General features: G+C 64.4%; 100 protein-coding genes and 1 tRNA gene. 53 read left to right on the forward strand and 48 right to left on the reverse strand.

Annotated elements, in window-relative coordinates; all coding sequences use genetic code 11:
- Positions 1-334: 334 nt before the first annotated feature.
- Entirely contained in the window at positions 335-1,534 is a 1,200-nt protein-coding gene (gene tyrS, locus JZZ72_RS10370) for a tyrosine--tRNA ligase (protein WP_054915947.1), read from the reverse strand.
- Between the two features lie 210 nt (positions 1,535-1,744).
- Between tyrS and JZZ72_RS10375 the strand changes: the two genes are divergently transcribed.
- Positions 1,745-3,157: a peptidoglycan DD-metalloendopeptidase family protein gene (locus JZZ72_RS10375; protein WP_043859836.1), complete on the forward strand. Its 1,413-nt coding sequence runs from the start codon at positions 1,745-1,747 to the stop codon at positions 3,155-3,157.
- A gap of 3 nt (positions 3,158-3,160) precedes the next feature.
- Entirely contained in the window at positions 3,161-4,252 is a 1,092-nt protein-coding gene (locus tag JZZ72_RS10380; RefSeq protein ID WP_043859835.1) for an anhydro-N-acetylmuramic acid kinase, read from the forward strand.
- Positions 4,253-4,307: 55 nt separating this feature from the next.
- Here JZZ72_RS10380 and erpA read toward each other — a convergent pair whose 3' ends face one another.
- Positions 4,308-4,658, reverse strand: a complete 351-nt coding sequence (gene erpA / locus JZZ72_RS10385; protein WP_043859834.1) for an iron-sulfur cluster insertion protein ErpA — start codon at positions 4,656-4,658, stop codon at positions 4,308-4,310.
- Between the two features lie 156 nt (positions 4,659-4,814).
- Positions 4,815-5,849, reverse strand: coding sequence for an N-acetyl-gamma-glutamyl-phosphate reductase (gene argC, locus JZZ72_RS10390; RefSeq protein ID WP_043859833.1), 1,035 nt, complete (start codon positions 5,847-5,849; stop codon positions 4,815-4,817).
- A 139-nt stretch (positions 5,850-5,988) separates the two neighbouring features.
- Between argC and hemJ the strand changes: the two genes are divergently transcribed.
- The 8 genes from hemJ (at position 5,989) to JZZ72_RS10430 (ending at position 11,342) form a co-directional block, all read left to right on the forward strand.
- A complete protein-coding gene (hemJ, locus tag JZZ72_RS10395; RefSeq protein ID WP_043859832.1) occupies positions 5,989-6,414 on the forward strand; it encodes a protoporphyrinogen oxidase HemJ in 426 nt (141 codons plus the stop codon).
- 22 nt (positions 6,415-6,436) lie between these two features.
- Positions 6,437-7,393, forward strand: coding sequence for an NAD(P)H-dependent flavin oxidoreductase (locus JZZ72_RS10400; protein ID WP_210014431.1), 957 nt, complete (start codon positions 6,437-6,439; stop codon positions 7,391-7,393).
- Between the two features lie 27 nt (positions 7,394-7,420).
- The gene (locus tag JZZ72_RS10405) at positions 7,421-7,882 is read left to right on the forward strand and encodes a DUF805 domain-containing protein (protein ID WP_052504188.1); all 462 of its coding nucleotides are present in this window, start codon (positions 7,421-7,423) and stop codon (positions 7,880-7,882) included.
- Positions 7,883-7,954: 72 nt separating this feature from the next.
- Positions 7,955-8,728 carry an SDR family NAD(P)-dependent oxidoreductase gene (locus JZZ72_RS10410; protein ID WP_043859830.1) on the forward strand — a complete coding sequence of 258 codons (774 nt, stop codon included), beginning with the start codon at positions 7,955-7,957 and terminating at the stop codon, positions 8,726-8,728.
- Positions 8,729-8,801: 73 nt separating this feature from the next.
- Entirely contained in the window at positions 8,802-9,140 is a 339-nt protein-coding gene (locus tag JZZ72_RS10415) for a histidine triad nucleotide-binding protein (RefSeq protein WP_058541844.1), read from the forward strand.
- Positions 9,141-9,205: 65 nt separating this feature from the next.
- Positions 9,206-9,853, forward strand: a complete 648-nt coding sequence (coq7, locus tag JZZ72_RS10420; RefSeq protein WP_054915949.1) for a 2-polyprenyl-3-methyl-6-methoxy-1,4-benzoquinone monooxygenase — start codon at positions 9,206-9,208, stop codon at positions 9,851-9,853.
- The gene (locus tag JZZ72_RS10425; protein WP_210014452.1) at positions 9,850-10,890 is read left to right on the forward strand and encodes a DUF2157 domain-containing protein; all 1,041 of its coding nucleotides are present in this window, start codon (positions 9,850-9,852) and stop codon (positions 10,888-10,890) included. Before coq7 ends, JZZ72_RS10425 begins: the two co-directional genes overlap by 4 nt.
- Positions 10,887-11,342, forward strand: a complete 456-nt coding sequence (locus JZZ72_RS10430) for a hypothetical protein (protein ID WP_210014432.1) — start codon at positions 10,887-10,889, stop codon at positions 11,340-11,342. Before JZZ72_RS10425 ends, JZZ72_RS10430 begins: the two co-directional genes overlap by 4 nt.
- A 34-nt stretch (positions 11,343-11,376) precedes the next feature.
- On the opposite strand, the gene JZZ72_RS10435 is transcribed toward JZZ72_RS10430, so the two are convergent.
- Positions 11,377-11,799 carry an OsmC family protein gene (locus JZZ72_RS10435; protein ID WP_043859826.1) on the reverse strand — a complete coding sequence of 141 codons (423 nt, stop codon included), beginning with the start codon at positions 11,797-11,799 and terminating at the stop codon, positions 11,377-11,379.
- 190 nt (positions 11,800-11,989) lie between these two features.
- Between JZZ72_RS10435 and crp the strand changes: the two genes are divergently transcribed.
- Complete coding sequence (crp, locus tag JZZ72_RS10440) at positions 11,990-12,634, forward strand: cAMP-activated global transcriptional regulator CRP (protein WP_043859825.1); 645 nt, start codon at positions 11,990-11,992, stop codon at positions 12,632-12,634.
- Here the strand turns inward: crp and JZZ72_RS10445 are convergent.
- From JZZ72_RS10445 to JZZ72_RS10505, 13 genes are all read right to left on the reverse strand, one after another.
- Positions 12,631-13,335 carry a lipoate--protein ligase family protein gene (locus tag JZZ72_RS10445; protein ID WP_054915952.1) on the reverse strand — a complete coding sequence of 235 codons (705 nt, stop codon included), beginning with the start codon at positions 13,333-13,335 and terminating at the stop codon, positions 12,631-12,633. The genes crp and JZZ72_RS10445 overlap by 4 nt on opposite strands.
- 52 nt (positions 13,336-13,387) lie before the next feature.
- Complete coding sequence (gene trpC, locus JZZ72_RS10450; RefSeq protein ID WP_210014433.1) at positions 13,388-14,224, reverse strand: indole-3-glycerol phosphate synthase TrpC; 837 nt, start codon at positions 14,222-14,224, stop codon at positions 13,388-13,390.
- The gene (trpD, locus tag JZZ72_RS10455; protein ID WP_043863772.1) at positions 14,221-15,270 is read right to left on the reverse strand and encodes an anthranilate phosphoribosyltransferase; all 1,050 of its coding nucleotides are present in this window, start codon (positions 15,268-15,270) and stop codon (positions 14,221-14,223) included. Before trpD ends, trpC begins: the two co-directional genes overlap by 4 nt.
- Before the next feature lie 12 nt (positions 15,271-15,282).
- Entirely contained in the window at positions 15,283-15,876 is a 594-nt protein-coding gene (locus JZZ72_RS10460) for an aminodeoxychorismate/anthranilate synthase component II (RefSeq protein ID WP_043863771.1), read from the reverse strand.
- Positions 15,877-15,938: 62 nt separating this feature from the next.
- Positions 15,939-17,420 carry an anthranilate synthase component I gene (trpE, locus tag JZZ72_RS10465; RefSeq protein WP_210014434.1) on the reverse strand — a complete coding sequence of 494 codons (1,482 nt, stop codon included), beginning with the start codon at positions 17,418-17,420 and terminating at the stop codon, positions 15,939-15,941.
- Positions 17,421-17,490: 70 nt separating this feature from the next.
- On the reverse strand, positions 17,491-18,306 hold the full coding sequence (locus JZZ72_RS10470; protein WP_043863769.1) for a phosphoglycolate phosphatase: 816 nt from the start codon (positions 18,304-18,306) through the stop codon (positions 17,491-17,493).
- The gene (gene rpe, locus JZZ72_RS10475) at positions 18,303-18,977 is read right to left on the reverse strand and encodes a ribulose-phosphate 3-epimerase (protein WP_043863783.1); all 675 of its coding nucleotides are present in this window, start codon (positions 18,975-18,977) and stop codon (positions 18,303-18,305) included. Before rpe ends, JZZ72_RS10470 begins: the two co-directional genes overlap by 4 nt.
- Before the next feature lie 160 nt (positions 18,978-19,137).
- Positions 19,138-19,965 (reverse strand): ABC transporter permease, encoded by an 828-nt coding sequence (locus JZZ72_RS10480; RefSeq protein ID WP_043863768.1) that lies wholly within the window; start codon positions 19,963-19,965, stop codon positions 19,138-19,140.
- 11 nt (positions 19,966-19,976) lie between these two features.
- On the reverse strand, positions 19,977-21,224 hold the full coding sequence (locus JZZ72_RS10485) for an ABC transporter permease (RefSeq protein WP_043863767.1): 1,248 nt from the start codon (positions 21,222-21,224) through the stop codon (positions 19,977-19,979).
- Positions 21,225-21,289: 65 nt separating this feature from the next.
- Positions 21,290-22,321 (reverse strand): ABC transporter substrate-binding protein, encoded by a 1,032-nt coding sequence (locus tag JZZ72_RS10490; protein ID WP_054915954.1) that lies wholly within the window; start codon positions 22,319-22,321, stop codon positions 21,290-21,292.
- Between the two features lie 40 nt (positions 22,322-22,361).
- Positions 22,362-23,486 (reverse strand): ABC transporter ATP-binding protein, encoded by a 1,125-nt coding sequence (locus tag JZZ72_RS10495; protein WP_043863765.1) that lies wholly within the window; start codon positions 23,484-23,486, stop codon positions 22,362-22,364.
- A gap of 270 nt (positions 23,487-23,756) precedes the next feature.
- Positions 23,757-24,386, reverse strand: a complete 630-nt coding sequence (locus JZZ72_RS10500) for a response regulator (RefSeq protein WP_043863764.1) — start codon at positions 24,384-24,386, stop codon at positions 23,757-23,759.
- 2 nt (positions 24,387-24,388) lie between these two features.
- Entirely contained in the window at positions 24,389-26,791 is a 2,403-nt protein-coding gene (locus tag JZZ72_RS10505) for a PAS domain-containing sensor histidine kinase (protein ID WP_210014435.1), read from the reverse strand.
- 94 nt (positions 26,792-26,885) lie between these two features.
- Between JZZ72_RS10505 and JZZ72_RS10510 the strand changes: the two genes are divergently transcribed.
- Entirely contained in the window at positions 26,886-27,890 is a 1,005-nt protein-coding gene (locus JZZ72_RS10510) for an alpha/beta hydrolase family protein (protein ID WP_210014436.1), read from the forward strand.
- Here JZZ72_RS10510 and JZZ72_RS10515 read toward each other — a convergent pair.
- The 3 genes from JZZ72_RS10515 to JZZ72_RS10525 are packed head-to-tail and all read right to left on the reverse strand — an operon-like array spanning position 27,887 to position 30,346.
- A complete protein-coding gene (locus JZZ72_RS10515; RefSeq protein ID WP_043863761.1) occupies positions 27,887-28,651 on the reverse strand; it encodes a TerB family tellurite resistance protein in 765 nt (254 codons plus the stop codon). The genes JZZ72_RS10510 and JZZ72_RS10515 overlap by 4 nt on opposite strands.
- Position 28,652: 1 nt before the next feature.
- Entirely contained in the window at positions 28,653-29,324 is a 672-nt protein-coding gene (murU, locus tag JZZ72_RS10520) for an N-acetylmuramate alpha-1-phosphate uridylyltransferase MurU (protein WP_043863760.1), read from the reverse strand.
- Positions 29,321-30,346 (reverse strand): aminoglycoside phosphotransferase family protein, encoded by a 1,026-nt coding sequence (locus tag JZZ72_RS10525; RefSeq protein ID WP_058541836.1) that lies wholly within the window; start codon positions 30,344-30,346, stop codon positions 29,321-29,323. Before JZZ72_RS10525 ends, murU begins: the two co-directional genes overlap by 4 nt.
- A gap of 130 nt (positions 30,347-30,476) precedes the next feature.
- Here JZZ72_RS10525 and JZZ72_RS10530 point away from each other — a divergent pair, with 130 nt between their 5' ends.
- The 11 genes from JZZ72_RS10530 to JZZ72_RS10580 all read left to right on the forward strand — a co-directional run bounded on the left by JZZ72_RS10530 (position 30,477) and on the right by JZZ72_RS10580 (position 44,508).
- Positions 30,477-33,281 carry an LPS-assembly protein LptD gene (locus JZZ72_RS10530; RefSeq protein WP_210014437.1) on the forward strand — a complete coding sequence of 935 codons (2,805 nt, stop codon included), beginning with the start codon at positions 30,477-30,479 and terminating at the stop codon, positions 33,279-33,281.
- Complete coding sequence (locus JZZ72_RS10535; RefSeq protein WP_043863757.1) at positions 33,262-34,578, forward strand: peptidylprolyl isomerase; 1,317 nt, start codon at positions 33,262-33,264, stop codon at positions 34,576-34,578. Before JZZ72_RS10530 ends, JZZ72_RS10535 begins: the two co-directional genes overlap by 20 nt.
- Entirely contained in the window at positions 34,575-35,564 is a 990-nt protein-coding gene (gene pdxA / locus JZZ72_RS10540) for a 4-hydroxythreonine-4-phosphate dehydrogenase PdxA (protein ID WP_210014438.1), read from the forward strand. Before JZZ72_RS10535 ends, pdxA begins: the two co-directional genes overlap by 4 nt.
- Entirely contained in the window at positions 35,561-36,361 is an 801-nt protein-coding gene (gene rsmA, locus JZZ72_RS10545) for a 16S rRNA (adenine(1518)-N(6)/adenine(1519)-N(6))-dimethyltransferase RsmA (protein WP_043863755.1), read from the forward strand. Before pdxA ends, rsmA begins: the two co-directional genes overlap by 4 nt.
- A gap of 105 nt (positions 36,362-36,466) precedes the next feature.
- Positions 36,467-36,847 (forward strand): Co2+/Mg2+ efflux protein ApaG, encoded by a 381-nt coding sequence (apaG, locus tag JZZ72_RS10550; protein ID WP_043863754.1) that lies wholly within the window; start codon positions 36,467-36,469, stop codon positions 36,845-36,847.
- Entirely contained in the window at positions 36,847-37,722 is an 876-nt protein-coding gene (locus JZZ72_RS10555; RefSeq protein ID WP_054915960.1) for a symmetrical bis(5'-nucleosyl)-tetraphosphatase, read from the forward strand. Before apaG ends, JZZ72_RS10555 begins: the two co-directional genes overlap by 1 nt.
- Before the next feature lie 11 nt (positions 37,723-37,733).
- On the forward strand, positions 37,734-38,063 hold the full coding sequence (glpE, locus tag JZZ72_RS10560) for a thiosulfate sulfurtransferase GlpE (RefSeq protein ID WP_043863752.1): 330 nt from the start codon (positions 37,734-37,736) through the stop codon (positions 38,061-38,063).
- Between the two features lie 281 nt (positions 38,064-38,344).
- The gene (locus tag JZZ72_RS10565; RefSeq protein ID WP_043863751.1) at positions 38,345-40,267 is read left to right on the forward strand and encodes a PrkA family serine protein kinase; all 1,923 of its coding nucleotides are present in this window, start codon (positions 38,345-38,347) and stop codon (positions 40,265-40,267) included.
- 116 nt (positions 40,268-40,383) lie between these two features.
- Positions 40,384-41,655 carry a YeaH/YhbH family protein gene (locus JZZ72_RS10570; protein ID WP_210014439.1) on the forward strand — a complete coding sequence of 424 codons (1,272 nt, stop codon included), beginning with the start codon at positions 40,384-40,386 and terminating at the stop codon, positions 41,653-41,655.
- Positions 41,652-43,214, forward strand: a complete 1,563-nt coding sequence (locus JZZ72_RS10575; RefSeq protein ID WP_043863749.1) for a SpoVR family protein — start codon at positions 41,652-41,654, stop codon at positions 43,212-43,214. The genes JZZ72_RS10570 and JZZ72_RS10575 overlap by 4 nt, the downstream gene beginning before the upstream one ends.
- Positions 43,215-43,278: 64 nt before the next feature.
- On the forward strand, positions 43,279-44,508 hold the full coding sequence (locus JZZ72_RS10580; RefSeq protein WP_210014440.1) for a multifunctional CCA addition/repair protein: 1,230 nt from the start codon (positions 43,279-43,281) through the stop codon (positions 44,506-44,508).
- A gap of 48 nt (positions 44,509-44,556) precedes the next feature.
- Here the strand turns inward: JZZ72_RS10580 and folK are convergent, their stop codons facing one another.
- Positions 44,557-45,066, reverse strand: a complete 510-nt coding sequence (gene folK / locus JZZ72_RS10585) for a 2-amino-4-hydroxy-6-hydroxymethyldihydropteridine diphosphokinase (protein WP_043863747.1) — start codon at positions 45,064-45,066, stop codon at positions 44,557-44,559.
- On the reverse strand, positions 45,057-45,410 hold the full coding sequence (gene folB, locus JZZ72_RS10590) for a dihydroneopterin aldolase (RefSeq protein WP_043863746.1): 354 nt from the start codon (positions 45,408-45,410) through the stop codon (positions 45,057-45,059). The genes folK and folB overlap by 10 nt, the downstream gene beginning before the upstream one ends.
- Before the next feature lie 74 nt (positions 45,411-45,484).
- Here folB and plsY point away from each other — a divergent pair, with 74 nt between their 5' ends.
- Positions 45,485-46,054, forward strand: a complete 570-nt coding sequence (gene plsY / locus JZZ72_RS10595) for a glycerol-3-phosphate 1-O-acyltransferase PlsY (RefSeq protein ID WP_043863745.1) — start codon at positions 45,485-45,487, stop codon at positions 46,052-46,054.
- A 26-nt stretch (positions 46,055-46,080) separates the two neighbouring features.
- Here plsY and tsaD read toward each other — a convergent pair whose 3' ends face one another.
- Positions 46,081-47,106 carry a tRNA (adenosine(37)-N6)-threonylcarbamoyltransferase complex transferase subunit TsaD gene (tsaD, locus tag JZZ72_RS10600; protein ID WP_054915962.1) on the reverse strand — a complete coding sequence of 342 codons (1,026 nt, stop codon included), beginning with the start codon at positions 47,104-47,106 and terminating at the stop codon, positions 46,081-46,083.
- A gap of 202 nt (positions 47,107-47,308) precedes the next feature.
- Between tsaD and rpsU the strand changes: the two genes are divergently transcribed.
- The 5 genes from rpsU to JZZ72_RS10625 all read left to right on the forward strand — a co-directional run bounded on the left by rpsU (position 47,309) and on the right by JZZ72_RS10625 (position 55,703).
- The gene (rpsU, locus tag JZZ72_RS10605) at positions 47,309-47,524 is read left to right on the forward strand and encodes a 30S ribosomal protein S21 (RefSeq protein ID WP_002551877.1); all 216 of its coding nucleotides are present in this window, start codon (positions 47,309-47,311) and stop codon (positions 47,522-47,524) included.
- 320 nt (positions 47,525-47,844) lie between these two features.
- Positions 47,845-49,824 carry a DNA primase gene (dnaG, locus tag JZZ72_RS10610; protein WP_043863743.1) on the forward strand — a complete coding sequence of 660 codons (1,980 nt, stop codon included), beginning with the start codon at positions 47,845-47,847 and terminating at the stop codon, positions 49,822-49,824.
- A 67-nt stretch (positions 49,825-49,891) separates the two neighbouring features.
- Positions 49,892-51,745, forward strand: coding sequence for an RNA polymerase sigma factor RpoD (gene rpoD, locus JZZ72_RS10615; protein ID WP_043863742.1), 1,854 nt, complete (start codon positions 49,892-49,894; stop codon positions 51,743-51,745).
- Positions 51,746-51,872: 127 nt separating this feature from the next.
- Positions 51,873-55,613: a bifunctional diguanylate cyclase/phosphodiesterase gene (locus JZZ72_RS10620; protein ID WP_210014441.1), complete on the forward strand. Its 3,741-nt coding sequence runs from the start codon at positions 51,873-51,875 to the stop codon at positions 55,611-55,613.
- 13 nt (positions 55,614-55,626) lie between these two features.
- Positions 55,627-55,703, forward strand: a tRNA-Ile gene (locus JZZ72_RS10625).
- Between the two features lie 182 nt (positions 55,704-55,885).
- Here the strand turns inward: JZZ72_RS10625 and prfH are convergent.
- The 3 genes from prfH to JZZ72_RS10640 all read right to left on the reverse strand — a co-directional run bounded on the left by prfH (position 55,886) and on the right by JZZ72_RS10640 (position 58,844).
- The gene (prfH, locus tag JZZ72_RS10630) at positions 55,886-56,506 is read right to left on the reverse strand and encodes a peptide chain release factor H (RefSeq protein ID WP_043863775.1); all 621 of its coding nucleotides are present in this window, start codon (positions 56,504-56,506) and stop codon (positions 55,886-55,888) included.
- On the reverse strand, positions 56,506-57,642 hold the full coding sequence (locus JZZ72_RS10635) for an RNA ligase RtcB family protein (RefSeq protein ID WP_062575415.1): 1,137 nt from the start codon (positions 57,640-57,642) through the stop codon (positions 56,506-56,508). Before JZZ72_RS10635 ends, prfH begins: the two co-directional genes overlap by 1 nt.
- Positions 57,643-58,052: 410 nt before the next feature.
- On the reverse strand, positions 58,053-58,844 hold the full coding sequence (locus JZZ72_RS10640; RefSeq protein ID WP_196931973.1) for an AraC family transcriptional regulator: 792 nt from the start codon (positions 58,842-58,844) through the stop codon (positions 58,053-58,055).
- A gap of 87 nt (positions 58,845-58,931) precedes the next feature.
- Between JZZ72_RS10640 and panB the strand changes: the two genes are divergently transcribed.
- The 11 genes from panB to JZZ72_RS10695 all read left to right on the forward strand — a co-directional run bounded on the left by panB (position 58,932) and on the right by JZZ72_RS10695 (position 70,551).
- Positions 58,932-59,753 carry a 3-methyl-2-oxobutanoate hydroxymethyltransferase gene (panB, locus tag JZZ72_RS10645; protein ID WP_043863699.1) on the forward strand — a complete coding sequence of 274 codons (822 nt, stop codon included), beginning with the start codon at positions 58,932-58,934 and terminating at the stop codon, positions 59,751-59,753.
- A 77-nt stretch (positions 59,754-59,830) separates the two neighbouring features.
- Positions 59,831-60,289, forward strand: a complete 459-nt coding sequence (locus JZZ72_RS10650; RefSeq protein ID WP_054915967.1) for an Lrp/AsnC family transcriptional regulator — start codon at positions 59,831-59,833, stop codon at positions 60,287-60,289.
- Between the two features lie 247 nt (positions 60,290-60,536).
- Positions 60,537-62,219 carry a flavin monoamine oxidase family protein gene (locus JZZ72_RS10655; protein ID WP_043863697.1) on the forward strand — a complete coding sequence of 561 codons (1,683 nt, stop codon included), beginning with the start codon at positions 60,537-60,539 and terminating at the stop codon, positions 62,217-62,219.
- Between the two features lie 12 nt (positions 62,220-62,231).
- Positions 62,232-63,032 carry a carbon-nitrogen hydrolase family protein gene (locus tag JZZ72_RS10660; protein ID WP_210014442.1) on the forward strand — a complete coding sequence of 267 codons (801 nt, stop codon included), beginning with the start codon at positions 62,232-62,234 and terminating at the stop codon, positions 63,030-63,032.
- Between the two features lie 42 nt (positions 63,033-63,074).
- Complete coding sequence (gene pqqF, locus JZZ72_RS10665) at positions 63,075-65,411, forward strand: pyrroloquinoline quinone biosynthesis protein PqqF (RefSeq protein WP_210014443.1); 2,337 nt, start codon at positions 63,075-63,077, stop codon at positions 65,409-65,411.
- A gap of 120 nt (positions 65,412-65,531) precedes the next feature.
- Positions 65,532-65,603 carry a pyrroloquinoline quinone precursor peptide PqqA gene (gene pqqA, locus JZZ72_RS10670; RefSeq protein ID WP_008365141.1) on the forward strand — a complete coding sequence of 24 codons (72 nt, stop codon included), beginning with the start codon at positions 65,532-65,534 and terminating at the stop codon, positions 65,601-65,603.
- Between the two features lie 67 nt (positions 65,604-65,670).
- Positions 65,671-66,582, forward strand: coding sequence for a pyrroloquinoline quinone biosynthesis protein PqqB (pqqB, locus tag JZZ72_RS10675; protein ID WP_054915970.1), 912 nt, complete (start codon positions 65,671-65,673; stop codon positions 66,580-66,582).
- Positions 66,583-66,590: 8 nt separating this feature from the next.
- Positions 66,591-67,346: a pyrroloquinoline-quinone synthase PqqC gene (gene pqqC, locus JZZ72_RS10680; RefSeq protein WP_210014444.1), complete on the forward strand. Its 756-nt coding sequence runs from the start codon at positions 66,591-66,593 to the stop codon at positions 67,344-67,346.
- Entirely contained in the window at positions 67,343-67,618 is a 276-nt protein-coding gene (gene pqqD / locus JZZ72_RS10685) for a pyrroloquinoline quinone biosynthesis peptide chaperone PqqD (protein ID WP_043863692.1), read from the forward strand. The genes pqqC and pqqD overlap by 4 nt, the downstream gene beginning before the upstream one ends.
- The gene (gene pqqE / locus JZZ72_RS10690) at positions 67,590-68,750 is read left to right on the forward strand and encodes a pyrroloquinoline quinone biosynthesis protein PqqE (protein WP_043863691.1); all 1,161 of its coding nucleotides are present in this window, start codon (positions 67,590-67,592) and stop codon (positions 68,748-68,750) included. The genes pqqD and pqqE overlap by 29 nt, the downstream gene beginning before the upstream one ends.
- The gene (locus JZZ72_RS10695; protein ID WP_210014445.1) at positions 68,716-70,551 is read left to right on the forward strand and encodes a S9 family peptidase; all 1,836 of its coding nucleotides are present in this window, start codon (positions 68,716-68,718) and stop codon (positions 70,549-70,551) included. Before pqqE ends, JZZ72_RS10695 begins: the two co-directional genes overlap by 35 nt.
- 97 nt (positions 70,552-70,648) lie before the next feature.
- Here JZZ72_RS10695 and JZZ72_RS10700 read toward each other — a convergent pair whose 3' ends face one another.
- From JZZ72_RS10700 to JZZ72_RS10710, 3 genes are all read right to left on the reverse strand, one after another.
- Complete coding sequence (locus tag JZZ72_RS10700; protein ID WP_011063854.1) at positions 70,649-70,807, reverse strand: YqaE/Pmp3 family membrane protein; 159 nt, start codon at positions 70,805-70,807, stop codon at positions 70,649-70,651.
- Positions 70,808-70,970: 163 nt separating this feature from the next.
- The gene (locus tag JZZ72_RS10705; protein WP_043863689.1) at positions 70,971-72,242 is read right to left on the reverse strand and encodes an aspartate aminotransferase family protein; all 1,272 of its coding nucleotides are present in this window, start codon (positions 72,240-72,242) and stop codon (positions 70,971-70,973) included.
- Positions 72,239-72,937, reverse strand: a complete 699-nt coding sequence (locus JZZ72_RS10710; protein WP_043863688.1) for an MOSC domain-containing protein — start codon at positions 72,935-72,937, stop codon at positions 72,239-72,241. The genes JZZ72_RS10705 and JZZ72_RS10710 overlap by 4 nt, the downstream gene beginning before the upstream one ends.
- A gap of 102 nt (positions 72,938-73,039) precedes the next feature.
- On the opposite strand from JZZ72_RS10710, the gene JZZ72_RS10715 reads away from it, so the two are divergent.
- Positions 73,040-73,960, forward strand: a complete 921-nt coding sequence (locus JZZ72_RS10715) for a LysR family transcriptional regulator (RefSeq protein ID WP_043863687.1) — start codon at positions 73,040-73,042, stop codon at positions 73,958-73,960.
- A gap of 229 nt (positions 73,961-74,189) precedes the next feature.
- Here the strand turns inward: JZZ72_RS10715 and JZZ72_RS10720 are convergent, their stop codons facing one another.
- The 9 genes from JZZ72_RS10720 to bioB form a co-directional block, all read right to left on the reverse strand.
- A complete protein-coding gene (locus JZZ72_RS10720) occupies positions 74,190-75,968 on the reverse strand; it encodes an acyl-CoA dehydrogenase C-terminal domain-containing protein (RefSeq protein WP_100634783.1) in 1,779 nt (592 codons plus the stop codon).
- A gap of 122 nt (positions 75,969-76,090) precedes the next feature.
- Positions 76,091-77,374, reverse strand: a complete 1,284-nt coding sequence (locus tag JZZ72_RS10725; protein WP_043863685.1) for a GGDEF domain-containing protein — start codon at positions 77,372-77,374, stop codon at positions 76,091-76,093.
- Between the two features lie 198 nt (positions 77,375-77,572).
- Positions 77,573-79,378 carry a phenylacyl-CoA dehydrogenase gene (locus JZZ72_RS10730; RefSeq protein ID WP_043863684.1) on the reverse strand — a complete coding sequence of 602 codons (1,806 nt, stop codon included), beginning with the start codon at positions 79,376-79,378 and terminating at the stop codon, positions 77,573-77,575.
- Positions 79,379-79,646: 268 nt separating this feature from the next.
- Entirely contained in the window at positions 79,647-79,943 is a 297-nt protein-coding gene (locus tag JZZ72_RS10735) for a hypothetical protein (protein ID WP_043863683.1), read from the reverse strand.
- A 119-nt stretch (positions 79,944-80,062) separates the two neighbouring features.
- On the reverse strand, positions 80,063-80,743 hold the full coding sequence (gene bioD, locus JZZ72_RS10740; RefSeq protein WP_043863682.1) for a dethiobiotin synthase: 681 nt from the start codon (positions 80,741-80,743) through the stop codon (positions 80,063-80,065).
- A 1-nt stretch (position 80,744) separates the two neighbouring features.
- Positions 80,745-81,569 (reverse strand): malonyl-ACP O-methyltransferase BioC, encoded by an 825-nt coding sequence (gene bioC / locus JZZ72_RS10745; RefSeq protein ID WP_210014446.1) that lies wholly within the window; start codon positions 81,567-81,569, stop codon positions 80,745-80,747.
- On the reverse strand, positions 81,562-82,293 hold the full coding sequence (locus JZZ72_RS10750) for an alpha/beta fold hydrolase (protein WP_058541820.1): 732 nt from the start codon (positions 82,291-82,293) through the stop codon (positions 81,562-81,564). Before JZZ72_RS10750 ends, bioC begins: the two co-directional genes overlap by 8 nt.
- Positions 82,286-83,458, reverse strand: a complete 1,173-nt coding sequence (gene bioF / locus JZZ72_RS10755; RefSeq protein WP_043863679.1) for an 8-amino-7-oxononanoate synthase — start codon at positions 83,456-83,458, stop codon at positions 82,286-82,288. Before bioF ends, JZZ72_RS10750 begins: the two co-directional genes overlap by 8 nt.
- A 7-nt stretch (positions 83,459-83,465) precedes the next feature.
- Positions 83,466-84,524, reverse strand: coding sequence for a biotin synthase BioB (bioB, locus tag JZZ72_RS10760; protein WP_043863678.1), 1,059 nt, complete (start codon positions 84,522-84,524; stop codon positions 83,466-83,468).
- A gap of 89 nt (positions 84,525-84,613) precedes the next feature.
- Between bioB and JZZ72_RS10765 the strand changes: the two genes are divergently transcribed.
- The 4 genes from JZZ72_RS10765 to rarD all read left to right on the forward strand — a co-directional run bounded on the left by JZZ72_RS10765 (position 84,614) and on the right by rarD (position 88,258).
- Positions 84,614-85,351, forward strand: a complete 738-nt coding sequence (locus tag JZZ72_RS10765; RefSeq protein WP_210014447.1) for a ComF family protein — start codon at positions 84,614-84,616, stop codon at positions 85,349-85,351.
- Positions 85,352-85,410: 59 nt separating this feature from the next.
- Positions 85,411-86,166, forward strand: coding sequence for a TOBE domain-containing protein (locus JZZ72_RS10770; RefSeq protein ID WP_043863676.1), 756 nt, complete (start codon positions 85,411-85,413; stop codon positions 86,164-86,166).
- A gap of 166 nt (positions 86,167-86,332) precedes the next feature.
- The gene (locus JZZ72_RS10775; RefSeq protein WP_100634789.1) at positions 86,333-87,307 is read left to right on the forward strand and encodes a serine/threonine protein kinase; all 975 of its coding nucleotides are present in this window, start codon (positions 86,333-86,335) and stop codon (positions 87,305-87,307) included.
- A 63-nt stretch (positions 87,308-87,370) separates the two neighbouring features.
- Positions 87,371-88,258, forward strand: a complete 888-nt coding sequence (gene rarD, locus JZZ72_RS10780) for an EamA family transporter RarD (RefSeq protein WP_054915981.1) — start codon at positions 87,371-87,373, stop codon at positions 88,256-88,258.
- Positions 88,259-88,273: 15 nt separating this feature from the next.
- On the opposite strand, the gene JZZ72_RS10785 is transcribed toward rarD, so the two are convergent.
- Positions 88,274-88,798, reverse strand: coding sequence for a glycine cleavage system protein R (locus tag JZZ72_RS10785; protein WP_043863673.1), 525 nt, complete (start codon positions 88,796-88,798; stop codon positions 88,274-88,276).
- Positions 88,799-89,100: 302 nt separating this feature from the next.
- On the opposite strand from JZZ72_RS10785, the gene JZZ72_RS10790 reads away from it, so the two are divergent.
- Positions 89,101-91,278, forward strand: a complete 2,178-nt coding sequence (locus JZZ72_RS10790; RefSeq protein ID WP_043863672.1) for a malate synthase G — start codon at positions 89,101-89,103, stop codon at positions 91,276-91,278.
- A 54-nt stretch (positions 91,279-91,332) separates the two neighbouring features.
- Here the strand turns inward: JZZ72_RS10790 and JZZ72_RS10795 are convergent, their stop codons facing one another.
- On the reverse strand, positions 91,333-91,785 hold the full coding sequence (locus JZZ72_RS10795) for a response regulator (RefSeq protein WP_054915983.1): 453 nt from the start codon (positions 91,783-91,785) through the stop codon (positions 91,333-91,335).
- A 202-nt stretch (positions 91,786-91,987) separates the two neighbouring features.
- Here JZZ72_RS10795 and JZZ72_RS10800 point away from each other — a divergent pair, with 202 nt between their 5' ends.
- The 7 genes from JZZ72_RS10800 (at position 91,988) to JZZ72_RS10830 (ending at position 100,096) form a co-directional block, all read left to right on the forward strand.
- Positions 91,988-93,922: a DUF294 nucleotidyltransferase-like domain-containing protein gene (locus JZZ72_RS10800; protein ID WP_210014448.1), complete on the forward strand. Its 1,935-nt coding sequence runs from the start codon at positions 91,988-91,990 to the stop codon at positions 93,920-93,922.
- A 10-nt stretch (positions 93,923-93,932) separates the two neighbouring features.
- On the forward strand, positions 93,933-94,643 hold the full coding sequence (locus JZZ72_RS10805) for a 3'-5' exonuclease (protein ID WP_043863669.1): 711 nt from the start codon (positions 93,933-93,935) through the stop codon (positions 94,641-94,643).
- A 108-nt stretch (positions 94,644-94,751) separates the two neighbouring features.
- A complete protein-coding gene (locus JZZ72_RS10810; RefSeq protein ID WP_043863668.1) occupies positions 94,752-95,270 on the forward strand; it encodes an RNA polymerase sigma factor in 519 nt (172 codons plus the stop codon).
- The gene (locus JZZ72_RS10815; protein ID WP_054915985.1) at positions 95,267-96,235 is read left to right on the forward strand and encodes a FecR domain-containing protein; all 969 of its coding nucleotides are present in this window, start codon (positions 95,267-95,269) and stop codon (positions 96,233-96,235) included. Before JZZ72_RS10810 ends, JZZ72_RS10815 begins: the two co-directional genes overlap by 4 nt.
- Positions 96,236-96,379: 144 nt before the next feature.
- A complete protein-coding gene (locus tag JZZ72_RS10820) occupies positions 96,380-98,815 on the forward strand; it encodes a TonB-dependent siderophore receptor (RefSeq protein WP_210014449.1) in 2,436 nt (811 codons plus the stop codon).
- 8 nt (positions 98,816-98,823) lie between these two features.
- Complete coding sequence (locus JZZ72_RS10825) at positions 98,824-99,927, forward strand: PepSY-associated TM helix domain-containing protein (protein WP_054915987.1); 1,104 nt, start codon at positions 98,824-98,826, stop codon at positions 99,925-99,927.
- Complete coding sequence (locus JZZ72_RS10830) at positions 99,917-100,096, forward strand: hypothetical protein (RefSeq protein ID WP_043863664.1); 180 nt, start codon at positions 99,917-99,919, stop codon at positions 100,094-100,096. The genes JZZ72_RS10825 and JZZ72_RS10830 overlap by 11 nt, the downstream gene beginning before the upstream one ends.
- Positions 100,097-100,171: 75 nt before the next feature.
- On the opposite strand, the gene JZZ72_RS10835 is transcribed toward JZZ72_RS10830, so the two are convergent.
- From JZZ72_RS10835 to JZZ72_RS10870, 8 genes are all read right to left on the reverse strand, one after another.
- A complete protein-coding gene (locus tag JZZ72_RS10835; RefSeq protein WP_043863663.1) occupies positions 100,172-101,614 on the reverse strand; it encodes a lipopolysaccharide kinase InaA family protein in 1,443 nt (480 codons plus the stop codon).
- Positions 101,614-102,366 (reverse strand): lipopolysaccharide kinase InaA family protein, encoded by a 753-nt coding sequence (locus JZZ72_RS10840; protein WP_210014450.1) that lies wholly within the window; start codon positions 102,364-102,366, stop codon positions 101,614-101,616. The genes JZZ72_RS10835 and JZZ72_RS10840 overlap by 1 nt, the downstream gene beginning before the upstream one ends.
- Positions 102,363-103,097, reverse strand: a complete 735-nt coding sequence (locus tag JZZ72_RS10845; protein WP_043863661.1) for a lipopolysaccharide kinase InaA family protein — start codon at positions 103,095-103,097, stop codon at positions 102,363-102,365. Before JZZ72_RS10845 ends, JZZ72_RS10840 begins: the two co-directional genes overlap by 4 nt.
- The gene (rfaP, locus tag JZZ72_RS10850; RefSeq protein WP_116052355.1) at positions 103,097-103,903 is read right to left on the reverse strand and encodes a lipopolysaccharide core heptose(I) kinase RfaP; all 807 of its coding nucleotides are present in this window, start codon (positions 103,901-103,903) and stop codon (positions 103,097-103,099) included. Before rfaP ends, JZZ72_RS10845 begins: the two co-directional genes overlap by 1 nt.
- A complete protein-coding gene (locus JZZ72_RS10855; protein ID WP_210014451.1) occupies positions 103,900-105,024 on the reverse strand; it encodes a glycosyltransferase family 4 protein in 1,125 nt (374 codons plus the stop codon). Before JZZ72_RS10855 ends, rfaP begins: the two co-directional genes overlap by 4 nt.
- Positions 105,024-106,082: a lipopolysaccharide heptosyltransferase I gene (gene waaC / locus JZZ72_RS10860; protein ID WP_054915991.1), complete on the reverse strand. Its 1,059-nt coding sequence runs from the start codon at positions 106,080-106,082 to the stop codon at positions 105,024-105,026. Before waaC ends, JZZ72_RS10855 begins: the two co-directional genes overlap by 1 nt.
- A 1-nt stretch (position 106,083) precedes the next feature.
- Positions 106,084-107,133 carry a lipopolysaccharide heptosyltransferase II gene (gene waaF, locus JZZ72_RS10865; RefSeq protein WP_088514277.1) on the reverse strand — a complete coding sequence of 350 codons (1,050 nt, stop codon included), beginning with the start codon at positions 107,131-107,133 and terminating at the stop codon, positions 106,084-106,086.
- Positions 107,134-107,296: 163 nt separating this feature from the next.
- Positions 107,297-107,767, reverse strand: a 471-nt coding sequence (locus JZZ72_RS10870; protein ID WP_456291241.1) for a [protein-PII] uridylyltransferase family protein, incomplete at its 5' end; no start/stop codon positions are given.

Below are 107,767 nucleotides of genomic sequence, written 5' to 3' on the forward strand. Positions count from 1 at the left end.
AGAGTCTGTCAAGCGTTTATTTTGAAGTTTTTCGTTTCACTTCAAACACTTGACTCGCTTCGATCTCTCGTAGCGGGAGGCGAATTCTACAGCGTTACAACCTGCTGTCAACCACCTTTTTCACCGCTGCCGATCTTTCGATCGAAGCACCTCCAGCCTGACCTGAAACGTCCAACTCATTGATATTCAAGGAGTTTTTCGTTCCGACTGCGCCGGAAGTGGGGCGAATTATAGAGAGATTAAATCGTGCGTCAAGGGCTAATTTGAAACTTTCGCAAAACAAAGCAAACCAGCCCTTCTCTATATAGAAAGGGCGGCTTACGCCGCCCTCTCTTTATTCAGCCTTCAGACTGATACGTGCAAACGCCTTCTTGCCCGCCTGACACACATGGGTGGAGCCCAGCTCGAAGACGAAGCCACGATCAACGACCTCACCATCGACCTTCACGCTTCCTGCCGCCAGCAGATCACGGGCTGCCGCCGAGTTCTTGACCAGGCCCGCCTTGTTCAGCACAGCAGAAATCGGCATGGCCTCGGCAGCCAGCACGTCGATCTGCGGCAGGTCCTCCGGCAGCTCGCCATCCTTCATGCGATTACCCGCTGCGCGGTGGGCATTGGCCGCAGCTTCCTCACCATGGAAGCGGGCCACGATCTCTTCAGCCAGCTTGATCTTGATATCCCGCGGGTTGGCACCAGCAGCCACTTCAGCACGGAACCCATCAATCTCTTCCATGGAGCGAAAGCTCAGCAGCTCGAAGTAACGCCACATCAACGTATCAGGGATCGACACCAGCTTGCTGTACATCACCCCTGGTGCTTCCTGGATACCTACATAGTTACCCAGCGACTTGGACATCTTCTTCACGCCATCCAGCCCTTCGAGCAATGGCATGGTGACGATGTTCTGCGCCTCCTGGCCGTAGCCACGCTGCAGCTCGCGCCCCATCAGCAGGTTGAACTTCTGGTCGGTACCGCCCAGCTCGACATCGGCCTTCAGCGCCACCGAGTCATAGCCCTGCACAAGCGGGTAGAGGAACTCGTGAATCGCGATCGGCTGGTTGCTGGTATAGCGCTTGTCGAAGTCGTCGCGCTCGAGCATGCGCGCCACGGTGTACTGTGAAGCCAGGCGAATGAAGTCGGCCGGGGTCAGCGCGTCCATCCAGGTAGAGTTGAACGCAACCTCGGTCTTGGCCGGGTCAAGAATCTTGAACACCTGCTGCTTGTAGGTCTCGGCGTTCTCCAGCACCTGCTCGCGGGTCAGCGGCGGGCGTGTGGCGCTCTTGCCGCTCGGGTCACCGATCATGCCGGTGAAGTCGCCGATCAGGAAGATCACCTGATGCCCCAGTTCCTGGAACTGGCGCAGCTTGTTAATAAGGACGGTGTGCCCCAGGTGCAGATCCGGCGCAGTCGGGTCGAAACCCGCCTTGATCCGCAGCGGTTGCCCGCGCTTGAGCTTCTCGACCAGTTCGGCCTCGACCAGTACCTCTTCCGCACCACGCTTGATCAGCGCTAGCTGCTCTTCAACCGACTTCATAACAGACCCGCAAGGCTCAGATTCAAAGGGCCCCAACCATACAAGATCAGCCATCAAATACAAGTTTTTGCCCCGGATGTGACCGCACACCCGACTGATGACGTCTGCGCGCTTGCGCTGAAGGGGATTTGGTTATATTTTATACAGTTATTTCATCTTCATCATGTCATTCATCTTTTCCAATCCATCTTTTTCAAAGTCAATCTACCTATGACCAACGAACCGACTAAAGCGCCTCCGCTTTATCCGAAGAGCCACCTGTTGGCCGCCAGCGGTATCGCCGCCCTGCTCAGCCTGGCCTTGCTGGTGTTCCCCTCCAGCGAGGTCGAAGCCAAGAAAACCACCCTTAACCTCGAGCTGGAATCCCCTGCCGAGCAGCTGAAGCAACAGGAAACCACCCAGGCCGACGTCCGCGAAGAAACCACCGCCTCGCCGTTCGCCCAGATTGACACTGCCCCCGCGCCCACCGAAGAAACCGCCAAGACCGAACCCACCCCAACTGCCGAACCCGCCAAGGATCCAAGCCACCGCGAAGTCACCGTGGCCCGTGGCGACACCCTGTCGACACTGTTCGCCAAGGTCGGCCTGCCGGCCAATGTGGTGCACGAGGTGCTTGCCAGCAACAAGCAGGCCAAGCAATTCAGCCAGCTCAAGCATGGCCAGGTACTGGAAATCGAACTGGACAAGGACGGCCAACTGGCCAGCCTGCACAGCAAGGTCAGCGATCTCGAGACCATCCGCCTGACCAAGGGCGACAAGGGCTATGCCTTCAACCGTGAAATCACCAAGCCAGTGGTTCGCTCGGCCTACGTGCACGGCGTCATCAAGAGTTCGCTGTCGGCTTCCGCGCAGCGTGCCGGCCTGAACCATTCGCTGACCATGGACATGGCCCGCATCTTCGGCTACGACATCGACTTCGCCCAGGACATCCGCCAGGGTGACGAATTCGACGTGATCTACGAACAGAAAGTGGTCAATGGCAAGGTGGTCGGCAACGGCAACATCCTGTCGGCACGCTTCACCAACCGCGGCAAGAGCTTCACTGCGGTGCGCTATACCAACAAGCAGGGCAACACCAGCTACTACACCGCCGACGGCAATAGCATGCGCAAGGCGTTCATTCGTACCCCGGTGGACTTCGCCCGCATCAGCTCGCGCTTCTCGGCAGGTCGCAAGCACCCTATCCTGAACAAGATCCGCGCCCACAAGGGCGTCGACTATGCAGCGCCGCGCGGCACGCCGATCAAGGCCGCCGGTGACGGCAAGGTACTGCTGGCCGGTCGTCGTGGAGGCTACGGCAACACCGTGATCATCAAGCACGGCAATACCTACCAGACCCTGTACGGGCACATGCAGGGCTTTGCCAAGGGCATCAAGACCGGCGGCACGGTCAAGCAGGGCCAGGTGATCGGCTACATCGGCACCACGGGGCTGTCCACCGGGCCGCACCTGCACTACGAGTTCCAGGTCAATGGCGTGCACGTCGACCCGCTCGGACAGAAGCTGCCAATGGCCGATCCGATCGCCAAAGCTGAACGCCAGCGCTTCCTGCAGCAAAGCCAGCCGCTGATGGCGCGCATGGAACAAGAGAAGGCCACCATGCTGGCCTCGGCCAAGCGCTAAGCCATGGCTCTGTATCTGGGAGTGATGTCCGGCACCAGCCTCGATGGCCTGGACATCGCCTTGATCAGACAGGAGCAGCGTCTCACGCTGCTCGCCACCCATTACATTCCGATGCCCCAGGCGCTGCGCGACGACTTGCTCGCGCTGTGCGCCAGCGGCCCCGACGAAATTGCCCGCGCCGCCCTGGCCGAGGCTGCCTGGGTGAGACTGGCCGCCGAGGGCATTCAGCAATTGCTGGCCGAACAGCACCTGCAGCCTGCAGATATCCGCGCTATTGGCAGCCACGGACAGACCATTCGCCACGAGCCTGCCCAGGGCTTCACCGTGCAGATCGGAAACCCGGCGCTGCTGGCAGAGCTGACCGGGATTACAGTGGTCAGCGATTTTCGCCGCCGCGACGTGGCTGCCGGCGGCCAGGGGGCCCCCTTGGTGCCGGCCTTTCACGAAGCGCTGTTCGACAATCAGGGCGAGCGCCTGGCAGTACTCAACGTCGGCGGCTTCAGCAACCTGAGCCTGATCGAGACCGGCAAGCCGGTCAGCGGCTTCGACTGTGGCCCGGGCAACGTACTGCTGGATGCCTGGATCAACGAGAAACAAGGTCACGGCTATGATGCCGACGGCGCCTGGGCGGCCACAGGCCACGTCATCCCCGGGCTGCTCGCCAGCCTGCTCAGCGATCCGTTCTTTGCCGGCACCGGTCCCAAGAGTACCGGCCGCGAGGTGTTCAACCTGACATGGCTGCGCAAGCACCTGGCCGGCCAGCCCCCCGGCAGCGATGCCGACGTGCAGGCCACCCTGCTCGAACTTACCGCCCACAGCATCGTCAGCTCGCTGCAGGCGGCGCAGACAGCCACCCAGGCGCTGCTGGTCTGTGGCGGCGGCGCCCACAACGGCACACTGATGAAGCGTCTGGCCTGCCTGCTGCCCAACGCCCGGGTCAGCAGCACTGCCATCAACGGCGTCGATCCAGACTGGGTGGAAGCCATGGCCTTCGCCTGGCTGGCACACTGCTGCCTGGAGGGCATCGCCGCCAACCGCCCCAGTGTCACTGGCGCCAAGGGCCTGCGCGTTCTGGGCGCGATCTACCCCGCCTGAACGCACACAGCAAAACGCCGCGCAGAGGCGCGGCGTCAGCAGTACTGCCTGTAACTCAGATCGAGAACGAAGAGCCGCAACCGCAGGTGGTGGTGGCGTTCGGGTTCTTGATGACGAAACGCGAACCTTCCAGACCTTCCTGGTAGTCCACTTCCGCGCCCGCCAGGTACTGGAAGCTCATCGGGTCGACCACCAGGGCAACACCCTCGCGCTCGACGATGGTGTCGTCTTCAGCCACATCTTCGTCGAAGGTGAAGCCGTACTGGAAGCCCGAGCAACCGCCACCGGTCACGAACACGCGCAATTTGAGGCGATCATTGCCCTCTTCATCGACCAGGGTCTTCACCTTGTGCGCGGCACCCTGCGTGAATTGCAAAATCGTGGGGGTGAAGGATTCGACGCTCATGCTGACTTTCTCCCGGCGCTGTTGCCGCCTTAATGCGTGATGACGCGCATTATCCGCTTCTCCGAGAAAATCGGTCAACAATAGAAGCAGCGGCAGGCCGCAAGCGACAAGCGGCAAATGCCGCCCTATGCCCGCTTGCAGTCTGCCGGTTGCGCCTTAAGGCAGCAGCCCGGCGTGGGACAGGCCCATACGCTCGTCCAGACCGAACAGAATGTTCAGGTTCTGTACCGCCTGGCCCGAGGCCCCCTTCACGAGGTTGTCGATTACCGACAACACCACCACCAGATCACCCCCTTGCGGGCGATGCACGGCAATGCGGCATACGTTGGCCCCGCGCACGCTGCGGGTTTCCGGGTGGCTGCCGGCTGGCATCACGTCGACGAACGGCTCATTGGCGTAGCGTTTTTCGAACAGCGCCTGCAGGTCGACCGAGGTGTCGGCGACGGTGGCATACAAGGTCGAATGAATACCGCGGATCATCGGCGTCAGGTGAGGCACGAACGTCAGGCCGACATCACCACCGGCTGCCCGGCGCAGGCCCTGACGGATCTCGGGCAGATGACGGTGGCCTTTCACCGCGTAGGCCTTCATGCTTTCACCGGCTTCACAGAACAGCGAGCCAACGCTGGCACCGCGGCCCGCACCACTGACCCCAGACTTGCAGTCGGCAATCAGGCGCGAGGCATCAGCAATGCCCGCTTCCAGCAACGGCAGGAACCCCAGCTGGGTCGCGGTGGGGTAGCAACCCGGCACGGCGATCAGGCGGGCGCTGCGGATCTGCTCGCGGTTCACCTCCGGCAGGCCATACACCGCATCCTTGAGCAGCTCTGGCGCGCCGTGGGGCTGGCCGTACCACTGCGCCCACTCATCGGCGTCCTGCAGTCGGAAGTCGGCCGACAGGTCGATGACCTTGGTGCCGGCTGCCAGCAACTCGCCGGCCAGTGCATGGGCCACGCCGTGCGGCGTGGCGAAGAACACCACGTCACAGGCCGCCAGGGTCTTGGTGTCCGGCACGCTGAAAGCCAGGTTGTCGTAGTGGCCACGCAGGTTCGGGTACATCTCGGCCACCGGCAGGCCCGCTTCGGAACGCGAGGTGATGACTGCCACTTCAGCCTGTGGATGCTGTGCCAACAGACGCAGCAGCTCGACACCGGTGTAACCCGTGCCGCCGACGATACCGACCTTGACCATATACCTGCCCCTTTCAACGAACCGACTGGAAAACCACGGATAATATGGGCCCACAGCCTTGGTAACAACCGTTCGGGTGACGCCTGCACACACAAGCCACTACTATCTGACGACCGTGAACCTGAAGGACTACCTAAAAATGCTGTTTCTCTGGATCAAAGCCCTGCACATCGTCAGTGTCGTCTGCTGGTTTGCCGGCCTGTTCTACCTCCCTCGCCTGTTCGTCTATCACGCCCAGAGCCAGGACACCATCAGCCAGGAACGCTTCGTCACCATGGAGCGCAAGCTGTACCGCGGCATCATGGGCCCGGCAATGATCGCGACTTTCGTGTTCGGCATCTGGCTGCTCAGCCTCAACCCCGACTTCCTCAAACAGGGCTGGATGCACGCCAAGCTGACCCTGATCATTCTGCTGACCGGCTACCATCACATGTGCGGCGCCAACGTGAAGCGCTTCGCGCGCGGCGAAAACACCCGCAGCCATGTGTACTTCCGCTGGTTCAATGAAGTGCCTGTGGTCATCCTGTTGCTCATCGTCATCCTGGTCGTGGTCAAACCGTTCTGATCCTCCACTCCGAGAGCCCGCCATGTCATTGCCCGCCCTGCTTGAACAACACCTGCGCCTGCCCGTAGTGGTAGCGCCGATGTTCCTGATTTCCAATCCACAGCTGGTCCTGGCCTGCTGCAGCAATGGCGTGGTGGGCAGCTTCCCGGCGCTCAACCAGCGTGACAGTGCCGGCTTCAGGGCCTGGCTGGAGCAGATAGAGGCGGGCCTGGCCGGGCTCGACAACCCCGCGCCCTATGCGGTGAACCTCATCGTGCACCCCAGCAACCCGCGCCTGCAGGCCGATCTTGCGATCTGCATCGAGCACCGCGTGCCCATCGTCATCACCAGCCTGGGTGCGGTAAAGGAAGTGGTCGATGCCGTCCACGGCTATGGCGGCCTGGTGTTCCATGACGTGACCACCCGGCGCCATGCCGAGAAAGCCGCCGAGGCCGGCGTAGACGGCCTGATCGCCGTGGCGGCGGGAGCCGGTGGTCACGCCGGTACGTGGAGTCCTTTTGCCCTGATTGCCGAAATTCGCCAGTTCTTCGACAAGACGCTGCTGCTGGCAGGCTGCCTGAACAGCGGTCACGAAGTTCTGGCCGCGCAACTGCTGGGCGCGGATCTCGCGTACATGGGCACCCACTTCATTGGCAGTACCGAAAGCCAGGCGCCTGACGCCTACAAACAAATGCTGCTGGATGCCAAGGCAGCCGATATCATCCACACCGCCGCAGTGTCCGGGGTGCCGGCCAGCTTCATGCGCCAGAGCCTGGAAAACGCCGGGTTCGACCTCAACGCTCTGGGCAAGTCGGGCGAAAGCCGGCTCAAGCCACTGGATGACGAGGCCAAGGCCTGGAAGACCGTATGGTCCGCCGGCCAGGGCGTCGGCGCCATCGACAGCCTGGGCACGGTTGATCAACTGATCGCTCGACTCGACCACGAATACCGCCAGGCCCAGGCCGCGGCGATCCAGCTGGGCCAGCACCGGCCTGGCTGAACCACTCTCAACGGCAAAGGAAGCCCGATGCGCGACACCTACATCAACCCCCTTCAACTGAACAACGAAAAGCTCAGGGTCATGAGCGTGCGCGGCCGCATTGGCAGGGTGCGGCTACTGGCCTGGAGCCTGGTGCTGATTGGCGCAGTGTTCGGGACAGTGCTGCTGGTTGCACTGATGTCCTCGCTCTCCAAAGACCTGGCCGCCGCCATCGTGCCGATGTTGCTGGCCGCCAAGATCTTCAGCCTGGTGTTCATCGCCCGGCGCATGAACGACCTGGGCTTCAATGGCTGGTACAGCCTGTTGACCCTGATCCCCTACTACATCGGCAACCTGGTTTTCCTGGCCCTGCTGTTGATTCCCGGCAACCCCGCCAGCAATCGTTACGGGCCGCCACCGCCCCCCAACACCAAGGCGGTTATCGTGGTGGCCTCGCTGTGGATACCGTTCATGGCGTGGGGTATCTACATGACTGCCCTCAACGGCTGACCGCAGCCTTTACCCGCTCCAGTCTGTAAACTAGGCGCCAGCCGCACCGCCCCCTGCCGATTGGAGAACTGCATGACCCGTTACGCCATGATCACCGGCGCCTCCAGTGGCCTGGGCCTGGCATTGGCCGAGGCCCTCGCGCGCCGGGGGCGCAACCTGATACTGGTGGCCCGGCAGCGCGACCTGCTGGAAAGCATCGCCCTGGAACTGACCCAGCGCTTCGGCGTGGAAGTGCTACTGCGCGCCTGCGACCTGGGCGAGCCATTGCGCCTGTCCGGCTTTCTGCTGGAGCTCGAGGAAGGCGACAGACAGATCGACCTGCTGGTCAACTGCGCCGGCATCCGCACCTACGGGCACTTCCTGGCCCAGGAATGGGGCGACGAGCAGGACATCATCGAGGTCAACATCCTCGCCCTCACCCGCCTGTGCCATGCGCTGGGCAACGCGATGGCGGTGCAGGGTGGCGGGCAGATCCTCAATGTCGCGTCGCTGGCCGCCTTCGCTCCCGGCCCCTGGATGACCACCTATGCGGCGAGCAAGGCTTATGTGCTGCATTTTTCCGAAGGCCTGCGCGAGGAACTCAAGCAGACCGGCATCAAGGTTTCGGTGTTATGCCCCGGCCCGGTTCGATCGCCGCTGCGGCGCATCCCCCGGCTGGACAACGGCAACCGCTGCATGAGCCCCGAGGAAGTGGCCCTGTACACCGTGCGCGCACTGGAAAAGAACCGCGCACTGATCATCCCCGGTCGGCGCAACCGCTGGCTGGCCGCCAGCCCGCGTTGGCTGTCGCGCTGGCTTGCGCGCAAGCTGGCCGGTGCAATCAACCGGGCCTACTGCCCACGCTGAAGCGAATCGGCACTGGGCGAGCAAGCGGCGCCTGAGTACACTCAAGCCCGAACCCCACCATGGAGCAAGCGTTGTGGAAACTCTGTTCACCAAGATCATCAACCGGGAGATTCCGGCCAGGATCATCTACGAGGACGACCAGGTTCTGGCCTTCCACGATATCGCCCCCCAGGCGCCGGTGCACTTTCTGGTCATCCCGAAAAAGCCGATCCGCACCCTCAACGACCTCACCGAAGAAGACAAAGGTCTGGCCGGTCATATCCTGTTCACCGCCCAGCGACTGGCCAAGGAACTGGGTTGCGAGGAAGGTTTCCGCGTGGTGATGAACTGCAACGAGCAGGGTGGACAGACCGTCTACCACATCCACATGCACGTGCTCGGCCAGCGCCAGATGACCTGGCCGCCGGGCTGATCCAACGCAAGCCCTGTCATCTGGATTGGGTTAGACTGTCGGGCACATTCTTGCGGAGGTGCCCGATGGCTACCGAACGTCACTATTCGCCGCTCGACCGCTTGTTGCTGCAGGCCGATACCGCCATGCGCACCTTGCTCCCCTTCAGCGGCCAACCGTCCCGCCCGTCGCCTGCGATCATCCAGCCAGACGCCGACCTGAGCGACGACCAGACCCGCCACGTCGCCGGCCTGATGCGCATCAACCACACCGGTGAAGTCTGTGCCCAGGCGCTGTACCAGGGCCAGGCCCTGACTGCCAAGCTGCCGCAGGTACGCAAGGCGATGGAACATGCCGCCGAGGAAGAAATCGACCACCTGGCCTGGTGCGAGCAACGCATCCGCCAACTGGGCAGCCACCCGAGCGTTCTCAACCCGCTGTTCTATGGCATGTCGTTCGGCATCGGCGCTGTCGCCGGCCTGATCAGCGACAAGGTCAGCCTCGGTTTCGTCGCGGCCACCGAGCACCAGGTGTGCAAGCACCTGGACGAGCACCTGGAACAGATCCCGGCCGAGGACGAAAAGTCCCGCGCAATCCTCGAACAGATGCGCGTTGATGAAGAGCAGCACGCCGAGTCGGCACTGGATGCCGGCGGCTTTCGCTTCCCCGCACCGGTCAAGTTCGGCATGAGTCTGATGGCCAAGGTCATGACCAAGAGCACCTATCGAATCTGATGGAACACTTCGATGCCAGGGACCTGGCCCGCGCCGTCGATGCCGGCGTACTGAACCCGGGCCAGGACAAGGCCCTGCTTGAATTCCTCAAGCGCCAGCCCGCACAACGGCCCAGTTTCCAGCTGGCCCATGTCGCGTTCTACTTCGGCGCCCTGCTGATCATGGGGGCCATGGGCTGGCTGCTGAGCGAGGCCTGGATGCGCATCGGCGACAGCGCACTGTTGCTGATCGCGTTGGCCTACATGGCCGTGTTGACTGGCGGTGGCCTGGCACTTCAGCGCCGCGGCCAGCGTATTCCTGCCGGTCTGCTGGCAGCGGTGGCGGTCAGCATCGTACCGCTGGCGGTGTTCGCCCTCGAGCGCCTTACCGGCTTCTGGCCCCTGGACGATACCCAGACTCACTACCACAGCTACTACACCTACGTGCAGGGCGGCTGGCTGCTGATGGAAGCGGCCACCGTGATCGCCGGCCTGCTGATGCTGCGCCTGATCCCCTTCCCGTTCATCGTGATGCCCATCGCCGTGGCGCTGTGGTTCATGTCGATGGACCTGACCGAGTGGATCTACGGCGAGCCGTTCAACTGGGCGCAACGCCAGAAGGTTTCGCTTTGGTTCGGCCTCGGCCTGTTGCTGGTGTTCCTCGGCATCGATGGCCGAACCCGCGAGGACTATGTGTTCTGGGGTTATCTGGCCGGGCTGCTGGCCTTCTGGGGCGGGCTGACCTCGATGGACAGTGACAGCGAGGTCGGCAAGGCGCTGTACTGCCTGATCAACCTGGGGCTGATGGCGGTCGCCGTGCTGCTGCGCCGGCCATTGTTCATGGTGTTCGGGGCCATGGGCGTTTCGGCCTACCTTGGCTACCTGTCGTATGACGTATTCGCCGACTCGCTGCTGTTCCCGGTAGTGCTGAGCATGATCGGCCTGGGGGTCATCGGCCTTGGCCTGCTCTACCAGAAGCATCGCGAACGCCTGAGTACAAACCTTCGCGCACTGCTGCCGAACGGCCTGCTCGACCTGTTGCCGGGGCTTCGTCGATGAGGGTGCGCCTGCTGCTGATTCGAGCGCTGCAAAGCATGGGGTTGGTGCTGGTGGGCTACCTGTTCATCTTGGCGATGACCGCAAGCCTGCGCGAAACGCCCTTCAGCATGTCGCTGCCCTATCTCGGCGATTCCGACAACAGCGCGCTGGATCTGGCGCTGTTCTGTGTACCCGGAATGCTGCTGTTCGTGTTGCTGGGCAGTATCATCCGCCGGCGCCGCGTATTGGGCGGCGTGTTTGCTGGCATTGCGGCCGTCAGTGCCTGGCTGCTGTGCGAGCTGTTCTCCACCGCGTTCGGCAATACCTGGAGCACAAGCGAAGTGCTCGGGCTGCTGGTGCTGAACCTGCACTGGTGGTTGCTGGCGCTGGTACCGGGGCTGATGCTGCTGTTTGCGCTGGAGCGCTTCGCCAGCAAGGCTGGCTCCTATAAGGGACGCGGCATCCGCCTGTAGGAGCCGGCGTTACCGGCGAATGGCCACGCAACGATCAACCCAGCTCGACAATCTCGTAGGCGTGGGTGATCTCGACCCCGGCGCGCCCCAGCATGATCGATGCCGAGCAGTACTTCTCGGCCGACAACTCCACCGCGCGCTTGACCTGGGCCTCCTTCAGGCCGCGGCCCTTGACCACAAAGCGCAGATGAATCTTTGTGAACACCTTGGGGTCCTCGTCGGCCCGCTCGGCCTCGAGAAACGCCTCGCAGCTCTCTACCGCCTGGCGCGATTTCTTCAGAATGCTCACCACGTCGAAATTGCTGCAGCCACCCAGGCCCAGCAGGAGCATCTCCATCGGCCGCACGCCCAGGTTGCGCCCACCACTCTCGGGTGGACCATCCATGACCACTACATGGCCACTGCCCGATTCGCCAAGAAACATGGCTTCGCCTGCCCACTGGATACGCGCCTTCATCACCCGGATTCCCTTGCTTTGAAAAAAGGCTGTCAGCTTAGACCTTGCGCGCACGTGCGAAAAGGCTAAGCGTTCGAGTAAATATGCCGATACACCTACAGGCGTCTGATAAGCTGGCGCCAAACTGCTGGCACCCGCGCCCAGCGGTCGACAAGAATGCCCACGCGTCGCGTCTTTCCAGGATTCAGCCATGGTTGCAACAACCCTTCCAGCCAAGATCAAGAACATCGACAAGTTGCTCGCCCACTGCCAGCGTCGCCGCTTTGCAGCCAAGAACAACATCATCTGCGCTGGTGATCGGGCCGATACCCTGTCGTTCATCGTCAAGGGCTCGGTGACCATCCTGATCGAGGACGAGGAAGGCCGCGAGATGATCATCGCCTACCTCAACAGTGGCGATTTTTTCGGTGAGCTGGGCCTGTTCGAACCCATCGGCAAGGAACACCAGCGCAGCGCCTGGGTACGCGCCAAGACCGAATGCGAAGTGGCTGAAATCAGCTACGAGAAATTCCGTGAACTGGCCCGCCAGGACCAGGACATCCTTTACGCCCTGGGCAGCCAGATGGCCCAGCGCCTGCGCAACACCACGCAGAAGGTGGGCGACCTGGCGTTTTTCGACGTGACCGGTCGGGTGGCCCGCTGCCTGCTGGAGCTGTGCAAGCAGCCCGATGCCATGACCCACCCCGACGGCATGCAGATCAAGATCACCCGCCAGGAAATCGGCCGCATCGTCGGCTGCTCGCGAGAGATGGTCGGCCGCGTGCTAAAGGACCTCGAAGAACGTAACCTGGTGCATGTCAAAGGCAAGACCATGGTGGTCTTCGGCACCCGTTAATCGCGCTCGATCGCCGCGATCACCTGCGAGTAGGCCTGTTCCAGGCGCGCCAGCAGCGGTGCCTGGGGCACCACTTCATGCAGGGCGATATGACTGTCGGCGCGGCAGCGCTGCTCAAGCTCGCAACATTCATTGAAGCGATTGACTGCCGCCACCATCGACTCGCGCTCGTTGTCCAGCAGCAAGGCGCCATGCACCAGCACCACCGGGCGCTTGCCGCCCAGGCCCTGACGCCAGCGCTGCGCCGTGCCGACCAGCTTGCGACCATTGAGGTTGACGTTGTAGCGCCCATCGCAGAACGCCCCCTCGATCTCCCCCACCGACGCCAGCCCGCCCCATTCGCGCAGCACCTCGCAAAGCGGCAGGCACAGCCGCTCGTAGGCCTTCTCGATACGACCGTGATCACCCTCGCTGCGCGGCGCCACATACACCAACGCGATATTGATTGTCGCAGCCGACTGCGGCACTGGCTCACCGCCGGTCTCGCGCAGCAGCACCGGCCAGCCGGCAACGGCCAATTCGGTGCAGGCGGCCTCGAAACCTTCCAGCCGGCTCATGCGCCGCGGCATCACCAGCGCGCGGTCCGTCGGCTGCCAGAACAGCAGGCCATGTTGCTTTTCGCCCTTGCACACAGCCGCCAGCAGGTCCTGCTCGGCCTGCAGGCCCGCCTCCACCGTCACCGCAACAGCTTGATCAGTCATCACACCCACCTTGTCGATACAAAAAAGCCGGCAATGCCGGCTTCAGTGTGGATCAGTCCAGGCCTTGCGCCGAGTTGTGCACCACGCGCTCGGGGAAGAACAGGCGCTGCAGTTCCAGCCCCGGGTGCTCGGCACGCATGAACGCTTCGCCCACCAGGAACGAGTAGACCTCGTTGATCTCCATCAGCTCGACGTCTGCCCGATTGAAAATGCCACTTTCGGTGATTGCCAGGCGATCACGCGGGATGCGCGGCAGCAGGTCGAGGGTGGTTTCCAGGCTCACCTCGAAGGTGTGCAGGTTGCGGTTGTTCACGCCCACCAGCGGTGTATCCAGGGTTTTCAGCGCACGCTCCAGCTCGTCGCCGTCGTGCACTTCGACCAATACATCCAGCCCTACGCTCTTCGCCGTGGCCGCCAGCTCGGCCATCTTCACGTCATCCAGCGCCGAGACGATCAGCAGCACGCAATCGGCACCCAGCGCACGGGCCTCGACGATCTGATAAGGATCGATCATGAAGTCCTTGCGGATCACCGGCAACGTGCACGCGGCGCGCGCCTGCTGCAGGTATGCATCGGCGCCCTGGAAGTAATCGATATCGGTAAGCACCGACAGGCAGGTGGCCCCGCCCTTTTCATAACTGACGGCAATGTCGGCCGGCACGAAGTCTTCGCGAATCACGCCCTTGCTCGGCGATGCCTTCTTGATCTCGGCGATCACTGCCGGCTGCTTGCGCTTTGCCTGCTCGATCAGCGCATTGGCGAACCCGCGCGGCGCATCGGCGACGGCCGCCAGACGCTCGAGTTCAGCCAGGCTGACGCGGGCACTGCGCTCGGCCACTTCCTGAACCTTGCGCGCCAGGATGTTTTCCAGAACCGTCGGTACGCTCACTCTTCATTCTCCTGCTTGAATACCGCAGTAAAGGCGCCCAGCTCTTCGAGCTTTTCTCGCGCCAGCCCGGTGTGCAGTGCATCGTGGGCCAGCTCGACGCCTTGCTTGAGGCTCATGGCATGGTCGGCGGCATACAGCGCAGCGCCGGCATTGAGCACGATCATTTCTGCCGCCTTCTGACCGTTTTCGGTCTTGCGGCGCCCCAGGGCATCGCGAATCAGCTCCAGCGACGCGGCCGGGCTGTCTACCGCCAGGCCGTGCAGGCTCTGGCTCTTCATGCCCAGGTCTTCGGGTTCTACCCAGTACTCGGTGATTTCGCCGTTCTTCAGTTCCGCAACGAAGGTCGGTGCGGCCAGGCTGAATTCGTCCAGGCCGTCCTTGGAGTGCACCACCAGCACATGCTTGCTGCCCAGGCGTTGCAGCACCTCGGCCAGCGGCCGGCACAATGCCTGGGTGAACACGCCGACCACCTGGTGCCTGACCCCGGCCGGATTCGTAAGCGGGCCGAGCATGTTGAACAGCGTGCGCAGCCCCAGGTCACGACGCGGGGCGGCGGCATATTTCATCGCCTTGTGGTGGGTCTGGGCGAACATGAAGCCGATACCGACACTGTCGATGCAACGCGCGACCTGCACCGGCGTCAGGTTCAGGTAGATACCGGCGGCCTCGAGCAGGTCGGCGCTGCCGCTCTTGCCCGATACCGCACGGTTGCCGTGCTTGGCCACGGTGCAGCCGGCAGCGGCCACGACAAATGCCGAGGCGGTGGAAACGTTGAAGATATTGGCGCCGTCGCCTCCGGTACCGACCACATCGACCACCTGGTCCAGGGTCTGCAGTTGTACCTGGTCGGCGAGCTCGCGCATCACCGATACCGCACCGACGATCTCGTCGATGCTTTCGCTCTTCATGCGCATGCCCATCATGAAAGCGCCGATCTGCGCCTCGCTGCACTGGCCAGTCATGATCTCGCGCATCACATCGCGCATTTCCTCGGTGCTCAGGTCCAGGTGACCGACGATGCGGCCCAGCGCGCTCTTGATATCCATGGTGTCAAATCCTTAGCGGCGGCCGCCGGTCTGCTTGAGGAAGTTGGCGAACAGCTCGTGGCCCTGCTCGGTGAGGATCGACTCGGGGTGGAACTGCACCCCTTCGATGTTCAGTGTCTTGTGACGCAGGCCCATGATCTCGTCGACCGAGCCGTCGTCCAGGGTGGTCCAGGCAGTCACTTCCAGGCACTCGGGCAGCGTTTCGCGCTTGACCACCAGGGAATGGTAGCGGGTCACCGTCAACGGGTTGTTCAAGCCTGCGAACACACCCTGGTCGATGTGCGACACGGGGCTGGTCTTGCCGTGCATCACCTGGCGCGCCCGTACCACATCACCGCCAAAGGCCTGGCCGATGGACTGGTGGCCCAGGCACACGCCCAGGATCGGCAGCTTGCCGGCAAAGTGCAGGATGGCTTGGAGCGATACACCGGCCTCGGTCGGGGTGCACGGGCCAGGGGACACCACAATGCGCTCGGGTTGCAGTGCCTCGATCTGGGCGATGGTCAGTTCGTCATTGCGAATGACCTTGACCTCTGCACCCAGCTCGCCGAAGTACTGCACGACGTTGTAGGTGAAGGAGTCGTAGTTGTCGATCATCAGTAACATCTGGGTCAACCTCTTGAGTCTGGCGACTCTGAATTCTGTGTTGCGCCGCAGCGGCGCCCTTCTCAGCTGAGCGGTGTCTGTTCAGCCAAGGCTACCGCGCGGAACATCGCCCGACGCTTGTTGATGGTTTCTTCCCACTCCAGCGCCGGCACCGAGTCGGCGACGATGCCGCCACCGGCCTGCACATGCAGCTCACCGTCCTTGATCACGGCGGTGCGGATGGCAATGGCGGTGTCCATGTTGCCGTTCCAGGCCAGGTAGCCGACGGCGCCGCCGTACACGCCACGCTTGACCGGCTCCAGCTCGTCGATGATTTCCATGGCGCGGATCTTCGGCGCCCCCGACAGGGTACCGGCGGGCAGAATGGCGCGCAGCGCGTCCATCGCGCTCAGGCCCTGCTTGAGCTGGCCGGTGACGTTGGACACGATGTGCATCACGTTGGAGTAACGCTCGATCACCATCTTCTCGGTGACCTTGACCGAACCGGTCTCGGAAACGCGACCGGTGTCGTTGCGGCCCAGGTCGATCAGCATCAGGTGCTCGGCGATCTCCTTGGCGTCCGACAGCAGGTCCTGCTCCAGCGCTCGGTCGGCCTCCTCGTTGGCACCACGCGGCCGGGTGCCGGCGATCGGGCGCACGGTGACCAGGTTGTCTTCGACCCGCACCAGCACTTCCGGCGAGCTGCCCACCACATGGAAGTCGCCGAAGTTGAAGAAGTACATGTACGGCGTGGGGTTGAAGCAGCGCAACGCGCGGTACAGGTCGATGGGCGCGGCCTTGAAGTTGATGGACATGCGCTGCGAGGGCACCACCTGCATGCAGTCGCCGGCCAGGATGTACTCCTTGACGGTATCGACGGCGCGTTCGTAGTCGGCCTGGGTGAAGCTTGAACGAAACTCCGGCTCAGCAGCCAGAGGGCCGCCCAGGGCCAGGCCGCGACGCGGGGCGATCGGCTGGCGCAGTTGTTCGAGCAGTTCTTCAAGACGCGCCAGGCCATTTTCGTAGGCGTTGTCCTGGGCGGGGTCGGCCAGCACGATGGCGTGCATCTTGCCGGCCAGGTTGTCGAACACCACCACGGCGTCCGACACCATCAGCAGGATGTCCGGCACGCCCAGCGGATCGGGATTAGGGCACTTGCCCAGGCGCTTCTCTACATAGCGCACGCAGTCGTAGCCGAAATACCCCACCAGGCCACCGTTGAAGCGCGGCAGGCCGTCGATGGTCGGTACGTTGTAGCGTTCCTTGAACGTCTCGACGAAGGCCAGCGGGTCTTCGACTTCATGCTGTTCGATCTCGACACCGTCATGGGTGATGCGCACCTGATGGTCATGTACGCGCAACACGGTGCGACATGGCAGGCCGATTATCGAATAACGCCCCCACTTCTCGCCGCCCTGCACCGATTCGAGCAGGTAGGAGTTGGGCTGGTCGGCCAGTTTCAGGTAGATCGACAGCGGCGTGTCGAAGTCGGCCAGGGTTTCGCAGGCCAGGGGAATGCGGTTGTAGCCGGCAGCGGCCAGGCGCAGGAATTCTTCGCGGGTCATGATAGCCTCGTGGCAATGGGGCAATAGGTCGTACAGGCAAACGCGCCGGATCAGGCCGGCCAGAAAAAAGTCAGGCGCGCCAACGCCAACGGGCCAGGGCCTTGATGACTTTCATCCAGAGTTTGCCGGGTGCCACCACGATGGAATCTCTATCAGGGGGGGATTGATCGTCCGACATTAGCTCAGTGGCCGAATCTAAGCAACCAGGCAGCAGCGCGCGCAGGTCATCGATCACCAGCGCGGGCGACTCCTCGCTGATCGGGCGGCCATGGTTGTAGCCGTAGCTGAGCGCCACGCATTGCACCCCTGCCGCCCGGGACGCCAGCACATCACTGCGCGAGTCGCCCACGAACAGCGCCTGGGCCGGCGCCACGTTGGCCATCTGCATCACGAACAGCAATGCGGCGGGGTCGGGTTTCTTCTGCGGCAGGGTGTCGCCGCCGATGATCCAGCGAAAGTATCGCCCGATCTTCATCTGGTCCAGCAAGGGGGCGACGAAGCGCTCCGGCTTGTTGGTGATCAGGGCCATTTCCACGCCCTGCTTGTGCAGCCACTTGAGGGTGTCACGCACGCCGGGGTAGACCACCGTCAATTCATGGTTGTCGGCATAGGCCTGCATGAACAGCTCGAGCCCGCGCGCGGCCTCATCGTCGTCCACCCCGGCATGCTCGATGCTGCCGGCCAGGGCGCGGCGCACCAGCACCTGCACGCCATTACCGACCCATTCGCGCACGGCGGCGACACCGGCGGGCTGGCGCCCCATTTCGAGCAGCATGTGATCCACGGCGGCCGCCAGGTCCGGCACCGAATCGATCAGGGTGCCATCCAGGTCGAACATCACCAGCTTGGGCAGGCCCCCGGGGAACAGCTGCTCGAAGCCGCTCATGGGCGGGCCAGGGCCAGTTCGGCGTGCATCCTGGCGATCACCTCTTTGTAGTCCGGGGCATTGAAGATCGCCGAGCCGGCCACGAAGGTGTCGGCGCCAGCAGCGGCGATTTCACGGATATTGTTGACGTTGACCCCACCGTCGATCTCCAGGCGGATATCACGCCCGCTGGCATCGATCAGCGCGCGGGCTTCGCGCAGCTTGTCGAGGGTGGCCGGAATGAACTTCTGGCCGCCAAAGCCCGGGTTGACGCTCATGAGCAGGATCATGTCGACCTTGTCCATCACGTACTTGAGCGCATCCAGCGAGGCAGCCGGGTTGAACACAAGGCCCGCCTTGCAGCCGCCGTCACGGATCAGCTGCAGCGAGCGATCGACGTGCAGGGTGGCGTCGGGGTGGAAGGTGATGTAGGTGGCGCCGGCTTCGATGAAGTCGCCGATGATGCGGTCCACCGGGGTGACCATCAGGTGTGCGTCGATCGGCGCGGTCACGCCGTACTTGCGCAGGGCGCTGCACACCATCGGACCGATGGTCAGGTTGGGAACGTAGTGGTTGTCCATCACGTCGAAGTGGACGATGTCGGCGCCGGCTTCGAGCACCTTGTCGACTTCTTCGCCCAGGCGGGCAAAGTCGGCTGAGAGGATGGAGGGGGCAATAGCGTAGGGCTGCATGGCGCACCTGTTGGGCAGAATCACGGTGGCGCGCATTGTACCTCAGGCAAACCGTCAGGGGCTGACTGGCATCAAGCCTGGATCAGGATCGGTGGTGCCCACTTCGCCGGCAAGGCCGGCTCCTACAGGAGCCAGCCCTGCCGGCGAAGGGTCGTCTGTTTCAGCCCGGCTGTTGGGTACGCAGCTTCTCGCCACGCCCGCGCAGCCATTCCAGGGTCAGCAACAGCACCACCGAGAACGCGATCAGCAAGGTCGCCGCTGCAGCAATGGTCGGGCTCAGGTTCTCGCGGATACCGCTGAACATCTGGCGTGGCAGCGTGGCCTGCTCCGGCCCGGCAAGGAACAGCGTCACCACCACCTCGTCGAACGATGTCGCGAAGGCGAACAGGGCCCCCGAGATCACACCCGGGGCGATCAGCGGCAGGGTCACCCGGCGGAACGTGGTGACCGGCGAGGCGCCCAGGCTGGCCGCAGCCCGTACCAGGTTGTGGTTGAAGCCCTGCAGGGTGGCCGACACCGTGATGATCACGAACGGTACACCCAGCACCGCATGCACCAGAATCAGCGAGGTGAAGCTGTTGCCCAGGCCCAGCGGGGCGAAGAACAGGTAGCTGGCCACACCGATGATCACCACCGGTACTACCATCGGCGAGATCACCAGGGCCATCACCAGCGATTTGCCGGGAAAGTCGCCACGGGTCAGGCCGATCGAGGCCAGGGTGCCGAACACCATCGCCAGCAGCGTCGCCGCCGGGGCCACGATGATGCTGTTCTTGAGGGCGCGCATCCACTCGGCCGAACCGAAGAAGTCTTGGTACCACTGCAGCGAGAAGCCTTGCAGCGGATACACCAGGAAGCTCCCCGAGTTGAACGACAACGGGATGATCACCAGTACCGGCAACACCAGGAACAGCAGCACCAGCCCGCAAAGGATGCGCAAACTGTAGTACCAGACCCGTTCGACGGGCGACATGTAAGGGCTCAGCATGACAACGCTCCTCAGCTCAGACGCAGGCGGCTTGCGCCAACCAGCCAGCTATAGATCAGGTACAACAGCACGGTGGCCAGCAACAGCAACCCGCCCAGTGCGGTGGCCATGCCCCAGTTGATGCTGGTGTTGGTGTAGAAGGCGACAAAGTAGCTGACCATCTGGTCGTTCGGGCTGCCCAGCAGTGCCGGGGTGATGTAGTAGCCGATCGCCAGGATGAACACCAGCAGGCACCCTGCGCCGACGCCGGCATAGGTCTGCGGCAGGTACACCCGCCAGAAGCTGGCGAACGGATGGCAACCCAGGGAGATCGCCGCACGCATGTAGGTCGGGGAAATGCCCTTCATCACGCTGTAGATCGGCAAAATCATGAACGGCAGCAGAATGTGGACCATCGAGATGTACACGCCGGTACGGTTGAACACCAGTTCCATCGGCTTGTCGATCAGCCCCAGCGCCATCAGGCCGCTGTTGATCAGCCCCCCGGACTGGAGCAGCACGATCCACGCCGCCACCCGCACCAGGATCGAGGTCCAGAACGGCAGCAACACCAGGATCATCAGCAGGTTGCTCTGCCGGGTCGGCAGGTTGGCCAGCAGGTAGGCCAGCGGGTACGCCAACGCCAGGCAGATGACGGTGATCACCAGGCCCATCCACAGGGTGCGGGCAAAGATGTCGAGGTAGATGGCCTGGTCCGGGGTGGTCGGCGCCAGCTCGCCCAGGTCATCGATACGGTGGTCCACCGAGGCCAGCAGGTAGAACGGCGTCACGCTGCTGGTGTTGCGGCGGATCGCCTGCCAGTAGGCCGGGTCGCCCCAACGCTCGTCCAGCTCCTGCAACGCATCCTTGTAGGATTGCGGCTCGGTCTTGAACGGCAGGGCCCTGGCAGTCTTGGCCAGCAGGCTGCGGTAGCCGGCCAGCTCCATGTTCAGACGCTTGGAAACATCGCCCAGGGTCTGGTTCTTGCGCGATTCGGCGAGGTCTTCGCTGAGGGCCTTGTACACGTCCTCGCCAGGCAGGCTCTTGCCGTCCCATTCAGCCACCGCGGCGACGGTGCGCGGCAAGCCGCCAACCACCTCGGGGTTGCCGACGCTCTTGTACAGCAGCGCGGCGATCGGCACGATGAAAACCAGCAGCAGAAACACTGCCAGCGGTGCGATCAATGCTTTTGCCTTCCAGCGGTTGACGCGTTCAGCACGCGCCAGGCGCTTCTTGAGGTTGGAACCTGCGCCTTCGTTCAGGGGCACTGCGATGGCCATAGCGAACTCCGAAAATCTTGGAAACAAGAGGCGTCAGCACGATGCCGACGCCCCATTGGCACGGCTTACTTGGCCGCCCAGGCGTTGAAGCGTTGTTCCAGCTGCTCGCTGTTGTCAGCCCAGAACACCACGTCGATCTGCACCTGATTGGCGATGTTCTCCGGCGTGGTCGGCATGTCCTTCTTGACCTCGTCCGTCAGCAACGCCACGGCCTTGCTGTTGGCCGGACCGTAGGCGATGTTCGAGGAGAACACCTTCTGCTGCTCGGGCTGGATCGAGAAGGCGATGAACTTCTTGGCGTCCTCGAGGTTTTTCGCGCCCTTCGGAATGGCCCAGGCATCGAAGTCGTAGATACCGCCGTTCCATACCACCTTCAGGTTGCTTTCCTTCTGCACCGCAGCGATGCGACCGTTGTAGGCCGAGCTCATCACCACGTCGCCCGAGGCCAGGTACTGCGGCGGCTGTGCACCTGCTTCCCACCACTGGATGTTTGGCTTGAGGGCGTCGAGCTTCTTGAAGGCGCGGTCCTGGCCTTCCTTGGTGCCCAGCACCTTGTAGACGTCTTTAGGTGCCACACCGTCGGCCATCAGCGCGAATTCCAGGGTGTACTTGGCACCCTTGCGCAGGCCGCGCTTGCCCGGGAATTTCTGGGTATCCCAGAAATCCGCCCAGCTGGTGGGCGCAGTCTTGAGTTTGTCGGCGTTGTAGGCCATGACGGTCGACCACACGAAGAAGCCCACGCCACACGGCTGGATGGCGCCGGCCACATAGTCGGACTCATCGCCGAACAGGGCCGGGTCGAGCTGCTCGAACATGCCTTCGTCACAACCGCGGGCCAGTTCCGGCGACTCCACCTCCACCAGGTTCCAGCTCACGCTCTTGGTGTCGACCATGGCCTTGACCTTGGCCATTTCACCGTTGTAGTCGGCGGGGATGATCTTGCCGTTGCCGGCCTTTTCCCACGGCTCGTAGAACGCCTTGACCTGGGCGGCCTTGTTGGCCCCCCCGAATGCGACCACGGTCAGGTCGGCGGCGATGGCCTGGCTTGCTGCGAACAGGCCCAGGGTCAGAGCGGTCAGCTTCAAGTGTTTGTTCATTATTGTTCTCTCCGCGTTGCTGGGATGGGTGAGGCGATCCTCACTGGGCTTCCAGAATAGGATCGAGTGCGCGACCGTGCTCGACCTCCCAGCCCAGTGGCACCACATCGCCCACGGCCAGGGCCGGGTCGAGTTCGGCGATGGGTTGCTTCACGAAGAAGTCCGCCTTGCCGCACACTTCCAGACGCACCCGCACGTGGTCGCCCAGGTAGATGAATTCGGCCACCCGCCCAGAGAAGCGGTTGACGCAGCTTTCGCTGTGACCGTTCAGGCGCACGCGCTCCGGACGGATCGACAGGGTGACCGGCTCGCCCGGCTGGCCGACGTTGACGGCCAGTGCCTCGACCTTCTCGCCACGGGGCAGCGCCACCAGGCAGCGATCGCCGGTCTGGCTGAGCAGGCGCCCGTTGATACGGTTGTTCTCGCCGATGAAGTTGGCCACGAAGGTATTCTTCGGCTCTTCATACAGGGTGCGCGGGTCGGCGATCTGCTGGATCTCGCCCTGGTGGAACACGGCCACGCGGTCGGACATGGTCAGCGCTTCGCCCTGGTCGTGGGTCACGTAGACCACGGTCACGCCCAGACGCTGGTGCAGGTGCTTGATTTCCATCTGCATGTGTTCGCGCAGCTGCTTGTCGAGGGCGCCGAGGGGTTCGTCCATCAGTACCAGTTGCGGTTCGAACACCAGGGCGCGAGCCAGCGCAACACGCTGCTGCTGGCCGCCGGAAAGCTGGCCGGGGTAGCGCTGGGCGAAGGTTTCGAGCTGCACCATGTTCAGCACGCGCTTGACCCGCTCGCTGATGTCGGTCTTGCTCAGGTTGCGCACGCTCAGCGGGAAGGCCAGGTTCTCGGCCACGGTCATGTGCGGGAACAACGCATAGTTCTGGAACACCATGCCGATGTCGCGCTTGTGCGGCGGCACGTTGTTGATCGAACGCCCGTCCAGCAGGATCTCGCCGGCGGTAGGGGTTTCGAACCCTGCCAGCATCATCAGGCTGGTGGTCTTGCCCGAGCCCGAGGGGCCGAGCAGGGTCAGGAACTCGCCTTTGCGAATATCCAGATTCAGGTCTTTGACGATCAGCGACTCGCCGTCGTAGCTCTTCTGCACACCACGGAAGCTGACCAGCACTTCGCCGGTTGCAGCGTTCGAATTCACCTCACTCATACCTGCACCTTCTTGTTGGATGACTGCTGTGACCCAAGACTAGAGAAGGCAGAAGGTGGCGCAAATCGGGGGTGCTGAGAGAATGCCATCAGCCGGATGGAAACTTGCGGGTAGGGATTGCCCTACAAGGGTGGCGTTTTCAGACACGTTGATAGCCGTGCTGCCCCCTTCGCTGGCAAGCCAGCCCCCACAAGGTTTGTCGGTACACGCCGAACCTGTGGCGGCTGGCTTGCCAGCGAAGGGATCAACCCGATGTCGTTTTTGGAACACTCACACCAGCTTGTGCTCCATCGCATACTTCACCAGCTCCGCCAGCGAAGTCACATTCAGCTTCTGCATCAGGCGCGCCTTGTGGGTGCTGATGGTCTTGTTGCTCAGCGCCAGCTGCTGGGCAATGTCGTTGACGTTCGCCCCCTGGGCCAACCGTTCGAACACCGAGAACTCGCGCTCCGACAGCATCGAGTGCAGGGGGCGCGAATCCGTCAGCCCCACCTCGAACACCATGCGGTCGGCCAGGTCCGGATCGATGTAGCGCCCGCCCCCCGCCACCCGGCGAATCGCGGTCAGCAGCAGCGCCGGATCACTGTCCTTGGTCGCGTACCCCGCCGCGCCGATCTTCAGCGCCCGCGCCGCCATCTGCGCTTCGTCATGCATCGACAGCACCAGGATCGCCGGCGGCGCGCTCAACGCGCGAATTCGCGGTATCGCCTCCAGCCCGTTCACCCCCGGCATCGAGATATCCAGCAACACCACCTCGCATTCGGTGTGGCGCAAGGCTTCGAGCAACTGCTCGCCATTGCCGGCCTCGCCCACCACCTGCATGTCCTTGGCCAGGCCGATCAACTGCTTGATGCCCTCACGCACGATGGTGTGGTCTTCGGCAACCAATACTCGAATCACTGTCAGCTCCTGTCGTTGTTCAGGGGGATGCGTACGCTCAACGTGGTGCCCTCGCCCGGTTCGCTGTCCAGGCGCATGCTGCCGCCCAGCATCAGCACGCGCTCGCGCATGCCCACCAGGCCGAACGAGGTCGGGCGCTGGTCACTCTGCACGAAACCCACGCCGTCGTCGCTGATGGTCAGGCACAGCATCGCACCGTCCAGGCCCAGGTTGATCTGCACAGTATGCGCGTGGGCGTGGCGCATGACGTTGGTCAGGGCCTCCTGCAGAATGCGGAACAGGCTGGTGGCCTTGGCGTCGCTGAGCGGCGGCAGGTTGTCCGGTACCTCGACCAGGCACGGGATCTGCGTGCGGGCCTCGAAACGCCGGGCCTGCCACTCGATGGCCGAGGCAATGCCGGCATCCAGAATCGGCGGGCGCAAGGCCGTGGCGACGTCGCGCACCAGCTGGAACAGCTGCGCGATCAGGCGCTTCATGCTGCCCAGGCGCTCGTTCAGGCCCGGGTCCAGCCCGGCATAGGCCAGCTCGCACATCGAGGTTTCCAGCTTGAGCACGGTCAGCATCTGCCCGAGCTCATCATGCACCTCGCGGGCGATCCGCGCTTTCTCTTCCTCGCGCACGCTCTCCAGGTGCGCCGACAGTTCGCGCAGTTGCTCCTGGGAGCGCGCCAGTTCCAGCTCGGCGCGCTTGCTCTGGCTGATGTCCCATACCACCCCGTCCCACACCACGCGGCCGTCGCGCAGATTGCGGGTACTGGCCTTGATGTCGGCCCAGCGCTGCTCACCCTGGCGCGTGACGATGCGGCCCTGCCACGACCAGTCCTGGTCGGTGGCCAGCGCCTGGTCCTGCACGCGGTGATAGTCGGCGCGGTCTTCGCTGTGCACCAGGTTGCGCAAGCCCATGTCCGGGTGCTGCAGTTCGATGGGCGAGTAGCCGACCAGGGCCTCGCTGCCTTCGCTGATATAGGGGAACTCCAGGTCGCCGATCGCCGGGTTGCGTTCCAGCCGGAACACCAGCCCCGGCACGTTGCCGGCAATGCCCTTGAGCCGCGCCTCGCTCTCGCGCAGCGCCGCCAGGGCACGGCGGCGCTCGGTGACGTCATTGATGAACACCACCAGGTATTCGGCATCGCGAAAGCGCAAGAAGCTCAACGACACATCCACCGGTACCAGGCTGCCATCGGCGCGCAGGCACTGGGTCTCGAAGCGCTGCGCCGCCTCGTCGCTGGCCCTTGCACGCTTCCACAGGTCCAGCCAGCGGTCCATGTGCAGGTTGGGCTCGATATCGATCAGCGGGCGATCGTTCAGCGCCCCAGAGGTATAGCCGAGCATGCTTTCGACCGCGCGGTTGGCGTAGCGCACATGGCTGTCCCAATGCACCCACAGGATGCCCACGGTGCTCTGGTCGAGGGAGAACTGGCTCAGGCGCAGCGCCTCTTCGCGGGCCAGGCGCTTGGCGATGTTTTCCCGCGCAGCCAGCAGGTTCAGCTCCAACTGCTGTTGCTGGCGCCGCTGCCAGATCACGATGAAGACGCAACTGAAGAACAGCGCCGCGAACAGCAACGCCAGGTTCTGCCAGAACCCCGGTGACTCGCTCAGGCGCGGGTAGCGGGGTTGCAGCCAGCGGTTGTGCAACTGCTCCAGGTCCTTGGCCGGGATGGCCTGCAGGCCGACCTCGATGATGTCGGCCAGTATCGGCCAGTCACGCCGCGAGCCCACCCGCAGCAACTGCGGCAAACCGATGTCGCCCACCACCACCAGATCGCTGAATTCGTTCTCGCGCGACAACCGGCTCAACTGCGCTTCATCCAGCACCGCGTAGCGCACCTGCTCGCTGAGCAACAGCTGCAAGGCCTGGCGCTCGGCCGGCACGCCTTGAAGATTCAGGTTGGAATAGGTCGCGCGCAGATAGTCGGCCAGTGAACTGGGCATGCGCACTGCCACCCGCTCGTTTTCGGCGAGCCGCTCCAGGTCCACTGCCATCGAGCCGTTGCGCGGGCCCACGATCAACTGCGGTACGCGCATGTAGGGGTCGCTGAACAACCAGCGACGCAGGCTGGCCGGGGTCTGGGTCAGCCCTGGCGCCAGGTCGATCTCGCCGCCGGCCAGGGCATGTTCGAGCGCGGCCTGGTCGGGGAAGTTGCGCCACGTCAGGTCCAGGTCCAATGCCCTGCCCAGCCAGTTCATCAGCTCGACGTTGACACCTGACAGCTGCTGCAGGCGCCGGTCGAACTGCGCGAACGGAGCCTGCAACACCAGGCCCACCCGCAAGCTGCGGTGCTGGTCGAGCCATTGCTGTTGCGCCGGGTCCAGGCGTACCGCAGCCGGTACGGATGCCTGCTCCGCGTTCGCCATAAAGGGCCAGCACAAGCAGCCGATAAACAACAGGCAGCGCAAACGCATCATCTTGAATCTCGTCAATGAAGGGACCGCCATCGAACATGGCCGTCGTCGACAAATACCATTAGGCTGCCGGTATCACTCTGGCCTGGATCGATCAATGTTCGTACTCAAACGCACGGCGCTTTCGGCGCTATGCCTGTCCTTGATACTACCTTGTACCGCACAAGTTCTGGCGCAGGAAACGCCGGCCGCCGACGCCGATGCCGCCCCGGCCACCCGCCAGGCGCTGCCCGAGCGCAGCCAGGAAGACGCCCAGGCCCTGGAGCGGCAAGTGCCCAAGGACGAGCAGCAAACCCTGCAGGCCGGCAGCGACAGCTTCCTGGCCCTGTGGAAACCTGCCAACACCCCGGCACCCGAAGGCGTGGTGATCATCGTCCCGGGTGCCGGCGAGAGCGCCGACTGGCCACGCACCGTCGGCCCCCTGCGGCGCAAGTTCCCCGATGCAAAATGGGCCAGTCTGAGCCTGAGCCTGCCGGATCTGCTGGCCGAGAGCCCGGTGGCCCGCAAGGAAACCCCAGCACCGCCCCCGCAACCGGACAAGGACGTGAAGGGCGCACCGGCCAAGGCCACGCCGGCCGATGCCAATGCCAACATCGCCCAGGCCACCGCAGCAGAAACCGAAAACAGCGAAAGCGCCGAAGCGCCCGCCAGTACCGATCCGGCGGCCAGTGAAAAGGCCGACGCCGAGCGTATCTTCGCCCGCCTGGATGCCGCCGTCGCCTACGCACAGCAGCAGAACGCACGCAGTGTGGTGCTGCTGGGCAGCGGCAGCGGTGCCTATTGGTCAGCCCGTTACATCAGCGAACGGCAACCGCCGCAGGTGCAAAAGCTGGTGATGGTCGCTGCGCAGAACCCGGCCCGCGTCGAACACAGCCTCGACAGCCTGGCCGCCACGCTCAAGCTGCCGATCGCCGACTTCTACTATGCCAACCAGGCCGGCGCCAGGCAGGCGGCCGTGAACCGCCTGCAGGCCAGCAAGCGACTCAAGGACAGCAGCTACCACCAGGTCGCCCTGACGGCCATGCCCGGCAACCAGGCTGCCGAGCAGGAGCAACTGTTCCGCCGCATTCGCGGCTGGCTGAGCCCGCAAGCGGTCGACTAGAAGCCGCGCCGCTTGCGTACCACCGCGTAGGCCTGATGCAGGTCACGGGTACGCTCGGTGGCGTCGCGCACCTGCGCCGGGCTCGCGCCGCTACCCACCAGTTTGTCCGGATGATGCCGGCTGAGCAGGCGCCGGTAGGCCTGCTTGACCTGTACAGGCTCGGTCTCGGGTAACACCCCCAGCAAGCGCAGGGCCTCGGGATAGCTGATGCCCTGATTGCCCAGGGCCGCCCGGTGCGGCTCGTAGTCGCTGGCCAGTGCCTGCACCCGGGTCGTCGACCAACCCAACTGCTGCCCCCACTGCATCAGCAGTTCGCGCTCGTGACGCCCTACCCGGCCATCGGCCCAGACCATGCGCCAGCAGGCACGCAGCAAGCCTTCGGCAGCATGGGGTTGCTGCTTGAGGCGACGCAGGTGCGGGTGCAGGCGCTCGCTGCCGCTCTTGCCCCGGTTGAATGCGGCAATCGCGCGCAGACGTGCCGGTTCGCTCATCTCCAGGCGCTGCATTTCCTGACGCGCCTGCTGGATATGTCCGTCGACCACCCGCCCTTCACTCTTGGCCAGGCGCCCAAGCAGCACGAACAGCACTTCGTCGTCGCGCAGCACCGCGCGCCCGCCCAGACGCTCGCGCAGGTGCGCCCAACTGTGCAGTTGCAGACGGCGGTCCATCGCCTGACCGAGCAATGCCCCCAGCAACGCCCCTGGAATGCTGGCGATGGCAAAACCCGCTCCGGCACCAATCACTGTGCTCGGCCACAACATGTCAGCGGCGCTCGGCGAGCAGGCGCTCGACTTCGGCAAGGCGTTCGAGGGTACCGACATCCACCCACTGGCCAGTGAAATGCTCCCCACTGACCAGGCCCTTGGCCATCGCCTGGCGAAACAGCGGTGCCAGCTTGAAGGCGCCGGCCTGGCAACCGTCGAACAGTTCCGGGTGCAGCACGGCGATCCCGCTGTAGGTCAAGGTCGGCGAAACCGCGTCGGCATCCTTGACCTGCCCGGCCTGCAGGCGGAAGTCACCTTTGCCGTGATGGCCCGGGTTGTCCACCAGCACCAAGTGCGCCAGCCCGGACAGCGACGCAGGCAGGCGACTGAAGTCGTACTCGGTCCAGATGTCGCCGTTGATCAGCGCAAAAGGCGCGTCGCCAAGCAGCGGCAGCGCCTTGTAGATCCCGCCACCGGTTTCCAGTGGTTCGCCTTCGGCGGAATAGCGGATGCTCAGGCCCAGTTGCGCGCCATCGCCCAGGTGCTCTTCGATCTGCTGTCCCAGCCAGGCATGATTGATCACCACCTCGGTGAAGCCCGCCCTCGCCAGGGCGCGCAGGTGATACTCGATCAACGGCACGCCGGCCACCGGCACCAGCGGCTTGGGTGTATGCAGGGTCAGCGGGCGCATGCGCTCGCCCTTGCCTGCGGCCAGAATCATCGCCTTCATGCGCGCGCCCCGCCTGCGGCCTGCAGGCTGTCGATCAGTTCATCCAGCTCGGCCAGCTCAGGGCGGCGGGCGATCACTTCATCTATATAAGCAAAGAACCGCGGCACATCGGCCAGGTAGCGCGGCTTGCCGTCACGGTGGCAGATGCGCGCGAAGATGCCGATCACCTTGAGGTGGCGCTGCACGCCCATCAGGTCGCTGGCACGCTGGAAGTCCTCGAAATCGGCCTGCACCGGAACGCCCAGAGCCTGCGCCCGCTGCCAGTAGTCCTTGAGCCAGCCCTCCACCCGTGCCTGCGGCCAACTGAGGAAGGCATCCTTGAACAGACAGGTGATGTCGTAGGTCACCGGGCCGTACACCGCATCCTGGAAATCCAGCACGCCCGGGTTGGGCACACTCTGCATCAGGTTGCGCGGCATATAGTCACGGTGCACCAGCACCTTGGGCTGGGCCAGGGCGCTGTCGATCAGCAGGGTGCTGATGCGTTGCCAGGCCGCCTGCTGCTCATTATTCATCTGCAGGCCCAGTTCACGGCCCACGTACCACTCTGGGAACAGCTCCAGCTCGCGGCGCAGCAGGGCCACGTCATAACTGGGCAACGGCGCCTGCATCGGCAGTTGCTGGAAGGCCAGCAGCGCCTGGATGGCATCGTCGAACAGGCCATCGGCGTTGTCGCTGGTGATCACATCGAGGTAGGTGTGGTTGCCCAGATCACTCAGCAGCAGGAAGCCGCGCTCGAGATCCTGAGCGTGAATTTGCGGCACATTGACCTCGGCGCTGGCCAATAAATGAGCAATTTCCACAAAAGGCCGGCAGTTTTCCTGCGGCGGCGGGGCATCCATCACAATAAAACTGCGTCCTTCGGCGGCCCAGCGGAAGTAGCGGCGAAAGCTCGCGTCGCTGCTGGCAGCGGTCAGGCAGCCCGCTGGAACCGGACCCCAGCCCTGTTTATGGAAAAGATTTGCCAGCTGTTCGGCCAGCCATACATTCAGGTGTTGCAGGCGTACATCATGTTCGGGCATTACATGGGTCTCCGACGGCCCTAGCCGTCAAGCGGGTCATGCTTTATTATCCAGCATCTTTTTCAGACCATCGAGAGGCGTGCGGCCCCACACGCGGGCAGATGGCACGCAGGAAGCCCGGACTAATAAGATGGCATTGAAATCCCCCGCGTTTCGTAAAAAATTCCCGTTGCTCGTCACCGGCGGTCTGCTGGCGATGCAACCCCTGGCCACGTCGTACGTGGTGGCTGCCGAGCAGTTCGACTGCCAAGTTTCCGCTGCCGGAGGTTGGGACTGCAAGCCCAAGACCAGCACCGCGAACCTGCCACCACGCCCTGTGCATGACGGTGCGGCGGTCAGCTCGACCGGCGAAACGCCTGCCCAGAGCGCCGACGGCAGTGCCGAAGCGGCGGGCAAGGGCCCAGCACTCGTCACCGAAACCAAGGGGCGCGGCCTGAAGGCACGCAGCGCCGACTACAGCCATCTGGACTGGGTACCACGCGATCAGCTGACCCCTGCCCAGCTCGCCGAAGCCGGCCCGTATTGCTCCGGTGCCTACATCGAGCCAACCCGTCCGGGCATGGATGACACCACGCCCAAGGACGAGGCGCCGACCTTCATCGGTGCCAAGGTATCGCGCTACCAGCAGGAGCAGCAGATCGCCACCCTCGCCGGTGACGTGGTGATGCGCCAGGGCAGCATGCAGGTCGAGGCCGACGAGGCCAATCTGTATCAGGCCGAGAACCGTGGCGAACTGAGCGGCAACGTCAAGATCCGCGACAACGGTTCGCTGGTGGTTGGCGATCACGCCGACATCCAGCTTGACACCGGTGAAGCCAAGGTCGACAACGCCGAGTACGTGATGCACAAGTCGCGTATCCGCGGTAACGCGCTGTACGCCAAGCGTGCCGAAAACGCGATCATTCGCCTCAAGGACGGTACCTACACCACCTGCGAGCCGAACAGCAACGCCTGGCAGCTCAAGGGCAACAACATCACACTGAACCCGGCCACCGGCTTCGGTACCGCGACCAACGTCACCCTGCGGGTCAAGGATGTACCGGTGTTCTACACCCCGTACATCTACTTCCCGATCGATGACCGTCGCCAGTCCGGCTTCCTGCCGCCATCGTTCAGTACCAGCAGCGACACCGGCTTCATGCTGGTCACGCCGTACTACTTCAACCTGGCACCGAACTACGACGCCACCTTGTATCCACGCTACATGGCCAAGCGCGGCCTGTTGATGGAAGGCGAGTTCCGCTACCTGACCAAGTCCAGCGAAGGGCAGTTCGGTGGTGCGTGGCTGAATGACGAGGAGGACGAGCGCAAGCGTCAGTCCGACTACAAGGAAAAACGCTGGCTGATCAACTGGCAGCATAAGGGTGGCCTGGACGAGCGCCTGATGACCGAAGTCGATTACACCGACATCAGCGATCCGTACTATTTCCAGGATCTGGAATCGGATCAGATCGGCGTACAGAGCCAGGACTACATCAACCAGCAAGGTGCGTTGACCTATCGAGGCGACGATTACACTGCGCGGTTGAATGTGCAGGACTACAAGCTGGCGACCATCAGCAAGATCACTCCTTACGGGCGCCTGCCGCAGGTTACGTTCAACGGCAAGCTGCCGTACAACCCTGGTGGCCTGGACTTCGCCTACAAGACAGAGTTCGTACGCTTCGAGCGTGATCTACGTAACGGCAATTTCATTGATAAAAATGGTAACCCAGAACTTCGTTATGACGAACGAGTCAGGGGCTTGGCTCGCTCCAACGGCAATCGAATCAACGCCGTACCTGAGGTCAGCCTTCCGATGGAATGGAGTTATGGCTTTATCAAGCCGTCCGTTAAGTATGCCTACACCCGGTACGACCTTGATCTAGACCAGCAAGGCAAAGACTTTCTGGCTAGTAACCAGAACTTGAACTCGAACACTCGAGAGTCGTTCAGCAGCTCACAAAGTCGTAACGTACCGATCTTCAGTGTCGACAGCGGCCTGTATTTCGACCGTGATACCCAGTGGTTCGGCAACAACTACCGTCAGTCTCTGGAACCACGTCTGTTCTACCTGAACGTGCCATACAGGGATCAGAACGACATCCCGGTATTTGATACCAGCGAAAGCACGTTCAGCTACTCATCCCTGTTCCGTGACAATCGCTTCAGTGGTTCAGACCGCATCGGCGACGAGAACAAGTTGTCGCTGGGCGTAACAAACCGCTGGATTGAAGAAAACGGCTTTGAACGTATGCGCTTCAGCATTGGTCAAGCTATGTACTTCAAGGACCGCAAGGTTCAGTTGCCTGGCATCTACTATAAAAACCGTGATGACGCGCAAGCCAATGTTTCGCCCTACGCGCTGGAACACGAGTATCGCTTTAACCGGGACTGGAGCTTGAGATCCGACTTCAACTGGGACCCGGACAGCCACAGCACACGCTCCGGCAGCACCATGTTCCACTACCAGCCGGAAGACAATGTCAACAAGATCGTCAACCTGGGTTATCGCTATCGTAACGACATAGTGCGTTACAACCAGAGCACCGGCCAATGGCAGGTGGGTGGTGGCGACTACGGCACCCCAGGCCAACCGGGCTACGTCAAGGACTACTACAAGATCCAGCAGCATGACTTCTCCGTCATGTGGCCGATCGTTCCGCAGTGGACCGCAATCGCCCGCTGGCAGCACGACTACAACCGCAACCGCACCCTGGAAGCCATGGGCGGTTTCGAATATGACAACTGCTGCTGGAAGCTGCGCCTGATCAACCGTTACTGGGTCGACTACGACGAGTTCAGTCAGGACGCACCCTCCAACGAAAAAGGCGACCATGGGATCTTCCTGCAGATCGTGCTGAAAGGCCTCGGTGGTGTAGTGGGTAAAAAGGTCGAAACTTTCCTCGACGAAGGCATTCAAGGTTACCGTGCACGTGAAGACCAAGCTTATTGACTGTCTGCGCCCGCTGATGCTGGGCGCTGTATTACTGAGCAGCACCGCGCACGCCGCGGTGCAGACCCTGGACAAGGTGGTGGCCATCGTCGACAACGACGTGGTCATGCAAAGCCAGCTGGACCAGCGCGTGCGCGAGGTCGAACAGACCATCGCTAAGCGCGGCGGCGCCACACCTCCGCCCGGCGTGCTCGACCAGCAGGTGCTGGAGCGCCTGATCGTGGAAAACCTGCAACTGCAGATTGGCGATCGTTCCGGCATCCGCATCACCGACGAAGAACTCAACCAGGCCATGGACACCATTGCCCAGCGCAACGGCATGAACATGAGCCAGTTCCGTGCGGCCCTGGCCCATGACGGCCTGTCGTTCGATGACGCACGCGAGCAGGTCCGTCGCGAGATGATCATCAGCCGCGTGCGCCAGCGCCGGGTAGCCGAACGCATCCAGGTTTCGGAACAGGAAGTGAAGAACTTCCTCGCCTCGGACCTGGGCAAGATGCAGTTGTCCGAAGAGTTCCGCCTGGCCAACATCCTGATCCCGACCCCGGAAAGCGCCAACTCGGCGGCTATCCAGGCGGCTGGCCAGCAAGCGGCCGCGATCTACCAGCAGCTCAAGCAAGGCGCCGACTTCGCCCAGCTGGCGACTGCCCGTTCGGCCAGCGAGAACGCACTGGAAGGTGGCGAGATGGGCTGGCGCAAGGCCGCCCAGCTGCCACCTCCTTTCGATCGCCTGCTCAGCACCATGGCTGTGGGTGACGTGACCGAGCCTGTACGCACACCGGGTGGCTTCATCATCCTGAAGCTGCAGGAAAAGCGCGGCGGCCAGACACAGCTGCGCGACGAAGTGCATGTTCGCCACATCCTGATCAAGCCAAGCGAAGTGCGCAGCGAAGCCGCCACCCAGCAACTGGCGGAAAAGCTCTATGAACGCATCAGCGCCGGCGAAGATTTCGCCGAGCTGGCGAAGAGCTTCTCCGAAGATCCGGGTTCAGCGCTCAATGGCGGCGACCTCAACTGGGTCGATCCGAACGCACTGGTACCCGAGTTCCGCGAAGTCATGGCCAGCACCCCTCAGGGTCAGCTGTCCAAGCCGTTCCAGACCCAATACGGCTGGCACGTACTGGAAGTCCTGGGCCGTCGCTCCACCGACAGCACCGAACAGGCACGCGAGCAGCAAGCCATGAACGTGCTGCGCAACCGCAAGTACGACGAAGAGCTGCAAAGCTGGCTGCGTCAGATCCGCGACGAAGCCTATGTTGAAATCAAGCTTCCTGGCGCCGACCAGGCAGCCCAGTGAAACACCAGCGCTTCGCCCTGACACCCGGCGAGCCGGCCGGCATAGGACCTGACCTGTGCCTGCTGCTCGCCGAGCACGCCCAGCCCCACCCCCTGATCGCCATTACCAGTCGTGATCTGCTCGTCGAGCGGGCCGCGCAACTGGGCGTGGCCGTCACGCTGCTGCCTGTCAGCCCCGCCGCCTTCCCGGATGCGCCTGCCCCTGCGGGCAGCCTGTACGTGTGGGACACGCCGCTGGCAAGCCGGGTAGTCGCCGGGCAGCTGGACAAACGCAACGCCGCCTTCGTACTGCAAACCCTGACCCGTGCGGGCCAGGGCTGCCTTGACGGGCACTTTGCCGGGATGATCACCGCGCCCGTGCACAAGGGCGTGATCAACGAAAGCGGCATTGCGTTTTCCGGGCATACCGAATTCCTCGCCGAGCTGACCCACACCACGCAAGTGGTGATGATGCTTGCCACCCGCGGGCTGCGCGTGGCCCTGGTGACCACGCACCTGCCGCTGCGCGCAGTGGCCGACGCCATCACCGCCGAACGCCTGGAGCGGGTCACGCGGATCCTGCATGCCGACCTGCAGAGCAAGTTCGGCATCGCCCAGCCACGCATCCTGGTGTGCGGGCTCAACCCGCATGCGGGTGAAGGCGGCCACCTGGGCAGCGAAGAAATAGACATCATCGAACCGACATTGGCGCACCTGCGCAGCGAAGGCATGGACCTGCGCGGCCCGTTGCCTGCCGACACCCTGTTTACCCCCAAATATCTGGAGCACTGCGACGCAGTGCTGGCGATGTACCACGACCAGGGCCTGCCGGTGCTCAAGTACAAGGGCTTCGGCGCCGCCTTGAACGTTACCCTGGGCCTGCCGATCATTCGCACATCGGTGGACCACGGCACCGCCCTGGACCTTGCCGGCACCGGCAGGATCGACACCGGCAGCCTGCAGGTAGCACTGGAAACCGCCTACCAGATGGCCGAGACCCATTTATGACCGAGCAATACCAACACAAGGCGCGCAAGCGCTTCGGCCAGAACTTTCTGCACGACGCCGGCGTCATCGATCGCATCCTGCGCTCGATCAGCGCCAAGGCAGGCGAGCGCCTGCTGGAAATCGGTCCGGGCCAGGGCGCCCTGACCCAGGGCCTGCTCAACAGCGGCGGCCAGCTGGATGTAGTGGAACTGGACAAGGACCTGGTACCGATCCTCAACCAGCAGTTCGCCGGCCGTGACAACTTCCGCCTGCACCAGGGCGATGCGCTCAAGTTCGACTTCACCAGCCTGGGCGCCGCCCCGCGCAGCCTGCGGGTGGTCGGCAACCTGCCGTACAACATCTCCACCCCACTGATCTTTCACCTGCTGGCCAACGCCGAGCTGATCCGCGACATGCACTTCATGCTGCAGAAGGAAGTGGTCGAGCGCCTGGCCGCCGGCCCGGGCGGTGGCGACTGGGGCCGCCTGTCGATCATGGTGCAGTACCACTGCCGCGTGGAACACCTGTTCAACGTCGGCCCGGGGGCGTTCAACCCACCGCCCAAGGTCGATTCGGCCATCGTGCGCCTGGTACCCCACACCACCCTGCCGCACCCGGCAAAGGATCATCGCCTGCTCGAGCGCATCGTGCGCGAAGCGTTCAACCAGCGCCGCAAGACACTGCGCAACACCTTGAAGGCCCTGCTCAGCAGCGACGAGATCGCCGCCGCCGGTGTCGATGGCAGCCTGCGCCCCGAGCAACTGGACCTGGCCGCCTTCGTGCGCCTGGCCGACAAGCTGGCCGAACAGCCGCAGTAACACCTGATAACGGCCGGTCATGCCCGCATGACTGGCCGGCAACCCCGCCGATAGCCTAGACTGATGCCATTGCCGTATTCGCGTCTGTTGCCAAGGCCCTCTTGAATGTCCGATCCCCGCTATCAGGTCGACGTCGACGTCGTTACCCGCTTCCTCAAAGAACATTCCGATCCCGAAAACGACCGCTTTGCGTTTGCCTACACCATTACCGTGCACAACAACGGTTCGGTGGCCGCCAAGCTGATGTCGCGTCACTGGCTCATCACCAATGGCGATGGCCAGGTGGAAGAGGTCAAGGGCGCCGGGGTGATCGGTCAGCAGCCGCTGATCGAGCCTGGCCAGAGCCACACCTACAGCAGTGGTGCCGTGCTCAGCACCCAGGTGGGCACCATGGAAGGCAGCTATCAGATGTTCGCCGAGGATGGCATCCGTTTCGAGGCCCCGATCAAGGCGTTCCGCCTGGCCGTACCCGGGTCGCTGCACTGATGGCGGTGTATGCCGTCGGCGATCTCCAGGGCTGCCTGCAACCGCTCAAATGCCTGCTCGAGCGGGTCAACTTCAACCCGTCGGTCGACCGCCTGTGGCTGGTCGGCGACCTGGTCAACCGCGGCCCCGAGTCGCTGGAAACCCTGCGCTATCTGTACGCCATGCGCGACTCGCTGGTGTGCGTGCTGGGCAACCACGACCTGCACCTGCTGGCCGCCTGGCACAACATCGAGCGCCTGAAGAAAAGCGACACCCTGCGCGAGATTCTCGATGCCCCGGATGCCGACGAACTGCTCGACTGGCTGCGCCGGCAAAAGCTGCTGCATTACGACGAGCAGCGCGGCGTGGCGATGGTGCATGCCGGCATTCCACCGCAGTGGACCCTGGGCAAGGCGCTGGAGCTGGCTGGCGAGGTCGAAGAAGTGCTACGCGATGACAATCGGCTCAAGCTCTATCTGGACGGCATGTACGGCAACGAGCCGAACAAGTGGAGCAAGAACCTGGGCGGGGTCGAACGCCTGCGGGTCATCACCAATTATTTCACCCGCATGCGCTTCTGCACCGCCGAGGGCAAACTGGACCTCAAGGGCAAGGAAGGCGCCGACACCGCCCCACCCGGCTACAAACCGTGGTTCGCCCACAAGGGCCGTCGCTCGCGTCACGTGAAGATCATCTTTGGACACTGGGCAGCCCTCGAGGGCCGCTGCACCGAGCCAGGCGTGTACGCACTGGATACCGGCTGCGTGTGGGGCGGTGCGATGACCCTGTTCAATGTCGATACCGGCCAGTACCACCGCTGCGAGTGCACCGAAGAAGGCACCGTACGCCCGCTGGCCAGCCCCGTGCAACCGGCTAGAATAGCCGATCAATCCTGAAGGACCCGCCCATGAGCGAATTCAAACGTATCCCTCCAGAGCAGGCTCAGGCGCTGCGTGCGCAAGGCGCCGTGGTGGTCGATATCCGCGACCAGCCCACCTTTGCCAACGGCCACATCACCGGCGCCCGCCACCTGGACAACCAGTCGGTCGCCGATTTCATCCGCGGCGCCGACCTCGACGCCCCTACCGTGGTGGTCTGCTACCACGGCAACTCCAGCCAGAGCGCGGCCGCGTATCTGGTCAGCCAGGGTTTTTCCGACGTCTACAGCCTCGACGGCGGCTTCGAGCTGTGGCGCGCCACCTTCCCGGCAGAAACCGCCCAGGGCTCCGCCGAATAATTTTTTTGTTGGCCTGCAGCCCGCGCCCTGCGCGGGCTCGCGCCAGACCAGACGAACGGTCGTGGCGAACTAATCGCCCAACCGCCCTTGACCTCGCCGATTACCAACTATCCTTAAGCCCAGGCCATCCAAAAAGGGGAGAGCCGGTACACCGGCGTGCGGGTCATCGGTAAGGTTCCAAGGGTGTTCTGGGGGGTATACAGCAGGCGGCAGTGCCGTCTGCATGCCAGCATCAACTGATCGATCCGACGTCGGCTCCACGTATCGAGCGAGGTGACGTCATGAGTATTTTTAGCCACTTCCAACAACGTTTCGAGTCCACCCGTCAGGAAGAGCTCTCGCTGCAGGAGTATCTTGAGCTCTGCAAGCAGGACCGTAGTGCCTATGCGTCGGCGGCCGAACGCCTGTTGATGGCTATTGGTGAGCCGGAACTGGTCGACACGTCGAACAACTCGCGGCTGTCGCGGATCTTCTCCAACAAGGTGATCCGGCGCTACCCCGCCTTCGAAGACTTCCATGGCATGGAAGAATGCATCGACCAGATCGTTTCCTACTTCCGCCATGCCGCACAGGGCCTGGAGGAAAAGAAACAGATCCTCTACCTGCTCGGCCCGGTGGGTGGCGGCAAGTCGTCCCTGGCTGAAAAACTCAAGCAACTGATGGAAAAGGTGCCCTTCTACGCCATCAAGGGTTCGCCGGTGTTCGAGTCCCCGCTGGGGCTGTTCAACGCCACCGAGGACGGCGCCATCCTCGAAGAAGACTTCGGCATCCCGCGCCGCTACCTGAACACCATCATGTCGCCCTGGGCGACCAAGCGCCTGGCCGAGTTCGGCGGCGACATCAGCCAGTTCAAGGTGGTCAAGCTCTACCCCTCGATCCTCAACCAGATCGCCGTGGCCAAGACCGAGCCGGGCGACGAGAACAACCAGGACATCTCGGCGCTGGTGGGCAAGGTCGATATCCGCAAGCTCGAGGAATTCCCGCAGAACGACGCCGACGCCTACAGCTATTCGGGCGCACTGTGCCGGGCCAACCAGGGCCTGATGGAATTCGTCGAGATGTTCAAGGCACCAATCAAGGTCCTGCACCCGCTGCTCACCGCCACCCAGGAGGGCAACTACAACAGCACCGAGGGCCTCGGCGCCATCCCCTACTCCGGGATTCTGCTGGCCCACTCCAACGAATCGGAATGGCACAGCTTTCGCAACAACAAGAACAACGAGGCGTTCATCGACCGGATCTACATCGTCAAGGTGCCGTACTGCCTGCGCGTGAGCGACGAGATCAAGATCTACGACAAGCTGCTGTTCAACAGCTCCCTGGCCAAGGCCCACTGCGCACCCGACACCCTGAAGATGCTGGCCCAGTTCACGGTGCTGTCGCGCCTCAAGGAGCCGGAGAACTCGAACATCTACTCCAAGATGCGCGTGTATGACGGCGAGAACCTCAAGGACACCGATCCCAAGGCCAAGTCGATCCAGGAGTACCGCGACTCGGCCGGTGTCGACGAAGGCATGAACGGCCTGTCGACCCGCTTCGCCTTCAAGATCCTGTCCAAAGTGTTCAACTTCGACCCCCATGAAATCGCGGCCAACCCGGTGCACCTGCTGTACGTGCTGGAGCAGCAGATCGAACAGGAACAGTTCCCGGCCGAGGTGCGCGAGCGCTACCTGCGCTACCTCAAGGAATACCTGGCACCGCGCTACATCGAGTTCATCGGCAAGGAAATCCAGACCGCCTACCTGGAGTCCTACAGCGAATACGGGCAGAACATCTTCGACCGTTATGTGCTGTACGCCGACTTCTGGATTCAGGACCAGGAGTACCGCGACCCCGAAACCGGCGAGATCCTCAACCGCATCGCCCTCAACGAGGAGCTGGAGAAGATCGAGAAACCGGCTGGCATCAGCAATCCGAAGGATTTCCGCAACGAGATCGTCAACTTCGTGCTGCGCGCCCGGGCCAACAACAACGGCAAGAACCCGACCTGGCTGAGCTACGAAAAACTGCGGGTGGTGATCGAGAAGAAAATGTTCTCCAACACCGAAGACCTGCTGCCGGTCATCAGCTTCAACGCCAAGGCGAGCAAGGAGGACCAGCAGAAGCACAACGACTTCGTTACGCGAATGGTCGAACGCGGCTACACGGACAAACAGGTCCGGCTGCTCTCGGAATGGTACCTGCGGGTCAGGAAGTCGCAATAAGCGGCAAGCGTCAGGCTGTCAGCGGCAAGCCCGGAGTACGCGCCGGGCCTGCAGCGACAGCGCTGCCCATCTTGAAGCTAGAAGCTTGCAGCTACTGCCTACTCCCGGAGGGGCCTATGAGCTATGTGATCGACCGACGCCTGAACGGCAAGAACAAGAGCACGGTCAACCGCCAGCGCTTTCTGCGGCGTTACCGTGACCACATCAAGAAGGCCGTCGAAGAGGCCGTGAGCCGTCGCTCCATCACCGACATGGAGCATGGCGAACAGATCAGCATTCCTGGCCGGGATATCGACGAACCGGTACTGCACCATGGACGCGGCGGCAAGCAGACCGTCGTACACCCGGGCAACAAGGAGTTCACCGCCGGCGAGCATATCGCGCGCCCGCAGGGCGGCGGTGGAGGCGGCGGCAAGGGCAAGGCCGGCAATTCCGGCGAAGGCATGGACGAGTTCGTCTTCCAGATCACCCAGGAAGAATTCCTCGAGTTCATGTTCGAAGACCTCGAGCTGCCCAACCTGGTCAAGCGTCACCTGACCGGCACCGACACCTTCAAGACCGTGCGCGCGGGCATCAGCAACGAGGGCAACCCGTCGCGCATCAATATCATCCGCACCCTGCGCTCAGCCCATGCGCGGCGCATTGCGCTGTCGGGCAGCAGCCGCGCCAAACTGCGCGCCGTCCAGGAAGAGCTGGCACGCCTGAAGCGCGAAGAGCCGGACAACTTCGGCGATATCCAGGAAATCGAAGGGGAAATAGAACGTCTGAGTGCACGTATCCACCGCGTACCCTTTCTCGACACCTTCGACCTCAAGTACAACCTGCTGGTCAAGCAGCCCAACCCCAGTTCCAAGGCCGTGATGTTCTGTCTGATGGACGTGTCCGGCTCCATGACCCAGGCCACCAAGGACATCGCCAAGCGCTTCTTCATCCTGCTGTACCTGTTCCTGAAGCGAAACTACGACAAGATCGAGGTGGTGTTCATCCGCCATCACACCAGCGCGCGCGAAGTGGATGAGGAAGAGTTCTTCTATTCCCGCGAGACGGGCGGCACCATCGTCTCCAGCGCCCTGAAACTGATGCAGGAAATCATGGCCGAGCGCTATCAGGCCAGCGAATGGAACATCTACGCGGCCCAGGCTTCGGACGGTGACAACTGGAACGACGACTCGCCCATCTGCCGCGAGATCCTCACCAAGCAGATCATGCCGTTCGTGCAGTACTACACTTATGTCGAGATCACCCCTCGCGAGCACCAGGCCTTGTGGTTCGAATACGAACGCATCGGCGAAGCCTTCGCCGATACCTTCGCCCAGCAGCAGCTGGTGTCGGCCGGCGATATCTACCCGGTCTTCCGTGAACTCTTCCAGCGCAGGTTAGCCACATGACCGCCAGAGAGCAGAAGCGCCAACCCCTTTCCACCGGGTCCGAGTGGACGTTCGAGCTGATCCAGGCCTACGACCGCGAAATCAGTCGCCTGGCCGAGCGCTACGCCCTGGACACCTACCCCAACCAGATCGAGGTGATTACCGCCGAGCAGATGATGGACGCCTATGCGTCGGTCGGCATGCCGCTGGGCTATCACCACTGGTCATACGGCAAGCATTTCCTGAGCACAGAAAAATCGTACAGTCGCGGCCAGATGGGCCTGGCCTACGAAATCGTGATCAATTCCGACCCCTGCATCGCCTACCTGATGGAGGAGAACACCATCTGCATGCAGGCGCTGGTGGTAGCGCACGCGTGCTACGGGCACAACAGCTTCTTCAAGGGCAACTACCTGTTCCGCACCTGGACCGACGCCAGCTCGATCATCGACTACCTGGTGTTCGCCAAGCAGTACATCACCCAGTGCGAGGAGCGCCACGGCATCGACGCGGTGGAAGACCTGCTGGACTCCTGCCATGCCCTGATGAACTACGGCGTCGACCGCTACAAGCGGCCCTACCCGATCTCCGCCGAAGAAGAGCGTCGCCGCCAGAAAGACCGCGAAGAACACCTGCAAAAGCAGATCAACGACCTGTGGCGCACCATTCCCAAGGGCACCGACAAGTACAACGAGAAAGACAATGCGCGCTTCCCGGCCGAACCGCAGGAAAACATCCTGTACTTCATCGAGAAGCACGCCCCGCTGCTCGAACCCTGGCAACGCGAGATCGTGCGCATCGTGCGCAAGATCGCACAGTACTTCTACCCGCAACGCCAGACCCAGGTGATGAACGAAGGCTGGGCGACCTTCTGGCACTACACCCTGATGAACGACCTGTACGACGAGGGCCTCGTGACCGAGGGCTTCATGATGGAGTTTCTGCAGTCGCACACCAGCGTTGTGTTCCAGCCAGGCTTCGACAGCCCCTATTACAGCGGCATCAACCCCTATGCCCTGGGTTTTGCCATGTACCGCGACATCCGGCGCATGTGCGAGCACCCCACAGAGGAAGACCGCCGGTGGTTCCCCGAGATTGCCGGCAGCGACTGGCTGTCGACCATCAAGTTCGCCATGAGCAGCTTCAAGGACGAGAGCTTCATCCTGCAGTACCTGTCGCCCACGGTGATTCGCGACCTCAAGCTGTTCAGCATCCTGGACGACGACCAGAAGGACGACCTGCTGGTACCGGCCATCCACGACGAAGCAGGCTACCGCACCATCCGCGAGATCCTGGCCGCGCAATACAACCTGGGCAACCGCGAACCCAACGTGCAGATCTGGAGTATAGACCGGCGTGGCGATCGCTCGCTGACGCTGCGTCACCAGCAACATGACCGCAAACCGCTGGGCGACTCCACCGACGAGGTGCTCAAGCACCTGCACCGCCTGTGGGGCTTCGACATCCATCTGGAGACCCTGCAAGGCGACCAGGTGATGAAGACCCACCACGTCCCCCCAAAGGGCGAACACGGCGAAGGTGACTACGGACGGCTGGACCTGGCTGTCGTCCACCTGTAGCCGCCCGCGCCAACCTCCGTTGTGGCCAGACAGGGTATCCTGTGGCCTCAACGGAGGTTTTTTCATGCAGATCTATAAAGTCGGTGGTGCCGTGCGCGACCGCCTGCTGGGCAGGCCGGTCACCGATATCGACTGGGTGGTGGTGGGTGCGACGGTCGAGCAGATGCAGGCCCAGGGCTACCGTCCGGTGGGGGCCGACTTCCCCGTCTTCCTTCACCCTCACAGCGGTGAAGAATATGCACTGGCGCGTACGGAGCGCAAAAGCGGGCGCGGCTATGGCGGCTTCACCTTCCATGCCAGCCCCGAGGTCACACTGGAAGAAGACCTGGTGCGGCGCGACCTGACCATCAATGCAATGGCCGAGGACGAACAGGGCCGGATCACCGACCCGCACAAGGGCCAGCAGGATCTCCAAGACCGGATTTTACGCCACGTTTCCCCCGCGTTCGCCGAAGATCCCCTGCGTGTGCTGCGCGTAGCGCGTTTCGCCGCGCGCTATGCCGGGCTGGGTTTCCAGGTAGCCCCCGAAACCCTCGCACTGATGCGCGAGCTGAGCGAGTCGGGTGAACTGCAGGCCCTTACCGCCGAGCGCAGCTGGAAGGAAATCGCCCGCGCCCTGATGGAAGAGCAACCCCAGGTGTTCATTCAGGTGCTGCGTGATTGCGGGGCGCTGAAGCAGTTGATGCCCGAACTCGACGTGCTGTTCGGCGTTCCGCAACCTGCGGCGCATCATCCTGAAATCGACACCGGCGTGCATACCCTGTCGGTGCTGGAGCAGGCGGCCCGTCACAACCAGCCGCTGACGGTACGCTGGGCCTGCCTGCTGCATGACCTGGGCAAAGGCCTGACCCCCGAAGAGGAGTGGCCGCGGCATATCGCCCATGAGCACCGCGGGCTGAAGGCGATCAAGGCGGTCAACCAGCGCTTCAAGGTACCGCGCGACTGCCAGGAACTGGCCTTGCTGGTGGGCGAGTACCATACCCATGGCCACCGGGCCCTGGAGCTGAAGGCATCGACCTTGCTGGAGTTGCTGCAGCGCTTCGACGTGTACCGGCGCCCGCAACGCTTTGAAGAGTTCATCGCCGCGTGCGAGATGGACGCGCGCGGGCGACTGGGGTTGGAGGAGCGTGATTATCCACAGGCCGCCTACCTGCGTGGCGCAGCAGACGCCGCGCGGGCAGTGGCGGTGCAGCCACTGGTAGAGAAGGGCTTCACCGGCCAGGGCCTGGGCGAGGCGATCAAGCGCGAGCGGCTGAGTGCGCTCAAGGACTACAAGGAAAGCGCCAAACCCTGAATCGATAGGCCGGCAAGGGCGGCGATTCCTGATTGCCGCCCCTGACCGTCAGTCCAGCGGCAGCGCCTTGCCATTCCAGGTGAATGGCACCGGTTCGAGCACCTGGTCGATCTGCGCCTGCTGCCACAACTGGGCCATGCTCTTGCCTGCTCCAGGGTGCACCAGTTCCGGCGCGATCAACGACAATGGCCACAAGACGAACGCATTCTTGAGAATTTCGGCCCTTGGCAACACCAGGCCGTCGAAACTGCCGTGCAGGTCACCATACATCAGCACGTCGATATCCAGCGGCAGCCCCTTGCGATCCGGAGCATAACGGCCGTTGTCGGCCTCGATGAACTTCAGGCGACGGTCCAGTTCAAGCAATGGCAGGTCGGTCAGGCCGGTGACCACCAGATTGAAAAACGGCCCGCTCTTGATGCCCACCGCCTGGCTTTCGAACACCGTCGAGCAGCGCATGTCCCTGAGCATCGCAGCCAGCGCATCGAGCCCGGCGCCGAGGTGCCGCTCGCGCTCGATGTTGCTGCCAAGGCCTAGGTATACCGGGGTCAGAGACATCCGCGCTCGATCTCCACGCCCACCCCGCTTGCCGCCGCGATGGCGCCAGGCTTGGTCAGCTTCAGTTGCAGCCAGGGAATCTGGAACTCGTCCATCAGCACCTTGGCCAGGCGTTCGGCGAACGTCTCGACCAGCTCATAGCTGGCCTGTTCGGCAAATGCCTGGATACGTGCCGTGACGCTGGCATAGTCCAGGGCCAGGCTCAGGTCGTCGCCGGCCGCCGCCGGGCGATTGTCCCAGGCGAACCGCAGGTCCAGGCGCAGGCACTGGCGAATACCGCGTTCCCAGTCATAGGCGCCGATCACGGTGTCGACTTCCAGCCCTTCGATGAACACTCTGTCCAAGCACTTCTCTCCACAGCACGACAAGGGCGCCTTGCGCCGCTAGAATCAGGGCGTCCTCGCCCGGAATAGTTAGCATGTTTTGGTTACTGGCGTCGCTCGCCTACCTGCTCGGCTCGCTGTCCTTCGCCATCGTTCTCAGCCGCCTGAGCGGCAGCCCCGACCCGCGTGCCTGCGGCTCAGGCAATGCCGGCGCCACCAACATGCTGCGTCTGGCAGGCCGCAAGCTGGCGATCCTGACCCTGCTTGGCGACCTGTGCAAGGGCCTGTTGCCCGTGCTCATCGCCAGCCTGGTCGGCCTCAACGAGCAGCAGCAGGCCTGGATAGGCCTGTGCGCGGTGGTCGGCCACCTGTTTCCGCTGTACTTCCGCTTTCGCGGCGGCAAGGGCGTGGCCACTGCCGCCGGCGTGCTGCTGGGGCTCTACCCCCCGGCCGCCCTGCTGGCCATCAGCGCATGGCTGCTGACCTTCTACCTGACCCGCACCAGCTCGCTGGCCGCCTTGATCGCAACGCCCCTGGCCCTGCCCCTGCTGGCCTGGCGCGAACCCGAGGCGCTGCTGCCGATGAGCGTGCTGACCGTGCTCATCGTATGGCGCCATCGCGGCAATCTACGCGACCTTTTTGCCGGGCGCGAACGGCATTTCTGAGGCGTTCACATGAGCGGCGCTCATGCTCACAGCCCCTGCAACTGCTCCATCGGCCAGCGTGCCTGCACGCTGATCGCCAGGGTTTCCCGCTGCCCGGCCGCCAGACGCTGGCACCCGGCATAGGCGATCATCGCGCCGTTGTCGGTGCAGAACTCGGGTCGCGCGTAGTACACATTGCCCTTGAGCCCGGCCAGCATCTCCTCCAGCGAGGCACGCAGGGCCTTGTTGGCACTCACCCCACCTGCGATCACCAGGCGCTTGAGCCCGGCCTGCTTGAGGGCGCGCTTGCACTTGATGGTCAAAGTCTCCACCACCGCCTGCTGGAACGCCAGAGCGATGTCGCAACGGGTCTGCTCGGTGTCGTCCCCGGTACGCTGGCACTGCTGCCAGGTGTTCAGGGCAAAGGTCTTCAGGCCGCTGAAGCTGAAATCCAGGCCCGGACGATCGGTCATCGGCCGCGGGAACACGAACCGACCCGGCACGCCCTGCAGCGCCAGGCGCGCGATCTCCGGGCCACCGGGATAGTTCAGGCCCATCATCTTGGCCGTCTTGTCAAACGCTTCGCCGGCCGCATCGTCGAGGGACTCGCCAAGCAGTTCGTACTGGCCGATGCCATCCACACGTACCAACTGCGTATGGCCGCCCGACACCAGCAAGGCGACGAACGGAAACTCCGGCGGTTGCGCCTCGAGCATCGGTGCCAGCAGGTGGCCCTCCATGTGGTGCACGCCCAGGGCCGGGATGCCCCAGGCAAACGCCAGCGCCTGGGCGCACGAAGCCCCCACCAGCAGCGCCCCGACCAGGCCAGGGCCTGCCGTGTAGGCGATGGCGTCGATCTCGGTGGCCACGCAGTCGGCCTCGGCCAGCACCTGGCGGATCAACGGCAGCATGCGCTTGACGTGATCACGCGAGGCCAGCTCCGGCACAACCCCGCCATACGCGCGGTGCAGGTCGATCTGACTGAACAGTGCATCGGCCAGCAGGCCGCGTTCGCTGTCGTATAATGCGACACCAGTTTCGTCGCAGGATGTTTCCAATCCCAGTACTAGCATGGGTTTGCGCCTTGTTGGGGCTGAATTCGAAGGCGCGCATGATAGTCCTCGCTCCCGGTGCCGACCAGCGGTTTTCGATCAGAGGCTTTGCATTCAGGCCAGCTAAGGGTTAACATCCGCAACCCTTAAAAACCGACGTTCTCCAGTGCACATATTTGCCACGAGTTCGTTGACCCCCGGTAATGAATGAAGGTAGCTCTGGATGCCAGCCGTCAAAGTTAAAGAGAACGAACCCTTCGACGTAGCTCTGCGTCGTTTCAAGCGCTCCTGCGAAAAAGCCGGTGTACTGGCTGAAGTTCGTAGCCGCGAATTTTACGAGAAGCCAACTTCCGAGCGTAAGCGCAAGGCAGCAGCCGCTGTCAAACGCCACGCCAAGAAAGTTCAGCGCGAACAGCGCCGCGCCGTTCGTCTGTACTGATACAGACGTTCGTCGCCAGCTTCTGCCATGCCCGGTGCAAGCCGGGCTGTCGGCAGTTGATGCTGTTTCCTCTGGCCTGGACCTTCGGGTCGAGCGCCTGAGATGCCCAAACTGCTATGCAGCAAGGGCAAGCCTGCCTCACACGTCAGACCTGGCCTAACCGCCAGCAGTGCACGTCACCCCTGACGAGCCTTCACCGGCTGCAGACGAGCACACCCCTTTCCTTTTTTGTGTCACGTCATTCGAGCTTGCGTCGAATGCGTCGCTGTTCCCGCAGCATTAGCGATTACACTTGATTGTCGCCTGATGACGAGAGTGCCATGGCCGGGCTGATTCCCCAGAGTTTTATTGACGACCTCCTCAACCGCACCGACATCGTCGACGTGGTGAGTTCGCGTGTAAACCTGAAAAAGTCCGGCAAGAACCACACGGCCTGCTGCCCGTTCCACAAGGAGAAGACCCCCTCCTTCAGCGTCAGCCCCGACAAGCAGTTCTACTACTGCTTCGGTTGCGGCGCCGGCGGCAACGCCTTGGGCTTCATCATGGACCACGACAACCTGGACTTCCCCCAGGCTGTCGAAGAGCTGGCCAAGGCCGCCGGCATGGAAGTGCCGCGCGAAGAGAGCAGCCGCGGGCAAAAGCCCCGCCAGCCCACCGATTCGCCGCTGTACCCGCTGCTCGAGGCCGCTGCCGAGTTCTATCGCCAGGCCCTGAAGAACCACCCGACACGCCGCTCGGCCGTCGAATACCTCAAGGGCCGCGGCCTGTCCGGCGAAATCGCTCGCGACTTCGGCCTGGGCTTCGCGCCGCCGGGCTGGGACAACCTGTTCAAGCACCTGAGCAGCGACGCCCTGCAGCAAAAGGCCATGGTCGACGCCGGCCTGCTGATCGAGAATGCCGAGACCGGCAAGCGCTATGACCGCTTCCGCGACCGCGTGATGTTTCCCATCCGCGACAGCCGTGGCCGGGTCATCGCCTTCGGTGGGCGGGTGCTGGGCGACGACAAGCCCAAGTACCTGAACTCCCCCGAAACCCCTGTGTTCCACAAGGGCCAGGAGCTCTACGGGCTGTACGAGGCACGCAAGTTCAACCGCAACCTCGACGAGATCATCGTGGTCGAGGGCTACATGGACGTCATCGCCCTGGCCCAGCAAGGTTTGCGCAATGCCGTGGCCACCCTTGGCACCGCCACCAGCGAAGACCACCTCAAGCGCCTGTTCCGCGTGGTGCCCAGCGTGCTGTTCTGCTTCGACGGCGACCAGGCCGGCCGCAATGCCGCCTGGCGTGCCCTGGAAGCCACGCTGTCGAGCCTGCAGGACGGGCGCAAGGCGCGCTTTCTGTTCCTGCCCGAAGGCGAAGACCCGGACACCCTGGTGCGTGCCGAGGGCACCGACGCCTTCCGTGCGCGCATCAACCAGCATGCTCAGCCGCTGGCCGATTACTTCTTCCAGCAACTGACCGAAGAAGCCGACCCGCGGTCGCTCGAAGGCAAGGCGCACATGGTGACCCTGGCCGCGCCGTTGATCGACAAAGTGCCCGGTGCCAACCTCAAGGCCCTGATGCGCAACCGCCTGCGCGAAATAACCGGCCTGGACCTGCACCAGGTCGAACAACTGGCCCACAGCGCCCCCAGCGAGGCGCCACCGGCGTACGACCCGGGCATCGACTACGATGCGATTCCCGACTACAGCCCGGATTACAGCGACTTCCACCAGCCCGAGCATTTCCAGCCGCAGCAGCAACAATGGACACCAAGCCAGGGCGGGCAGAAGAAGAAGTGGGAAGGCAAGCCCTGGGACAAGAAGGGCAAGCCGTGGGACAAGAACGGCAAACGCGACTTCCAGCCACCGCCGCGGGTGCCGACGTCGGTGGAACCGCCGACCTTGAGCGCCCTGCGCACCCTCATGCACCATCCGCAACTGGCCAAGAAGGTCGAGGATGCCAGCCATTTCGCCGCTGAAGAGCATGTGTATGCCCAGCTGCTGGTGGCGTTGCTCGAAGCCTTGCAAAAGAATCCTGAGCTACGCTCCTTACAGCTGATCGCGCGTTGGCACGGCACCGAACAGGGCCGATTGTTGCGCGCATTGGCAGAAAAGGAATGGCTGATCGATGCCGACAACCTTGAACAACAGTTTTTCGACACCATAACTAGCTTGTCCGCTCGCCAACGCGAGCGCAGCCTGGAACATCTGCTCAGGAAAGCACGTCAAAGTGAGTTGAGCGCAGACGAGAAAAATCAGCTGCGTGACCTGTTAAGCCGGAATGTTCCCGCACAAACCCCGACCTCAACTGGCGCGTGAGGTCCTAGCTCGGGTATAATCCTCGGCTTGTTTTTTGCCCGCCAAGACCTTCAGTGGATAGGGTGTTATGTCCGGAAAAGCGCAACAGCAGTCTCGCATCAAAGAGTTGATCACCCGCGGTCGTGAGCAGGGCTACCTGACTTACGCGGAGGTCAACGACCACCTGCCAGAGGATATTTCAGATCCGGAGCAGGTGGAAGACATCATCCGCATGATCAACGACATGGGGATCAACGTATTCGAGAGTGCTCCGGATGCGGATGCCCTTTTGTTGGCCGAGGCCGATACCGACGAAGCCGCCGCCGAAGAAGCTGCCGCAGCGTTGGCGGCCGTGGAGACCGATATCGGTCGCACGACAGACCCGGTGCGCATGTACATGCGTGAAATGGGTACCGTCGAGCTTCTGACCCGCGAAGGCGAAATCGAAATCGCCAAGCGTATCGAAGAAGGTATCCGTGAAGTGATGGGCGCCATTGCGCACTTCCCGGGCACCGTCGACTACATCCTCGGCGAATACGACCGCGTCACCACCGAAGGTGGCCGTCTGTCCGACGTGCTCAGTGGCTACATCGACCCGGATGACGGCATCGCGCCGCCGGCCGAAGTACCGCCGCCCGTCGATCCGAAAGCCCCGGCCAAGGCCGATGCGGACGACGACGAGGAAGAAGAGAAGGAAGGCGCCAGCGATGAAGAGGACGAGGTCGAAAGCGGCCCCGATCCGGTCGTCGCCCAGCAGCGTTTCGGCGCTGTCGCCGACCAGCTGGAAGCAACCGCCAAGGTCCTGAAGAAGCACGGTCGCCACAGCAAGCAAGGCATTGCCGAGCTGCTGCAACTGGCCGAGCTGTTCATGCCGATCAAGCTGGTGCCCAAGCAGTTCGAAGTACTGGTGGAGCGCGTGCGCAGCGCCCTGGAGCGCCTGCGCGCCCAGGAACGCGCCATCATGCAACTGTGTGTGCGTGATGCCCGCATGCCACGTGCCGACTTCCTGCGTCTGTTCCCGAGCAACGAAGTGGACACCACCTGGAGCGGCGATCTGTCCAAGCGCAGCGCCAAGTGGGCCGAAGCACTGGGCCGCCTGGACGCCGATATCGTGCGTTGCCAGCAAAAGCTGATCGACCTGCAGGAAGAGACCGGCCTGACGATCGCCGAGATCAAGGACATCAACCGTCGCATGTCGATCGGTGAGGCCAAGGCCCGCCGCGCGAAGAAAGAGATGGTCGAAGCCAACTTGCGCCTGGTGATCTCCATCGCCAAGAAGTACACCAACCGTGGCCTGCAATTCCTCGACCTGATCCAGGAAGGCAACATCGGCTTGATGAAAGCGGTGGACAAGTTCGAATACCGTCGTGGCTACAAGTTCTCGACCTATGCCACCTGGTGGATCCGTCAGGCGATCACTCGCTCGATCGCCGACCAGGCCCGCACCATCCGTATTCCGGTGCACATGATCGAGACGATCAACAAGCTCAACCGCATTTCCCGGCAGATGCTGCAGGAAATGGGTCGTGAACCGACCCCGGAAGAGCTGGGTGAGCGCATGGAGATGCCTGAGGACAAGATCCGCAAGGTACTCAAGATCGCCAAAGAGCCGATCTCCATGGAAACCCCGATCGGTGACGACGAAGATTCGCACCTGGGTGACTTCATCGAGGACTCGACCATGCAGTCGCCAATCGATGTGGCCACGGTCGAAAGCCTGAAGGAAGCGACCCGGGACGTGCTCTCCGGCCTGACCGCACGTGAAGCCAAGGTGCTGCGCATGCGTTTCGGTATCGACATGAACACCGACCACACGCTCGAAGAGGTAGGCAAGCAGTTTGACGTGACCCGCGAGCGGATCCGTCAGATCGAGGCCAAGGCGTTGCGCAAGCTGCGCCACCCGACGCGAAGCGAGCATCTGCGCTCCTTCCTCGACGAGTAATGACGAACCCCGGCAAATGCCGGGGTTTTTCTTTTTCAGGCCCTGACGTTTTAACCCCTGCGTTCTTCGCCCTTCGGCCAAACCCCCGTCTACACTCGAATCTATCCACTTGAGTGACGAGGCCGCTATGCCCAGACTGCCGGCCCTCGTGCTGCCCCTCCTGCTGATGTGGAGTGCAGCGGCCGGCGCCTTGACCCTGAACGACGAAGAGAAAGCCTGGCTCAGTGCGCATCCGCAGCTGCGCCTGGGCGTCGACGCATCCTGGCCACCCTTCGAATACCGTGACCAGGACGGCAAGTACCAGGGATTGGCCGCCGACTACATTGCGTTGATCCAGGAGCGCCTGGGTGTTGTGTTCACGCCGATCGAGCCGAGCAGTTGGTCGGCCGTGCTCGAACAGGCCCGGCAGGGCCAGCTGGACCTGCTGCCCGGCATCATGTCCACCCCCGAACGCCAGGGCTACCTGGCCTTCACCCGCCCTTACCTCGACTTCCCCATCGTGATCCTGGCCCACGAAGGCGGGCCCAGGCCACGTGACCTCAAGGAGCTGTACGGCCTGAAAGTCGCCGTGGTGGAGAACTACGCCCCACACGAACTGCTGCGTACCCACCACCCCGACCTCAACCTGGTGGCGCTGCCCAATGTCAGCTCGGCGCTTCAGGCCCTGGCCACCGACGAAGTCGATGCCGTGGTCGGCGACCTCGCCTCCAGCGTCTGGAGCCTGCGCCAGCTAAAGCTCGAAGGGCTCTACGTCAGCGGCGAAACCCCTTACCGCTACCAGCTGGCCATGGCGGCCCCGCGCCAACAGAAGATGCTGATCGGCATCCTCGACAAGGTGATTGCCGACATGAGCCCGGCCGAGCTCAGTCATATCCAGGAGCGCTGGGTCGGCAAAGTGCTGGAAAACAGCAACCGCTGGCGCGACCTGCTGCTCTACGGCCTGCCCGGCATCCTGCTGCTGGTGGCGATACTGGCGGCGGTGATGCGCGTCAACCGTCGGCTAAGCTCGGAAATTTCCCGGCGCATAGCCCTGGAACAGGAGCTGCGCAGCAGCGAGTACCACTACCGCGGCCTGGTCGAGAGCCTCTCGGCGATTGCCTGGGAAGCCGATGCCAACAACTTCACCTACAGCTACGTCTCGCCCCACGCCGAAGACCTGCTCGGCTACCCGATCAGCCAATGGCTCAAGCCCGGCTTCTGGCGCGACATCCTGCACCCGGACGACGCCCTCTGGGCACAGGCCTACTGCGACAGCGAAACCGCCGCCGGCCGCGACCACAGCCTGGACTACCGGGTGATCCGCGCCGATGGCAGGGTGCTGTGGGTACGCGACATCGTCAGCCTGATCGAGCATGGGCACACCCCGGTGATGCGCGGGCTGATGATCGACATCAGCGAAACCAAGAACACCGAGCAGGCCCTGCGTCTGTCGGAGCAGAAGTTCGCCTCGGTGTTCCAGCAATGCCCCGACATCCTGCTGATCGCCCGGGTCAGCGATGGCTGCCTGCTGGAGGTCAACGAAGCCTTCGAGGACCAGATCGGCCTGAGCCAGGACCAGGTGATCGGCCGCACCGCCGCCGAGCTCAACCTGTGGGGCATCGAAGACCAGGGGCCAGCCCCGCTGCAGCGCCTGCAGGGCGGCAACATCCGCAACCTCGAAATGCCTTTTCGGCGCAGCAACGGCCAGCTGTTCACCGGGCTCACCTCGGCGGAGATCTTCGACCTGGACAGCACCCCGGCGCTGGTGGTGGCGGTGCGCGACATCAGCCAGCTCAAACAGACCCAGGAGCAACTGCAGACCTCCGAAGAAAAGTTCGCCAAGGCCTTCCACGCCTCGCCTGACGGCCTGCTGCTGTCGCGCCAGAGCGACGGGCTGCTGATCGAGGTCAACGACGGGTTCTGCCGCATCACCGGCTTCGATAGCCAGGTACTGGACCACAGCACCCTGGAGCTGGGCATCTGGGTAGACCTCAACGAGCGCCGGCAACTGCTCGAGCTGCTGAACCTAAACGGCTTCGTACGCGACTTCAGCTGCCACATCCGCCGCGCCGACGGGCAGATCCGCCTGTGCGAAGTCTCGGCGCGGCCGCTGCCGATTGCCGGCGTGGACTGCATGCTGACCATCGCCCGCGACATCACCGAGCGCCATCTGATGCAGGAAAAACTGCAACTGGCGGCCACTGTGTTCGAAAACACGGCCGAAGGCGTACTGATCACCGACATCGACCAGCACATCAGTGCGGTCAACCGCGCGTTCAGCGAAATCACCGGCTACAGCGAGTTCGAAGCGCTGGGCCAGACCCCGCGCCTGCTCGCCTCGGGCCAGCACGACAGCGCCTTCTACGCCGCCCTGTGGCATCAGCTGACCGCCGAGGGCCACTGGCAGGGCGAAATCCAGAACCGGCGCAAGAGCGGCGAGCTCTACCCTGCGTGGCTGACCATCAGCGCCGTGCGCAATCACGAGCGTGAGATCACCCACTTCGTCGCCGTGTTCGCCGACATCTCCAGCCTCAAGCATGCCCAGGCCGAGCTCGACTACCAGGCCCACCATGACCCCCTCACCGGCCTGCCCAACCGCACCCTGTTCGAAAGCCGGCTGCAGGCCGCACTCAGCAGCCCGCAGCCTTCGGGTCGCCAGGGCGCGGTACTGTTCCTCGACCTGGACCGCTTCAAGCACATCAACGACAGCCTCGGCCACCCGGTCGGCGACCTGCTGCTCAAGGCAATCGCGCAGCGCCTGAAAGAACAGGTGCGCGACAACGACACCGTGGCACGCCTGGGCGGGGACGAATTCATCATCCTGCTGCCCGGCCTGCACCAGCCAAGCGATGCCGAGCATATCGCCAACAAGCTACTGGCCTGCTTTGGCGCACCGTTCCAGGCCGGCGAACACGAGTTCTTCACCAGTGCCAGTATCGGCACCAGCCTGTACCCCCAGGACGGCACCGACGTGGCCTCGTTGATCCGCAACGCCGATGCGGCCATGTACCGCTCCAAGGCCAAGGGGCGCAACCGGGTCGAGAGCTACACCCGCGACCTGACCGCCCAGGCCGCCGAGCGCATCGCGCTGGAGCACGAACTGCGCCGCGCCATCGAGCGCAAGGAACTGAGCCTGAGCTACCAGCCCAAGTTCAGCCTCAAGACCCAGAGCCTGGTGGGCGCCGAGGCACTGATTCGCTGGCGCCACCCGACCTTCGGCGACGTACCGCCGGAGCACTTCATCTCGCTGGCGGAAGAAAATGGCATGATTCTGCAGCTGGGCGACTGGGTGTTGGAGCAGGCGTGCCGGCAGATGCAAGCGTGGAAGCACAGCTACCTTGCGTTCGGGCCACTGTCGGTCAACCTGGCGGGCGCGCAGTTGCGTCAGCCGTTGCTGGTACAGCGCATCGAGCAATTGCTGCGCACTCACCAGCTCAAGGCCGGCGACCTTCAGTTGGAGATCACCGAGAACTTCATCATGAGCCAGGCCGAGGAGGCGCTGGCCATCCTGCACCAGCTCAAGCGCATCGGTGTACAACTGGCCATCGACGACTTCGGCACCGGCTACTCCTCGCTCAGTTACCTCAAACGCCTGCCTCTGGACATCCTCAAGATCGACCAGTCGTTCATCCGCGGCCTGCCGGATGACCCGCACGATGCGGCAATTGCGCGGGCGATCATTGCACTGGGGCGCAGCATGCAGCTGACCATCATCGCCGAGGGCGTGGAGAACCAGGCGCAGCAGCAATTTCTGGCGGCCGAGGGTTGCGAACAGATCCAGGGCTACATCGTCAGCCTTCCGCTGGCGGCGCCTGAATTCGCCGCGACCTTTCTACGCCGGGCAGTTTCGGATCTTTCGGATAGCACAGCTTCGAAACCCTCGCTATAATCCGCGACCACTGGGGCCTATAGCTCAGTTGGTTAGAGCAGAGGACTCATAATCCTTTGGTCCACGGTTCAAGTCCGTGTGGGCCCACCATACTCAAAGCCGCGCATTGCGCGGCTTTTGCGTTTTTGGCGGGATCGCCTCAGATACGCAGTGCTCATTTGCAACTCGTAAACCCGAGTGCGAGCCGGGTCCTTTCCTCATCCGTTTTTGTGGGGCCGGCATCGCCTACGCCGCCCGGCCTGACTTTTGCTCGACGACTATTCGCACACAATCTACTCGTCAGCCGGCTCGAAGCGCTCGCCGCGAAACACCCGACGTGGATTGCCACGCTCGATGCGGTGATGGAACAACCGCCGCTCCGCGCGCAGTTCGCTGTCGACCTGCTCTGCCTGTTGCGCCAGGCGTTGCCCGATGAGCAGCAGCGCCAAGCGTTTGTTGGCGTGCTGGCTACGCTCGCTCTGTACCTTGACGCTGACGCCGCTGGCCAGGTGCGTGGCGCGCACTGCCGAGTCGGTGGTGTTGACATGCTGACCACCCGGCCCGGACGAACGCAAGGTCTCAAAGTGGATCTCGCTCGCCAATTCCGGTGCCGGTGGCGCAAACCGTGCGCCACCAAAGAACCAGTTCTTGCGCGCATGCCCCGGCCGGTACGGACTGCTGCACGTCCATTGCAGCGAGCCCGTCCAGTGATCCGCCAGGCGCTCGGCCTGCTCGCCATCCAGTGCCAGCAACACCGAGCGCAAGGTACCGCGCCGCGGCCCCGGCTCTTCTTCGAGTATCCGTACCGCCACGGCCTGGGCATCCGCTTCGGCCTGCAGCCTGAGCAATGCCTTGGCCACTGCCAGGGCACATTCTTCCGGCCCCTGAGCCGCCGAGAGTTGCAGCAGGATCATCAGCAGCACCCTCCGCGCGTCTTGTAGGTCAGCACCGGTTTCAGTCGTGCCAGCACGCGAACCAACCCCGCTTCACGCAAGGCACCCACCACCGAGTCGATAGCCTTGTAGGCCTCCGGCGCTTCCTCGTAGATCAGCGCCCGGTCGGCGCAGATCACGCGGCTGCCTAGTGCCGTACGACTCAGTTGCTCGACGCTGTAGCGCGAGGCGAGGCGGTCCTTGCACTCGCTGCGCATCCATTTGCGTCCGGCGCCATGGGCCAGGGACAACAGGCTGCGCTCGTCGGCGATCGGCTGTACCAAGTAGCTGTAGTCGCCGCGCGAACCAGGGATCACCACCGCCCCCTGATCCGACGGTGTGGCGCCTTTGCGATGCAGCCAACCATCGAGCCCGTCGACCTGCGCTGGCGACACCAGGTTGTGGTTGATGTCGAGCAGTACATCGCCATCGGCACGCAAGCGGTCGAGCATGCGCCGGGCAATCAACTGACGGTTGGCTTCGGCAAAACGCAGCGCGCCGTCGTGCCGGCCCAGGTAATGAGTGCTGGCCTCGCTGCCCGCCTCCAGCCCGTGATGACCGAACAGGTCGACCTGCTCACGCAAGATCGCCTCGCCCAAACCACGCGAGCCGCTGTGCACCAGCAACAGCAGGTGTTTGCGCTCGATGCCCAAGGCTGCCAGGGCCGCATCGTCGTAGCTTTCATCAAGTTGCTGCAGCTCGGCGAAGTGGTTACCACCACCAATGGTGCCTAGAGAACGCTCGTGCCCCGTGGCAGGCAAACCGAAGCTGGCGACGGCCTCCTGCCACGTCTCGTCGAGCGGCAGGTCGAGGTTGCCAAGGCGTTTCTCCAGCTTGTCCAGATGCAGCTTGGCGGTCGGGATGTCCGTACGCCACAGCGCCATGCCACAGCCGATGTCATTGCCGACCAGCGCCGGGTACAAACGCCCCACGGAAAAGAATGCCGCGCCGACCGGATAGCCACGCCCCGGATGCAGGTCCGGCATGCCGGCCACCCGATGCATGCCCCCTAGGCGAGCGGTGGTTTCGAGTTGTTGGATCGCTTTTCCTTCGATCCAGGTGTCGTCCGCGGCGACCAATACGGCGCCGTCGGACAAATTGCGAATGCAAGTGCCCATAGTCCAATCCTGATGGGTTGAAACAAAAAGATGTTCGGATTGGCAGGCCAGAGGCCGGGCGTTGCGGTACCGCTAACGAGTAGCGGTGAATGCGTTCAAGCCAGGCGCGACCTGCAAAGGGTGATCAACTGTTGCATGATGTACCTCCTTTGCTGTCGGGTGAGAGAAGGCGGGCATCTTAGGTGTGTAATTGCCACCCTGCAACAACCTTGATCACATTTTTACCAGGAGAACAACGTCATGGCCGCAAAACCTGACCGCTCCGCGGTACAAAAAACATACCCTGGCGGTACAGTGCCCAGCTTCCAACCATTTCGCCAATTACGCTAAACACTAGTCCGTGTGGGCCCACCATACTCAAAGCCGCGCATTGCGCGGCTTTTGCGTTTCCGGCCCTCAGAACTTCACAATCACGTCCCCAAACTGGCCGCATACACCCCCGGCGTCTTCCCATAGTGGCGCTGAAACAACCCGATGAACGCCGACACCGAGTCATACCCCAGTTCATTCGCCAGCCGAGTCACGCTCATGCCCTGCGCCAGCAACGGCAATGCGGCCAGCAAGCGCAGGCGCTGGCGCCATTCACGGAATGAAAGCTGGGTCTGCGCCTGAAACAGGCGCACCAGCGTGCGCCGCGATGCCCCCACCTGCTGCGCCCATTGCTCGAGGGTGCGGTTGTCCCCAGGCTCGACCTGCAGTGCATCGGTGATCCGGCGCAGGCGCGGGTCGCTGGGCAGCGGCAGGCTGAACGGTGCTTCGGCCAGCCCCTGCAACTCGTCCACCAGCACCTGCAGCAGGCGCGCCTGCGGCCCGTCGTCAGGGTAGTCGGCGGGAAAGTGGCTGACCCGTTCGATCAGCTCGCGCACCAGCGGCGTCACCTGCAGTACCGCGCAGTCACGGCGAGCGCCCGGCAGCACCGCGGCATCCAGGTACAGCCCGCGAAACGCCAGCGCCTGCTCACTGAACGCCGTGTGCTGCACCCCTGGCGGAATCCACAACGCGCACTGCGGCGGCAGCAGATAGCTGTGGCGCTCGGTCAGCACCTGCATGATCCCGGCGCTGGCATAGGTGAACTGCACCCAGTCATGGCTGTGCATCTGCACTTCATAACCTGCCGGTATGCCGAACATGCGCCGCTGCACCGGGCGCGAAAGCGCCAGCGGTACGGGCGGCACCTGCGGTATCTGTCCCGCTTGCGGCATCAGCTGTCCCCTTTGCTCAAGTGAGCCAAAAGTGCCGATGGTAGCCTGCGCCGCGACCCGTTGCACAACCTGATCGGAGACTTATCGATGAGCACCCATGTACGTCAAAACCGCCTGACCATTCCCGCCATCCAGCAGCGCAAGGGCGCCGGCAGCCTGGTGGTGCTGACCGCCTACAGCCTGCCCATGGCCCGCTGGGTGGATGCCCATGCCGACCTGATCATCGTCGGCGATTCGGTGGGCATGGTGCTGTACGGCATGCCCAGCACCCTGGGCGTGACCCTGGACATGATGATTGCCCATGGCCAGGCGGTGATGCGCGGGGCAGAGCGCGCCTGCGTGGTGGTCGACCTGCCGTTCGGCTGCTATCAGGCCTCGCCGGAGCAGGCATTTGTCAGCGCCGCCCGGGTGCTGCGCGAAACCGGTGCACAGGGCATCAAGCTCGAAGGTGGCGCCGAAATGGCCCACACCGTCGAATTTCTGGTGCGCCGTGGCATTCCGGTGATGGCGCACGTGGGCCTGATGCCGCAGCAGGTCAACAGCATGGGCGGCTTCAAGGCCCAGGGGCGGGATGAACAAAGCGCAACCAAGGTGCGCGACGATGCCTTGGCCATGCAGGCGGCGGGTGCGTTCTCGGTGGTGCTCGAGGGCATCGCCGAGCCGCTGGCCCGCAGCCTGAGCGAAGCGTTGCACATCCCCACCATCGGCATTGGCGCATCCCCTGCGTGCGATGGGCAGGTGCTGGTGACCGAGGACCTGCTGGGCCTGTTCGGCGAGTACCAGCCGCGCTTCGTCAAACGCTATGCCGAGCTGCAACCGCAGATCGAACAGGCACTGGAGCACTACGCCCGCGAGGTGCGCAGCGGCGAGTTCCCGGGGCTGGAGCACTGCTTCAAGGCCGCGCCCTGATAGCACCGGCGTGGACAGTGGGTCGATTAGCTGCCTTAATCGGCCCACTTCCCAAGCGAAAGAAACGATCCCTGTCCATGCCCACCCGCCCTGTCGCCCTCGATGAAATCGACCGTCAACTGATCGCCGCCCTGCAGATCAACGCCCGCGAAAGCGTGGCCATGCTTGCCCGGCAACTGGGCATTGCCCGCACCACCGTGACCTCGCGCCTGGCGCGCCTGGAGAAAACCAACGTCATCAGCGGTTACGGCGTGCGCCTTGGCCAGCGCGTGATCGACGGCGGCCTGCAGGCCTATGTGGGCATCACCGTGCGCCCCCGCTCGGGCAAGGAGGTGGTACGCCGCCTGAGCGCCATGGGGCAGATCCAGCAGTTGTGTGCGGTCAGTGGCGAGTTCGACTATGTGGCGTGGCTGCGCAGCGATTCGCCCGAACAACTGGACCAGTTGCTCGACCAGATCGGCAGTGTCGAGGGCGTGGAGAAAACCACCACCTCGATCATCCTCAGCAGCAAGGTGGACCGCGGCCAACCGGTTTGACATGGGTTAGCGGGGAACAGATAGAGCCCTTCGCTGGCAAGCATGCTAACGGTGCTCGCAAACCTGTAGGAGCCGGCCTTGCCGGCGAAGGCATCACTCTGCTCAAGCATCCCGTCACAATGACAAAAATCCCCACAAAACGACGACACTCTGCATCTTAATAACCAACACCCTCCCCTCGTAGAATGACCGCCAGCATTTCCTATACTCAAGCTCCGCTCCCCGCGCAGCCCTGGCAAGGTCTCCCATGAACAAGAACAATCGCCACCCCGCCGACGGCAAAAAACCGGTCACCATCTTCGGCCCGGACTTCCCCTTCGCCTTCGACGACTGGATCGAGCACCCGGCCGGCCTGGGCAGCATTCCCGCCGAGCGCCACGGTGAGGAGGTGGCCATCGTCGGTGCCGGCATCGCCGGCCTGGTGGCCGCCTACGAGCTGATGAAGCTGGGCCTCAAGCCGGTGGTGTACGAGGCGTCGAAAATGGGCGGGCGCCTGCGCTCGCAGACCTTCTCCGGCGCCGAAGGCATCGTCGCCGAGCTGGGTGGCATGCGCTTCCCGGTGTCTTCCACGGCCTTCTATCACTACGTCGACAAGCTGGGCCTGGAGACCAGACCCTTCCCCAACCCGCTGACCCCCGCCTCCGGCAGCACGGTGATCGACCTCGAGGGCCAGACCCACTACGCCGAAAAACTCAGCGACCTGCCGGCACTGTTCCAGGAAGTCGCCGACGCCTGGGCCGATGCGCTGGAGGATGGTGCACGCTTCGGCGACATCCAGCAGGCAATCCGCGATCGCGACGTGCCGCGGCTGAAGGCGCTGTGGAACACCCTGGTGCCGCTGTGGGACGACCGCACCTTCTACGACTTCGTCGCCACCTCCAAGGCCTTCGCCAAGCTCAGCTTCCTGCACCGCGAAGTGTTCGGCCAGGTCGGCTTTGGCACCGGCGGCTGGGACTCCGACTTCCCCAACTCGATGCTCGAGATCTTCCGCGTGGTGATGACCAACTGCGACGATCACCAGCACCTGGTGGTGGGCGGTGTCGAGCAGGTGCCCCTGGGCATCTGGCGGCATGTGCCGCAACGCTGCGCCCACTGGCCGCAAGGCACCAGCCTCAGCTCGTTGCACCGTGGCACGCCACATTCAGGAGTGAAAAGCATCGCCCGCGCCGACGATGGGCGCCTGGCCGTTACCGACACCTGGGGCGTCACCCGCCATTACGCCGCGGTGCTCACCACCTGTCAGAGCTGGCTGCTGACCACCCAGATCGAGTGCGAGGAGTCGCTGTTCTCGCAGAAGATGTGGATGGCCCTGGACCGCACCCGCTACATGCAGTCGTCCAAGACCTTCGTGATGGTCGACCGCCCGTTCTGGAAGGACAAGGACCCGCAGACCGGCCGCGACCTGATGAGCATGACCCTCACCGACCGCCTCACCCGCGGCACCTACCTGTTCGACAACGGCGACGACAGGCCGGGGGTGATCTGCCTGTCGTACTCGTGGATGAGCGATGCGCTCAAGATGCTGCCGCACCCGGTGGAAAAACGCGTGAAACTGGCGCTGGACGCCCTGAAGAAGATCTACCCCAAGGTCGATATCGCCGGGCACATCATCGGCGACCCGATCACCGTGTCGTGGGAAGCCGACCCGCATTTCCTGGGGGCGTTCAAGGGCGCCCTGCCCGGCCATTATCGTTACAATCAGCGCATGTACGCGCACTTCATGCAGCAGGACCTGCCTGCCGAGCAGCGCGGCATCTTTATCGCAGGCGACGACGTCTCCTGGACCCCGGCCTGGGTCGAAGGCGCGGTGCAGACTTCGCTCAACGCGGTATGGGGCATCATGAACCACTTCGGTGGCCGCACCCACGCCGACAACCCCGGCCCTGGCGATGTATTCAACGAGATCGGCCCGATCGCCCTGGCCGACTGAAAGGAGAGACCCATGCGCATAGCCCTGTACCAGGGCCAGCCCCACCCGATGGACGTGGCCGGCAACCTCGAGCGCCTGCACCAGCAGGCGCAGCTGGCGGCGGCACGCGGCGCCGAACTGCTGGTGTGCCCCGAGATGTTCCTCAGCGGCTACAACATCGGCAGCGAAGCGGTCGCACGCGTGGCCGAGCCGCAGGACGGCGCATCGGCCATGGCCGTGGTGGAAATTGCCCAGGCCAACCGCATCGCCATCGTCTACGGCTACCCCGAGCTTGGCGAGGACGGCCAGGTGTACAACAGCGTGCAGTTGATCGACGCCCACGGCAGCAGCCTGGCCAACTACCGCAAGACCCACCTGTTCGGCGGGCTGGACCGCGCCATGTTCAGCCCCGGCCCCGACCATTTCCCGGTGGTCACGCTCAATGGCTGGCAGCTGGGCCTGTTGATCTGCTACGACATCGAGTTCCCGGAAAACGCCCGCCGCCTGGCCCTGGCCGGGGCCGAGCTGATCGTGGTGCCGACAGCCAACATGCGGCCCTACGATTTCATCTGCCAGTTCACCGTGCGCGTACGCGCCCAGGAGAACCAGTGCTACCTGGTGTATGCCAACTACTGCGGCGCCGAGGAGCAGATCCACTATTGCGGCCAAAGCAGCATCATCGGCCCGGACGGCAGCCTGCTGGCCATGGCCGGGCATGAGCCCACGCTGCTGGTGGCCGACCTCGAGCTGCAACGGGTGCACGAAGGCCGCGCCAGCACACCGTACCTGCACGACCTGCGTGTGGAACTCCACGGCGGCCCGCGCAAGCACTGATTTATCCGCTAGCATGACGGTTCGCACGTTACCGGAGCCGTCATGTCCTGCGCCCACCTCACCCTGCCCAACGGCCTGCACGTCACCCTGCGCCATGCACCGCGGCTCAAGCGCTGTGCAGCGGCAGTGCGGGTGCGCGCCGGCAGCCACGATGCTCCCAACGCCTGGCCGGGGCTGGCGCACTTTCTCGAACACCTGTTCTTTCTCGGCAACCCGCGCTTTGCCATCGACGACGCCCTGATGCGCTACGTGCAGCGCCAGGGCGGCCAGGTCAATGCCAGCACGCGGGAGCGCACCACCGACTTCTTCTTCGAAGTGCCGGCTGCCGCCTTCGAGGGGGGCATCGAGCGCTTGTGTGAAATGCTCGCCAACCCCCAGGCCGACCGTGCGCAACAGCTGCGCGAGCGCGAAGTGATCCATGCCGAGTTCATTGCCTGGGCGCGCAACCCCGAAGCGCAGCGTCAGCACGCACTGCTGCAGAGCGTGTCGGCGCAGCATCCGCTGAGCGGTTTTCACGCTGGCAACCGCTACAGCCTGCCGGTACCCGACGCGGCCTTCCAGAGCGCCCTGCAAGCTTTTCACCAACGCTACTACCAGGCCGGGCAGATGACCCTGAGCCTGGTCGGCCCACAGCCGCTGGCCACCCTTGAAGCCCTGGCCATGCAGTACGGCGCCGTCTTCGCACCCGGGCAGCCCATCGAACAAGGCCCGGCACCGGCGCTGCAGCTTCGCGCTGCGCGGGTTGAACAGCTGCCCGGGCAACGGGATGTGCTGCTCGGCTATGAACGGCTGCCCGCCGGCGCTGCCCAGGCGATCGCCTTTCTCGACACCTGGCTTTCGGACACCCGCCCGGGCGGGCTGCTGGCCGCTTTGCGCGAACGGCGCTGGCTGGAGGATTTCAGTTTTTCGGCATTGCATCAGTTCGCCGCACAGGCACTGCTGCACGCACGCTTCAAGCTCAATGACGCGGCACCTGCCGACCAGGTCGAAGACCTGTTCCGGGACTGGCTGAGCTTCTTGCGCGATGCCGACCTGACGGCGCTGAACAGCGAATATGCACGTATCCAGCAGTCACGCGCGCTGGCCGTCGGCGCCCTGGAACTGGCGCGCCGCGACAGCAGCGGCCAGCCATTCAGTGCACTCGACGCCCAGGGCCTGGCGGCACTGCAAGGCCTGCTCGAACCCTTCACCGAGCAAGCCCGCCAGCCCTGGCGACTGCCACCTGCCGAGCCCTTGCTGGCCGTCGGGTTCAGCGATGCACCCGCTACGCCGACACCCGCCGGGGTTATCCACAGCCCGGCGCTGCCGGCCGTGCGGCAGTACGGCGTGATCTACCTGCGCTGGCAGGTGCGCTCGGCGTTGCGCGCGCGGCTGTGGCGCGTACTCGAAGGTGCCCTGCGCCCACTGGTCGAGCGCGCCACCCGCGCCTCGGTGGAGCTGCAATGGAGCGAGTGCGAGCACCTCTGGCAACTGCGCTGCGCCGGGTCACCGCCCGCCATTGTCGCAGTCGTCGAGCAGGCATTGGCGCTGCTGCGCCTGCCTGCCGCCCAGGACTGGAGCGCAGGCTCAGGCACCGAGCCGGCGCTGATCCCGATCCGCCTGCTGCTAAAGCAGTTGCCGGGCTATATCGTCGGGCGTGACCCGGGGCCATTGCCGGCCTGCCTGATCGCCCAGCCCGAGCTGGATGCGCTCTGGCAGCATGCCCGCTGGCAGGGCATGACCTGCGGCTTCACCGAAGCGGTGCAGCCGGCGCTGAATGCGCTGCTGGCCCAGGTACCGGGACAGCCGGGCATGGCCGAGCCGATAACCGGCGATGCCACAGGGCCCTGGCAGCATGTGCCGCTGCCCGAAGGCGAGCACGCACTGCTGGTGTTCTGCCCCGCCCCGCCCGGCAGCGAGGCGGTGTACCGGCTGCTGGCACATCGACTGCAAGGGCCCTTCTACCAGCGCCTGCGGGTGGAGCTGCAACTGGGCTATGCAGTGTTCAGCGCATTGCGCCAGGTGCAGGGCCATACCGGCCTGCTGCTGGGCGTGCAGTCGCCCAAGGCCGACCCGGCACAGATTCTCGAGCACATGCGCTGCGTGGTCGCAGGCTTCACCCATGACCTGACCGATGATGCCGAGGCGCGTCAGGCCCTGGCGGCGCAGTTCCACGAACCGGACATGGGCAATGCCGACGTCGCCGAATGGGCCTGGCAGGCCCGGCTGGCCGGCAGCGACACCCCCAGCCTGGACACGCTGCGACAGCAGCTGCTGGCCGTCACCGCACAGCAGCTCGAACACGCCGCCCGGCACCTGTTCGACAACGCCCTGTACCTGGCCAGCGCCGCACAGGGCGGATTGTTACCGGCAACGCAACAGCCTTTCTCGCAGGTTTAACCAAACTGTCCATTAATTTTAGTAAGATGGCGCTACCCGGGCCGTTGTAACCCCTTGTTTCAAAGGGGGGCCTAAATATGTAGCCACCCGCCCCCAGACCTATCCGGAAGGAGTACTCCCATGTGGACCAAACCTGCTTACACTGACCTGCGTATTGGCTTTGAAGTGACCATGTATTTCGCAAGTCGCTGAGTCTGCTTGCGGTACAACGCCTCGGTCAGCCGGGGCGTTTTCATTTTTGGACGCAGCAGGAGTGGCCATGTACATCCAGATTCTAGGTTCCGCCGCCGGCGGCGGTTTCCCGCAGTGGAACTGCAACTGCGACAACTGCAAGGGCTTTCGCGACGGCACCTTGCGCGCCAGCGCACGCACCCAGTCCTCGATCGCGCTGTCCGACGACGGGGTGCACTGGGTGCTGTGCAACGCCTCGCCGGACATCCGCGCGCAGCTGCAAGGCTTCGCCCCCATGCAGCCGGCCCGCGCCCTGCGCGACACCGGGATCAACGCGATCATCCTGCTCGACAGCCAGATCGACCACACCACCGGCCTGCTCAGCCTGCGCGAAGGTTGCCCGCACCAGGTGTGGTGCACCGACATGGTCCACCAGGACCTGAGCACCGGCTTCCCTCTGTTCACCATGCTCAGCCACTGGAACGGTGGCCTGCAGTGGAACCGCATAGAGCTCGAAGGCAGCTTCGTGATCGAGGCGTGCCCGAACCTGCGCTTTACCCCGTTCCCGCTGCGCAGCGCCGCGCCGCCCTACTCCCCGCACCGCTTCGACCCGCACCCGGGCGACAACCTGGGGCTGATGGTCGAAGACCTGCGCACCGGCGGCAAGCTGTTCTACGCCCCGGGCCTTGGCCAGTTCGACGACAAGCTGCTGCAACTGATGCACGACGCCGATTGCCTGCTGGTCGACGGCACGCTGTGGGAGGATGATGAGATGCAGCGCCGCGGTGTCGGTACCCGTACGGGCCGCGAGATGGGTCACCTGGCACAGAATGGCCCCGGCGGCATGCTCGAGGTACTCGAAGGCTTCCCCGACCAGCGCAAGGTACTTATCCACATCAACAACACCAACCCGATTCTCGATGAAGACTCCGCCGAGCGCGCCGAACTGGCCCGCCGCAACGTCGAAGTGGCCTTCGACGGCATGAGCATCGAGCTGTAGGAGCCCCCATGAGCGAAGCCGTACCGCTTTCCCCCGCCGCGTTCGAGCAGGCCTTGCGCGCCAAGGGCGCCTACTACCACATCCATCACCCCTACCACGTGGCCATGTATGAAGGCCGCGCCAGCCGCGAGCAGATCCAGGGCTGGGTCGCCAACCGCTTCTACTACCAGGTCAACATCCCGGTGAAGGATGCGGCGATCCTGGCCAACTGCCCGGACCGCGAGATCCGCCGTGAGTGGATCCAGCGCCTGCTCGACCACGACGGCGCCCCCGGCGAAGACGGCGGCATCGAAGCCTGGCTGCGCCTGGGCCAGGCCGTGGGCCTGGACCCCGACCAGCTACGCTCGCAGGAGCTGGTGCTGCCCGGCGTGCGCTTCGCGGTCGACGCCTACGTCAACTTCGCCCGCCGTGCCAGCTGGCAGGAAGCGGCCAGCAGCTCGCTGACCGAACTGTTCGCACCGCAGATCCACCAGTCACGCCTGGACAGCTGGCCACAGCACTATCCCTGGATCGACCCGGCCGGCTACGAGTACTTCCGCACCCGCCTGGGCCAGGCCCGGCGCGATGTGGAGCATGGCCTGAGCATCACCCTGCAGCACTACACCACGGTGCAGGGTCAACAACGCATGCTGGAGATTCTTCAGTTCAAGCTCGATATTCTGTGGAGCATGCTCGACGCCATGAGCATGGCCTATGAACTGAACCGCCCGCCCTACCACAGCGTCACCAGCGAGCGGGTGTGGCACAAGGGGATCACCTTATGAGTTTCGACCGTTCGAAGACGCCGCACTGGCGCCCCGGCTACCGCTTCCAGTACGAACCGGCGCAGAAGGGCCATGTGCTGCTCTACCCCGAAGGAATGATCAAGCTCAACGAAAGCGCCGCGCTGATCGGCGGGCTGATCGACGGCAAGCGCGATGTGGCCGCGATCATTGCCGAGCTGGACGTTCAATTCCCCGGTGTACCCGAACTCGGTGACGACATCGAGCAATTCATGGAGGTCGCCCGTGAGCAACACTGGATCGTCCTTGAGTGAGGTACCGGCCAAGCCCGCAGTCGGCCTGCCGCTGTGGCTGCTGGCCGAGCTGACCTACCGCTGCCCGCTGCAATGCCCGTACTGCTCCAACCCGCTGGACTTCGCCGAGCAGGGCAAGGAGCTGAGCACCGAGCAGTGGTTCAAGGTGATGGCCGAGGCGCGTGAAATGGGCGCCGCGCAGCTGGGCTTTTCCGGCGGCGAGCCACTGGTGCGCCAGGACCTGGCCGAGCTGATCGGCGAGGGGCGCCGCCTGGGCTACTACACCAACCTGATCACCTCCGGCATCGGCCTGACCGAACAGAAGATCGCCGACTTCAAGCGCGCCGGGCTGGACCACATCCAGATCAGCTTCCAGGCCAGCGACGAACAGGTCAACAACCTGCTGGCCGGCTCGAAGAAAGCCTTCGCGCAGAAGCTGGAGATGGCCCGCGCGGTCAAGGCCCACGGCTACCCGATGGTGCTGAACTTCGTCACCCACCGGCACAACATCGACAAGATCGACCGCATCATCGAGCTGTGCATCGCCCTGGAAGCCGACTTCGTCGAGCTCGCCACGTGCCAGTTCTACGGCTGGGCCAAGCTCAACCGCGCCGGCCTGCTGCCCACCCGCGCGCAGCTGGAGCGCGCCGAACGCATCACCAACGAATACCGCGAGAAGCTGCAGGCTGCGGGCAACCCGTGCAAGCTGATCTTCGTCACCCCCGACTACTATGAAGAGCGGCCCAAGGGCTGCATGAACGGCTGGGGCAGCATCTTCCTCACCGTCACCCCGGACGGCACCGCACTGCCGTGTCATGGCGCACGCCAGTTGCCCGTACAATTCCCCAACGTGCGCGAACACAGCATGCAGCACATATGGTATGACTCGTTCGGCTTCAATCGTTTTCGCGGCTACGACTGGATGCCCGAGCCGTGCCGCTCCTGCGACGAGAAAGAAAAGGACTTCGGCGGCTGCCGCTGCCAGGCCTTCATGCTGACCGGCGACGCCAGCAATGCCGACCCGGTTTGCGCCAAATCGGCGGACCACGGGATCATCCTCGCTGCTCGGGAGGAGGCCGAAACCGCCACCCAGACCATCGACCAGATGACCTTCCGCAATGATCGAAACTCCCGTCTCATCGCCCGCGGCTGAGCGTTTCAGCGCACAACAGGCGGTTGCCGCCGGCACCGACTACGCCGAACTCAAACGCAGCCCGCTGGGGCTGTTCTGGAACGAGTTTCGCCCCCAGGACGGCGGTTGCCGCATCTGGCAGTGGCGTGACGGCCAGGCCCGCTGCCTGACTCCCGATGGCTTCAGCGTACGCAGCCGCGTCTACGAGTATGGCGGCGGCGGTTTCTGCCTGAGCGACGACGGGCTCGTGTTCGTCAACGAAGCCGACCAGCAGCTCTACAGCCAGGGGCTCGAGGGCGGGCAGCCGCAGCCGCTGACCCACGGCCCGTGCCGCTACGGTGACCTGCGCTGGGGCGCCGGCCAGGTGCTGGCGGTTGAAGAAGACGCCGATGTGCACCGGCTGGTATCGATCGCCGCCGGCACCCGCACGGTACTGGCCGAAGGCGCCGACTTCTATGCCGCTCCCACCCTCAGCGCCGACGGCCAGCGCCTGGCCTGGATCGAATGGAGCCGCCCGCACCAACCCTGGACTGCCACCCGCCTGCTGTGCGCCGAACGCCGCGATGCACACACCTGGGAAGCGCCGCGCTGCATCGCCGGCAGCGAGGCGCAACCGGAATCGCTGCAGCAGCCGCGCTTCGATGCCGACGGTCGCCTGTACTGCCTGTCGGATCGTGACGGCTACTGGCAACCCTGGGGCGAAACCCCGCAGGGCTGGGCAGCACTGCCGGCCGAGCGTGCCGACCATGCTGGCGCACCGTGGCAACTGGGCGCCAGCACCTGGCTGCCCCTGGACGGCGGCGGGTATCTGGCGAGCTGGTTCGAGGGCGGCTTCAGCCGCCTGGGCGTGCATCATGCCGATGGCACCCTGGAAGACTTCAGCGACGTCTACACCCGCTTTCGCTGCCTGGAGATCGACGACCGGTACCTGTATGCCATCGCCGCCTCTGCCGTCAGCACGCCCGCCGTCATCGCCATCGACCGCCACAGCCATGCCGTTCAGGTGCTGGCCGGCGGTGCGATGCCCTTGCCCAGCGAACAGGTCAGCCAGCCGCGCAGCATCACCTACCCCAGCGGCGATGCCCAGGCGCACGCCTTCTTCTACCCGGCCATGAATGGTGTCGAGGCGCCGCCGCTGGTGGTGTTCGTGCATGGCGGACCGACCTCGGCGTGCTTCCCGGTGCTCGACCCGCGCATCCAGTACTGGACCCAGCGCGGCTTTGCCGTGGCCGACCTCAACTACCGTGGCAGCAGCGGCTATGGCCGCGCCTATCGCCAGGCCCTGCACCTGCGCTGGGGCGAAGTGGACGTGCAGGATGCCTGCGCGGTGGTCGACTTCCTGGCCGGGCAAGGGTTGATCGACCCGACGCAGGCGTTCATCCGCGGGGGCAGCGCCGGGGGCTACACCACGCTGTGTGCGCTGGCGTTCCAGAATGTGTTCCGTGGCGGGGCGAGCCTGTACGGGGTCAGCGACCCGCTGGCGCTGACGCGCGCCACGCACAAGTTCGAAGGCGATTACCTGGACTGGCTGATCGGCGACCCGCAGCAGGATGTGCAGCGTTATCAGGCGCGCACGCCACTGCTGCATGCCGCGCAGATCAAGGTGCCGGTGATTTTCTTCCAGGGCGAACTGGATGCGGTGGTGGTACCGGAGCAGACCCGTTCGATGCTGGCGGCGCTGAAGGCCAATGGGGTGCGTGCCGAAGGGCATTTCTACCCGACCGAGCGGCACGGGTTCCGGACGGCAGCGAACCTGGCGCATGCGCTGGAAGAAGAGTGGAAGTTCTACCGGGAGGTTCTGTCACGGCCATTGCCATTGTAGGAGCCAGCCTTGCTGGCGAATGTCCCAGCGCGGTCTGAACCGTACAGGCCCATTCGCCGGCAACGCCGGCTCCTACAGGCGATGGCCGCGACGCGGTCTAGCGCTTGGCGATGATGTACACCGCGTGCACGATCCCCGGAATGTAACCGCACAAGGTGAGCAGGATGTTCAGCCAGAAGGCGCCACCAAAACCCACCTGCAGGAACACGCCCAGCGGCGGCAACAGAATGGCGAAGATAATTCGGATCAGGTCCATCGGGCAGCTCCTTGTCTAAAGTCCTAACTACAGACTGCAAGCACCCCCCACTGGTTCAAATAGCCATCCCCCATAAAAAAACGCCCCAGGCCAAAAGGATCAGGCCCGGGGCGATGCGCAGGAACGCGAGACGGTTCGTTGAATTCGGTACGGCGCTACCGGGTCAGGCACGCCGCTGGTTGAGTTGCGCCGTGTGCACACGGGCAAAGGCACGCGCCAGGCGCAGCAGCATTTCGTCGATGTTGCCGCGGCTGACGGTCAGCGCCGGCGAAAAGCGCAGCACATTGGCCTGCGCCGCATTGAGCAGCAGCCCTTCCTGCAGCGCCGCCTTGACCAGGGCCGCGGCCGAGTCGTCGCTCAGCTCCAGGCCCCACAGCAAGCCCTGGCCGCGCACCTCGCCCTGGCCATAACGCCCCGCCAGGTGGCTCAGGCCATCACGCAGGTGCCGCCCCGACGCCTGCACCTGCTCCATGAAGCCCGGCTCCAGCACGGCATCGAGAATCGCCAGGCCCGCCGCACTCATCAGTGCATTGCCATGGTGACTGCCTTCCAGCTCGCCGGCCTCGGCGCAGCAGGCCGTACCCCGCGCCAGCAGGGCGGCCAGCGGCACACCGCCGCCCAGGCCCTTGCCCAGGGTGATGATGTCGGCGCGCACGCCGTAGGTCTGCTCGGCCAGCAGCGCGCCGCAACGGCCCACGCCGGTCTGCACCTCATCCAGGATCAGCAGGATGCCCAGTTCGCGGCACAGGCGCTCGACACCCTTGAGGTACTGCTGGGTGGCCGGGATCACCCCGGCCTCGCCCTGGATCGGCTCGAGCATGATCGCCACGGTACGCGAGTCCACTGCTGCATGCAGCGCGGCCAGATCGTTGAACGGCACCTTGCTGAAACCCGGCAGGCCGGGCTCGCAGCGGTTGCACGCCGACGGGTCGGAGGCCGACAGCGCCCCCAGGCTGCGCCCGTGGCAGCTCTGGCGCGCAGTGATGATGTGGTAGGCGCCATTGCGATGCAGCTGGCCCCACTTGCGCGCCAGCTTGATCGCACCTTCGCAGGCTTCGGCACCACTGTTGAGCAGGTAGGCCTGATCGCTGCCGGTGCTCTGGCACAGGCGGTTGACCAGGCTCAACAGGCCACGGTTATGAAAGCCGGCGCCGGGGTTGATCAATGCCTGGGCCTGGCTGCTCAGTGCCTGCACCAGCGCCTTGGGGCTGTGCCCGAGGCTGTTCACCGCGCAACCCTGGGTGAAATCCAGATAGGCGCGGCCTTCGTTGTCCCACAGCCACGAACCCTGGCCGCGCACGAACACCTGTGGCGCACGCTCGGTGGCCGGCATCAGGCATTCCCGCGACAGCTGCTCGGCCTGGGCCAGTGCCACCGGCGCCGGTGCCTGCTCGGCAGCGCGCGCCGCCTGGCGACGCAGATTGAACAGGTTCATGCGCGCAGCCCTTCCAGCGGCAGGCCAAGCAGGCGCGCGGTCCAGTCCTCGACCTGGCCGCTGCGCAGGCGCTTGATCGCGATGTCGCGCCAGCGTGACGAGAGGGCCGGACAATCCACCAGCTTTTTCAAACCCGCATGCTCCAGAGGTTCACGGTAAAAAGTATGCAGTGCCCAGGCCACGGTCAGGCCCGGATAGCTGCGTTGTATCAGTTCGAACGGCTCGTCGGCGCTGACGAAGCCAGGCTTGAGCACCCGGTAGAACCAGCCGCAGCGCAGCGCGTCCTGCGCCTGTTGCGGCAGGTTCGGCAAGCCCCAGCGATGGCTCAGGCGGTAGCACGGCGAGCGCGGCTGGCTGACCTGCAGCAGCGCCCCGCCCCAGCGGAACATGTCGCCCAGGCAGACGTGCTCTTCGGTAAGGCCGCGGGTCGAGAGGTTTTCGCCAAAACCCGGCGCGCACCAGTCGATCTGTGGATAACGTCGCCGCCACCAGGCGTAGTGCTCGGCCGGATAGTGGTGCAAGGCCCGCTCGGGGCCGGTATGGAAGCGCGGGTCGCCGTGTTCGTCGCTGCCCAGCCCCTGTGGCCATAACCACAGCCTTCTTGCAACCTGTTCCTTATCGATATCGGTGAGTAACCCATAACCGACATTTTTTGCCTTGCCTATGTAAACGCCATCCACATACACGGTATTCATCGCGCCTTCTGGCCCTGTAAACCTTGTGAATACGGGATAGACTAGGCTTCTCGCGGGCCTTCGGCCATTTCGTTTTTCGAGCTTTTTTGATAAGTATTGCTTATGGATTTTCGCCAACTGCGTTATTTCGTCGCGGTGTACGAAGAAGGCCATGTGGGCCGGGCCGCCGAACGCCTTTCACTGTCGCAGCCAGCGCTGTCGCAGCAGATCCGCCAGCTCGAGCACAGCCTCGATGTGAGCCTGTTCGAACGCGGCAACAAGCGCCTGTTGCCAACCCTGGCCGCACACACCCTGTACAACCACGCCCTGCCCCTGCTCGACGGCCTGCAACGCGCCCGCGAGGCGTTGCGTAACTTCCGCGGGCAGGCCTTGCGGACCCTGGCCATCGGCGTGCTGCAGACGGTACGGCCAAGCCTGGTGCCGCAACTGCTCGACCGCCTGCGCAAGGCGCAACCACACCTGGTGGTGCAGATCTACGAACTGTCGGGGCTGGAGATCGAACGGCGCCTGCTCAACGGCACCCTGGACATCGGCATCAGCTACCTGCCGCCGCGCCAGCCGGGCCTTCACGGCCTGCTGCTGTACGAAGACGAGCTGCAACTGGTGATCCCGCACACGCACCCGCTGCGCGAATTCAAGAAGGTCTCGCTCAAGCAGGCCGCCGAACTGCCCATGCTGATGCTGGGCGAAGAGTTCCAGGTACGCCAGATCTGGCAGGCGCAACTGGCCAACCTCGGGCGCCGCCCGCAGGTGCAGGCCGAGATGAACAACATGGGCGGGATTCTCGACAGCCTGGCGCATACCTCGCTGGCAACCGTGTTGCCGGGGCGTGCGCGCGACGCCACGGACGATCCAGAGCTGCTCTGGAAGCCGCTGAGCGAGCCGCGGGTGCCACTGAAGGTAGGCCTGGTGTTTCGCGATGCGCAGCGCCAGCAGGCGTCGGTGGAGTTGCTGCGCAATCTGCTGGAGGAAGAGATCGACCCTCGCCAGATCGGCGGTTCACCTCTGGATGTGCTCGGCTAGAAAAAACCCGGGCAAAAGAAAACCCCGCCGAAGCGGGGTTTTGCAGACTGTTTCCCTGACATCCTTTTCGTCCCGCCGTCCTGGCAGGAAATCCTTCCGTGTCCCTGTTATGTACTGTGCGCATCCTGCGCGACGTCCATGAGGTGAAGATTAGCTGTGGATCCAATCTTACGGAAGAGGCCAAACGTCACCACGTCATGTAAGCAAATGCTTACATGACGCCGTCAGATCAAAACTGTTCCGCGTCGAGCAGGTACAACGACTCGCTGCCCGCCTTCACCGAAGCGCTGAGCGAGTGAATACGCGGCAGCAGGCGGGCGAAGTAGAAGCGTGCGGTGCCCAGTTTGCTGGCGTAGAAGTCGTCCTCACCCTGTTTGGCCAGGGCCGTGCGGGCCATCAGTGCCCACATGTAGGCATAGGCGGTGTAGCCGAAGGCGTGCAGGTACTCCACCGACGCCGCGCCGATTTCGTTGGGGTTCGCCTTGGCGCGGTCGAGCACCCAGGCGGTCAGTTCGTCGAGGCTGTCCAGCGCCGTCTCCAGCGGTTTGACGAACTCGCCCAGCGCCGTGTCGGCGGTGGCGATGAAATGGCGGATCTCGTCGGCGAACAGCTTGTAGAACGCCCCGCCGCTGCCCACCACCTTGCGGCCCATCAGGTCCAGGGCCTGGATGCCGTTGGTGCCTTCGTAGATCTGGGTGATGCGCACGTCGCGCACCAGTTGCTCCTGGCCCCACTCGCGAATGTAGCCATGGCCGCCAAACACCTGCTGGCCATGCACGGTCACTTCCAGGCCCAGGTCGGTGAGAAACGCCTTGGACACCGGCGTCAGCAGCGCCACCAGGTCTTCGGCGCGCTTGCGGGCCTCGCGGTCTTCGCTGAACTTGGCGGTATCGAGCTGCATCGCAACATAGGTGGAGAAAGCCCGGCCGCCTTCGTTCAGTGCCTTCATGGTCAGCAGCATGCGCCGCACGTCGGGGTGCACGATGATCGGGTCGGCAGTCTTGTCCTTGGCCTGGGGCCCGGTAGGTGCACGGCTCTGCAGGCGGTCGCGGGCGTATTCGATGGCGTTCTGGTAGGAACGCTCGGCCGATGCCAGGCCCTGGATGCCGACCCCCAGACGCTCGTAGTTCATCATGGTGAACATCGCTGCCAGGCCCTTGTTCGGCTCGCCGACCAGGTAGCCCACGGCGCTGTCGAAGTTCATCACGCAGGTGGCCGAGGCCTGGATGCCCATCTTGTGCTCGATGGAGCCACAGGTGGCCGGGTTGCGCTCGCCCAGGCTGCCATCGGGGTTGACCAGGAACTTGGGCACCAGGAACAGCGAGATGCCCTTGGGCCCGGCCGGGGCGTCAGGCAGCTTGGCCAGCACCAGGTGGATGATGTTCTCGGTCAGGTCGTGTTCGCCGCCGGTGATGAAGATCTTGGTGCCGGTGACCTTGTAGCTGCCGTCGGCCTGCGGCTCGGCGCGGGTACGTATGATGCCAAGGTCGGTACCGGCGTGGGGCTCGGTCAGGCACATGGAGCCGGCCCAGACCCCGGCGTACATGTTGGGCAGGTACCGCGTCTTGAGCTCTTCGCTGGCGTGGGCGTTGATCGACAGGCAGGCACCGGCGGTCAGCATCGGGTACAGGCCGAAGGCCAGGCTCGAGGAGTTGACCATTTCTTCGACCTGGGCAGAGATCACCTTGGGCATGCCCATGCCGCCATAGGCAGGGTCGCCGCCCACGCCCACCCAGCCGCCATCGGCGTAGGTGCGGTAGGCATCGATAAAGCCGGCCGGGGTGCGCACAGCGCCGTTGTCCCAATGGCAGCCCTCTTCGTCGGCGCTGCGGCTCAGCGGAGCGATGCGCTGGCTGGTGACCTTGCCGGCTTCCTCGAGCACCGCCAGTGCAGTTTCTTCGTCGACCGCCTCGGCCAGCCCGGGCAGTTGTGCCCACAGCCGGGATACTTCGAAGACTTCGTTGAGGACGAAGCGCATATCGCGCAGGGGCGCTTTATAGTCAGCCATGGCAACCTCTCACACCTTGAGTCGGGACGGCCCCGCAGGGCCGCTACACAGTTGCGAGCCAGTGTAACCTAACAACTTTTGTGACACATAGGGTCATCTGGCGACCATATAGTCACTTCTGGTCACGCCGTGCGCACCGCTCCACGCTTGCTCTGGTGGCCGTAGGTCATGGTGCAGTTACGCCCCGCTCCCTTGGCACTGTACAGCGCCTGGTCGGCCGACTTGAGCACCTCATCGGGGCTGCGGTGCTCGGGCAGGCGCTCGGCGGCACCGATGCTGATGGTCACCGACACGCTGCTGGCCCCGGCCGCCCCACGGCGTTGTCGCCCCTGCTGGTCGTCCTGGGGGCGGCTGTCCTGGTTGCGCAGCTGGATATTGTAGTTGGCGATCACCTCGCGCACCGCCTCCAGGTGCGGCAGGCATTCCTCGATGGTCTTGGCCGCGAACACCAGGGCGAACTCCTCGCCGCCATAGCGGTAGGCGCGGCCCCCGCCGGTGACCTTGGACAGTTTGCTGGCCACCAGGCGCAGCACCTGGTCGCCCACGTCGTGCCCGTGGGTATCGTTGAATTTCTTGAAGTGGTCGACGTCGGTCATCGCCAGCACATAGTTGCGCCCCAGACGCTGCATGCGCTCGTTGAGCGCGCGGCGCCCCGGCAGGCCGGTGAGCTCGTCGCGAAATGCCATCTGGTAGGCCTCGTGGGAGACCGCGGCGGCGATCATCAGCATCACCTGGCTGCACATGATGTTCAGGGTGAAGGGCAGGATGAAGGTCTGCGGCAGCATCCAGAAGATCCCCATCAGACCGATCACCTGCGCCGCATGCAGCGGGCGCGGTTCGCGCAGGTACTGCACCACCAGCAGGATGAAGGCGAGCAGAAACACCGGGTAGGCCAGCTGGATCAGGCTCATCCACTGACCGTGCAGCGCCGGCCAGCGGATTTCCGCGAGCCAGTTGAGCAGCGCCTGCGGGTAGCTCTGCTCCAGCCCCAGCGCCGTGCTGCCGACCGCCAGCAGCACGGCAAAGCGCGCCACCATGTCCTGGAACAGGTGCGTGCGCTCCTGCCAGGCGCCGTACAGCGCAAACAGGATGGGCAGCAACAGGCACACCAGGTGGAACACCACGGCGGCGTCCTGGCGTACCACGCCATTGTCGCGGTAGTAGTCGGTCTGGGTGTCGAGCAGGAAGTAGGCGATATACACCGTGACCATCAGGAACAGTTCACGCTGACGGCGGTAGACCGTGCAGTAGGCCCCGCCCAGCAGCAGCACCAGGGTTGGCAGCACGTTGAACAGCGAGGTGAAGAAGACGTTGAGGTCTCTGACATAAGCAGCGGCGAGCCCCGACACCAGCAGGAACAGTGACGGCAGAAAATGGCTCAGTCGTACAGCGGATAAACGAAACAAGGGAATCTCCGACCCGGCAGATCAAGTAATGGCATTGTGCCTTTAATGTGTCGGCAGCGCACATGAATAGATGAATATGCCGGCAGCACTTGTAACGGCAGGGTGGGAGCAGGGCTTAGCACGTATTCGTATCAGGTTCTGACTGGCGCATAAAAAAACCCGCCGGTAAGGGCGGGCTTTCTTGCTTCAGGCGATGACTCAGTACGAGAGGCCGAAGTGCTCTTCGTTCATGTCCATCAGGTTGCTCGCGCCCGACAGCATGGTTTCCACATGCGTGCGGGTCCGCGGCAGGATGCGCTGGAAGTAGAAGCGCGCGGTCTGCAGCTTGGCGGTGTAGAACGCCTCTTCGCTGGTGCCGGCAGCCAGTTTCTCGGCGGCCAGGCGCGCCATGTCGGCCCAGAAGTAGGCCAGGCAGGCGTAACCGGAGTACATCAGGTAGTCCACCGAGGCGGCACCGACTTCTTCGCGGTCCTTCATCGCGGCCATGCCGACCTTCATGGTCAGTTCGCCCCACTCCTTGTTCAACTTGGCCAATGGCGCGACAAACTCGCTGATGGCCTCGTTGCCTTCGTTGTTCTGGACGAACTTGTGCACGATCTTGGTGAAGCCCTTGAGCGCCTCGCCCTGGGTCATCAGCACCTTGCGGCCCAGCAGGTCCAGCGCCTGGATGCCGGTGGTGCCTTCGTACAGCATCGAGATGCGGCTGTCGCGAACGTTCTGCTCCATGCCCCACTCGGCGATGAAGCCGTGGCCGCCGTAGATCTGCACGCCGTGGTTGGCCGACTCGAAGCCGACTTCGGTCATGAACGCCTTGGCGATCGGGGTCATGAAGGCCAGCAGTGCGTCGGCCTTCTTCTTCTCTTCTTCGTCCTGGCTGTACTTGACGATGTCGACCTGCTTGGCGGTGAAGTACACCATCGCGCGGTTGCCTTCGGCGAAGGCTTTCATGGTCAGCAGCATGCGACGCACGTCCGGGTGGACGATGATCGGGTCAGCCGCCTTGTCCGGCGCCTTGGGGCCGGTCAGCGAACGCATCTGCAGGCGGTCGCGGGCATACTTCAGGCCACCCTGGAACGCCACTTCGGCGTGGGCCAGGCCTTGCAGCGCGGTACCCAGGCGAGCGGTGTTCATGAAGGTGAACATGCAGTTCAGGCCCTTGTTGGCCGGGCCGATCAGGTAGCCGGTGGCGGCGTCGAAGTTCATCACGCAGGTAGCGTTGCCGTGGATGCCCATCTTGTGTTCGATGGAGCCACAGGAAACGGCGTTGCGCTCGCCCACACCGCCTTCGGCGGTCGGCAGGAACTTGGGCACGATGAACAGCGAGATGCCTTTGGTGCCGGCCGGTGCATCGGGCAGGCGCGCCAGCACGATGTGCACGATGTTGTCGGCCATGTCGTGTTCACCGGCCGAGATGAAGATCTTGGTGCCGGTGACCTTGTAGGAACCGTCGGCCTGAGGTTCGGCCTTGGTGCGCAGCATGCCCAGGTCGGTACCGCAGTGCGGTTCGGTCAGGCACATGGTGCCGGTCCATTCGCCGGATACCAGCTTGGTCAGGTAGGTGTTCTGCTGCTCGGCGGTGCCGTGCTCGGAGATGGTGTTCATCGCGCCGTGCGACAGGCCCGGGTACATGCCCCACGACCAGTTCGACTCGCCGACCATTTCGCTGACCGCCAGGCCCAGCGACTCGGGCAGACCCTGGCCGCCGTGATCGACGTCATGGGCCAGGCTCGGCCAGCCGCCTTCGACGAACTGCTTGTAGGCTTCCTTGAAGCCGGTGGGGGTCTTAACGCCCGACTCGCTCCAGGTGCAGCCTTCCAGGTCGCCCACACGGTTCAGCGGGGCCAGTACCTGTTCACAAAACTTGGCGCCTTCCTCGAGGATCGCATCGACCATGTCGGGGGTGGCGTCCTGGCAAGCCGGCAGGCTCTGATAGTGCGCTTCGTAGCCCAGCAGTTCATCGCGAACGAAACGAATATCACGCAAGGGGGCTTTGTAATCAGGCATAGCGATGAACCTCTGCTGATGGATCCTTGAATAGGGAGACCGCGACATACACCGACCAGCTCTAGGCGGCTTTCGGTCAAACAGTTGTTTGAAACATACGTTTACGCCGAAACCTTGTCAAGCACCCCCATGAGGGCATTTCTGCCATGGCAGGCTACGCTCCGGCCCTGCTCGACAGAACGCAGGCACGACAAGGCGCCCGGCCTTGGGCCAGGGCGTCGAGTCAGGATGGAGGGGTAAAACCGGGAAGATGCGAGGGCCGGCTGGCTCAGGCGTAGGTATCGATCAGCGTGCCAAGCATTTCGTCGGAGGCCTTGGCCACTTTGACACCCAGCTCGACCTGATGCTTGCCCAGGGCAAGTTCGACGGTGCTGGTGGCCAGGTCCATCTGCTGGCTGCGGTCGACCGAGCGCAGGCGTTCGGCCTGGTAGTCGCTGGATTGGCTGGTGGCAGCACGTTCGACAGTGGTGTTGGCGATCTGGCTGGCGGCCTGATCGACGCGGTTCTGGCCGCTCTGAATGGCGCCCAGGCCGGCATAGAATGCGGAACTGCCCGAGATTTCCATTTCAAACTCTCCAGGTGACGGAAGGCACAGATGACATCAATGGCCCCTATTGAAGCAGACAACCCGGCAAAAGGCCCGTCAAAAACACTAATGAAACAGTGCCCTTCAATAGACTCAGCCTAGTCGAGCAAATCCAGCTGCAGGTATGCGGCCACCGCCTCGGCGCTGGCCACCTTGAGTTTTGGCACCCGGCCCAGGCAGGGGGCCGGCAGGCGTTCGGCAAGCGAAGCCAGGTTCTCCTCCAGGCGCGAGGTGCGCGGCTCGATGATGTTCGCCACCCAGCCGGCCAGTTGCAGGCCATCGCGGGCAATCGCCTCGGCACTGAGCAGCGCATGGTTGATGCAACCCAGGCGCACGCCTACCACCAGGATCACCGGCAGCTTGAGGGCAATCGCCAGGTCCGACAGATTGGCCTGATCGGACAACGGCACCCGCCAGCCACCCGCCCCTTCGATCAGGGTGAAATCGGCGTTGTGCGCCAGCACCGTGCGCATCGGCGCCAGCAACGCCTGCACGCTCAGCGCAACACCCGCCTCGCGGGCCGCCAGGTGCGGGGCGATGGCGGGCTCGAAGGCAAAAGGGTTGAGCTGCGCATAGGGCAGCGTGAGGCTGCTTTGCGCGATCAGGGCCAGTGCATCGGCGTTGCGCAGGCCCTTGGGGGTCACCTCGCAGCCCGACGCTACCGGCTTGGCCCCAAGGGTACTCAGGCCGGCCAGACGTGCCGCATGCAGCAGGCCGGCGGCAATGGTGGTCTTGCCCACATCGGTATCGGTGCCGGCGATGAAATAGGCAGCATGCATCTCAATCCCCCTGGTGCTGCGGCTTGTGCAGTACCGCATAGACTACCTGATAGGTGGCGGGCAGTCCCTGCGGCTGGCGAAAGCGCTCGTAGGCCTGCAGCAGGCCCTGCATGCGTGCCCTGCCGGTCAGGCCGGCGGGGCGACCGGGGTTGAGGTTGTGTGCGCCCAGCGCCTTGAGCTCATGGGTCAGGCTGCGCACATCGGGGTAATGCAGTACATGGGGCCGGGCCTCCAGCCCGAGCACCTGCAGCCCGCTGTCGGCACACAGACGCTGGTAGTCCGCCAGAGGGCGGAAGCGATTGACGTGCACCAGCCCGTCCACCGCCTGCCAGCTTTCACGCAGCTCGAACAGCGTGCCCACGCACAGGCTGGCGAACGCCAGCACGCCCCCAGGCTGCAGAACCCGCTGCGCTTCACGCAGCACCGCAGCCAGGTCGGCGCACCACTGCACCGCCAGGCTGGAGAAGATCAGCCCGGCGCTGCCATCACGCAGCGGCAGACGCTCGGCATCGCCCGCCACATGGTAATGCGCGCCCCCCAGCTCACGGGCATGCAGCAGCATGCCTTCGGCGATATCCACCGCTACACCCAGCCCTTGTGGATAACGTTGCTGCAAGTGCCGGCTGAAATGCCCGGTGCCACTGCCCAGATCGATCCAGCAACGCGGTTGCAAATCGGCGGGCAGCTGCGCCAGCAGATGAGCGCCCACCGCCCGCTGCAACGCGGCGACACTGTCGTAGCTGGCTGCAGCACGGGAAAACGAGGCCGCCACCTGGCACTTGTCGGGCAAGGCGCCGGGCAGCCTGGGCAGGGAAAGATCAGTCATCGCCACTCTCGTGCAGGAAGGTCTTGATAAAGGTCGCCAACGCCTGGGCGTGCTCCAGCAGGAAGGCGTGGGCGCTGTCCTCGACAATGCCCACCTCGACGTCCTGCAGCAGTTCGAACAGCGCCTTGGCCGCCTCGACCGGCACCAGCGCGTCGCTGCCTGCGAACAGGTGCAACTGCGGGCCGCCGAAGTTGCTCAGCGCAGCCCGGGTATCGAGTTTCCGCAATACCTCCAGGCCCGTGGCCAGGTACAGCGGGTCGGTTGCCGGCACCCCCACCTCCAGCAACCGCGCCAGGCTGCGCGGCGCCTGGGCGCCCTGGCTGCACAGCGACTTGAAGCGCTTGAGCGTCACTTGCGTATGGCTACGGCAACCGTCGAGAAAGGTATTGAAGGTGTCGGTCGGCATGCCATGGGGCCAGTCCGCACGGGCCACGAAGCTGGCGTTGCTGCCCAGCGTCACCAGCCCGCAGCAGTGATCGCCGCGTCGCGCCGCAAGCTCGGCGGCGAGCATGCCGCCCAGCGACCAGCCTCCCAGCCAGGTGTCGGTAGGCAACGTGCGGTCCAGGTGATCCAGCCATACAGGCACGTCACTGCCATCCAGCTCCGGCAGAGGCACCAGCTCCACGTGCAGCTTGGCATCCAGGGCGCGCAAGCTCGCGGCCAGCGGCTCCAGTGCAGCGGTACCCAGGCCCCAGCCCGGCAACAGAATCAGTCGATCACGCATCAGCAGGCTCCAGCAGCGAATGACACTCGGCCAATGCATTCAACAATAGCTGTACCTGCGCGGCGCTGTGGGCGGCGGTCAGGGTCACGCGCAGCCGGGCACTGCCGGCCGGCACCGTCGGTGGACGGATCGCCGTGACCATCAGCCCGCGTTCGCGCAACATCGCCGACAGCCGCATGGCCCTTGCGGCATCGCCGATCAGAATCGGCTGGATCGGCGTGAAACTGTCCATCAGGTGCAGGCCGATCTGCTCGGCGCCCTGACGGAACTGGCGGATCAGCGCAGCCAGGTGCTCGCGGCGCCAGTGCTCGTCACGCAGCAGTTGCAGGCTCCTGAGCGTGGCGCAGGCCAGGGCCGGTGGCTGGCTGGTGGTATAGATGTACGGGCGGGCGAACTGGATCAGGCACTCGATCAGTTCCTCACTGCCGGCGACGAATGCACCGGCGGTACCGAAGGCCTTGCCCAGGGTGCCGACCAGCACCGGTACCTGCCCCATGTCCAGGCCGAAATGCTCCACCACGCCACCGCCGTGGCGGCCCAGGGTGCCGAAGCCGTGGGCATCGTCGACCATCAGCCAGGCGCCCCTGGCCTGCGCCTGGGCAGCCAGTGCCGGCAGGTCGGCGATGTCGCCGTCCATGCTGAACACGCCATCGGTGACCACCAGCGCATTGCCGGTGGCCTTGTCCAGGCGCTTGCCGAGGCTGTCGGCATCGTTGTGCAGGTAGCGGCTGAAGCGCGCGCCACTGAGCAACCCGCCATCCAGCAGCGAAGCATGGTTGAGGCGATCCTGCAGCACGCTGTCGCCCTGCCCCACCAGCGCGGTCAACGCACCCAGGTTGGCCAGGTAGCCGGTGGTGAACAGCAGCGCGCGCGGGCGACCGGTAAACTCGGCCAGGGCCAGTTCCAGTTCATGGTGCGGCGAGCTGTGGCCGATCACCAGGTGCGACGCCCCGCCGCCCACGCCCCAACGCTCAGCGCCGGCACGCCAGGCGTCGATCACCTCGGGGTGGTTGGCCAGGCCCAGGTAGTCGTTGCTGCAAAACGCCAGCAACGGCGTGCCGTCCACCATCACCTGCGGCCCCTGCGGGCTCTGCAGCAGGGGGCGCTGGCGATACAGCGCCGCAGCGCGCCGTTGTTCCAGGCGCGCACTCAGATCAAAGCTCATGGCGACCTCAGGCGGAGGCGGCGTCGTAGAACAGCTCGCTGCTCTTCTGCTCGATCAGCGCCTGCTCGATGGCCGCCTGGTGCACCTCGTCGGCGTGCTCTTCGCGCGCTTCAGGCTGGATGCCCAGGCGCGCGAACAGTTGCATGTCCTTGTCGGCCTGCGGGTTGGCGGTGGTCAGCAGCTTCTCGCCGTAGAAGATCGAGTTGGCCCCGGCGAAGAAGGCCAGTGCCTGCATCTGTTCGTTCATCGCCTCGCGCCCGGCCGACAGGCGCACATGGGACTGCGGCATGAGGATGCGCGCCACTGCCAGCATGCGGATGAAGTCGAACGGGTCGACGTCTTCGGCATTCTCGAGCGGCGTGCCCGCCACCTTCACCAGCATGTTGATCGGCACCGATTCGGGGTGCTCCGGGAGGTTGGCCAGCTGGATCAGCAGCCCGGCGCGGTCGTCCAGCGATTCGCCCATGCCCAGGATCCCCCCCGAACAGATCTTCATCCCGGCATCGCGCACATAAGCCAGGGTCTGCAGGCGCTCGCCGTAGGTGCGGGTGGTGATGATGCTGCCGTAGAACTCCGGCGAGGTGTCCAGGTTGTGGTTGTAGTAGTCCAGGCCGGCCTGGGCCAGGGCCACGGTCTGCTCCTGGTCGAGCTTGCCCAGGGTCATGCAGGTTTCCAGGCCCAGCGCCTTGACCCCTTTGACCATCTGCAGCACGTAGGGCATGTCCTTGGCCGACGGGTGCTTCCACGCCGCGCCCATGCAGAATCGCGTGGAGCCGATGGCCTTGGCCCGGGCGGCCTCCTCCAGCACCTTCTGCACCTCCATCAGCTTCTGTTTTTCCAGGCCAGTGTTGTAGTGGCCGGACTGCGGACAATATTTGCAATCTTCCGGGCAGGCGCCGGTCTTGATCGACAGCAGGGTCGAGACCTGAACGCGGTTGGCGTCGAAATGCGCGCGGTGAACGGTCTGCGCCTGAAACAGCAGGTCGTTGAACGGTAGCTGGAACAGTGCTTTGACTTCGGCCAGGGACCAGTCGTGACGAAGCGTTGCAGTTGTGCTGGCGCTCATGGGTGTTTCCTTGTTTAGGCTTGTACTGGCGCCGGGACAGGAAAGCCCGCCAGCGCATCACGGATAGCTCGCATAGTTAAGGAAGCGCCATGCACTGTCAACCACACCTTAAACAACTGGTTTACAACTGGCTAAATATCAATCAAGCATGTTTGCTGTGCGATGAACCTGCCCAGCAGTCACACCCCATTTGCGTGGCCTGCGAGGCCGAACTGCCCTGGCTGGAAGAATGCTGTCGAACCTGCGCGCTGCCCTTGCCGATGCATGGCCTGACCTGCGGCCAGTGCAGCCGCCGCCCACCCGCCTTCACCCGGGTCGAGGCGCCCTGGCACTACGGCTTCCCGGTGGATGCACTGATCACCCGCTTCAAGCACCAGCGCCAGTGGCCGCTGGGCCGATTGCTGGCGCAACTGCTGGGCAACTGGCTTGCCTACCGCTTTGCCGAAGACCTGCCGCGGCCCGGCCTGCTGTTGCCGGTACCGCTGGCGCGCCGGCGCCTGCGCGAACGCGGCTTCAACCAGGCTGCGATGCTTGCCCAGTGGTTGGCCGGGCAGTTGGAGATCGCCTGCAAGCCACGTCTGCTCCAACGCCCGCAAGAAACGGCGGCCCAGCAGGGGCTGACGGCCAAGGCGCGCAAGCGCAACCTGCGCCACGCCTTTGCCCTGGCCGATTCGGCGGCGATCAGGGGGCAGCATGTGGCGATCGTCGACGATGTGCTCACCACCGGCGCCACTGCGCAGGCATTGGCCAGCCTGTTGCGGGCGGCGGGTGCCACGCGGGTGGACGTATACTGCCTGGCACGCACGCCCAAGCCCGGCGGCGCTTGACTTGCGCCGGGGCGGCGGGCACTTTCTGGGCCATCCCTGCCCCGACTGCGTGCCCACCCATGTCCCTGCCTGCCCTGTTGACCCAACATATCGTCCGTCGCCCGCAACGCATCGCCCTGCTTGCCCACATCGCCGAGCAGGGGTCGATCACCCGGGCGGCCAAGAGCGCCGGCATCAGCTACAAGGCCGCGTGGGATGCCATCGACGAGCTCAACAACCTGGCCGCCAGCCCGCTGGTGGAACGCAGCGTGGGCGGGCGCGGCGGCGGTGGGGCGAAACTGTCGCTGGAGGGGCAGCGGGTGTTGCGCCTGTACCAGAAGCTGCAACTGTTGCAGGCGCAGGTGCTGGAAGCGGCCGAAGACTCCGACGATCTCGACCTGCTCGGGCGCCTGATGCTGCGCACCAGTGCGCGCAATCAGTTGCATGGGCGGGTCAGCGCCATTCGCGCGCAGGGCCGCATCGACACCGTGGAGCTGACCCTGGCCGGGGGGCTGCGCATCGAGGCACAGATCACCCATGACAGCACCTTGCGCCTGGAGCTGGAACCGGGCACGCCGGTGGTGGCGCTGATCAAGGCCGGCTGGCTGGAGGTGGCGATGCCCGGGCCGGCGCAGGTCAACCAGTTGAGCGCCGTGGTACAGGAACTGATCGATGACCCGCAAGGGACTACCGAGGTGCGCCTGAGCCTGAGCAACGGCCAGACGCTGTGCGCATTTGCCGAGCCGCAGTGGCTGCTGGACAACCGGGTGGCGGTAGGCAGTGAAGTGGCAGTGCGGTTCTCGCCGGCGTATGTGCTGCTGGGTACGCCGCTCTAGATTATTGGGGCTGCAGCACAGCCCATCGCGGGTCAAGCCCGCTCCCACAGGTTCAGCGATTTCCTTGTGGGAGCGGGCTTGACCCGCGATGGGGCATGCAGCGTCCCCGGGGTGCTGTACCATGGCTCTCATACGCCCGGCCACCCGTCGCGCTGCAGGAGTTCCCATGTCACACCCCTTCGATACCCTTACCCCCGACCTGGTCCTGGACGCTGTCGAAAGCATCGGCTTTCTCAGCGACGCTCGTGTTCTGGCACTCAACAGCTACGAGAACCGTGTCTACCAGGTGGGCATCGAAGACGCCGAACCGCTGATCGCCAAGTTCTATCGCCCCGGCCGCTGGAGCAACGCGGCGATTCTCGAGGAGCACGCCTTCACCGCCGAACTGGCCGACTGCGAAGTCCCCGTGGTCGCCCCGCTGGTGCACAACGACCAGAGCCTGTTCGAGCATGCAGGCTTTCGCTTCACACTGTTCCCGCGCCGTGGCGGCCGCGCGCCGGAGCCGGGCAACCTCGACCAGCTGTACCGCCTCGGCCAGTTGCTCGGTCGCCTGCACGCGGTCGGCGCCACGCGCCCGTTCGAACACCGTGAAGCGCTGGGCGTGGCCAACTTCGGTCACGCCTCCCTCGCCACCCTGCTCGAAGGCAACTTCGTGCCGCGCAGCCTGCTGCCGGCCTACGAGTCGGTGGCCCGTGACCTGCTCAAGCGCGTGGAGGACGCCTACGCCCGCACCCCGTACAAGAGCATCCGCCTGCACGGCGACTGCCACCCCGGCAACATGATGTGCCGCGACGAGGTGTTCCACATCGTCGACCTGGACGACTGCCGCATGGGCCCCGCCGTGCAGGACCTGTGGATGATGCTCGCCGGCGATCGTCACGAGCGCCTGGGCCAGCTGGCCGAACTGATGGATGGCTACAACGAGTTCCATGATTTCGACCCCCGCGAACTGGCCCTGATCGAACCGCTGCGCGCCCTGCGCCAGTTGCACTACAGCGCCTGGCTGGCGCGCCGCTGGGACGACCCGGCGTTCCCGCGCAGCTTCCCGTGGTTCGGCAGCGAACGCTACTGGGGCGACCAGGTCCTGGCCCTGCGTGAGCAGACCGCCGCACTGGCCGAAGAGCCGCTGAAATTGTTCTAGAACCTGCTGCCAGTCTGTCTACAATAGCCGGGTTTTAGATAGCTGCCTAAGCAAGGAATCAGCATGCAAGCCGCCAACCCGCGCCGCGGGTACATACTGGGCCTGACCGCCTACATCATCTGGGGCTTGTTCCCCATCTATTTCAAAGCCCTGCAGAACGTGCCCGCCGTGGAAATCATCGTGCATCGGGTGCTGTGGTCGGCCCTGTTCGGCTCGATCCTGCTGCTGTTCTGGAAGCACCCGGGCTGGTGGCGCGAACTGCGCGACAACCCGCGGCGCCTGGCAATCCTGGCCCTGAGCGGATCGCTGATCGCGGGCAACTGGCTGACCTATGTGTGGTCGGTGAACAACGGGCGCATGCTCGAGGCGAGCCTGGGTTACTACATCAACCCGCTGGTCAACGTGCTGCTGGGCATGTTGCTGCTGGGCGAGCGTCTGCGCCGCCTGCAGTGGGTGGCGGTAGGCCTGGCGGCAGTGGGGGTGGCGCAGCAGGTGTGGCAGGTGGGCAGCCTGCCATGGGTGTCGCTGGTACTGGCGCTGAGCTTCGGCTTCTACGGGCTGATCCGCAAGCAGGCGCCAGTGGCGGCGTTGCCGGGGCTGGTGGTGGAAACCTGGATGCTGGTACCGCTGGCCATCGGCTGGCTGCTGCTCAACCCCATGGCCCACAGCGCCCAGGCCAGCTTCTACAGCACCAGCGACGCGCTGTGGCTGGCCGCCGCCGGGCCCGTCACGCTGATACCGCTGGTGTGCTTCAACGCCGCCGCGCGGCATCTGCCTTACACCACTCTGGGCTTTCTGCAGTACCTGGCGCCGACCCTGGTGCTGCTGCAGGCGGTGCTGCTGTTCGACGAACATCTGTCGAGCAGCACACTGGTGGCGTTCATGTTCATCTGGGCCGGCCTGGCACTGTACAGCGTGGATGCCTGGCTGAGCATTCGCCGGCGCACCTGAGCGCTACGCCACCCCCTACGCCGACTCTTCGGGGCGCAGCTTGAGCTCCACCATCAGATCGTCGGCCAGGGCCTCCAGGCGCTGTTGCAGGTCATCCAGCGACAGCGTCAGCGGCAGGGCCAGCAGCGCATCGGCGTGAAACAGCGGCTCGCTGCTCATCGGCGCGGGCCGCACGTCGGTACTGAAGCGCTCCAGGTTCACCCCCTGTTCGGCCAGCAGCCGGGTGATGTCGCGCACGATGCCGGGGCGATCGTTGCCCACCAGCTCCATCGCGATCGGCTTCCAGGTGCACGACGGCTCGATGCCGCTTTCGGCGATCAGCACGCGAATCCCGTGCTTGCCCAGCGCCTGCAACGCCTCCACCAGTTCGTCATAGGATTCGGCCGGTACCGCGACGCGCAGGATGCCGGCGAATTGCCCTGCCATGCGCGACATGCGACTCTCCAGCCAGTTGCCGTTATGCTCGGCGATGCATTCGGCCACCCGCTCCACCTGGCCGGCGCGGTCAGGGGCAATCACGGTCAAGACAAGATGATCCACGCGCCAGTCCTCTCTCCAGCCCCCGAATACCGGGGGCGCCGATCAAGTATAGGCAAGGCGCGGCAACCTGCCGCAGCGGGCTCGAACAACAAATCGTGTACTGTTTTTAGATTTATCTGGAACAATTCACTCGATTTTTGAGAACATGCCCGCTCCCAGAACGACGTTTTGCGACCAAATGGTCGCAAAACGGCGTATTTAGTCTGATTTTCCCAAGCGCAGCGCTTCATGTAGTATGCCGCGACGCGCACTACAAAAATGTTGAAACAAGAGCTGAATAGCTGAGCAGAGTGAGGCAAGCAATGACTGAACACGTTCAAGTCGGTGGCCTTCAGGTCGCCAAAGTCCTGTTCGACTTCGTGAACAACGAAGCCATTCCCGGAACCGGCGTCAACGCCGAGCAGTTCTGGATCGGGGCAGAGAAGATCATCAACGACCTCGCTCCAAAGAACAAAGCCCTGCTGGCCAAGCGTGACACCCTGCAGGCGCAGATCGACGCCTGGCACCAGGCGCGCAAGGGCCAGGCCCACGATGCTCCGGCTTACAAGGCCTTCCTCCAGGAGATCGGCTACCTGCTGCCAGAAGCGGCGGACTTCCAGGCCTCCACCCAGAATGTCGATGACGAGATCGCTCGCATGGCCGGCCCGCAGCTGGTAGTGCCGGTGATGAACGCACGCTTCGCCCTCAACGCCTCCAACGCCCGCTGGGGCTCGCTGTACGACGCGCTGTACGGCACCGACGCCATCAGCGAAGCCGGTGGCGCCGAGAAGGGCAAGGGCTACAACAAGGTACGCGGCGACAAGGTCATCGCCTTCGCCCGCGCCTTCCTCGACGAGTCTGCGCCACTGGCGGCCGGCTCCCACGTCGATGCCACCCGCTACAGCATTGCCGATGGCAAGCTGGTGGTCACCCTCAAGGGTGGCAGCAACAGCGGCCTGCGCGACGACGCGCAACTGGTCGGCTACCAGGGCGATGCCACGGCCCCTGTCGCCGTGCTGCTGAAAAACAACGGCCTGCACTTCGAGATCCAGATCGATGCCAGCACCCCGGTCGGCCAGACCGACGCCGCCGGAGTCAAGGACGTGCTGATGGAAGCCGCCCTGACCACCATCATGGACTGCGAAGACTCCGTGGCCGCGGTGGATGCCGACGACAAGGTGGTGATCTACCGCAACTGGCTGGGCCTGATGAAGGGCGACCTGGCCGAAAGCGTGAGCAAGGCCGGCCAGACCTTCACCCGCACCATGAACCCGGACCGCGAGTACACCGCGCCCAATGGCGGCTCGCTGAGCCTGCATGGCCGTTCGCTGCTGTTCGTGCGCAACGTCGGTCACCTGATGACCATCGACGCGATCCTCGACAAGGATGGCAACGAAGTGCCCGAAGGCATCCTCGATGCGCTGGTCACCAACCTGGCTGCGGTGCACAACCTCAACGGCAACACCACCCGCAAGAACAGCCGCACCGGCTCGGTGTACATCGTCAAGCCGAAGATGCACGGCCCTGAAGAAGCCGCCTTCACCAACGAGCTGTTCGGTCGCGTCGAAGACGTGCTGGGCCTCAAGCGCAACACCCTGAAGGTCGGCATCATGGACGAGGAGCGCCGTACCACGGTCAACCTCAAGGCTTGCATCCAGGCCGCCAGCGAGCGCGTGGTGTTCATCAACACCGGCTTCCTCGACCGTACCGGTGACGAGATCCACACCTCCATGGAAGCGGGCGCCGTGGTGCGCAAGGGCGCCATGAAAACCCAGAAGTGGATCGGTGCCTACGAGAACAACAACGTCGACGTGGGCCTTGCCACCGGCCTGCAGGGCCGCGCGCAGATCGGCAAGGGCATGTGGGCCATGCCTGATCTGATGGCCGACATGCTCGAGCAGAAGATCGCCCACCCACTGGCCGGTGCCAACACCGCCTGGGTGCCGTCGCCGACCGCCGCCGCGCTGCACGCGCTGCACTATCACAAGGTCGACGTGTTCGCCCGCCAGGCGGAGCTTGCCAAGCGTGCGCCGGCCTCGGTCGACGATATCCTGACCATTCCGCTGGCCACCGACACCAACTGGTCGGACGAAGAGATCCGCAACGAACTGGACAACAATGCCCAGGGCATTCTTGGCTATGTAGTGCGCTGGATCGACCAGGGCGTGGGTTGCTCGAAAGTGCCGGACATCAACGATGTGGGCCTGATGGAAGACCGCGCCACCCTGCGGATTTCCGCGCAGTTGCTGGCCAACTGGCTGCGTCACGGCATCATCAGCGAGGCGCAGGTGATCGAAGGCCTCAAGCGCATGGCGCCGGTGGTCGACAAGCAGAACGCCAACGACCCGCTGTACCGCCCGATGGCACCGGACTTCGACAGCAACATCGCCTTCCAGGCGGCGGTCGAGCTGGTGATCGAGGGTGCGAAGCAGCCGAACGGTTATACCGAGCCGGTACTGCATCGCCGTCGTCGCGAGTTCAAGGCGCGCAACGGGCTGTAAGCTCGTTACAGCGCTGCCTGACGCACCCCTTCGCTGGCAAGCCAGCGAAGGGGTTCAGCCGATGCCCAGCTCATGCCTCACCAGTTTCACCAGCTTTTCCAGCTTCTCCTGGTCGAGCGGCTTGAGCAGAAAGTCGACCACGCTCAGGTGCATTGCCGCAATCGCGTCCTGCACCTTGGCATCGCCCGACACGATGATGATCGGCAACGCCGCCTGGTCCGACTCACGAATCTGCTCGATGAACTCGATGCCCCCCACCGGCTGCATGCGCAGGTCGGTAATCAGCAGCCCGATCCTGGGTTCGCGCTTGAGGTAGTCGAACGCCACCGTGGTGTTTTCTGCGGCAAGGCAACGAATGCCATGGGCCTTCAAGTAACTCGCCAGCGCTTCGCGCGAGCCTTTGTCGTCTTCGACGATCAGCACCTTGGGCAGCGCGGTCCCGCGCGCAGTCACGCTCGCCAGCGCCTTGCGCTCGGCTTCGCTCAGTATGTCGTCGGCTTCGGGCATGGCTGTTCCATCGTAAAAATATCCGTTGAATCAAGTTCAGACCGCAAACGCATGTGCCGCAACCCGCCTTTCGTCGGATAATTGACGCTTACCCGCTTTAGACAAACGTCCAATGGGCACTGCGCACCCCGCGGCCGACCATGCAGCACGATAAAAACAAATGCTCGGCCCTCGGCGCCGACGCACAGATGCGGTAAAGCTCATGAGCAAGATGGACGCCTTCGACCAGGCCGGCAAAACCGCAGTACTGCAGAATATTCACGGCACCATGCAGTTCCTGCAACGCTTTCCTCCCTTCAACCAGATGGAAAACGCCCACCTGGCGTACCTGGTGGAACAATGCCAGCTGCGCTTCTACGCCAGCGGTGAGAGCATCATCAAGCCTGCCGACGGACCCGTCGAGCACTTCTACATCGTCAAGCAGGGACGCGTGGTGGGCGAGCGCAACCATGCCGCCACCGGCACCGAGACCACCTTCGAGATCACCGGAGGCGAGTGCTTCCCGCTGGCCGCCCTGCTGGGCGAGCGTGCCACCCGTACCGAACACCTGGCCGCCGAAGACACCTTCTGCCTGCAACTGAACAAGGCGGCGTTCATCCGCCTGTTCGCACTCTCAGAAGTGTTTCGGGATTTTGCCCTGCGGGGCGTCAGCAGCCTGCTCGACCAGGTCAACCAGCAGGTCCAGCGCCGCGCAGTTGAAACCCTCGGCAACCAGTATTCGCTCAATACCCGCCTGGGTGAGCTGGCCATGCGTCATCCGGTCACCTGCGTCCCAGATACGCCCGTACGCGAGGCCGTACGCCTGATGCACGAGCAGCAGGTGGGCAGCATCGTGATCGTCGACGAGCAGCGCGCACCGGTCGGCATCTTCACCCTGCGCGACCTGCGCCAGGTGGTGGCCGATGCCAGTGCCGACTTCGCCGCGCCGATCGCCGCGCACATGACCGCCGCGCCTTTCTACCTCAGCCCCCAGGCCAGCGCCTTCGACGCCGCCATCGCGATGACCGAGCGCCATATCGCCCATGTGTGCCTGGTACAGGACCAGCGTCTGTGCGGGGTGGTCTCCGAGCGCGACCTGTTCTCGCTGCAGCGGGTCGACCTGGTACACCTGGCGCGCACCATCCGTCACGCCGCGCGGGTCGAGAACCTGGTGTCGCTGCGCGGCGAGATCGGCCAGCTGGTCGAGCGCATGCTCGCCCATGGCGCCTCGTCCACCCAGATCACCCACATCATCACCCTGCTCAACGACCACACCGTGTGCCGGGTGATCGAACTGGCGATCCAGGACAAGGGCGACCCCGGCGTGCCGTTCAGCTGGCTGTGCTTCGGCAGCGAAGGCCGCCGCGAACAGACCCTGCACACCGACCAGGACAACGGCATCCTGTTCGAGGCACGCGACGCGGCCCAGGCTGCCGAAATTCGCGCCCGCCTGCTGCCGCTGGCGCAGCACATCAACCAGGGCCTGGCGCAGTGCGGCTTCACCCTGTGCAAGGGCAACATCATGGCCGGCAACCCCGAGCTGTGTCTGTCGAGGGCCGAGTGGGCTCGGCGCTTTGCCGCGTTCATCCGCGAAGCCACCCCCGAGAACCTGCTGGCCTCGAGCATCTATTTCGACCTGCGCGTGGTGTGGGGTGACGAACAGGCGTGCGAACAACTGCGCCAGGGCATCCTCGACCAGGTCGCCGACAACCGCCTGTTCCAGCGCATGATGGCCGCCAACGCACTGCGCCAGCGCCCGCCCGTGGGGCGCTTTCGCGAATTCGTGCTGACCCGCAGCGGCAACGACAAGGCCGCCACCCTCGACCTCAAGGTGCAGGGCCTCACGCCCTTCGTCGACGGCGCGCGCCTGCTGGCGCTGGCCAATGGCGTGCACGCCAACAACACCCTGGAGCGCCTGCGCCAGCTGGTAGGCAAGGAAGTGATCGACCCGCTCGATGGCGGCGCCTATGAAGAGGCCTACCACTTCATCCAGCAGACCCGCATGCAGCAGCACCAGTTGCAGACCCGCCAGAACCTGCCCTACTCCAACCGCGTCGACCCCGACAGCCTCAACGACCTGGACCGGCGCATCCTGCGCGAATCGCTGCGCCAGGCCCAGCGTCTGCAAAGCAGCCTGGCCCTGCGCTACCAACTATGAGCGACCTGTCATGAGCCTGTTCGCCTGGCTGCGCCCCAGCCAACCCGCACTGGACGCCGCCCAGCAGCAGCGTCTGGCCCAACTGCCCGGCCCCGCCCCGCTGCAGGACCACACCCTGCGCGCCCAGCGCTGGGTGGTGCTGGACCTGGAAACCACCGGTCTGAACCTGAACCGCGACCAGGTGCTGTCGATTGGCGCGGTGGTGATCGAGGACGGCGCCATCGACTTCAGCCAGCAGTTCGAGCGCACCCTGCACCGGCATGACCACAAGCCGGGCCCCAGCGTGCTGATCCATGGCCTGGGGCCCAGTGCGATTGCCGCCGGCTGCGTGCCGGCCGATGCACTGCTCGACCTCATGGCGTTCATCGGCGACAGCCCGCTGCTGGCGTTCCACGCCGGCTTCGACCAGCGCATGCTCAGCCGCGCCCTGAAGGACAGCCTGGGCTACCGCCTGCAGCACCCGTTCATCGACGTGGCCGAGCTGGCCCCGCTGCTCAACCCCGACGTGGTGTTGCGCGACGCCGGGCTCGACGACTGGACCGCACACTTCGGCCTGCAGGCCGGTGAACGCCACCACGCCAGCGCCGATGCACAGGTCACTGCCGAACTGGCACTGATCCTGTTCAGCCAGGCGCGACGCCAACACATCGACAGCCCGCTGCTGCTGGAGCATCGCCTGCAAGGCTGGCGCCGGCGACGGCAACACAGCCACGGCTTCTGACCAGCCCCCGGATACGTCATCCGATGAGCGTTAATTGCACAGTGCCAGCGGCTCTGACACAATCGCGAATAATTCTCGTTAGTTAACACATCTATTCCGGGGAACACCTTGTCGTCAGTGCAAAGCCCACACGGTGAGCTGGTTGGTGCGCTGTACCGTGACCATCGCGGCTGGCTGCTGGGCTGGCTGCGGCGCAACGTCGCCTGTGCCGAGCGCGCCGAAGACCTGAGCCAGGACACCTTCGTGCGCCTGCTCGGGCGCGAGCAGCTGCCCGCACCACGCGAGCCGCGGGCGTTCCTGGCCGCGGTGGCGCGCGGCCTGCTGTTCGACCACTTTCGCCGGGCGGCACTGGAGCAAGCGTACCTCGCCGAACTGATGCTGATCCCCGAAGCCGAGCAGCCGTCACCGGAAGAACAGCACCTGATCCTCGAAGACCTCAAGGCCATCGACCGCCTGCTGGGCAAGCTGTCGAGCAAGGCGCGCGCCGCGTTCCTGTACAACCGCCTCGACGGCATGGGCCATGCCGAGATCGCCGAGCGCCTGGGCGTGTCGGTGTCGCGGGTGCGCCAGTACCTGGCCCAGGGCATGCGCCAGTGCTATGTGGCGCTGTACGGCGAGCCGACATGAACGGCTTCAGTAGCAGGCCGGTATCGGCCAAGGTGCTTGATGCCGCCATCGCCTGGCAGCTGTGCCTGGATGCGGGCAGCGCCGAGGAGCGTGCCGATTTCGAGCGCTGGCACGCGGCAGACGAAGAACATGCGCGGGCCTGGATGCAGCTGGGCATGCTCAACCAGCGCTTCGCCGCAGCGGCCGGCCCGGCGCGCAAGGCCCTGGGCGAAACCCGGGCCGGCCTGCGCCAGCGCGTGCGCAAGCTGGGCAGCGGGCTGGCCAGCATCGTGCTGGTGGGCGGCCTGCTCGGCTGGCTGAGTACCCACCAGAGCCTGGACTACTGGCTGGCCGACCAGCGCACGGCCACCGGCGAGCAGCGCAGCCTGCGCCTGGAGGACGGCACCCTGCTCAGCCTCAACACCCATTCGGCGGTGGATGTTCGCTTCGATGGCCAGCAGCGCCTGATCGTGCTGCGCGAGGGCGAGATTTCCATCGAGACCGGGCACAAGGATGACCGTCCGTTCATCGTCGCCACGGCCGACGGGCGCCTGCGTGCACTGGGCACACGCTTCCTGGTGCGCCTGGAAGACCAGGGCACGCGCCTGAGCGTGTTGCAGTCGGCGGTGGCAGCCAAGCCGCAGGACAGCGGCGACGAGCAGATCGTGCGCGAAGGCCAGCAGGTGATGATGAGTCACGACCAGCTGGGCAGCATCGATCCGCTGGCCCTGGGCGCCGACGCCTGGACCCACGGCATGCTGGTGGTCGACAACGTGCGCCTGGATGCGCTGGTGCAGGAGCTGGGGCGTTACCGCAGCGGCTACCTGGGGGTGTCGCCGGAGGTGGCCGGGTTGCGCATTACCGGCAGCTTCCCGCTGCACGACACCGACCTTGCGCTGCAGTCGCTGCTGCCGACCTTGCCGGTGCAGGTGCAAAAGCGCACGCCATGGTGGGTGACGATCGTGGCCAAGGGCGAGACCCCGTAAAACGCCTTCGCCTGCAACGCCCTCCTGCAGGAGCGGGCGTTGCCGGCGAAGGCCTCAACATTATTTTTTACCCACCCCCTGACACTTTTCCCTTTTCACTCGGCATGGAAGCTAGTTAGCACTATTGCGCCGAGGAACCGCTGCATGTCCCGTCCCCTTGAAAAGCTGTTGCGTCATTGCCTGCTGACCCTGGCCCTGACCAGCACCGCCGCCATCGCCGCCGAATCGAGCGCCGCGCGCAGCTACAGCCTGCCCGCCGGGCCGTTGTCGACCACCCTCAACCTGATCGCCAGCCAGGCCGGCATTGCCCTGACCCTGGACCCGAGCCTGGCCAGCGGACGCACCTCGGCGCCGGTCAGCGGCCAGTACGACGGCCTCGGCGCCCTGCAGGCCGCCCTGCGCGGCACCGGCCTGCAACTGCAGCAGAGCAGCGCCGGCACCTACAGCCTGATCGCCGCCCCCGAAGGCAGCCTGGCCCTGCCGGAAACCAGCATCAACGCCGCCGGCGACTACGAGAGCGCCTGGGGCCCGGCCACCGGCTACGTCGCCACCCGCACCGCCGCCGGCACCAAGACCGACACTCCGATCGTCGAGGCGCCACGCTCGATGTCGGTGATCACCCGCGAACAGCTCGACCAGCGCCAGGTGCTCAACCTCAACGACGCGCTGCGTTACACCGCGGGCGTGCAAAGCAGCGGCTATGGCTCGGACTCGCGCGCCGACTGGCTGCGCGTGCGCGGCTTCGACCCCACCCAGTTTCTCGACGGCCTGCCGCTGCCCAAGGGTTCGTTCGCCAACCCCAAGGTCGAACCCTGGAACCTGGAACGCATCACCGTACTGCGCGGCCCGGCCTCTTCGGTGTATGGCCAGACCCCGCCCGGCGGCATGCTCGACATGCTCAGCCGACGCCCGCAGGCCGAAAGCGCGCACCAGATCGAAGCCCAGGTCGGCAGCAACGAACACCGGCAGATCAACTTCGACAGCACCGGCAAGATCGACGACGCCGGCCAGTTTCTGTACCGCGTCAGCGGCGTGGTACGCGACAGCAACGCACCGGTCGACCATATTCCCGACAAGCGCTACAACCTCGCCCCCAGCCTGACCTGGAACGTCGACGACGACACCAGCCTGACCTTCATCTCGCAGTTCACCCGCGACGATACCGGCATCACCGGGCAGTTCCTGCCCTTGCAGGGCACCCGGCTGGCCTCGCCTGCCGGGGCGAAGATTTCCCATCACAAGAACCTCGGTGAGCCGGGCTGGGACTTCTACGACCGCACCTACTACGCCCTGGGCTACGCCTTCGAGCACCGCCTCGACGACGTATGGCAGCTGCGCCAGAACCTGCGCTACACCAAGAGCGACCTGTCGTTTCGCGCGGTCAACGTGGCCACCTTCAATACCGTCGAACCCGACGGCACGGTCAACCGCGAGGCCGGCATCGTCAACGAAGACATCAGCCAGTTCGCTGTCGACAACAACCTGCAGGCCAACTTCAGCACCGGCGCGCTGGAGCACACCCTGCTGCTGGGCCTGGACCACCAGCGCTCCAACACCAACTACCAGTGGCTGTATGGCGGCTCGTACAACTACGACGCCAACGGCAACATCAGCGGCATCAACGTGCCGCCAATCAGCGTGATCCGGCCGGTGTATGGCGCAGACATGTCCAACGTGAACTATTTCGCGCTGCAGGACTACGGCCAGAAAACCCGCCAGACCGGCGTCTACGTGCAGGACCAGATCGCCCTGGACAACTGGCGCCTGACCCTGGGCGGGCGTGAGGACTGGATTCACACCGGCACCACCTTCCACAACAAGGGCGACGCCACCAGCACCCAGCGCGACAAGGCCTTCACCGGCAACGTGGGCCTGAGCTACGTGTTCGACAACGGCCTCACCCCGTACCTGTCCTACACCGAGTCGTTCCAGCCGACCACCGGCGCCAACGTGGATGCAGCACAGTCGTTCAAGCCCACCGAAGGCCGCCAGTACGAAGTGGGCGTCAAGTTCCAGCCGGTGGGCAGCAACACCCTGCTGACTGCAGCCGCCTACGACCTGCGCCAGAGCAACGTGAAGGTCACCGAAGGCAGCATCTCTCGCAGTGTCGGTGAATTGCAGGTGCGCGGCATCGAGCTGGAAGCCACCAGCGCCGTCACCGACAACCTCAAACTGGTCGGCTCCTACACCTACACCGATACCGAGATCCGCAAGGGCGTGCCTGGCGAAGTCGGCAACCGCATGGCGCTGATCCCGCGCAACCAGGCCACCCTGTGGGCCGACTACACCTGGCACGCCGGCCCGCTGGACGGCTTCGGCATGGGCGCCGGGGTTCGCTATGTCGGCGATACCTACGGCAACACCGCCAACACCGAGGTGGCGCATGTAGGCTCCTACACCGTGTACGACGCTGCCGTGCACTACGACCTGAGTCGCCTGGACAGCAGCATGAAGGGGCTGAGCGTGGCGGTGGAAGCCAAGAACCTGTTCAACAAGGACTACCTGGCCAACTGCGACGGGTTCTGGTGCTACTACGGCGACCAGCGCAACGTGGTCGCCAGCGTGAACTACACGTTCTAGGGCCAACGATGAAGAGCCAAACCATACGTCGCTGGTCGTGGGTGCATACCTGGAGCAGCCTGGTGTGCACGCTGTTTCTGCTGTTGCTGGCACTGACCGGGCTGCCGCTGATCTTCCACCACGAGATCGACCACCTGCTGGGCGATGCGCCCGAGCTCAAGGTAATGCCGGCCGACACACCCAGACTCGACCTGCAGGCCCTGGTGCTCAAGGCCCAGGCCCATCGCCCGGGCGAGGTGATGCAGTACTTCGGCTGGGACGAGGACGACAGCAACGGCGTGATCGCGATCATGGCCGCCACCGCCGGTACCGAGCCCAACTCGTCGCACACCTTCATGCTCGACGGGCGTACTGGCGAGGTGGTGGAGATGCCCTCGGCCAACGGCGGCTTCATGCTGACCATGCTGCGCCTGCATGTGGACATGTTCGCCGGCTTGCCGGGGAAGCTGCTGCTGGCCTTCATGGGCCTGTTGTTCGTGGTGGCGATCATCTCCGGGGTGGTGCTGTACGCGCCATTCATGCGCAGGCTGAAGTTCGCCACGGTACGCCACGACAAATCGCGGCGCCTACGCTGGCTCGACCTGCACAACCTGATCGGCATCGTGACCCTGACCTGGGCGCTGGTGGTGGGCGTGACCGGGGTGATCAGCGCGCTGTCCGACCTGGTCATCGCCGCCTGGCGCAACGACAGCCTCAGCGCGATGATCGCACCGTACCGCGATGCACCGCCGCTGACCGCACTGGCCCCGGCCAGCCGTCTGCTGGACATTGCCGCCGAGGCGGCGCCGGGCATGCAGCCGGACTTCATCGCCTTCCCCGGCACGCGCTTTTCCAGCGAGCACCACTATGCGGTGTTCATGAAGGGCAGCACCCACCTGACCGCTCACCTGCTGACCCCGGTACTGATCGATGCCAGCACCCTGCAGGTGACGGCGATTGGCGAGCGGCCGTGGTACATGGACGCGATGGGCCTGTCGCAGCCGCTGCACTTTGGCGACTACGGCGGCCGGCCGATGCAGATTCTATGGGCGCTGCTGGATGTGCTGACGATCATCGTGCTCGGCAGCGGCGTGTATTTGTGGTGGGTGCGCAGGCGACGTGATGAAGCGTGAATCGAGGTTCTGGAAGGTGTTCGGCATGCCGGGCCTGATTGCCCTGCTGGGCGCAGTGGGGCTGTTCGCGGCGCTACTGGGGGATGGCCCGTGGGATGTGCTGGCGTGGGTGGGGCTGGCCCTGCCGGTGGGGTACAGCCTGCGAGGTTTTTGGCCGGCCGCGCGATAGTCTTGGCCGGCAAGGCCGGCGCCTGCAAGGTTTCACGTCGTCTACAGGAGCCGGCCTTGTCGGCGAAGGCGCAGGTCAGTCAGCCAGTTTCGGCAGGCACTCATCCAGCCGCTGGTGCAACGCACTGTCCGCCGGCCAGTTGCGCAACAACCGCGCCCGGTCACGGGCGAAGGCCTTGGCGAAACTGAGCTGGGTGGCGTGCTGGCACATCGCATCAAGGTCGATCAGCGACCATTGACCGTCCTGCCAGAACAGGTTGTGGCCCTTCAGGTCGCCGTGGCTGATGCGTTCGCCCATCAGCTGCTGCAACAGGGTCTGCAGCGCTTGCAGCTGCTCCTCTGGCACCTCGGCGCTGTCGACGTAGGGCGCAAAGCTCTCGATCAGGTCCGGCCCGTCGGCGTACTCGGTCACCAGGTACGCACGGCTGCGCAGCCCCAGCACGCGCTGCTCCAGCACCGCCAGCGGCCTGGGCGTGGCGATGCCGAGGAACTCCAGGCGATGCCCTTCGATCCACGAATGCCAGGCCCGGCTGGGGCGCCAGAAGCGCTTGAACCAGTGGGCGGTGTTCTTGATGTTGTAGCGCTTGAGCACCAGGCTGCGACCGCCCGCCTCGACCCGTGCCACGCTCGCCGCGCCGCCAGTCTTGTACAGGTGGCCCTGGTCGATCAGCGCGTCGGCCTGCTCCAGCACCGGCAGCATGGCCGCCACCTCCGATCGACGGATCGCGCGCAGGCCCGAGGCCCCGCGCTGCACGCTGAACAGCGTGCACTCGCGACCAGCCTTGTCCAGGTAGTCCTTCAGACGCCAGCTGCGCACCTTGTCGATCTGCTTCTGCAAGGCTTCCAGCGGCAGCGCATGCTCGCCGTTGACCAGCACGTAGTGCACCAGCAGTTCCTCGACGAAGGGCTCCAGGCGCTTGGGCAACTGCGCAAAGAATACCCCCAGGTTCTGCAGCACCTGCTGACGCGACAGCGGCTGGCCCGGGGTTTCGGCCTTCACCCCCGCGCCATCGATCAGGTACAGCTCCCCGCCATGGCGCAGCAGGTTGTCCAGGTGCAGGTCGGCCTGCCACAGGCCCTTGGCATGCATCTGCGCCACGGCGCGCAGGGCTTCGCCCAGCACTTCCTGCTGGGCATCGGCAAGCACCGGCAGGCCCTCGACCGCCGCCCAGGCATCCGCCAGGCTGTGGGCGTGCTCAAGAAATTCGAACAGCAGCCAGCCGCCCTCGCCTTCACGCAGGCCGTCGGCCAGCAGCAACGGCGTGGTCAGCCCCTGGCTGGCCAGCAGGCGCGCACCGTCCAGTTCGCGCTGGAAGTGGCGGGCGGCGCTGCTGCCCACCAGCAGCTTGGCCAGCACCGGCTTGCCACGCCAGATCCCGGCACCGACATACCGCTGCCCCGGCAGCACCCGCAGCAGGCTGAGCAGTTGCAGCTCGGCCGGCCCGGCGGCGTCGGCCAGGGCAATGCTCAATGGCAGTTGCGGGCTGCGCCCGGCGTCCTTGAGTTCAGACAAACGCATCAGCGGGCCTCTTTTTCACGACGGCGATGCAGCAGGCGCTGCAGCCAGGTATCCACCAGCGTACTGTCGGCCGGTTGCTCCAGGTAGGCGGCCAGCATCAGCCGTACATCGCTCTCGCTCCATGCGCCGGCACGACGCAGCAGCGGCTCCAGGTCCTTGAGGCGATCACGCTGGCCCAGCAGCAGCGGCCGGGTTTTCTCCAGGTCGATCAACTGCGCCTGCCAGCCTTCGCTGCGCTCGCGCAAAAAGATGTGCTTGGGGTAGAAGCAACCATGCACCTGCCCCGCCGCGTGCACCGTGCGGGCCAGTTCGCCACAGGCGCGCAGGATGCCCTGGCGTTGCTCCAGGGCCAGTTGCGGCCACTGCCCGAGCAGGTGGTCAAGATCGCTCCAGTCATCCAGCGCACGGGTCATCAGGATCGCGCGGCGCTCGCCGTCGACCCGGCGCTCGGCGTAGAACACCGCCTGCAAGGCCGGGATCTGCAGCTTCTGGTAGCGTTTGATGTTGCGAAACTCGCGGGCGAAGGTCGGCTCGCCGAAGGGGCTGTGCAGGGTGCGCGTGAGGTAGTCGCTCTGACGCTTGAGGTAGAACCCCTTGCCCTCCAGCTCCAGGCGGTACACGCGGCTCCAGCCGCCGCGCCCGGTGTTGGGCTCGTCCACGGCGTCCAGCTGCAGCGCCCACAGCGCCTCGAAGCTGTTCAGGCCGTGGCGTTCAAGCAGTTCAGCTTCGGCACTGGCCAGGAAATCACTCATTCGCGCCCCTCGAAAAACGTCACGACGTGCCGCACGCGGCGCTTGTCCGACGCGTTCAGGCGATCGCGACGGCGATATTGCAGGTAGAACCGCAGGCGCTGGGTGGCCGACAGGTGATACTTGGCCACCTTGTCCAGGCAGGCGAGGTCCTTGGTGATGCGATAGCGCAGCATGAAGCCGACCCAGAACGCACCGGTCGGGCAGTCGATGAAGAACAGCATGCCCTTGTCATCGACCAGCAGGTTGCGCCACTTGAGGTCGTTGTGGGTGAAGTGATGGTCGTGCATCACCCGCGTATGGCGGGCCAGCTGTCGGCTGACATGGTCGACCCAGCCGGCATCTGCCAGGCGCGGGTCGTTGCGCTTGGCCAGCGCCGAGAGGTCCTCGGTGCGCGGCAGCTCGCGGGTGATCATGGCGCCCCGGTGGAAGGCGAAGCCTCGCCGTTCCAGGCCGCAGGCCACCACCTCGGCGGTGGGGATGTCCCACTTGGCGAACTGCTTGAGGTTCTGCCACTCGGCCTTGATCCGCGGGCGCCCCAGGTAGCGGCGCAGGCCCTTGCCGGCGCCGGTGTAGCGCTTGACGTAGTAGTTCACCCCGCCGCGCTCCACGCGAATCACTTCGCTGAGCGGGTCGTGGGTGAGGCGTTCGCCCTTGAGCGCGAACACCGCGTCGATGCTGCCGAAATCCTGTGCCAGGGCCGCGTAGGCCGGCTCCAGTGTCCAACCCGCCATCAGAGCGCGTCCCCATACCGTTGTTTACGCTCGTAGAGCTTGTTTGCCTTGCCCTCCAGCCAGCGCAGCAAGGTGGCGTGCTCGGCCAGGATCTGGCGCAGCGGCTGCTGGAAGTAGCCGCGCAGAAAGCGCAGCTTGTCGCGTCGGGTCAGGCCGATGTCCAGCGCCGAGAAGTACAGCGCGGCCAGGTCCTTGTCGCGCCAGCGTCGGGAAATGCTGGCGCGGGTCTGGGCCCGGTGCAGGTCGATCACCGACAGCCTGAAGTCTTCCGGGGTTACCGGGCGGTCGGTGTGCAGCAGAAAGTGGCAGATGTAGCAGTCGCGGTGGTTGACCCCGGCGCGGTGCATCATGCCGGTCATGCGCGCCACCTCGGCGATCAGCGCACGCTTGAGACGCGGCGCCGGCGGCGTCCTGACCCAGTCGAGGCTGAAGTCCTCGAGGCTGACGGTGGGCGCCAGCTCCTCGGTGACGATGAACGAATGCTGGGTCGCCGGGTTGCTGCCGCGTTCGCCGTAGGCCACCGCGGTCATGGTCGGCACCCCGACTTGGTGCAGGCGCTGGATGGCCTGCCATTCCTGGCCGGCACCGAGCACCGGCAGCTTGGCGGTGAACAGGTTCTTGAAGATCTCGCCCCAGCCGATGCCGCGGTGGATCTTGACGAAATAACCGTTGCCCTCGACCTCGGTGCGCAGCGTGCGCCGGCCTTCCAGCTCGCGGTACACCTCGCCTTGCAGGGCCTCGACGGCGTCGAAGGCATCGCGCCCGGCCCACAGGCGCTTGAAGGGTTCAGCCAGTATCAGTTTCATGCGCGCTCCTGCGCCAGGATCACGTCGGCCGCATGCTGCGGCATGCTGTACAGGTCGGCGGTGTCGGCGAATGCCAGGCCGTTGCGGCCCCAGTCGGCACGCGCCGCATCGTCTTCGAGCATACGTTGCAGGTAGCGGTTGAGTTGCTCCTGCTCGAACGGCTCGTCGAGCACCAGGCCGGCATCGGCCTCAGCGATGTAATGGGCATAGCCGCACACTGCCGAAACCAGTACCGGCAACCCAGCCACCACGGCTTCGAGCAGCACGGTGCCGGTGTTCTCGTTGTAGGCCGGGTGGATCAGTGCGTCGGCCCCGAGCAGAAAGCGCGGGATATCGCTGCGGCCCTTGAGGAACTGCACCTGCTCGGTCAGCCCCAGGGTCGCGCTCTGCAGCTGGAACACCTTGGGGTCGTCCTGGCCGATGACCATCAGCCGGGTGCGCTTGCGCAGGCTGTTGGGCAAGGCGGCCAGCGCCTTGAGGCTGCGGTCCACGCCCTTGGTCTTGAAGCCCGAGCCGATCTGCACCAGCAGGCGCTCGTCGTCCGCCAGGTTGAACTCGCGGCGAAACTCGGCGCGGATCTCGGCGGCATTGGCCGGCGCCCGGCGGTCCTGGCTGATGCCCGGAGGCAGCAGGTGGAAGCGCTCGGCGGGGGTGTCGTAGTGCTTGACGAACAGCGGCTGCTGGACCTCGGAGATCATCAGGATCTGGGTCTTGGCTTCCTTGCCGAACACCGCACGCTCGTACTCGGCAAAGTGGCGGTAGCGGCCCCAGCGGCGGTACAGCGAATGGCGCAGGTTCTGCGCCTTGTCCTCGAAGCAGCCGTCGGCGGCGTAGTACACGTCCAGCCCCGGCATCTTGTTGAAGCCGATCAGGCGGTCGACCGGGCGCCTGGCCAGGTCGGCCTGCATCCAGTCGGTGAGCTTCTCGTTGCGCCGATGGTTGAACAGCGCCTTGACCGGCGCCACCAGCACTTCGAAGCCCTCGGGCACGTCGCCCTCCCAGATCAGGGTATACACCCGGATCTGGTGGCCACGGCGCTGGCACTCCAGGGCGATGCGCATGAAGTCACGCTGCAGGCCGCCGAAGGGGAAATACTTGTAGAGCACAAAGGCCAGTTGCATCAACGCACATCCTCTGCCCGCAGCAACGCGCTCAACTGGCTCGCCACACGCTCGGGGTTCAGGCGAGTGAAGCACAGCGGCCACTCGCGTTTGAGATCGAACCGGCGCCGGTCGTCGGCGCTCGGCTTGTAGGTGCACTTCTTCTGCAGGCACGGGGCGCAGGGGAAGTCACTGCCCAGGTGCACCTGGGCCTTGCCGTAGGCCCCGGTCAGGCCCGGGTTGGTAGGGCCGAACAGCGACAGGGTAGGCACATCGAGTGCCGCCGCCAGGTGCCCAAGGCCGGTGTCGACGGCCACGCAGGCCTTGGCGGCAGCCAGCACCCGGGCGACCCCGGCCAGGTTCAGCCTGGGCAGCACCTGGGCGTTCTTCAGGCCCTGGGCGATGCGCTCGGCGCGGGCCTTTTCGGCCGGGTTGCCCCATGGCAGGCAGATATGCAGGCCGGCACGGCCCAGGCGTTCGGCCAACTGGCGCCAGTACAGTTCGGGCCAGTGCTTGGTGTCCCAGGTGGTGCCATGCAGGAACACCACGTAGGGCTTGGTGGGTATCTCTTCCAGGCGCGAGCGATCCAAGCCGTAGTCACCCAGCCCCGAGGGCAGGTCGTAGCCCAGCGCCAGGGCGAACAGCTGGCGCACCCGCTCCACCGCATGCTGCCCGCGGGCCACCGACAGGCGCCGGTCGTAGAAGCGGCTGGCCAGCCCCTCGCGTGCCGAGTAGCGGTCCAGCCCGGCCACCGGCGCCTTGACGTAGCGGGTCAGCCAGGCGCTTTTCACCAGGCCCTGGGCGTCGATAACCAGGTCGTACTTGCGCTCGCGCAGGCGCTTCTTGAACTGGCGCCATTCGCCGTTCTTCAAGGTTTGCCAGAGGTTCTTGCGCCAGCGACGGATGGCCACCGGGATCACGTGATCGACCGCAGGGTGCCAGGTGGGGATTTCGGCGAAGCCTTCCTCGACCACCCAGTCGAAGCGGATGCCGGGAATGGCGTGCGCCGCGTCGGTCAGTGCCGGCAGCGCGTGGATGACATCCCCCAACGAGGAGGTCTTGATCAGCAGTACCCGCAACTTAATCGACCTCGACCGTGACGTCGACCAGCGACGGACCGTTGAGCCGCTGCAACGCCGAGGCCACCGCCTCCGGTTCCAGCAGACGCAGGCAATTGTAGTGGCCGAAGCGGCAGGTGCGGTCGAAGCACGGGCTGCATTCCAGCCCCAGGCGCACCACCTCGACCTGGTCGGCCAACGGTGGGGTGAAGCCCGGCGAGGTCGACCCGTACACCGCCACCAGCGGGCGATTGAGCGCTGCAGCCACGTGCATCAGCCCCGAATCGTTGGACACCACCGCATCGCTGCACGACAGCAGGTCGATCGCCTCGGCGAGCGAGGTCTCGCCGCTGAGGTTCACCGACTCTTCACGCAGGCCCGGGATCAGCCACTCGCGGATCGATTCACCCACCGCATGGTCGTTTTTGGAGCCGAACAGCCACACCTGCCAGCCTTCGCGAATCTTGATTTCCGCGACCTTGGCGTAATGCTCCGAGGGCCAGCGCTTGGCCTCGCCGAACTCGGCGCCGGGGCACAGCGCCAGCACCGGGCGGTCCAGGCTCAGGCCGAACTTGGCCAGCGCCGCATCGCGGCTGGCGGTCTCGATCTGCAGGCTGGGGCGCGGGTAGGGTTTGGGCAGCTCGGCACCGGCGGGGTAGCCCAGGGCCATGAAGCGCTCGATCATCAGCGGGTAGCGCGCCTTGTCGAGGGTGCGCACATCGTTGAGCAGGCCGTAGCGCAGCTCGCCACGCCAGCCGGTGCGCTGCGCGATACCGGCAAAGAACGGCACCAGCGCGGACTTGAGCGAATTGGGCAGCAGGATCGCCTGGTCGTACTGACCGGCCAGCGACTTGCCGATGCGCCGGCGCGTGGCCAGTTCCAGCGCGCCGTGGCCGAGCGGGAAGCTCAAGGCCTGGCGCACTTGGGGCATGCGCTCGAGGATCGGGCGGCTCCATTCGGGTGCCAGCACATCGATCACGCACGCGGGGTGACGCTGCTTCAGCACATGGAACAGCGTCTGCGCCATTACCATGTCGCCCACCCAACTGGGCCCAATGATCAAAATTCTCATGCTTTATCCAGAAACGATCAGGGAGGCTACAGCCTGTTTTCCAACAGCCTGGCCTCCCCTCTTTATAATCAGGCGTGGTGCGAACAGTGTACGCCACTCAGTGTAGGACGTGGTCGCCGCCGCTTCATTGCGCCGTATCGCCTGGTGGCTGTTCAGCCCGCGTTCAGGTCAACCCCAGCTCGCCCCAGATGCGCCGTACCTGCCGGCGCTCGTCGACGAACTGCCCGGCGTCGATCACCCCGGCCTGCTTCTGCAAGGCCTGGCGGTGCGCGGCGGAGCGGAAGGCCTTGTACACTTCACGCAACAAAATTGCATCGCTGGCCGGCATCAGCCCGACCTCCTCCAGCCCTTCGAGAATGCGGATGTTGTCGGTGTAGCGCAGCAGTGCCGGGTGCGTGTGGGACCAGGCCAGGGCCGCGTATTGCACCATAAATTCAATATCGACGATACCACCGGCATCCTGCTTGATATCGAAGGCAACCCCGCTGTCGAAGGCGTTGGGCCCAAGCCCGGCCTGGGTCGCCCGGGTGCCGAGGTTGTCGCGCATCTTGGCGCGCATGTCGCTGACTTCGGCCCGCAGCTTGTCCAGGTCGCGGGCCTGTCCCAGCACCTGTGCCCGCACCCCCTCGAAGGC

The organism is Pseudomonas palmensis (genome assembly GCF_017848315.1).
Taxonomy (GTDB): domain Bacteria; phylum Pseudomonadota; class Gammaproteobacteria; order Pseudomonadales; family Pseudomonadaceae; genus Aquipseudomonas; species Aquipseudomonas palmensis.

What these genes read in the sequence shown, in the direction of transcription:
- tyrS (WP_054915947.1), bottom strand. Translation starts at nt 1,534, where the DNA reads ATGAAGTCGGTTGAAGAGCAGCTAGCGCTGATCAAGCGTGGTGCGGAA.
- JZZ72_RS10375 (WP_043859836.1), top strand. Translation starts at nt 1,745, where the DNA reads ATGACCAACGAACCGACTAAAGCGCCTCCGCTTTATCCGAAGAGCCAC.
- JZZ72_RS10380 (WP_043859835.1), top strand. Translation starts at nt 3,161, where the DNA reads ATGGCTCTGTATCTGGGAGTGATGTCCGGCACCAGCCTCGATGGCCTG.
- erpA (WP_043859834.1), bottom strand. Translation starts at nt 4,658, where the DNA reads ATGAGCGTCGAATCCTTCACCCCCACGATTTTGCAATTCACGCAGGGT.
- argC (WP_043859833.1), bottom strand. Translation starts at nt 5,849, where the DNA reads ATGGTCAAGGTCGGTATCGTCGGCGGCACGGGTTACACCGGTGTCGAG.
- hemJ (WP_043859832.1), top strand. Translation starts at nt 5,989, where the DNA reads ATGCTGTTTCTCTGGATCAAAGCCCTGCACATCGTCAGTGTCGTCTGC.
- JZZ72_RS10400 (WP_210014431.1), top strand. Translation starts at nt 6,437, where the DNA reads ATGTCATTGCCCGCCCTGCTTGAACAACACCTGCGCCTGCCCGTAGTG.
- JZZ72_RS10405 (WP_052504188.1), top strand. Translation starts at nt 7,421, where the DNA reads ATGCGCGACACCTACATCAACCCCCTTCAACTGAACAACGAAAAGCTC.
- JZZ72_RS10410 (WP_043859830.1), top strand. Translation starts at nt 7,955, where the DNA reads ATGACCCGTTACGCCATGATCACCGGCGCCTCCAGTGGCCTGGGCCTG.
- coq7 (WP_054915949.1), top strand. Translation starts at nt 9,206, where the DNA reads ATGGCTACCGAACGTCACTATTCGCCGCTCGACCGCTTGTTGCTGCAG.
- JZZ72_RS10430 (WP_210014432.1), top strand. Translation starts at nt 10,887, where the DNA reads ATGAGGGTGCGCCTGCTGCTGATTCGAGCGCTGCAAAGCATGGGGTTG.
- JZZ72_RS10435 (WP_043859826.1), bottom strand. Translation starts at nt 11,799, where the DNA reads ATGAAGGCGCGTATCCAGTGGGCAGGCGAAGCCATGTTTCTTGGCGAA.
- crp (WP_043859825.1), top strand. Translation starts at nt 11,990, where the DNA reads ATGGTTGCAACAACCCTTCCAGCCAAGATCAAGAACATCGACAAGTTG.
- JZZ72_RS10445 (WP_054915952.1), bottom strand. Translation starts at nt 13,335, where the DNA reads ATGACTGATCAAGCTGTTGCGGTGACGGTGGAGGCGGGCCTGCAGGCC.
- trpD (WP_043863772.1), bottom strand. Translation starts at nt 15,270, where the DNA reads ATGGATATCAAGAGCGCGCTGGGCCGCATCGTCGGTCACCTGGACCTG.
- JZZ72_RS10460 (WP_043863771.1), bottom strand. Translation starts at nt 15,876, where the DNA reads ATGTTACTGATGATCGACAACTACGACTCCTTCACCTACAACGTCGTG.
- trpE (WP_210014434.1), bottom strand. Translation starts at nt 17,420, where the DNA reads ATGACCCGCGAAGAATTCCTGCGCCTGGCCGCTGCCGGCTACAACCGC.
- JZZ72_RS10470 (WP_043863769.1), bottom strand. Translation starts at nt 18,306, where the DNA reads ATGAGCGGCTTCGAGCAGCTGTTCCCCGGGGGCCTGCCCAAGCTGGTG.
- rpe (WP_043863783.1), bottom strand. Translation starts at nt 18,977, where the DNA reads ATGCAGCCCTACGCTATTGCCCCCTCCATCCTCTCAGCCGACTTTGCC.
- JZZ72_RS10480 (WP_043863768.1), bottom strand. Translation starts at nt 19,965, where the DNA reads ATGCTGAGCCCTTACATGTCGCCCGTCGAACGGGTCTGGTACTACAGT.
- JZZ72_RS10485 (WP_043863767.1), bottom strand. Translation starts at nt 21,224, where the DNA reads ATGGCCATCGCAGTGCCCCTGAACGAAGGCGCAGGTTCCAACCTCAAG.
- JZZ72_RS10490 (WP_054915954.1), bottom strand. Translation starts at nt 22,321, where the DNA reads ATGAACAAACACTTGAAGCTGACCGCTCTGACCCTGGGCCTGTTCGCA.
- JZZ72_RS10495 (WP_043863765.1), bottom strand. Translation starts at nt 23,486, where the DNA reads ATGAGTGAGGTGAATTCGAACGCTGCAACCGGCGAAGTGCTGGTCAGC.
- JZZ72_RS10505 (WP_210014435.1), bottom strand. Translation starts at nt 26,791, where the DNA reads ATGATGCGTTTGCGCTGCCTGTTGTTTATCGGCTGCTTGTGCTGGCCC.
- JZZ72_RS10510 (WP_210014436.1), top strand. Translation starts at nt 26,886, where the DNA reads ATGTTCGTACTCAAACGCACGGCGCTTTCGGCGCTATGCCTGTCCTTG.
- JZZ72_RS10515 (WP_043863761.1), bottom strand. Translation starts at nt 28,651, where the DNA reads ATGTTGTGGCCGAGCACAGTGATTGGTGCCGGAGCGGGTTTTGCCATC.
- murU (WP_043863760.1), bottom strand. Translation starts at nt 29,324, where the DNA reads ATGAAGGCGATGATTCTGGCCGCAGGCAAGGGCGAGCGCATGCGCCCG.
- JZZ72_RS10525 (WP_058541836.1), bottom strand. Translation starts at nt 30,346, where the DNA reads ATGCCCGAACATGATGTACGCCTGCAACACCTGAATGTATGGCTGGCC.
- JZZ72_RS10530 (WP_210014437.1), top strand. Translation starts at nt 30,477, where the DNA reads ATGGCATTGAAATCCCCCGCGTTTCGTAAAAAATTCCCGTTGCTCGTC.
- rsmA (WP_043863755.1), top strand. Translation starts at nt 35,561, where the DNA reads ATGACCGAGCAATACCAACACAAGGCGCGCAAGCGCTTCGGCCAGAAC.
- apaG (WP_043863754.1), top strand. Translation starts at nt 36,467, where the DNA reads ATGTCCGATCCCCGCTATCAGGTCGACGTCGACGTCGTTACCCGCTTC.
- JZZ72_RS10555 (WP_054915960.1), top strand. Translation starts at nt 36,847, where the DNA reads ATGGCGGTGTATGCCGTCGGCGATCTCCAGGGCTGCCTGCAACCGCTC.
- glpE (WP_043863752.1), top strand. Translation starts at nt 37,734, where the DNA reads ATGAGCGAATTCAAACGTATCCCTCCAGAGCAGGCTCAGGCGCTGCGT.
- JZZ72_RS10565 (WP_043863751.1), top strand. Translation starts at nt 38,345, where the DNA reads ATGAGTATTTTTAGCCACTTCCAACAACGTTTCGAGTCCACCCGTCAG.
- JZZ72_RS10570 (WP_210014439.1), top strand. Translation starts at nt 40,384, where the DNA reads ATGAGCTATGTGATCGACCGACGCCTGAACGGCAAGAACAAGAGCACG.
- JZZ72_RS10575 (WP_043863749.1), top strand. Translation starts at nt 41,652, where the DNA reads ATGACCGCCAGAGAGCAGAAGCGCCAACCCCTTTCCACCGGGTCCGAG.
- JZZ72_RS10580 (WP_210014440.1), top strand. Translation starts at nt 43,279, where the DNA reads ATGCAGATCTATAAAGTCGGTGGTGCCGTGCGCGACCGCCTGCTGGGC.
- folK (WP_043863747.1), bottom strand. Translation starts at nt 45,066, where the DNA reads ATGTCTCTGACCCCGGTATACCTAGGCCTTGGCAGCAACATCGAGCGC.
- plsY (WP_043863745.1), top strand. Translation starts at nt 45,485, where the DNA reads ATGTTTTGGTTACTGGCGTCGCTCGCCTACCTGCTCGGCTCGCTGTCC.
- tsaD (WP_054915962.1), bottom strand. Translation starts at nt 47,106, where the DNA reads ATGCTAGTACTGGGATTGGAAACATCCTGCGACGAAACTGGTGTCGCA.
- rpsU (WP_002551877.1), top strand. Translation starts at nt 47,309, where the DNA reads ATGCCAGCCGTCAAAGTTAAAGAGAACGAACCCTTCGACGTAGCTCTG.
- dnaG (WP_043863743.1), top strand. Translation starts at nt 47,845, where the DNA reads ATGGCCGGGCTGATTCCCCAGAGTTTTATTGACGACCTCCTCAACCGC.
- rpoD (WP_043863742.1), top strand. Translation starts at nt 49,892, where the DNA reads ATGTCCGGAAAAGCGCAACAGCAGTCTCGCATCAAAGAGTTGATCACC.
- JZZ72_RS10620 (WP_210014441.1), top strand. Translation starts at nt 51,873, where the DNA reads ATGCCCAGACTGCCGGCCCTCGTGCTGCCCCTCCTGCTGATGTGGAGT.
- prfH (WP_043863775.1), bottom strand. Translation starts at nt 56,506, where the DNA reads ATGATCCTGCTGCAACTCTCGGCGGCTCAGGGGCCGGAAGAATGTGCC.
- JZZ72_RS10635 (WP_062575415.1), bottom strand. Translation starts at nt 57,642, where the DNA reads ATGGGCACTTGCATTCGCAATTTGTCCGACGGCGCCGTATTGGTCGCC.
- JZZ72_RS10640 (WP_196931973.1), bottom strand. Translation starts at nt 58,844, where the DNA reads ATGCCGCAAGCGGGACAGATACCGCAGGTGCCGCCCGTACCGCTGGCG.
- panB (WP_043863699.1), top strand. Translation starts at nt 58,932, where the DNA reads ATGAGCACCCATGTACGTCAAAACCGCCTGACCATTCCCGCCATCCAG.
- JZZ72_RS10650 (WP_054915967.1), top strand. Translation starts at nt 59,831, where the DNA reads ATGCCCACCCGCCCTGTCGCCCTCGATGAAATCGACCGTCAACTGATC.
- JZZ72_RS10655 (WP_043863697.1), top strand. Translation starts at nt 60,537, where the DNA reads ATGAACAAGAACAATCGCCACCCCGCCGACGGCAAAAAACCGGTCACC.
- JZZ72_RS10660 (WP_210014442.1), top strand. Translation starts at nt 62,232, where the DNA reads ATGCGCATAGCCCTGTACCAGGGCCAGCCCCACCCGATGGACGTGGCC.
- pqqF (WP_210014443.1), top strand. Translation starts at nt 63,075, where the DNA reads ATGTCCTGCGCCCACCTCACCCTGCCCAACGGCCTGCACGTCACCCTG.
- pqqB (WP_054915970.1), top strand. Translation starts at nt 65,671, where the DNA reads ATGTACATCCAGATTCTAGGTTCCGCCGCCGGCGGCGGTTTCCCGCAG.
- pqqC (WP_210014444.1), top strand. Translation starts at nt 66,591, where the DNA reads ATGAGCGAAGCCGTACCGCTTTCCCCCGCCGCGTTCGAGCAGGCCTTG.
- pqqD (WP_043863692.1), top strand. Translation starts at nt 67,343, where the DNA reads ATGAGTTTCGACCGTTCGAAGACGCCGCACTGGCGCCCCGGCTACCGC.
- JZZ72_RS10695 (WP_210014445.1), top strand. Translation starts at nt 68,716, where the DNA reads ATGATCGAAACTCCCGTCTCATCGCCCGCGGCTGAGCGTTTCAGCGCA.
- JZZ72_RS10700 (WP_011063854.1), bottom strand. Translation starts at nt 70,807, where the DNA reads ATGGACCTGATCCGAATTATCTTCGCCATTCTGTTGCCGCCGCTGGGC.
- JZZ72_RS10705 (WP_043863689.1), bottom strand. Translation starts at nt 72,242, where the DNA reads ATGAACCTGTTCAATCTGCGTCGCCAGGCGGCGCGCGCTGCCGAGCAG.
- JZZ72_RS10710 (WP_043863688.1), bottom strand. Translation starts at nt 72,937, where the DNA reads ATGAATACCGTGTATGTGGATGGCGTTTACATAGGCAAGGCAAAAAAT.
- JZZ72_RS10715 (WP_043863687.1), top strand. Translation starts at nt 73,040, where the DNA reads ATGGATTTTCGCCAACTGCGTTATTTCGTCGCGGTGTACGAAGAAGGC.
- JZZ72_RS10720 (WP_100634783.1), bottom strand. Translation starts at nt 75,968, where the DNA reads ATGGCTGACTATAAAGCGCCCCTGCGCGATATGCGCTTCGTCCTCAAC.
- JZZ72_RS10730 (WP_043863684.1), bottom strand. Translation starts at nt 79,378, where the DNA reads ATGCCTGATTACAAAGCCCCCTTGCGTGATATTCGTTTCGTTCGCGAT.
- JZZ72_RS10735 (WP_043863683.1), bottom strand. Translation starts at nt 79,943, where the DNA reads ATGGAAATCTCGGGCAGTTCCGCATTCTATGCCGGCCTGGGCGCCATT.
- bioD (WP_043863682.1), bottom strand. Translation starts at nt 80,743, where the DNA reads ATGCATGCTGCCTATTTCATCGCCGGCACCGATACCGATGTGGGCAAG.
- bioC (WP_210014446.1), bottom strand. Translation starts at nt 81,569, where the DNA reads ATGACTGATCTTTCCCTGCCCAGGCTGCCCGGCGCCTTGCCCGACAAG.
- JZZ72_RS10750 (WP_058541820.1), bottom strand. Translation starts at nt 82,293, where the DNA reads ATGCGTGATCGACTGATTCTGTTGCCGGGCTGGGGCCTGGGTACCGCT.
- bioF (WP_043863679.1), bottom strand. Translation starts at nt 83,458, where the DNA reads ATGAGCTTTGATCTGAGTGCGCGCCTGGAACAACGGCGCGCTGCGGCG.
- bioB (WP_043863678.1), bottom strand. Translation starts at nt 84,524, where the DNA reads ATGAGCGCCAGCACAACTGCAACGCTTCGTCACGACTGGTCCCTGGCC.
- JZZ72_RS10765 (WP_210014447.1), top strand. Translation starts at nt 84,614, where the DNA reads ATGCACTGTCAACCACACCTTAAACAACTGGTTTACAACTGGCTAAAT.
- JZZ72_RS10770 (WP_043863676.1), top strand. Translation starts at nt 85,411, where the DNA reads ATGTCCCTGCCTGCCCTGTTGACCCAACATATCGTCCGTCGCCCGCAA.
- JZZ72_RS10775 (WP_100634789.1), top strand. Translation starts at nt 86,333, where the DNA reads ATGTCACACCCCTTCGATACCCTTACCCCCGACCTGGTCCTGGACGCT.
- rarD (WP_054915981.1), top strand. Translation starts at nt 87,371, where the DNA reads ATGCAAGCCGCCAACCCGCGCCGCGGGTACATACTGGGCCTGACCGCC.
- JZZ72_RS10790 (WP_043863672.1), top strand. Translation starts at nt 89,101, where the DNA reads ATGACTGAACACGTTCAAGTCGGTGGCCTTCAGGTCGCCAAAGTCCTG.
- JZZ72_RS10795 (WP_054915983.1), bottom strand. Translation starts at nt 91,785, where the DNA reads ATGCCCGAAGCCGACGACATACTGAGCGAAGCCGAGCGCAAGGCGCTG.
- JZZ72_RS10800 (WP_210014448.1), top strand. Translation starts at nt 91,988, where the DNA reads ATGAGCAAGATGGACGCCTTCGACCAGGCCGGCAAAACCGCAGTACTG.
- JZZ72_RS10805 (WP_043863669.1), top strand. Translation starts at nt 93,933, where the DNA reads ATGAGCCTGTTCGCCTGGCTGCGCCCCAGCCAACCCGCACTGGACGCC.
- JZZ72_RS10815 (WP_054915985.1), top strand. Translation starts at nt 95,267, where the DNA reads ATGAACGGCTTCAGTAGCAGGCCGGTATCGGCCAAGGTGCTTGATGCC.
- JZZ72_RS10820 (WP_210014449.1), top strand. Translation starts at nt 96,380, where the DNA reads ATGTCCCGTCCCCTTGAAAAGCTGTTGCGTCATTGCCTGCTGACCCTG.
- JZZ72_RS10825 (WP_054915987.1), top strand. Translation starts at nt 98,824, where the DNA reads ATGAAGAGCCAAACCATACGTCGCTGGTCGTGGGTGCATACCTGGAGC.
- JZZ72_RS10830 (WP_043863664.1), top strand. Translation starts at nt 99,917, where the DNA reads ATGAAGCGTGAATCGAGGTTCTGGAAGGTGTTCGGCATGCCGGGCCTG.
- JZZ72_RS10835 (WP_043863663.1), bottom strand. Translation starts at nt 101,614, where the DNA reads ATGCGTTTGTCTGAACTCAAGGACGCCGGGCGCAGCCCGCAACTGCCA.
- JZZ72_RS10840 (WP_210014450.1), bottom strand. Translation starts at nt 102,366, where the DNA reads ATGAGTGATTTCCTGGCCAGTGCCGAAGCTGAACTGCTTGAACGCCAC.
- JZZ72_RS10845 (WP_043863661.1), bottom strand. Translation starts at nt 103,097, where the DNA reads ATGGCGGGTTGGACACTGGAGCCGGCCTACGCGGCCCTGGCACAGGAT.
- rfaP (WP_116052355.1), bottom strand. Translation starts at nt 103,903, where the DNA reads ATGAAACTGATACTGGCTGAACCCTTCAAGCGCCTGTGGGCCGGGCGC.
- JZZ72_RS10855 (WP_210014451.1), bottom strand. Translation starts at nt 105,024, where the DNA reads ATGCAACTGGCCTTTGTGCTCTACAAGTATTTCCCCTTCGGCGGCCTG.
- waaF (WP_088514277.1), bottom strand. Translation starts at nt 107,133, where the DNA reads ATGAGAATTTTGATCATTGGGCCCAGTTGGGTGGGCGACATGGTAATG.